Genomic DNA, 113,701 nt, shown 5'->3' on the forward strand with positions numbered 1-113,701 from the left:
GCCCGCCGTGCGGGAGAGCAGGATATTGGCCGGCTTCACATCCCGGTGCAGCACACCCCGGCGGTGCGCGTAGTCCAGCGCGCCCGCCGTCTGGGTGACGATCTGGGCGATGCGGTCGGCCCCGAACTCCGCCGCCGGAACCGCCGCCGCGTCCGTTCCGTCGACGAACTGCATGGCGATCCAGCACCGTTCGTCCTCGACGCCACGGTCGTAGACGGTGATGATGTTCGGGTGATCGAGCTGGGCGATCACATCGGCTTCACGCTCGAACCTGGCCCGGATCTCGGTGTCGGCGAACAACTCCCGGTGCATGAGCTTGAGCGCGGTGAGGCGTGGCAACCTGCGGTCCTTCGCCGCGTACACCGCGCCCATCCCGCCGCGCCCCAGCTCTCGTTCGATGACGAAACCGGCGAAAACCGCCCCGCGCCGCACCATCGCTCACCCCGTTCACCGAATCCGATCGTTGGCAGCCTAATCGGTCGCGTGCTTTCGCCGAGTCGTTGTCACACCGCCGGTGCGTGGGTGTGCGCCCACCGGGTGATGTCGCCGCGGTCGAGCGCGGTGGCGAGCAGGTCGGGGAATTTGTCCGGGGTACAGGCGAAAGCCGGGATGCCGAGCGCCGCCAACGCCGCCGCGTTGTCGTGATCGTAGGCCGGTGCGCCTTCGTCGGAGAGCGCGAGCAGCACCACCACCTGCACGCCCGATTCCTTCATCGCATTGCACCGGCGCAACATCTCCTCGCGCACCCCGCCCTCGTAGAGGTCGGAGATGAGCACGAAGAGGCTGTCGGTGGGCCGGGTGATGAGCGACTGGGAGTAGGCGATGGCGCGATTGATGTCGGTGCCACCGCCGAGCTGGGTGCCGAACAGCACGTCGACCGGGTCGCTGAGCTGTTCGGTGAGATCCACGACCTCGGTGTCGAACACCACCAGTGAGGTCTTCAGCGACCGCATCGAGGCCAGCACCGCACCGAACACCGAGGCGTAGACCACGCTGGCCGCCATCGACCCCGATTGGTCGATCGCGAGCACCACGTCGCGCTGGATCGCCTGCGACTTGCGGCCGTACCCGACGAGTCGCTCGGGCACGATGGTGCGGTGTTCTGGCAGGTAGTTGGCCAGGTTCTTGCGGATGGTCCGGTCGAAGTCGATATCGCGCAGTTTCGGGCGGTGGGTGCGCGCGGCCCGGTTGACCGCGCCCGACACGGCGGCCACCGTCTTGGCCGCGATGCGCCGCTCGATCTCGCGCACGACCTTCTCCACCACCATGCGGGCGGTTGCCTTGGTGGTCTCGGGCATCACCCGGTTGAGACCGAGCAACGTACCGACCAGGTGCACGTCGGGTTCCACCGATTCCAGCAGTTCCGGTTCCAGCAGCAGCTGGGTGAGGTTGAGCCGCTGCACCGCGTCACGTTGCATCACCTCGACCACGGTGGCGGGAAAGTAGGTGCGGATGTCACCGAGCCAGCGCGCCACCCGGGGAGCCGAACCACCCAGTCCGCCGGACCTTTTCGCCGACGTGCCGGCCTCCCCGGTGTTGTACAGGGCGCTCAGTGCCTGATCCATGGCCTGATCCGCCCCCGACCCCAGTCCGCCGAGTTGTTCCTCGGCGGCCGCGCCGAGTACGAGACGCCAACGGCGCGCATGAGTTTCGTCGTTACCGGTCATGGTTGACGCTCCTGATGATCGAGCCGGGTTCGCCGGGCGGGGTGAGGACTCGCGCCCCGAGACGCGATGTCCGCAGATCGTGAAGTGGTGGCCGAGCCGACGTGCGTACCCCGTTCGTCGTACGGGCGGCTGTTGCCGGGAAGGCGAAGACTGCGCTCATCCCGCGGCGCCCAGAATGGTCGCGGCGGCGCGGAGGGCCAGCTGTCCGCGTGCTGGGTCGACAGCCGTGGCGTTCGCGGCGGTGGCCGGTGCGGGGCCGGTGTCGCGCAGAGCTTGGCCGATGGCGCGGCGTTCGCCCGATTCGAAGGAACCGAAAGTGCGGCGCAGCAGAGGCAGAGTGGCGACGAACTGGTCTTCGGGGAGTTCGCGCAGCCAGTCGTCGATGCGGCGCAACAGATCTCGGTCGTGGACGAGTAGGAGACCTCGGCCGCCGAGGAACCCGTCGATCCAAGCGGCCTTGGCCGCGGGTGTGTTGCCCACCGACAACGCCGCCGAGAGCCGGCGCGCCGAATCGGCGTCGTCGATGCGTTCGGCGTCGCACAGCAGTCGTACGGCGCGTCCGCCGATGGCGCCGTGCACGTCGTCGCGGTCGGCGATGCGGTGCAGGGTGGCCAGCCACCCGGTGGTCGAGCGGGTGTCGTCGCGGGTGCTGACGGCGTTGTGGGCGGCGTCGATCTGGCGGCGCAGCGCCTCGGCGGCGTCGGTGTCCAAGCCGGTCACCGCACCGGGGAGACCGGCGCAGATGCGGACGAGCAGGCCGTCGGCCACGTGCTCGAGCGCCTTGGTGTCGGTGCCGCGCACGTCGCCGTAGCGCAGGGTGCGGGTCAGGCCGGGCAGGGCGCCGAGCAGGTGGGTGACGTCGTGGTCGAGGGCGGCAGCCGCCTCCAGGCGGGCGATCAGACCGTCGGTGGCGCCGCCGAGGTCGGCGAGCAACGCCGTCTCGAGCGCGTCGGCGAGTTCGGTGACCGACACACCGTCGCGGCTCGCGGTGTCGAGGATCTTGGCTTCCGCTGCCGTGCGCAGGGTGGTGCCCCACACGGCGGCTTCCACGATGCGCACCTCGAACTCCGGTTCCCAACGCAGCGACCAGGTTTCGCGGAAAGTGCCGGTGCTGCGCACCTCACCGACGGTCGGGGTGCCCCACTCGACGCCGAGCAGTCGCAGCCGGTGCAGCAGGTGCGAGCGTTCGACGTCGCGTTCCTTACGCAGATCGAGGTCGACCGTGCGGATGAGGGCTTCCTGCTTGAGCCGAAGGGTTTTGATGCGCGCCCGCAGATCGGCGGCCAGCGGGACGGTCGGCGTGTTCTCCGGTACCGCACCGAGCGTTTCGCCGACGACGAGTTCGTCGACGACCAGCCGCAGCATGGTCTCGTCCCCGCCGCACATCACCGACCGCACGGCCTCGGTGACCTCCGACAACCCCGCCAGCGGCCTGCCGCGCAGCGCGGCGAGCGTGTCGGCCAGGCGAACCGACTCGATGATGTGCGCGCTCGACACCGGCAGATCGTGTGCGCGCAGCACCCCGGCGACCTTCGTCAACCATCGCGCCACCGGCCGCTGGGTCTCGGTGAACAAGTGGTGATACCAGCCGGGTGAAGTGACTCCCGCGCCGTATCCCGATCCCGACGCCAGCCTGGAATGTGTCCACGGCACCCAGGTCAACGCCGCTTTCGTCTTCGGAAGTCCCTTCAGCAGCCGCATATCCGGCGCGGCCGGACCCAGCGGCCCCACCAGCGCAGGCGCATGCCAGGCCCCGCACACCACGGCCACCCGCCGAGCCCCACCCTTGAGCACCTGCCGCATCGTCTGGCGCATGTACGCCTCGCGCCGCAAGGTGTGCTCGTCGACCACCAGCGGCCCGACCCCCGCCGCTTCGGGCAGCAGATGCTCGAGCCCAGCATCCTCCACCGATTCCCGGTCGGACGAGGTCAGCGGATCGGTCGATGTCACCGGGTCGCCCGCTTCGGTGCGGGTCGCGGGCTCGTCCGAACTGTTCGGAAGTGTGGGTTCGGCTGTGCCTGTCGGCGCATGCGGGTCTGCCGAGCGGGCCGGTGCCGTGGGTGTGGCCGAGTTCGTGCTGGTCGGGGCGTCTTCGCGCAGGGCCGCCATGGCTTCGGTGATGGCGTCGAAAGCAGCGGTGTCGGGGACGGATTCGACGACGGCATCCCACCAGCGTTCGGCGTCGTCGAAGCCCGCGGCCGAGGCCAGGGCGGCCAAAGGGTCGGTGCGGTCGACGCGGGTGTCGTCTTCGATGGCGAGGACATTGGTGGCGGGCAGGTCGCAGAAGCGGACCGGGACACCGTTGTCGACGCCGTAGCGCATGGCCTGCCACTCCGGGGAGAACACCGCGAAGGGCCAGAAGGCGGCGCGGGCCGGGGAATCCGGGACATAGGCCAGCAGGGCGACCGGCGGGCTCATCGTGTCGGCGGCGACGAAACCGACGAGCGGATCGGCATCGGCAGGCCCCTCGATGAGGATCGTGTCCGGCCGGAACTCCTCGAGCGCCTGCGCCAACGACCGTGCCGACCCCGGCCCGTGATGACGGATACCGAACACCCGCGTCACGGGTTCACCGGCCGCCGGCTCGTCCCGCGCCTGATCCAGCCGGGTACCGCCTGTTTGTTCGCTCATCGAAAACCCCATGTGTGCTGTGTGATCCGTCCTCCCCGTCGCGCGGGTCTCAGCCGGCGATGTCGCGGCATGCGCGGTAGAAATCGGCCCAGTCGGGGCGTTCACGGACGACGGCCTCGAGGTATTCGGTCCAGATCACCGCATCGGCGACCGGGTCCTTGATGACCGAACCGAGTACGGCGCCCGCGATGTCGGAGGCGCGAAGCACACCGTCACCGAAGTGGGCCGAGAGGGCGAGACCGTTGGTGATCACCGAGATCGCCTCGGCGGTGGACAGCGTGCCCGACGGCGACTTCAGCTTGGTTCGCCCGTCGGCGGTGATGCCCGATCGCAGCTCACGGAACACCCGGACCACGCGCCGCACCTCCTCGGCGGCGGCCGGGACCGTCGGCAACTCCAATGCGGCACCGAGCTGTTCGACCCGGCGGCTGACGATCGCCACCTCGGAATCCTCGTCGGCGGGCAGCGGAAGCACGACGGTGTTGAAGCGGCGGCGCAGCGCCGAGGACAGATCGTTGACACCGCGGTCGCGGTCGTTGGCGGTGGCGATCACATTGAAACCCTTGGCCGCCTGCACTTCCGCACCGAGCTCGGGGACGGGAAGCGTCTTCTCGGACAGGATGGTGATGAGCGCGTCCTGCACATCCGAGGGGATGCGGGTGAGTTCCTCGATCCGGGCGATCGCACCGGTGCGCATGGCCGTCATCACCGGCGACGCCACCAGCGCCGCATCGCTCGGGCCCTCGGCGAGCAGCCGTGCGTAGTTCCAGCCGTACCGGATGGCTTCCTCCGCCGTCCCCGAGGTGCCCTGCACCAACAGGGTCGACTCACCACTGATGGCCGCCGAAAGATGCTCCGACACCCAGGTTTTCGCGGTGCCGGGCACGCCGAGCAACAGCAGCGCGCGATCGGTGGCCAGCGTCGCCACGGCCACCTCCATCAGCCGGCGGGGGCCGACGTACTTGGGTGTGATGACCGTGCCGTCGGCCAGCGTGCCGCCGAGCACATAGGTGACCACCGCCCACGGCGACAACTTCCACGACGGCGGACGCGGCCGGTCGTCGACGCGCGCCAGCGCGGTGAGCTCGTCGGCGAAGGCCTGCTCGGCGTGCGGGCGCAGCAGGGTGGTTGCGGATTCGGTCGTCGTCATGACAGCTCCTCGAGCATGGTGGCGCGTTCGGTGAGATCGGTGGCGAGGGTGCGGAAGGCCTGATGCCAGGCGGGGTCGTCGGTCGCCTCGGCCAGCGCGGTGACGCGGGCGGCGAGGCCGACGGGTAGGTGGACGCCTGCCGCGGTGAGCAGGGCGCGATCGGTGTAGACACCCGCACCGGAATGTGGGTGACGTGCCGTGGTGCGGGCGCGTTCGCCGAGCAGTCGCAGTACGTGGGTGGCGACCCGGTCCGGCCAGGGGTGGTCGAGTCCGGGCAGGATCGCGTGCAGTTCGGTGAGCTGATGCGCGTCCAGGTCGAGCACGTGCTCGACACGGTCGGCGGGATCGAGCAGCGTGAACAGTTCGCGGCGGCGCAGCACCGCCTGTTCGGTCGGGGTCGCCCGGGCGAAGAGCTCACGTGCCCAGGTGGTGTCGCGGGCGGCGAGGGTGGCGTCGACCCAACCGTCGACGATCGCCTTGGCATAGCGCACAGGCAGTGCGAGTGCGAGTGCGGCCGCGGCAGTGTTCTCGGGGGTGGTGCCCAGAATTCGCGTCCACGCCGAGAGCGGTGCCGCGGCGATCACCTGGTGCAGGGTCTGCACCGATGCGTCGGAGGTCTCCCAGCGCAGCTTCGGCTGTTCGGTGCCGTCGGTGATGCCGTCGCGGCGGGCTTGCGCGCCCGCGTCGGCGGGGACCTCCACCTCGAGCCCGCCGTCGGAGCCGACCCGGACCCACGCCGTGAGCAGGGCGGTCATCCTGGCGCCGTACGCGGAATCGGGGAGCCGGGCGAGCAGACCGGCGGCCGTGCGCCGTACGTCGCCGCGCCGGTCGTCGAGCGCTCGTTCCAGGAGTGCTTCGTCGGCGGCGTTCGCACCGATGCCGAGCAGGCCGAGGAGTTCGGCTTTGATCGACCCCGATTCCTTGGGCCACGCGCTGGTCAGCACCTCGAGGCCGCGCGCCGGGTCGGTCCGGCGCAGGTCGGCGAACCAGTCCTTGCGTTCACCCGGAGTGCCGAACAGCCACACATCGTGCGTGGCATCGACCTCGACGGATTCGCCGTCGACCACCGGCGAATCCGCAGCGGTTGGATCATCGGTCCCGGCCGACGATTCGTGGCGGGACGCAGTGCTCTCCCCGGTTGCGGCCCGGTCGACGGGAAACTCGTCGACCAACTTCGACCAGGCCGGATTACGTGCCGCCAGCCACCGTCCGCGCCGCCCGGCCAACCGCAGCAGCGGGCCACGCAGCGCGGGATCCGAGGCCGCCGACAAGGCCTGCACACACAGCACATCGGGCAAACGGAAGTCGAAGGGTTCGGCGGCAGCGAACCATTCGGGAAGAAACGCCGACTTCTCCCGGAGCAGACGGCCGAGCCGATCGGCCGACCGGCGCGGCAGCAACGGACGTGGATCATCCAGTGCGGGTTCCGGTTTCGGCGCCGTGCCGGGTACACGCCCGCCTCGCAGGTACAGATCCTGCAACGCGGCGGTCTCGAGGAGCTTGGTCGCGGTGTCCCCACCGCGCTGCGGCACCGCGCCCGCGACCGCCGGATCGAGGTGCACACCGTCGAGCCCACGGCGCGCGGTACCGAGCAGGGCGATCGAAACAAGTTCGGCCAGTCCGGGACTCGCGGCCGAACCGGTGGGAAATTCGGTTTCGAGGTCGTGCACCTCACCCGCGCTGAACACCGACACCGGGTCGAAACCCTCGGCCGACCACTGGCCGGCCACCGTCACCGGATGACCACCCGACACCGCGACCAACCGCCACGGCCGGACCCCGGTGGGCAGGGGCAGCGCGGTGCCCTCGGCATCGACCAGATGCCAGCCGTGCTCGTCGATCGCGGGGACCACATCGGTGAGCAGTGCGGGAACGGAACGCACCAGCGGGTCCTCGCTCAGCGCGGTGGCGTAGGCATCGAGCGCATCGCCGATCGTGGTACCGGCGGCCGGGACGGTGGTGAACGGTTCGGGTGCGCTGTGGCGTGCACCCCAGTGCACTCGCAGCGGGACAGGGCCGGGGTAGTAGTGCACTTCCGCGTCGACCTCGTTGCCCGGTGCGGGCACCTCACCGGTGAAATTCGGTATGCCGAAGGAGTGTTCGACCAAAAGCGCCCACCGGCCGCTGCCACGGCCACGCAACCAGGTGCGTCGCGCGTAGAGCCGTTCCTCCTCGCTCACCCGCATGCAGAGCACCTGCCACCGATCGCGCACCGCCGGTTCGGCGAGCACGGTCTCGGCCTGCACCGGGTAGCCGATGTGGGAGCGGATGCCTGCCTGCAACGGTTCCGGCAACGCGTCGAGGGTGCGGTGGGCGAGGACTAGCAGATGCAGCCGGGCGTATTCGCGCAGCAGCAGCTCGGGCCAGTGTTCGGTGGTGGCCACCGCCGTGGGCAGCCTGCGCAGTGCCTCCGCGATCCGGGGTGCCTGGGCATCGACCATGCGCGCCGCCACGGCCTCGTAGGCGGCATAGGAGCGGTCGGTCTGGGCGAGGCCGGTGCGAACCTGGTCGGTGAGCCACACCTGCAGCTCCGCCAGCCCCGCCGACACCCGGCCGCGCCGCTGCTCGACCGCCGCGGCCGACGGCGCCGACTTGGCCTTCGGCGCGGCGGTGGCCTTGGCGGCCCGGCCCGCGAGCCACTCGGCCGCGAAATCGGCGGGAGCGTCCCGCGTCGGCACCGCGCCGCTCGACCATGCCAGCAGCAACGACAGGGCGTGCTTGCAGGGAAACTTCCGGCTCGGGCACGAACACTTGTACGCGGGCCCGGAGAGATCGACGATCGTCTGGTAGGGCTTGGCCCCGCTGCCCTGGCACAGCCCCCACACCGCGTTCCCGTCGGCTCCGGTGTCGCGCCAGCGACTCGCCAGCTTGCGCGCGGCAGCCACCGAGCTCGCGTCGGGTGCGAGCGCACGGACCTGGTCCTCGGTCCACAGCACGGATGTGTCGGTCATCGGTTCCCCCGTTCTCTGTCGCCGAAATATCTACCCGAGCCCACCGACAACTTCGCCCGTTCACGGTGAAGGACCTGGAAAACCCTGGTGCCGTGGAAAATTCGCGCCTCAACTCTTGCTGTGTGGGGCGAACTCTGGCATTCTGACCTGTTCGGCTCGACCGGACCGCCCGGGCCGCTCAACGCAGCGTAGCGCGGGTGAGAGCACCTCATCGAGCTGCCCGCCGGGGTGGGCGAGGGGTGGACATCGAGGGCCGGTCGCGGCGCCACGATGGCCATTCCACTCCCGCGGGCAGATTCGCTGGGGCGCAGCGCATCCCCTGGGCGAACGCCCGGCGATCGGGTAGCGTTTCGGGCACAGTTGCGCTCGGGGCGTGAAGGGGGGTGTCGCCAGTGTGCTCGGACCGCATCACCGAGGTGGTCGCGCGCGAGCTCGCCGCCGACCCGGCTGTGGAGGACCGGGTCGCCGATTGCGTGCTCGCGGCGCTCACCGAGGTCGACGATGCCGCCGACACCGCCGATGCGGGTGACACGGGCGTCTTCCTTCGCGCCGTCACCGTGCACGGCTTCCGCGGGATCGGCCCCACCGTCACCCTCCGGCTGAATCCCGGGCCCGGTCTCACCCTGGTGGTCGGCCGCAACGGCAGCGGGAAATCCAGCTTCGCCGAGGCCGCCGAATTCGCGCTGACCGGCGGCAATCGCCGCTGGGACGGCCGCACCAGCGCCTGGCGCGAAGGTTGGCGCAACCTGCACGAACCCGATCTCGCCCGGATCGAGGTCGAGCTGCTCACCGGTGGCGGTGCGGTCACCGTCGCGACGCACTGGGCGCCCGGCGCCGAGCTACCCGAGGCGCAGTGGACCGAACGGCGCGGTGATTCGCCGCCCGCCCTCGTCGACCCGGCGAGCAGGCGCCAACGCCTCGACCTGTATCGCCCGTTCCTGTCCTACAGCGAGCTCGGCGCCCTCGTCGACGGCAAACCGAGCGACCTGTTCGACGCGCTGCACCGCCTCCTCGGCCTCGACCAGCTCGCCGCGGCGGCCGAGAGCATCCGGCTACGCAAGCTGGAACTCGAACGCGCCGTGAAGAATTCGCGGCAGGCCCGCGCCGACCTGCTCGACGAACTCGCCCAGGTCGCCGACGATCGCGCCGATCGCGTCGCCGACCTGCTCCGCGACCCGGACCCCGACCTCGACGCCATCGCGGCCGAGGTGGCGGGCTCGGTGCGCGGCGCCGAAGGACCCGAGGGCCTGCGCGCCATTCTGCGCCTGTCCCTGCCCGATCCGGTGGAGGTGGCCGCCGTCGCCGACCGGCTCACCCGTGCCGCCGCCGACCTGTCCGACCACGCGACGATCGACGCCGAATCCGACCTCCGCGTCCTCGAACTGCTCACCCGCGCACGCGAACACGCCGTCACCGCAGGCGCCTGCCCGTGCCCGGTCTGCGGCCGCGGCGACCTGGACGACGACTGGCTGTTCGCCGCCGACGCCGAGATAGCCAGGCGTAGCGCCGATCTCGACGCCCTGCGGTCCGCGCGAACGGAATTCGAGTCGGCGCTCGCGGCAGCTCGTGCCCTCCCGACGCCGGTGCCCGAGGAATTCGCTCCGGCGATCCAGCTCACGGACCGGGCCGTGAAACCCGGCACGCCGCTGCCCGAAGCGCCGATCCGATCGGAAGTACTCGGCAAGCGCCGCGACGCGGTCCGGCGATGCTGGGACGAGTGGGCCGCACTCGCGACCGCCGACTACGACGAGCAGTCGGCCGACCGCCTCCGCACGACCTACCAGGACCTCGCCGCCGAACTCGCTGCCCTGCAACGCGATGCCCGCATCGAACTCGAACGTCTGGATGCCGTGTGGTCGCCGCTGGTCCCGCGCATCCTGGCCTGGCTCGAACCGGCCAGGGCCGTCGCGGCCGACGCGGGCGAGTTGCGGATCGTGCGCAAAGCAGCGGACTGGCTCAAGTCGGCGACGACGACCATCCGTGGCGAACGGATGCGGCCGTTGGAGGCGACGGCGCGGTGGGTGTGGAGCACGCTGCGCCAGCAGAGCAATGTGGAGCTCGGGGCGATCCGGTTGCAGGGCAGCGCGGGTACGGCGCGCCGGGTGCTGCTCGATGTCACCGTCGACGAGGTGGACGGCGCCGCGCTCGGCGTGATGAGCCAGGGTGAGCTGCACGCGCTGGGGCTGTCGCTTTTCCTGCCGCGAGCAACGGTGGCGCACAGCCCTTTTCGATTCGTGATGATCGACGACCCGGTGCAGGCGATGGACCCGGCCAAGGTCGACGGACTGGCCCGGGTACTCGCCGAGGTGGCCCTCACCAGACAGGTCGTCGTGTTCACCCACGACGAACGCCTCGCCGAAGCCGTGCGCCGCATGCAGCTCGACGCCACCGTGCTCGAAGTACAGCGCCGCGAACGCTCCGTCGTCGAGGTCCGGGTGACCGGCGACCCGGTGCGCCGCTACCTCGACGACGCCCGATCCCTGCTGCGCACACCGCAACTACCGCCCGCGATCGCCGACGAACTCGTCGCCACCTGCTGCCGCTCGGCCATCGAGGCCGCCGGGCTGGCGAAAGCGCGCCACGAGCTGCTCGCCGCCGGGCTCGCGCACGGCGAAGTCGAACGCCGGGTTCGCAACGCGCACACCACGCGCGCCATGATCACCCTGGCCATCATGGGTCCCCGTGCCCGCGTGGACGACCTGAACAAGCACCTCAGCGCCGTCGGTGGCCGCTGGCTCGTCGGCGTGCTGCGCGACGCCACTGCGGGCGCCCACGTGCCGATCGACCGGCCGATGCGCGAATTGATCAGCGACACCGAACGGTTCATCGCCTGGCTGCGCGCCCACGAACCGGCGATGGTGCGGTCGTGAACGGGCATCCGGCTCGGCCTGGTCACGCATTCGACCACCTCGTCGGTGTAGCGGTGCACCGAAATCGTGCGCGCCGCCGGGCAAGGCCTCGACTCGGGCGCGGCGTCGCCTGTTGGCACCGGGCGGGCCAGGTGGCCGGGAGTCGTTGTGCGGCAAGGCTGGCGGGTCCGTGGTGAACCGTCGTGGCAGGCCGCCGCGGGCGAAGTTCACTCCGCGTCCTTCCGTAGCCGAACGGTTGGAGGCCGCCGACGACCTGCTGAACGGGTCGGTCTCGGATGCCGGGGGAGTGTGGTCGCGGGCCGTCGCCTGGATCCTGCGGTTGGCCTTGGAGCAAGCCGTGGACGAACTGTGGGCCCAGCTCGCGCCGGAACTCATGCGCTGCCCGATGCGCGCCCAGCTACTCGCCCTTCGCGTCTATGCCGGTCCCGAAACCGCAGGTCAGGTGGGCGCACTCTGGGCGGCGCTCTCGCGCGCGGCCCACCACCTCGACTACGAGATGGCGCCAAGCGTCACCGACCTGCGCCGCTGGCGCGACCAGACGACCGAACTGTGGCGGGCCCTGGAACTGGTCCCGTTGACGCACCAGACCTTCGGCTGAGCACGGTCGGCGATCGGCCGCCCGCACGCACCCGGCAGGATGACCCCATGGGTGAAGCGAAACCATGTCCGTGCCGGCGCGGCGAACCGTTCGATGCCTGCTGCGGTCCGATCCTGGCCGGTGCGCGCGCGGCGGCGACCGCCGAAACCCTCATGCGCTCGCGCTACACCGCCTACGTCGTCGGCGACACCGACTACCTGCTGCGTTCCTGGCACCCGAGCACTCGCCCGAAGGACCTCGAGCTCGATCCCGACCAGCGCTGGTTGTTCCTCGAGATCGTGCGTACCGAACGCGGCGGACCGTTCGACGACAACGGCACCGTCGAGTTCATCGCCCACTACCGGCTCGACGGCACGCGCGACAGCATGCACGAGGTGAGCACCTTCGTCCGCGTCGACGGCGCCTGGGTGTACCTCGACGGTGTGTTCGCGGCCTGAACCGGGGATACTGCACCGGTGGCCCGCATCGCGATCGAATACTGCACCCAATGCCGCTGGCTGCTGCGCGCGAGCTGGATGGCACAGGAACTGCTGAGCACCTTCGGTACCGACCTCACCGAGGTGGCGCTCGTGCCGGGGGAGGGCGGCGTCTTCCGGATCACCCTCGACAGCGATCAGCTGTGGGAACGCAAGGCCGACGGCGGCTTTCCCGAGATCGCGGTGCTCAAGCAGCGGGTTCGCGACCGGATCGCGCCCGAGCGCGACCTCGGGCACGTCGACCGGCGCGACTGATCAGCAGCAACCGCCCCCACCACAGCAGCCGCCACCCGCGGGCTGCGTCGCGGGCGTCGGCGCGGCGCCGCGGCCAACGGTGGCGAAGGTGGTCAGCAGTTTGACGGTGTCGTCGTGGCCCGACGGGCAGGACGCCGGATCCGAGGACTGCGCCATCGGCCGGTTCACCTCGAACGTGTCGCCGCAGGAGCGACACCGGAAGCTGTAGTTCGGCATGCGGCAAGTGTAAGTCGCCACGGCCGCACCGACACCTGGCCGACCAGCACACTCGCAGCTATCGGATTCAGGGTGGTGCCGTCAGCCGCGCAGCGCGCTGACGTCGATCGGAAACCCGCCGCCGGAACGCGGCCCCGGCAGCCCGGATGGCCCGGTGGCGGCGTTGCAAGGAGGCCGCAGCCGTACCGCCGAGTAACCGTTACCTGCGGAAATGGTGCGTTGGCGGCGTGCCAGTGGTCTGCCGACGTACTCTCATAAGGAGTCACCAGGTGCTGCGGCCCACGGGAGCAAATGCACAGGCACTCGTGGATCGCGCCGGCTAGGAGGTGTGCGATGAGCATTCAGCCCGATCTCGACCAAGGCACGTGGACCCACGAAGCCGAACCATTGGCGCACACCGAGTACGGCACGGTCAGCGGAATCTGGGAGGGGCCGGTCGCCGTGTGGCGCAGCGTGCCCTACGCGAAGGCACCCGCGGGCCCGGCTCGATTCCGCCTCCCCGAGCCGCCGAAGCCCTGGGAGGGCGTGCGCGACTGCGCGGTCTTCGGTGAGATCGCACCGCAGGCGATGGGCGCGATGGTGCCCGTCGACTCGGATCTGCGGATGGGCGAGGACTGTCTGTGGGTGAACGTGTGGTCGCCCCGGCCTCAGCCCAGCGACGATGAACCGCGCCCCGTGATGGTGTGGCTGCACGGCGGCGCCTACTGCCTCGGCACCGCGGCGCAGACCATCTACAACGGGCGCAAACTCGCCGAAGCGGGCGACGTAGTGGTCGTGACGGTGAACTACCGGCTCGGAGTTCTCGGATTTCTCGACCTGTCGTCCTTCGGCGACCAGTTCACCCCGAACCTCGGCCTGCACGATCAGCTGGCCGCCCTCGCCTGGGTCCGCGACAATATCGCCGCGTTCGGTGGCGACCCCGACAATGTGACGGTCTTCGGCGAATCCTCCGGCGCGGGCTGCGTCACCGCGCTGCTCACCGCACCGGCCGCCGACGGGCTGTTCCACAAGGCCATCGCGCAGAGTCCGCCCGCCACTACGGTTTTCGGGCAGGAACGCGCTGCCGTCGTCGCCCAGCGGTACCTGGAGCTGCTGGAACTCGGTGCGGGCGAAACGGATCGGCTGCTCGAGCTACCGGTCGAGCAGCTCGTAGAGGTGGGTGCGGTACTGCTCGACGAGGTGCCGACCAAGGAGCCGGGCAGGCTGGCTGCGGCGCCCGTTGTGGACGGGAACTTGTTGCCCGCGTACCCGATCGACCGTTTCCAGCAAGGACTTTCCCATCGGGTGCCGTTGCTGATCGGTAGCAACAAGGACGAGGCCTCCCTGTTCCGGGTACTCAAATCCCCGATCATGCCGGTGACGCCCGACGCCGTGAACGCCATGCTGCAGGACGTCGCTGCCTCGCACCCGGAGATGTCGCCGGAACGGATCGCCGAGATCACCTCCGCCTACCCGGATCTCACCAAGATCCGTGGCGCGCTCGCCATGTCGACCGACGCCGCGTTCCGTATGCCTGCCGCGTGGGTCGCCGAAGGGCACGCCCAGCATTCACCGACCTGGAAGTACCGGTTCGACTACGCGACACCGATGTTGAAGGCGGCCCGGGTCGGTGCCGGCCACGCCACCGAATTGCCTTATGTGTTCGGCAATTTCGGCACGCTCAACCACGATCCCACCTTCTGGCTCGGCGGTCGCAAGGTCTCGCTCGCGGTGTCGGGCCGGATGCAGCGCCGCTGGCTGGCGTTCGCCGAACACGGCGTGCCGGCGGCACTGGACGGTTCCAAGCACTGGCCGCGCTATCTGCCCGCCGACCGGACCACTTTGCTCATCGACACCATCGACCGGGTCGTCGACAATCCCGACGCCGAACTGCACACCGCCTGGGGCGACCACGCCGTCGGCTTCAGCTGAGCAGTCCTGTCACACGTCGGTGGAGAAGCGAATGCCGCCGTCGGGGATTTCCACGCCCGGCCACACCCTCGCCCCGCGCAGCAGTTCGCAGCGGGCACCGACCTGGGCGCCGTCACCGATCACACCGTCACGCACCAACGCGCGCGGACCGATCCGGGCGCCGAAGCCGACGATCGACCGTTCCACGGTCGCGCCCGCCTCGACGACCGCGCCGTCGAAGATCACCGCACCGTCGAGTCGCGCACCCGCGCCGATCTCGGCGCCACGCCCGACCACGGTGCCGCCGATGAGCAGCGCGCCCGGCGCCACCCCGGCGCTCGGGTGCACCAGCGACTCACCGCGCTGACCCGGCAGCGCCGGGGAGGGGGCGATGCCGCGGACCAGGTCGGCCGAACCGCGAACGAAGTCCTCCGGGGTGCCCATATCGCGCCAGTAGGAGGCATCGACGTGACCCTGCACGCGGGCACCCTCGGCCAGCAGCGCGGGGAACACCTCGCGCTCCACCGACACCGGGCGACCGGTCGGGATCTTCTCGATGTACTCGCGGCGGAACACGTAGCAACCGGCGTTGATCTGGTCGGTCGGCGGATCCTGGGTCTTCTCGAGGAACGCTGTGACCCGGCCTTCCTCGTCGGTCGGCACACAGCCGAACGCGCGTGGATCGCTCACCCGGACCAGGTGCAGGGTCACATCGGCGTTGGTCGACTCGTGGGTGTCGAGGATCGCGCCGAGGTCGGTGCCGCCGAGCACGTCACCGTTGAAGACCATCACATTGTCGGCGCGCAGCTTGGGCAGCACGTTGCGGATGCCGCCGCCGGTGCCGAGCGGTTCGGTCTCGGTGACGTACTCCAGCTCGAGTCCCAGCTCCGAACCGTCACCGAAGTGCTCCTCGAACACCTCCGCCTTGAAAGAGGTGCCGAGCACGACGTGGGTGATCCCGGCCTCGGCGATGCGGGCCAGCAGGTGGGTCAGGAACGGCAGCCCGGCCGTCGGCAGCATCGGCTTGGGCGCCGAGAGGGTGAGCGGACGCAGCCGCGTGCCCTGTCCGCCGACGAGGATGACCGCGTCGGTGCCTGCATTGCCTGCCATCGAGTTTCCCCTGTTCACAGTGGACCGGCCCCTACTCAGGCGCCGGTTCGCGCTTTCTCACGCAGCGCCGATCGAACCGCAATCCGGGAGCGAACCGCAAGTCCGGCCCGCAACGCGAGCCGCAGCGGCGCCTGCCACCAGTGCGGATGCCGGTCGGCCTGGAAGCGGTAGGCGCTGGCGTGGTGGGCGGGCAGCATCAGTTCCGGGTGCTTGCCCGCGGCGTGGCCCTTGGCGTGGGTCACCTCGGCGTCCGGGACGAACACATTGTGCCAGCCCGCCTTGCCCATGCGGTCGCCGAAGTCCACGTCCTCCATGTACATGAAGTAGCGCGAGTCGAAGCCGTCGATGGTGTCGAACGCGGCGCGACGCACCAGCAGGCACGAGCCCGACAGCCAGCCGACCACCCGCTCCGACAGCTCTTCGTTCTCCTGCCGGTACCGCACCGACCAGGGGTTCTTCGGCCAGATCGCGCCGAGGATCGCGTGCCCCGCACCGTCGGCCAGGCCCGGCACCCGCCGTGCCGAGGGGTAGACGCTGCCGTCGGGTTCGCGGACCATCGGCCCGAAGGCGCCCGCGCGCGGCCAGCGCTGCGCGGCCTCGAGCAGCTTGTCGATGGAGTCGACACCCCAGCGGATGTCCGGGTTGGCCAGGATCACGAATTCGATCGACGGATCGATCTCGGCGACGGCCCGGTTGATGGCGCCGCCGTAGCCGATATTGCCGCCGGTACGCAGCAGCCGCACGTGCGCGTTGGCCTCGGCCACCAGCTCGGGCACGCCGTCGGTCGACCCGTTGTCGGCCAGGATCACCTGCGGCTTCTCGCTGGTCGCGTCGGCGAGGGTGGTGATGAAGTGCTCGAGGTGCTCGCCCGGTGAATAGGTCACCGTGACGACGGCCAGACCGGCGGGGGCGGAGGATTCGGCTGCGTTCACGAGTGCGCAGCCTAGTCGGACAACCGGCGAAGTGTGTCGGTGAGTGCGGAACGCCAGGGCCGCAACGGGGTCAGGCCCGCGTCGTTCCAAACGCGGGGCGAGAGCACCGAATAGGGCGGGCGCGGTGCGGGTCTGGGGAAGGCGCTCGAATCGCACGGCAGCACCCGGGCCGGGTCGGCGCCGAGCTCGGTGAAAACGGCGACGGCCAGGTCGAACCAGGTGGCGGTGCCGGAGTTGGTCGCGTGCAGCACCCGGGGTGCGTCGGGGTGGTCGGCGAGCTCGAGCAGTGCGGCGGCCAGATCGATCGCACTGGTCGGCGAACCGAGCTGGTCGTTCACCACGGTGACGGTGTCGCGTTCGCGCTCGAGCCTGCGCATGGTCGCGACGAAATCCCCCTCGACACCGGCGTACACCCAGGCAGTGCGCACGACCTGCGCGTCGGGGCAGCCGTCGAGCACGGCCCGCTCACCCGCCAGTTTCGACTGCCCGTAGACCGTCGCCGGTCCGGTGGGGTCGTCCGGTTCGTACGGTGTGCTCGCGGTGCCGGGGAACACATAGTCGGTCGACACGTGGACGAGCCGCGCGCCGGTGGCGGTACAGGCGGCGGCGAGCACGGCCGGACCGGTGGCATTGGCGGCGAACGCGGCGTCGCGGTCGGTTTCGGCGGCGTCGACGGCGGTGTAGGCCGCGCAGTTGAGCACCACCGCGCCGGGTGTGAGCATCGCCTCCACCGCCGCACGGTCGGTGATGTCGAGCTGTGCGCGTCCGAGGCCGCGCGCATGCGGGGCCAGCCGCAGGATTTCCCGCCCCAGCAGCCCGCCGGCGCCGGTTACGATCAGGGGAGCTCGAGTGGGGAAATCGGCATTCACGCGGCCAGTCTGGCACGCCGCAACACCTGCGGGTCGGCCCGACTGTGGTAACTGTTGGTTAGCCTGTGTTCACGACAGTGGGGTTTGCGGGGAGGCGTGCATGGCGGGGCGCCGCGAGGTCGAGAGGAAGCACGAGTGCGAGAGTCGACAGGATCACCGTCGGCCACCACGCCTGCGGGACCGGCGAAGGTGATGGTGGCGATCGCGGCGGTCCTGGTGCTCGCGGTCACCGGTTTCGCCTGGCGCAGCGTCGACAACCTGATCGCCAATATCGAACGCATCGGTGGGCTCGGGCTCGGCGGCGGCCGTGACGGCGCCGTCGACATCCTGCTAGTCGGTGTCGACAGCCGCACCGACGCCCACGGCAACCCGCTCACCAGCGCCGAACGCGCCATGCTGCACGCCGGCGACGAAGTGGGCACCAACACCGACACCATCGTCCTGGTCCGCGTCCCCAACGACGGCCGCTCCGCCACCGCCATCTCCATCCCCCGCGACTCCTACGTCGACATTCCCGGTCAGGGCAAGGCCAAGATCAACTCCGCCTACGGCGCGACGAAAGAGACCGAACGCGCCAAGATGCTCGCCGACGGCGACTCCGAGGCCGACGCCGAACGTGACTCGACCAAGGCGGGCAGGCAGGCGCTGATCAAGTCGGTGGCCAATCTCACCGGCGTCACCGTCGACCACTACGCCGAGGTGAGCCTGCTCGGGTTCGTGCTGCTCACCGATGCCGTCGGCGGGGTCGAGGTGTGCCTGAACAATGCTGTCGACGAATACATGTCCGGTGCGCAGTTCCCGGCGGGCAATCAGCGTCTCGACGGTGCGCAGGCGTTGAGTTTCGTGCGGCAGCGCCACGATCTGCCGCGCGGTGACATCGACCGGATCGTGCGCCAGCAGGTATTCATGGCCCAGCTGGTTGGTCAGCTGCTCAATGCCAGGACGCTGGCCGATCCCGGCAAGCTCAGCGAGATCAGCGAAGCCGTCGGGCGCACGGTCGTCCTCGACGACGACTGGGATGTGCTTGCCTTCCTGCAGCAGCTCAAGGACCTCTCCGGTGGCCAGGTCGAGTTCGACACCATTCCCGTCGCCGACCTCAACAGCATGACGGCCGAGGGCGAATCGGTGGTGCGGGTGGAACCGAAGGCCGTGCAGGACTATGTGGGCGCGCTGGTCGGCGAGGAGAAACCGGCCGAGGAGAAGCAGAAGGTCGACCCGTCCACGGTGACGGTGAGCGTGTTCAACGCCGGTGGCGCGACGGGTCTCGCGGCCGAGGTCGCCGCCGCATTGACGAGTAAGGGTTTCCGCGAGGGTCTGGTCGGGAACTATTCCGGGGGGAGTGTGAGCTCGAGCCGGGTGCTCGCCGCCGACAGCGCCGATCCCAAGGCCGTCGCGGTGGCCGAGGAACTCGGCGGCCTGACCGTGGTCGCGGATCCGTCGCTGTCGGCGGATTCGGTGAGCGTGGTGCTGGCGAGCGACTACTCTGGTCCCGGCTCGGCCGCGGCAGGCATGTTCGATTTCGACGGAACATCCTCGGCGACCGCCACGCCAGTACCGCCCGCCCCGCCGATCGACGCAGGCCAGAACGGACCGAAATGCGTGAATTGACCAATGCGTGAGCCCAATTCGACACTGACCGACGCCCTCCTCGACCCGATCCTCGAACGCGATCCCGCCGGACCGCGCGTCACCTGGTACGACGACGCCACCGGCGCCCGCATCGAGCTGTCCGGGCTGACGCTGGCCAACTGGGCGGCCAAGACCGCCAACCTGATCCGCGACGAGTTCGCGCTCACCCCCGGCGCGCGGGTCGCGGTGCTGCTGCCCGCGCACTGGCAGACGGCCGCGGTGCTGCTCGGCTGCTGGTGGGCCGGAACCGAGGTGGTGCTCAGCCCCGATCCGGACGCCGACCTCGCCCTGGTGACGCCCGACCGGCTCGACGACGCCGACGGCGTCGACGAGGTCGCGGTGCTGTCGCTGGACGCCATGGGCACGCCCGTGCGCGACCTGCCGGTCGGTGTCACCGATTTCGCCACCGCGGTGCGCGTGCACGGCGACCAGTTCCTGCCCGGTGGTTTCCGGGCAGCCCTCGACGGTATGTCGGTGGGCGAGGTGCTCGACGCGGCGAAGAAATCGGCGGCGCTGCAGGGCATTTCCGCCGGTGACCGGGTGCTGTCGAGCGCGCCGTGGGATACCGCGGCCGAGCTGATCGACGGGTATCTCGCCGTCCTCGGCGCCGGTGCGTCGCTGGTGCAGGTGGTCAATCCCGACGCGACCGCCACCGAGCACCGCGCCGAGACCGAACGGGTGACCGTGCGGCGCTGAGCCGCTCGTCTCCTACCTGGGTATAGGTCCGCCTCCGCCCGAGGAACGTGGTTTCTGTCACACCCCGTCCGTACTGTGGAAGACATCTTCGGCAGTACGGCGCAAAGGGGTGGCTATGAACGTCGGGTACTGGATCCGCTGGTCGGCACAGCACGGTATTCCCCGTGCCTTCCTGCGCTGGCGTGCGCGACGCGGCGACACCTTCGCCACCCTGCTCGCCGGGGAGCGGGGGCTGCACGATCCCTACCCGCTCATCGAGGAACTGCGCGGCCCCGGTCTGCGACGCACACCGTTGGCGTACGTGTCCTTCGAACACGCGCAGGTGCGAAGCATCCTGCGCGACAACCGCTTCGGTGTGTTCCCCGCGCTGGGCCCCGAGGTGCCGCCGCCGTTGCGCAAGCTGGCCGAACGGGTGGTCCCGCCGCCGAGCCCGGTCGAGCCGCCCTCGATGCTGGTGCTCAATCCGCCCGAACACACCAGGATGCGCAAACCCGTCGCGTCGGCCTTCACCCCGCGCGCCATCGGCAGGCTGCGCGACCGGGTCGAAACCGTCACCACCGAGCTGCTCGACGCGATGCCCGCGCACGGCTCGATCGATCTCGTCACCGATTTCGCGGCCCAGGTGCCGATCGCGATCATCGCCGAGATGCTCGGGTTCCCCGCCGCCGACCGCGAGCTGTTCCTGCGCTGGGGCGACCGCGTCACCCCGCTGCTCGACATCGGTACCTCGTGGCGCTCCTACCGGGAGGCGATGGCCGCCACCGACACCCTGGCCGACTATCTGGCCGAGCACATCGAGAAGCTGCGCGACAACCCCGGCGACGACATCCTGTCCAGTCTGGTCACCTCGGGCGACCTCACGATGCGCGAACTGCAGGCGGGCGCGGGACTGCTGATGGGCGCGGGCTTCGAAACCACGGTCAACCTCATCGGGAACGCGGTGGCCGCACTGTCGGCCAACCCCGACCAGCTCGCCATCGCCCAGAACGACCCTGATCGCTGGCCCGACGTGGTGGAGGAGACGCTGCGGTTCGACCCACCGGTGCAGACCACCGCCCGGGTGGCGCTCGAGGACGTCGAGGTCGACGGGATGACGGTGAAGGCGGGCGCCACCCTCATCCTGTCGCTGGCCGGTGCCAACCGCGACCCCTCGGTCTTCGCCGATCCGGACCGCTTCGACGTCGACCGCCCGAATGCCAAGGAGCACGTGGCCTTCAGCAGCGGCATCCACGCCTGCCTCGGCGCGAGCCTGGCCAGGATGGAAGCGGTGCACGCTCTGCGCGCGCTCTACGCCCGCTACCCGGATCTGCGCTTACGCGGAAAACCGGTGCGCCGCAATCTGTTCACCCTGCACGGGTTCGAGCACATGCCGGTCGACCTCGGTCCGGTGGCGCGCACCGGGGCGCCCGACAATCTGGCGGGCGCCGCCACCCAGGGGTGAGCTAGGTCGAAACCCGCCAGCGGTAGCGGGTTTTCGGGCGCCCGGCCCTGCCGTAGTCGGCCCGGCGTTCCGCGAGGCCGTCGTCGGCGAGCTTCTCGAGATACCGCCACGCGGTGATCCGAGAAACGCCGACGGCCGCGGCGGCATCGGTGGCGGTGATGCCCGCCTCGGCCGCGCGCACCGCCCGTGACACCTCCTCGAGGGTGTGCTGCACAACGCCCTTCGGGGCGCCCGCGCGCTGGTCGGCGGTGCGCAGCGCCCCGAGGGCGCGGTCGATGTCGTACTGCGACAGCGCCGCTTCGCCCGCGGGCAGGGCGGTGTCGAAATCCCGGTAGCGTTCCAGCTTTTCGCGAAAGGCGGCGAAGGTGAACGGCTTGAGCAGATACAGCACCACCCCGTGGGCGACGGCGCTGCGCACCATGGTCAGCTCGCGCGCCGAGGTGATCGCGATGACATCGGGACGCGGGGAGAGTCCGTTGAGCGCGGCGGCCACCTCCAGGCCGTTGATGTCGGGCAGCCCGATATCCATCAGCACCAGGTGGAACGGATTGCCGTCGGCGATCGCCGACGCGGCGAGATTGAGCGCGTCATGACCGGTATGGGCGACGCCGCCGGTGACGAACCCGTCGAGCCGTTCGAGATAGGCCCGGTGTGCCTGGGCGATCAACGGTTCGTCCTCGACGATCAGGACGCGGATCATGGGTTCTCCCTCAACGGAATTCGGACGGTGACCGCGCTGTGTGGTGCGGCCGTTGTGGTGATGGCACCGCCGTGTCGATCGACGAGACGGTGCACGAGTGCCAGACCGAGGCCGGCATGATCGGATTTGGTCGTATAGCCGCGTTCGGCGGCGCGCTCGAACATCTGCGCCGACATGCCGGGGCCGCTGTCGGAGACTCGCACACACAGGTGCCCGTCGCGGTGACTCACCGACACCTCGACCCGCTTGTCGATGGTGCTCGCGGCCGCGTCGATGGCGTTGTCGACCAGGTTGCCGACCAGCGTCACGGTTTCCTGCGCCGAGAGCGGGTCGGTGGAATCGAGCGCGGTGTCCTCGCTGATGGCCAGGCTCACCCCGCGCTCGGCGGCCTGGTCGACCTTGCCGAGCAGCAGCGCCGCCAGGGCTGCGTCACCGACGGCCGCCAGCAACCGGTCGATCAGCACCTGCGACAGCGCCAGTTCGTCGGTCGCGAAGGCCACCGCCTCTTCGGGCCTGCCGAGCTCGACCATGGTGACCACGGTGTGCAGTTTGTTGGCCGCCTCGTGCGCCTGGGCACGCAGCGACTCGGCGAAATTGCGCACCGTGTCGAGCTCGCCGAGCACCGCGCGCAGTTCGGTCTGATCGCGGATGGTGAGCACAGTGCCGATCTGCTCGCCCTCCCAGGTCACCACGTCCTGGTTCACCAGCAGCACGCGGTCGGTGGTCACATGCGTTTCGTCGCGCACCACGCCCGGGCGCTCCTGGCGCAACGAGACGGGCAGGTCGTCGCGATACACCGGGCCCTGCGGCAGGTCGAGCAGCGTGCGCGCCTGATCGTTCACCACCTCCGCGGGCCCCTGGCCGGTGCCGAACACCACAAGACCCTCGTGGACCGAATGCAGCACCGCGTCGTGGTGCTCGTAGAGCGCGCGCAGTTCGTCGGGCGCCAGGCCGTGGGTCTGCCTGCGCAACCGCCTGCTGAGCAGGAACGAGGAGAACGCGGCCAGCGCGAGCCCCGCCGCGCTCACCCCGAGGATCAGCGGCAGCTGCGAGGCCACCTGGGTGCCGATCCTGGCCCTGGTGACACCCGCCGACACCAGCGCGACCACCCGGCCGCGGTCGTAGACCGGCGTCACCGCCCGGATCGACGGGCCGAGCGTGCCGGTGAACGTCTCGGTGAACGTCTGCCCGGCCAGCGCCCGGTCGATACTGCCGGAGAACGGCTTGCCGATCATCTCCGGATTCGTGTGGGTGTAGCGGGTGCGGTCCGGCGCCATCACCACGATGAAGTCCATCCCGGTATCGGCCCTGATCCGCTCGGTGGTCGGCTGCAGCAGCCCGCTCGGATACGGCGAACTCACCGCCGCCAGCGTCGACGGCGCCCTGGCCACCGAGACGGCGACATCCCTGACCTGAAGTTCGGTGGCCACATCGTGGTCGCGTCTGGCGTCGAGCACGGCGAGCACCGTACCCGTGCCGATCATCAGCGCCAGCACCACCAGCTGCCACACGAAGGCCTGTCCGGCAAGCGACAGTCGTCCTCGTCGCATCCTGCCCTCCGACCTCGAACTGAACGTTATGTACCTAAAGCACGTTATGTACCAAACGTGACGGCGATCACACCAGCGGTGCATGCTCGCTGCCATGAGCACAACCAGCGCGCGAAAACGAGACCATACCCACTGGCTGTACATCGCGGTGATTATCGCGGTGCTCGCGGGCATTCTCGTCGGCAGGCTGGCACCGGAGTTCGGTCAGTCGCTGGCGCCGCTGGGCACCCTGTTCGTGAATCTGATCAAGATGATGATCGCGCCGGTCATCTTCTGCACCATCGTGCTCGGCATCGGTTCGGTGCGGGCGGCGGCCACCGTCGGCAAGGTCGGTGGCCTGGCCATCGTCTACTTCCTCGCCATGTCGACGGCCGCGCTCGGTATCGGGCTGGTGGTCGGCAACCTGATCGAACCCGGCTCCGGACTCGGCGAGGCCAAGCCCGGTGCGGGCGCCAAGTACGCCGAGCAGGCCCACGGTGCGGGTGGTACCTGGGACTTCATCCAGAACATCGTGCCGACCACGCTGGTGTCCTCGCTGACGGCGGGCAGCGTGCTGCAGGCGCTGTTCGTCGCACTGCTCGTCGGATTCGCGGTGCAGGCGATGGGAGCGGCGGGCGAGCCGATCCTGCGGGCGGTGTCGCTCGGGCAGCAGCTCGTGTTCCGGATCCTGTCGATGATTCTGTGGCTGGCGCCGATCGGTGCCTTCGGTGCGATCGCCAATGTCGTCGGGCGCACGGGCTGGTCGGCGGTCGTGGAGCTGGCGACGTTGATGATCGCGTTCTACCTGACCTGCCTGGTGTTCGTCTTCGGTGTGCTCGGCGCGGTTCTGCGGATCGTCTCGGGTGTATCGATCCTGAAGCTGTGCCGGTACCTGGCCAGGGAGTACCTGCTGATCGTGGCGACCTCGTCGTCGGAGTCGGCCTTGCCACGGCTGATCGCGAAAATGGAGCACGCCGGTGTGGAGAAGACAACGGTCGGTGTCGTCGTGCCGACCGGATACTCGTTCAACCTCGACGGCACGGCCATCTACCTGACGATGGCCTCGATCTTCATCGCCGACGCCCTCGGTCAGCCGCTGAGTCTCGGCGAGCAGATCGGCCTGCTGCTGTTCATGATCATCGCGTCCAAGGGCGCGGCGGGCGTCACCGGTGCGGGCCTGGCAACACTCGCGGGCGGTCTGCAGAGCCACCGCCCCGAACTCCTCGACGGTGTGGGCCTGATCGTCGGCATCGACCGGTTCATGTCCGAAGCCCGTGCGCTGACCAACTTCTCAGGCAACGCGGTCGCCACCCTCCTCATCGGCACCTGGACCAAAACTGTCGACGCCGACCGCACCCGCCGCGTCCTCGACCGCGAACTCCCCTTCGACGAGGAGACCATGGTCGACGACGATCACGGCGCCCCCGAACCCAAGCTCGAGACCGAGCCCAAGCCCGTGACCGAGCCTGCCACTATCGCTGTGCAGTAGAACAGTGGACCGGCCCCACCTCGCGCGGGGCCGGTCCGTCGTCTCGATGTTCAGGCGCGGGCCCACTTCCCCGGGTTGAGGTGGAACTGCACCAGCGCGGTCGCGTGCCCGTGCCCGAGGCCGTGCTCGGATTTCAGCCAGTCCACCAGCACGCTGTGGGAGCCGTCGGTAGCGGCGAGCATCGTCAGCCATTCGTCCACGGGCCGACCGTATTTGGTCTCGATGGTGGGGAAGTAGGACGCGGGGCCGTGCGGTGCGTTTGCCATGAATCTCTCCTCGTGCTCGTTACCGGTGAAGACGGCGCGCACCTTTCGAATTCATCGCCGTGTGCGCGGCGTCACGTCCGAGGACCGGACACACCGGCGGGCCCCGGGCCGGCCACGGGACGTGACGCGGCACTCGCCCGCCGGCGCGGATTCGCCGCGTAGGTTGGAGAGAAAGTCGGTCGGCGAAGGGACGGCGATGGCCGAAGTCGTAGTGGTCGGGTCGGGGCCGAACGGGCTCGCCGCGGCGGTGATCGCCGCGCGCGCCGGGCTGTCGGTGCGGGTGCTCGAGGCACAGGATCAGCCGGGTGGTGGTTCACGCACCGCCGAGCTGACTCTGCCGGGCTTCCATCACGATGTGTGCGCGGGCGCGCACCCCATGGCCTTGGCGTCACCGTTCTTCCGTGCGTTCGACCTCGCCGCGCACGGTGTGGAACTGCTCGCCCCCACCGTCTCCTACGCGCACCCGCTCGACGGCGGTGTCGCCGGGCTGGCCTGGCGCAATCTCGAATCCACGGTCGCCGATCTCGGACGTGACGGTCCGGCCTGGCGTTCGCTGTTCGCCCCGCTGGTCGAACACTGGCCCGCGGTGGTCGAGCTGGCGATGTCGGACCTGCGGCACCCGCCGCTGAACGTCCCGACGGGTGTGCGATTCGGGCTGCGGGTGCTCGAACAGGCATCACCGCTGTGGAACAACCGTTTTCACGAGGACGCGGCCCCCGCCATGCTCACCGGGGTGGCCACCCACGCCATCACCCAGCCGCGCGCCATTCCCGCCGTCGGCGCCGGTCTGCTGCTCGGCACCCTCGCCCACGCGGGCGGCTGGGTGATCCCGCGCGGCGGCAGCCAGGCCATCCCCGATGCGCTGATCGCCGAACTGGAACGCCTTGGCGGCGAGGTGATCACCGGTCATCGCGTCGACGATTTCGCCGAACTCGCCACCGCCCGCGCCGTCCTGTTCGACACCTCACCCGCCGAACTGCTGCGCATCGCCGGCGACCGCCTGCCCGAGCGCTACCGCAACAGCCTCGGCCGTTTCCGCTACGGCGGGGCGGCGTGCAAGGTCGACTTCGCCCTGTCGGGCCCGGTGCCGTGGACCGCGCCCGGCGCCGACCTGGCAGGCACCCTGCACCTGATCGGTACCCGTGCCGAGGCGATGCATGCCGAAAAGCAGATCGCCGCAGGGCAATTCGCCGACCGCCCGTATGTGCTCGCCATTCAGCCCGGCGTCGTCGACAGCACCCGCGCCCCCGAGGGCAAACACACCTTCTACACCTATGCCCACGTCCCCAACGGATCCGATCGCGATATCAGCGAGGACGTGATCGCCCAGGTGGAACGCTTCGCTCCCGGCTTCCGCGATCTCATCCTCGCCAAGCACGTGCGCCCCGCCGCGTTCATGCCCGCCCACAATGCCAACTACATCGGCGGCGATATCTCCGCGGGCGCGATGACCCTGCGCCAGACCGTGTTCCGGCCCCTGGCCCGCTGGAACCCGTACGCCACCCCGATTCCCGGCACCTACCTGTGTTCGTCGTCGACGTCCCCCGGCCCCGGCGTGCACGGCATGTCCGGACTACACGCGACACACCACATGTTGCGCACCCGGTTCGGCATCGTCACCGATCCACTCGACCTGTTGCGCGGCGAGGAACCTGCCTATCGGTGACTGCCGGTGGCGCCGGCCTTATCGGGCCGGAACACGTCGGGCTCGAGATAGACGGTGCGCACGCTCGGTGCCGCGTCGCGAATGCGGGCGTCGGCGGCGTCGATCGCGGCACCCACCCGGCTGATGTCGAGTTCGGGCTCCATGGCGATCTTGGCGTTCACCAGCAGGTCCTCCGGGCCGAGGTACTGCGTCTGCAGGCGAAGCACCCGCACGATGCGCGGATCCGCGAGCAGCGCGTCGCGGATGGCCCGGTCCTCGGCGGCGGTGGCACCTTCACCGATGATCAGGCTCTTGGTCTCCACGATCAGCACGATGGCGTTGAAGCCGAGCAGCAGGCCGATGAGCAGCGTGCCGATGCCGTCCCACACCCCGTTGCCGGTGAGCACCGTCAGGCCGACACCGGCCAGCGCGAACATCAACCCGACCAGCGCGCCCAAGTCTTCGAGCAGCACCACCGGCAGCTCGGGATTGCGGCTGTTGCGGATGAAATGCCACCAGGAGTGCTTGCCCTTCAACGGCTCCGATTCCCGGCGCGCGGTACGGAAACTGAAGCCCTCGAGCAGCATCGACACCAGCAGAATCCCGATCGCGACCCCGGGCGACTCGAGTTCGTGCGGGAACCGGATCTTGTGCACCGCCTCGTTCAGCGCGAACAGGCAGCCCATCGTGAACAGCACGAGCGCCACGACGAACGAATAGAAGTACCGGTTACGCGTGTAACCGAAGGGGTGCAGCACGTCGGGCGCCTGCTCGGCTCGATTGCGGCCGACGAGCAGCAGCGCTTCGTTGCCGGTGTCGGCGACCGAGTGCACGGCTTCGGCCAGCATGGACGACGAGCCCGTGATGAACGCACCGATGAACTTCGCGACCATGATCCCGGCGTTCGCGCCGAGCGCGGCCAGGATCGCGATCTTGCTGTCTCCACCTTCAGCAGCCATACCGGGGCACGCTACCGTCCTTGCCGACGCATGCACCCCGACCCGGGGGCCGTGTCTACTTCGCCTGTCGGTACAGGTCGGGCTCGAGGTAGATCAGGCGGGCGAACGGGACCGCGGTGCGCACGCGCGTCTCGGCGGCATCGATGGCGTCGGCGACATCGGAGATCCCGAGGCCGGGCGCGATGGCCACCTTCGCGGCGACGAGCATTTCCTCCGGACCGATGTACTCGGACTTGAGGTGGATGACGGAGGTGATCTTCTCGCCGTCGATCAGGTTGTCGCGAATGGCGCGATCCTGTTCGGGGGTGGCGCCCTCGCCGATGAGCAGGCTCTTCATCTCGATGATGAGCACCACCGCGATGATGCCGAGCAGCACGCCGATGCACAGGGTGCCGATGCCGTCGTAGACGGGATCGTCGGTGATCATGGTGAGTCCGACCGCGCCGAAGGCCAGGATCAGGCCGATCAGGGCGCCGGTGTCCTCAAGCAGCACCACGGGCAGCTCCGGGCTGCGGGAGGTGCGGATGAACCGCCACCAGCTGGCGTCACCCTTGAGCGGGCGCGACTCGCGCACCGCGGTGATGAAACTGAACGTCTCGAGGCCGATCGCGATACCGAGGATGACGATCGCGACGATCGGCTGACTCAATTCCTCTGGGTGCTGGATCTTGTGGATGCCCTCGTAGATCGCGTACACCGAGCCGAGGGTGAACAGCACCAGCGCCACGACGAACGAATAGAAGTACCGGTTGCGCCCGTAGCCGAACTGGTGCAGTTCGTCGGCGTCCTTGGCCGCGGCACGCTGACCGAACAGCAGCAGACCCTGATTGGAGGTGTCGGCCACCGAGTGCACCGCCTCGGCCAGCATCGACGCCGATCCGGTGATCGCCGCGCCGATGAACTTGGCCACCGCGATCCCCGCATTGGCCGTCAATGCGGCGATGATCGCCTTCTTGCCGCCACCAGCCGACATCTTGTCCCCGTCCTCCCGCTTCGCCCAACACGCTTTGCTCGCAACAGCCTAAGGGGAGTGGCGCGAAAAGTTCGCCCCGACGCTAGTTCCCGTCGCCCACGCAGGCGCTGAACAGCTGCGCGGCACCGCCGAGCGCACGCGCGCGGATATCGGTGTCGGCCGCCGAGATCCAGGCGGCGCTGCCCGGCGCCAAGGTGAGTTCGCGCCCGTCGTGGCGCAATTCGATCGTTCCGTGAGTGCACAGCACGATGCCGGGTCCGGCGTCGGCGAGGGCGACGGGCTCGGCGTCGGGCGCCAGATCGAACCGGCACAGCGCGAATTCGGGAGCCGGGGTCTGGTAGCGGACGCTGCCGTCGGGACCGGGTTCGGGTTCGATCACCGGCAGGTCGATCGGTTCGAAGTCGAGCACGCGCAGCAACTCCGGCACGTCGACATGCTTGGGGGTGAGCCCGCCGCGCAGCACATTGTCGGAGTTGGCCATGATCTCCACGCCGACGCCGCGCAGGTAGGCGTGCAGATTTCCAGCCGCGAGGAACAGGCCCTGGCCCGGTTCGAGGGTGAGCCGGTTGAGCAGCAGCGCGGCGAGCACCCCCGCGTCACCGGGGTACACCTCGGCCAGTTCCAGCGCGGTGCGAACCTCGGCGGTGAACTCGCGCGGTCCGGCGCCCGACAGGTACCGCACGCAGCCCTCGAGCACCGTGGGCAGCAGGGTGGCAAGGGCGGCGGGCGGCAGGGTGATCCAGGTGGTGAACAGCGTGCGCAGGCCGGCCGAATCGGGTTGGGCGGCAAGCAGTTCGGCGTACACACTGAGGCCGGGCACGTTCAGGGCGCGCAGCAGGTCGACCGTGCGCTGTGGGTTGCGGAAACCGGCCAGCGCCTCGAAACGCTCCAGCGCGACGACCAGTTCGGGTTTGTGGCTGTCGTCGCGGTAGTTGCGCAGCGGCGAGTCGAGCGGCACACCCACCCGGTTCTCCCGCTGGAAACCGGCAAGCGCCTGCGCCGAACTCGGATGCGCCTGCAGCGACAGCGGTTCCTCCGCCGCGAGGATCTTCAACAGGAACGGCAGCCGAGGACCGAAACCCTCGGCCACCGGGCCCAATTCGCGCACCGGATCGGCGGCCAGTACGTCGAGCAGCGAGCGCGAGCTGCCGTTGGACTTCACGTGCGCGGGGTCGGCGGGGTGCGCGCCGAACCACAGTTCGGCCTCCGGATGCGCCGAGGGCACCGGCCTGCCACACAACCGAGCGAGCGCGGTGCGCGATCCCCATGCGTAAGAACGCAGCGCACCAACGAGTTCCTGCACTAGTAGCGTCCCCCGTCGTGATATCGGTCCTGGTCGCTCGCGGCCGCACCGTGCGAGCCGAGGCGAAGGTAGGCCGCGGCCATGTCGAGCCGCAGTGCGAGCACCGCCAGTTGCACGAGCTCACTGCCGTGCCCACCCCCTGCGGCGGACGTGGCGGTCGCACTCTCGGCCGAAGGCTCCGACCCGGGTTCGGCGAGCTGGGACTGGAGTACGTCGACATCGGCGTGCACGAGATCGGCGTCGACGAGCCCACCTCCCGCGCCCTCGAACACGGCAAGCTTGCGGCGCGCGGCCGCCTGATCGGGGTGCACGCTGAGGGCGAGCACACGCACCCGGTCGACCGGTGCCGGACCGTCGAGTTCCTCGTCGTGGAACAGCGGATCGAAACCGGGCGCGGCGCCACCGGCCGCCTGGGCGAGCCTGCCCACGGCGGCGACGGTGTCGGCCAGATCCGCGGCCGAGGCCAGCTTGCCCGCCGACTGCAGTAGCACCTCGGTGCCGTGCCCGGCCAGTTCGACCGCGGCGGGGGAGTCGCCTGCCAGGACGACGCCGACGCCGTGCATGCGGGTCGCGAGGGTTTTGGCCGGGTTGTGGAACACCTCGTTGTGCGGTCCGTCGCGCAGGGCCTCGGCGTCGAGCACGTCGGCGAGCGCGGTCAGCTCGGGGGTGGCGGGGACACTGCGCTGGGCGTCGACACCGCGCAGCACCGCGATACCGACGGCGAGGAAACGCAGCAACCGGTTGTGGTCGAGCACGGGCACGCGGGGTTCGAGGACGATCGCGCGACCGGCGGCGACCGCCCGCAGCGGGCCCTCGTTGGGGGCGGCGATCACGACTTCGGCGCTGCGCCGCACGGCCCGGTCGACGGCGTCGATCAGGCGTGGGTCGCCGGCGTCGTCACCGGCGACGAGCACCACGTCCAGCGGCCCGACCCACGGCGGCAGCGCGGTGACGGGCACGATCGGCAGTCCGGCACGGTCACCGAGGGTGGCGACCAGCAGTCCGGCTGCCCGGGCGGCGCGCCCCGATCCGGTGACGAGCACCAGGCTGCGCGGCCGCAATTGCGACAGACGTTCGATCAGTGAGGTCTCGGCGACCGCGGCGGCGGTGGCCCGCACCTGGGCACCGCCCGAGGCCGCCGATCGTAAGAAGCCGCCCGTGTCGGCCGCCTCGAGCGACGCGGCATCATCGAGGTCGAAAACCGGTGTTCCAGCGATCATCGCCGAGTCCACCTCCCCTCATCGCGCTGTGTGCTCCACGGCCGTCTGGTTTCCATGTTCCCGGTCAGGCGCGGACGATGCTCAGGATCTCGGTATCGAACAGAGCCGTTGTACTCGTTCGGCCGGTCCCCGATCATGTGGTTCCGCATCCTGGTTTCCATGTTCCCAGTCAGGCGCGGACGATGCTCAGGATCTCGGTATCGAACAGAGCCGTTGTACTCGTTCGGCCGGTCCCCGATCATGTGGTTCCGCATCCTGGTTTCCATGTTCCCAGTCAGGCGCGGACGATGCTCAGGATCTCGGTCACGAGTGCGTTTACTTCGGTCTGCGATCCGGCCTCGACGTTGAGTCGGAGCAGGGGTTCGGTGTTGGAGGCGCGCAGGTTGAACCAGGCGTGGTCGCCCAGGTCGACGGTGACGCCGTCGAGGCGGTCCACCGACACGGTGCGGTCGGCGAAGGCCGCGAGCACGGCGGCGGTGCGATCGGCGGCGTCGGCGACGGTCGAGTTGATCTCGCCCGAGGCCGCGTACACGTCGTAGGCGGCCATCAGTTCCGACACCGGCCGGTCGCCCTCACCGAGTGCGGCGAGTACGTGCAGCGCGGCGAGCATGCCCGAGTCGGCACCCCAGAAATCGCGGAAGTAGTAGTGCGCGGAGTGCTCGCCACCGAACACCGCGCCGGTGGCGGCCATCTCCTGCTTGATAAAGGAATGGCCGACCCGGGTGCGCACCGGCTTGCCGCCGAGTTCCTCGACCAGCTCGGGCACCGCACGGGAGGTGATGAGGTTGTGGATGACGGTCGACCCCGGCTCCTTGGCCAGCTCCCGCTGCGCGACCAAAGCCGTGATCGCCGACGGCGACACCGGCTCGCCCCGTTCGTCGACGACGAAGCACCGGTCGGCGTCACCGTCGAAGGCCAGACCGATGTCGGCACCGCTCGAGCGCACCAGCGCCTGCAGGTCGACGAGGTTCTTCGGATCGAGCGGGTTGGCCTCGTGGTTGGGGAAGGAGCCGTCGAGCTCGAAGTACAGCGGCACGATGGTGACGGGCCCGAGCGTTCCGAGCACAGCGGGGACGGTGTGCCCGCCCATGCCGTTGCCCGCGTCGACCGCGATGGTGAGCGGACGGACCTCGTCGAGATCCACGAGCTCGCGCAGGAAGCTCGCGTAGTCGGCGAGCAGATCGACGGTCGAGGCGGAACCGGGCGCACCGTCGTAGGCGGGCACACCCGACACGACTTCGGCCGCGATGGTGGCGAGACCGCTGTCCTGACCGACCGGCAGCGCGTTGGCCCGGCACAGCTTGATGCCGTTGTATTTGGCCGGGTTGTGGCTGGCGGTGAACATGGCGCCCGGACAACCGAGCCTGCCGGAAGCGAAGTACAGCTGATCGGTGGAGGCGAGCCCGATGTGCACCACATCCAGGCCCTGACCCTGCACGCCCTGGGCGAACGCCTCGGCCAGCTCGGGGGAAGACTCACGCATGTCGTGGCCGATGACCACGCGCTCGGCGCCTTCGGCACGCATCAACCGGGCGAACGAGGCACCCACATCGCGCACGAACCCGGCGTCGATCTGCTCGCCCACCACCCCGCGGACGTCATAAGCCTTGATCACGGCGTTCACGAGTTCGCCAGAGCGCGCGAGGGTCGTCATGCCGCAAAGCCTAGCCGATCCGCCTCCCCGGGACTTTTGGCCAGACTCAGGCGCGGGGGAGGTGTCGTTGGCGGCCAGACTTGGGTGGGGTGTCGGGTTTGCCCGTGCCCGGTGAGTTACCCATGTGCTCACCTGCTGCCCGCGGAACTTTTGGTCGGACTCAGGTGTGGGGGAAGGAGGCGTGGGCGGCAAACCGAGCGGCACGTGGCCCGGAGCCGCAACGCCGGATCGCGCAAGCACATGGGTAACTCCCCGGGTACGGGCTCCGGTGACCCGGCACGGGAGTCTGGCCGCCAACGCAGGTCTCTCCGCGCACGAGTCTGGCCAAAAGACCCGGGGAGGCGGGACAGCTATGGGTCGGGGAGGACTCGTAGGTGGCCGCGGCGGCCGGTGCGGGTTTGGCGGGGAGCCGGGGTGGAGGTGTCGCGGTAGCCGGGCTGGTCGGGTTCGGCGGGGCGGCGGCGTAGGCCTGCTTCGCGAACGGCTTCGGCCAGGGCGGTGAGATCGTCGTCGTCGGGGGTGCTGGAGGAGAAGCCGCCTTCGTGGCGCACCAGTTCCCAGCCCTTGGGGGCGGTGATGCGGCAGGCGTGGGTTTCGCACAGATCCCAGGAATGCGGTTCGGCGACGGTGGCCAGGGGTCCGACGACGGCGGTCGAGTCGGAGTACACATACGTCAGCGTCGCTACAGCCGGGTTCTTGCAGCCGGGTCGGCAGCAACGACGCATAGGGATCACGACGTCGAGATTAACCCTCCCGCCCACAAAAGTGGATACGGACACGCGGTGACAAGGGCGTCGTTCTCGCGCGCCGCTACTCCGGTTCGGGGTCGATCAGGTCGGGATCGACACCCAAGTAGGTCGCGATCTGTTGCACGAGAACCTCGCGCAACAGCTCGACGAGATCGTCGGGATCGGCGGCGCGCAGCTCGAGCGGCTTACGGAAGAGCACCACGCGCGCGCGGGTGGCGGCACCGTGACGGTCGACCCCCGCGGGGATGAGCCGCGACAGCGGGACCGGGCCGTCGGCGACGACCTCGTCCGGCCAGGTGACCGAATCAGGATGCAGTGGACGGATTTTCGGCACATCGTCGACGGCGATGTCGAGTTTGGTCAGCCGGTCGTGCCAGCGGGTGTCCAGCGGTGCGAAGGCCTCGAGCACCAGCCGGTCGAATTTCTGGCCGCGCGTGCGCCAGGCGGGCACCGTCGGCGGGAGCATGGGGCCACGGACACCGCGACCGCGGCGGGTCACCGAACGAGCGGTCGGCGCCGGAAGATGTCGCCGGGAACGTGCCATGGGTACTTCGCCTCTCTCGCCTGACCGGTAAACGGGCGTTCGCCCGGAGACACCGACGTACTGCGCCTGCGTGGCTCCGGGCCAGGCCTGGAGAGTCTACTTTCGAACAGTCACTTATCCGATTCCGCGCTTCAGCCTGCGACGCTCTCGTTCCGAGAGACCGCCCCAGATGCCGAAACGTTCGTCATGCGCCAGCGCGTATTCCAGGCACTGGTCACGCACTTCACAGCCCAAGCAGATGCGCTTGGCCTCACGGGTCGAGCCGCCCTTCTCGGGGAAGAACGCCTCGGGGTCGGTCTGAGCGCAGAGGGCACGTTCCTGCCACTGCTCTTCGATCGACTCGAACATTTCGTCGAAGCCCGTGACGACCAGACTCAGCCGGGGGGCCGCGACTTCGCTTGCCGCGTCCGGTTCCGGCCAGCTCGTTTCAGCGCAGACAGCGTTAGCTGCGCCTGCTGTGGAATCGGTCGGCGAGACCAGGTTTTCGGTCATCGTTCCGCCTCCTCACTATGTGTTAGCGCAGAATGATTTCCGTCGGACCAACTAGAACCCCGACGGCCCAACACCGCGACGTAGTCTCGCGGGCTTCCCCGAGCCTGCCTTCCGGCGCGCCGGCACCCTCTCGCAAACGCCCCCGCGCTATGTCTTCTCGCGGTGACCGGAATGACATGTCTGTGATTAGACACGCCGCACTTGCCGGTGGTCAACCCGCCGTCACCCTTCCGTTACACTCCGGACCCGCCTTTCGTGTTGATCTTGTTATGTGCCGTGGCAAATGACCAGCAACTTTGTTCTTCAGCACGGGGAAACAACCCGGCAACCGGCACCACTTAGGCTGTGTCCCTGTGACTGCACAACACGCGGTGCGCGAGCCCAAGATCGCCGTTCTCGTCGGTGGTGTCGGGGGTGCACGGTTCCTCCTTGGTGTCAGGCAACTGCTGCCCGACGCTGATATCTCGGCCATCGTCAACGTCGGTGACGACGTCTGGATGCACGGCCTCCGCATCTGTCCCGACCTCGACACCTGCATGTACACCCTCGGTGGTGGCATCGATCCCGAACGTGGCTGGGGCCACGCGAACGAGACCTGGCACGCCAAGGAGGAACTGGCGAAATACAACGCCAAACCCGATTGGTTCGGGCTCGGCGATCGCGATATCGCCACTCACCTCATTCGCACCGAGATGTTGCGCGCCGGATTTCCGCTGTCCGCGGTCACCGAAGCGCTGTGTAATCGGTGGCAGCCGGGCGTGAAACTCATTCCGGCAACCGACGACCGCTGCGAAACCCACGTGGTGGTCAGCGATCCCGACAATGCTGGCGAACGTCGCGCGATCCACTTCCAGGAATGGTGGGTGCGGTACCGCGCGGCGCTTCCGACACACGGATTTGCCTCCATCGGCGCCGAACAAGCCTCTCCCGCACCAAATGTGACCGATATCATAGCCTCGGCTGACGCCGTGTTGCTCGCCCCCTCGAACCCCGTCGTGAGCATCGGATCGATCCTCGCCGTGCCCGGTATCCGCGGCGCGTTGCGCACCACCGAAGCCAAGGTCGTCGGCCTGTCTCCGGTGATCGACGGAAAGCCGTTGCGCGGCATGGCCGATGAGTGCCTGAAGGTGATCGGGGTGGATTCGACGGCCGAAGGAGTCGGCAGGCATTACGGCGCCCGCTCGGCCACCGGCATCCTCGACGGTTGGCTCGTCCACTCCACCGACACCGCCGAGGTGCCCGGTGTGGAGGTGCGCAGCGTGCCGCTGCTCATGTCCGATCCCGAGGCGACGGCCGAGATGGCCCGCGCCGCACTGGAACTGGCGGGGGTGAAGGCGTGAACTCGCCGACCGACCACGCGGCGGGGGAACTGCGGATCCTGCCGGTCACCGGGCTGCCGGAGTTCCGGCCCGGCGACGACATCGCCGAACACCTTGTGGCACAGGCGCCCTGGCTCGCCGACGGCGACATCCTCGTGGTGACGAGCAAGATCGTGTCCAAGGCCGAGGGCCGCATCGTCGCCGCCCCGACCGACCCCGAGGAACGCGACACCGCCCGCCGCGAGCTGGTCGACGCCGAGGCGGTGCGGGTGCTCGCGCGCAAGGGCCGCACCCTCATCACCGAGAACCGGCTCGGCATCGTGCAGGCCGCCTCCGGTGTCGACGGCTCCAATGTCGCCGAGGGCGAATTGGTGCTGCTCCCGGTGGATCCCGACGCCAGCGCCAAAGCGCTGCGCACGGCCGTCGCCCAGCGGCTCGGCGTCGACGTGGCCGTGGTCGTCACCGACACGATGGGCCGCGCCTGGCGCAACGGCCAGATCGACGCGGCCATCGGCTCGGCCGGCCTGCGCGTGCTGCACGACTACGCGGGTGCGGTCGACGGGCAGGGCAACGAACTGCAGGTCACCCAGGTGGCCGTCGCCGACGAACTGGCCGCCGCCGCCGACCTGGTGAAGGGCAAGCTCGGCGCGGTGCCGATCGCGGTGGTGCGCGGCCTGCCGACCGTCGACGACGGTTCCACCGCGGCGGCGCTGCTGCGTGGCGGGGTGGACGACCTGTTCTGGCTCGGCACCGCCGAGGCGATCGAACTCGGCCGCAAACAGGCTGTGCCGCTTCGTCGTTCGGTGCGCGCGTTCAGCGACGAGCCGGTCGACCCGGAACGGCTCAGGGCCGCGGTCGCCGCCGGTCTCACCGCCCCGGCTCCGCACCACACCCGGCCGGTGCGCTTCGTCTGGTTGCGTGATCGCGAAGTGCGTGCCCGGCTGCTTTCCGCCATGGCCGACAAGTGGCGTGCCGATCTCGCGGCCGACGGGCTCGACCCGGAGCGGATCGAACGTCGCGTCGCGCGCGGGCAGATCCTGGCCGACGCGCCGGAGGTCGTGATCCCGTTCTGCGTGCCCGACGGTGCGCACGACTACCCGGACGCGCGTCGCCAGGCGGCCGAGCAGACGATGTTCACCGTTGCCGTCGGCGCTGCCGTGCAGGGTCTGCTCGTGGCGCTGGCCGCCGACGGTCTCGGCAGCTGCTGGATCGGCTCGACGATCTTCGCACCGGAGGTGACCCGCGAGGTCCTCGGACTCCCCGGAGACTGGAACCCGTTGGGCGCCATTGCGGTCGGCCATCCGCAGGAGACACCCGAGCCCCGGACGGTCGGCGACCCCGGCCCCGGTCTGGTCGAACTGTGAACCGCACAGCGACCGCGTGCGGACACGGTCGGCGACGCCGTCCCGTGTCGGGTCGAACTGTGAGCCGTGTGGGGGCGGCGCGCCGCTCGGTGCATTCAGATGCCGCCGGCTCGATGTGGCGCCGGGCCGGTGCGGAGACGCCGTCATGAGCGCCGAATCCCTGCACGCCTCCGCGACCGACCTCCTCACCTCCTGGAAACCACCGACCGACGCGGATTCCTCACTGCGCGAAGCGATGCTGGCATTTCTCGGGTCCGCGCCGCGCGGCTGTCTGCGTGAACACGCGCCCGGCCACATCACCGCCTCGGCGATCGTGTTGTCGCACGACCGCCGCGAAGTGCTGCTCACCCTGCACCCGCGCGTGGGTCGCTGGATCCAGCTCGGCGGCCACTGCGAGCCCGGTGACGACACCGTCGCCGACGCCGCGCTGCGCGAGGCGGTCGAGGAATCCGGCATCCCCGACCTGTCGCTGATGCCCGGTCTGTACGGCGCGCAGGCGCATCCGATCACCTGTTCGCTCGGTGTGCCGACGCGTCATCTCGACCTGTTGTTCGAGGTCGTCGCCCCGCCCGGGGCGGTACCGGTGCGCAGCTCCGAATCCACCGATCTGCGGTGGTGGCCGGTCGACGGGCTACCACCTGGCGCCGACGTGGCGCTGAAAGGCTGACCCCTCGCTGACCGGCGATCGTGGCGGGGGCCCCCCCGGAGGGGGGGCGGCCGCCATTTCCGTTATCTCCCCGTTATCTGCTTTACAAATTCGCAAATTTGTCTAGACATCGACCGGAGGTGAGGCCTATCGTCTGTGACAGAGAGTTACGCACATCACATGTGTGAGATGTGCCTCAGGATGGAGACAACGATGTCCACCGACGCCAACCCGTCCGAACGGACGGCAGCGCCGCCGCAATGGCGCGATTCCAAGCGATACCTGTGGCTGTGGGGCCTGTTCGCTCCCACCGGACTGTTCACGATCGCGATCCCCATGATCTGGGGCCTCAACCAGCTCGGCTGGCACCGCCTGGCCGAAGTGCCGTTCTGGCTCGGCCCGGTGCTGGTCTACATCGTGATCCCGCTGGCCGACCTGTTCTTCGGCCCGGACGGCGACAACCCGCCCGACGAGGTCATGGAACAGCTGGAGAACGACAAGTACTACCGCTACCTGACCTACCTCTACCTGCCGTTCCAGTACGCCTCGCTGATCTTCGCCTGCTACATCATCACCGCCGACAACCTGCACTGGCTCGGCTTCCCCGGCGGTGCCAATGTGGTCGACAAGATCGGCATCGCGATCAGCGTCGGCATGATCGGCGGCATCGGGATCAACACCGCGCACGAATTGGGCCACAAGAAGGTCGAATTGGAGCGCTGGCTCTCGCGTATCGCGCTGGCCCAATCGTTCTACGGGCACTTCTACATCGAGCACAACCGTGGTCACCACGTGCGGGTCGCCACCCCGGAGGACCCCGCCAGTTCACGTCTCGGCGAGTCCTTCTGGGCTTTCTGGCCGCGCACCGTCTGGGGCAGCCTGCGCTCGGCTTGGCACCTCGAGAAGGAACGGCTCGCCCGCCTGGACAAGGGCCCCTGGACGCTGCGCAACGACGTGCTCAACGCCTGGGCCATGTCGGTGGTGCTGTGGCTCGGGCTGATCCTGGCCTTCGGAATCGAGGTGCTGCCGTACCTGATCCTGCAGGCGGTGATCGGCTTCAGCCTGCTCGAGTCGGTGAACTACCTCGAGCACTACGGCCTGGTCCGGCAGAAGACACCGAGCGGGCGCTACGAGCGGCCCGCTCCCGAGCACAGCTGGAACAGCGACCACCTGGTCACCAACATCTTCCTCTACCACCTGCAGCGCCACAGCGACCATCACGCCTACCCGACCCGTCGCTACCAGACGCTGCGCAGCTGGGACGGCGCACCGAACCTGCCGAGCGGTTACGCCAGCATGATCCTGCTGAGTTACTTCCCGCCGATCTGGCGCAAGGTGATGGACAAGCGACTGCTCGCGCACTACGGCGGCGATGTCACCTTGGCCAATATCGAACCCAAGCGCCGCGAGCAGGTGCTGGCGAAGTACGGAACGGAGGCGCCATGAGTGCGTACAAATGCCCCGTCTGTGATTATGTCTACGACGAAGCCGAAGGCGCTCCCCGCGAGGGTTTTCCGGCAGGCACCTCATGGTCGGCGGTGCCCGACGACTGGTGCTGTCCCGACTGCGGAGTGCGGGAGAAGATCGATTTCGAGGCGGTAGGAGTAGCGCGATGACCGAATACAAGCTCTTCCAGTGCGCCCAGTGCGGATTCGAATACGACGAAGCGCAGGGCTGGCCCGACGACGGCATCGCCCCCGGCACCCGGTGGGACGACATCCCCGACGACTGGACCTGCCCGGACTGCGGCGCCCGCAAATCCGATTTCTTCATGGTCGAGATCGAACGTTCGTGAGCGCGGCGCGCCAGGGTGCGCGCCCGCCGTACCAGGAGGCCGCGCGCGAACTGCTGCGTACCTCGGTCCTGGACTCCATGCGCGAGCTGCTCACCGAACGGGACTGGTCCAAGATCACCCTCGGTGACGTCGCCGCCAGGGCCGGGGTGAGCAGGCAGACGCTCTACAACGAGTTCGGGTCGCGCGCGGGCCTTTCCCAGTCCTACGCGCTGCGCCTGGCCGACTCCCTCGTCGACCAGGTGCGTGACGCGATCCACCGGCACGTCGGCGATGCGCACGAGGCCATCCGCGACGGCATGACCGGCTTCTTCTTCGCCGCTGCGGCCGACCCGCTGGTCCGCTCGCTGCTCGCCGGGGAGATGAAGCCTGATCTGCTGCGGCTCATCACCCTCGACGCGGGCCCCCTGCTCGAACACGCCACGGCACGCCTGGCCGACGTCTTCCAGCACAGCTGGGTGAACGCCACCGAGACCGAGGCCGATATCCTCGCGCACGCGCTGGTGCGCATCGCGCTGAGTTACATCCCCAATCCGCCGGTCCCCGAACGCGACGCACCCGCCGAGATGGCCGCGTTGCTGAGTCCCTATGTGGAGGCGATTGTTCAGGCACGCGGTATCCGCCCCTAGACAGAGTGGGACGGATCACTATAAGGGGTGATCTGCTCTTATTCGCGGTGATGTAACCATCACCACGTTTGAGGAGCGGCCGCTGTGTAACGTGCCCCTGGTCTGTCAGTATTCACATCCGTCGGCAGTTGGTCTTTTTGTAGCGGAGCGGGTGTGCAAACGGTTGGCAAACCGGGGGGTTTTCGTGATCCCAAACGGTATCTCTGGGCTCTCGGGCTGATCGCGCCGGCGTGCGCGCTGCTGCCCTCCCAGCTCGTATACCGCACCGGCGCCGAAGCGTTCTGGTGGATCGGCCCCGTGATCGTGCTGATCGCGATTCCCGTCCTGGACTGGATCGTCGGCGAGGACGGCAACAACCCGCGCGACGAGGATTACGAAGCGCTCTCGCGGGACCGCTACTACCGCTGGTGCACCTATCTGTTCCTGCCCATCCAGCTCATCGGCCTGCTGCTGGCCTGCGCGATGTGGGCGGGCAGCGACCTCGATGTCGTCGACAAGCTCGGTCTGGCCGCCACGGTCGGCTTCGTCAGCGGCATCGGCATCAACGCCGCCCACGAGTTGGGCCACCGGGTGGAGCGTGCTGAAAGATTGCTGTCGAAGATCGCGCTCGCCCAGTCGGGGTACGGCCACTTCTTCGTCGAACACAACCGCGGCCATCACGCGCGGGTCGCGACACCCGAGGATCCGGCGAGTGCCCGCATGGGTGAGTCATTGTGGGATTTCTTGCCGCGCAGCGTGATCGGTGGCTTCCGCTCGGCCGTGCAGCTGGAGCGCGCACGCCTGGCCAGGAAGGGTCTGCGCTGGTGGAACCCCGGCAATCAGATCCTGCAGGCGTGGTCGATGTCGGTGCTGCTGTTCGGTTCGCTGGTGCTGGTCTTCGGGCTCGCGATCGTGCCCTGGCTGGCGCTGCAGGCGGTGATCGGAGTGATGCTGCTCGAGACCGTCAACTACGTCGAGCACTACGGACTGCTGCGCGCGCGCAAGCCCAACGGGCGCTACGAACGCTGCTCCCCGCGCGACAGCTGGAACTCCGATCGCCTGGTCACCAACATCTTCCTGTTCCATCTGCAGCGTCACAGCGACCACCACGCCAACCCCGGCCGCCGCTACCAGACCCTGCGCAGCACCAGTGAGTCACCGCAGCTGCCGGCCGGATACGCGACCATGATCCTGCTGGCGGCCGTCCCACCCCTGTGGCGTGCGGTGATGGACCCGCGGGTGGCCGCCCATTACGGCGGCGATCTCAGCCTGGCGAACGTGGCGCCGGTCAAACAGCGACGGTTGCTGGCCAGATACCGCGCGGCCGCCTGACTCCGACCTGGGCGGAGGCGGGAACAGGGGCGGCCGCAGACGGTAGCCTTGCCTGCGTGACGACCTCAGAACTCTCCCCGCGCACCGAGCTCACCGCTGACGTCCGCAACGGCATCGATTACAAGGTGGCAGATCTGTCGCAGGCCGAATTCGGCCGCAAAGAGATCCGCCTGGCCGAGCACGAGATGCCGGGCCTGATGGCGCTGCGCCGTGAATACCACGACGTGCAGCCGCTGAAGGGCGCCCGTATCTCCGGTTCCCTGCACATGACGGTGCAGACCGCTGTCCTGATCGAAACGCTTGTCGACCTCGGCGCGCAGGTTCGCTGGGCGTCGTGCAACATCTTCTCCACCCAGGACCACGCCGCCGCGGCGGTCGTCGTCGGGCCGCACGGCACCGTCGAGGAGCCCAAGGGCGTGCCGGTCTTCGCGTGGAAGGGCGAGACCCTCGAGGAGTACTGGTGGGCCGCCGAGCAGATGCTCACCTGGCCGGGCGAGCCCGCCAACATGATCCTCGACGACGGTGGTGACGCCACCATGCTCGTGCTGCGCGGCGCGCAGTTCGAGAAGGCCGGGGTCGTCCCGCCCGCCGACGAGGAGCACTCCGCCGAGTACACGGTGTTCCTGAACCTGCTGCGCGAGAGCCTCGAGCGCGACAAGACCAAGTGGAGCGTCATCGCCGACTCGGTCAAGGGCGTCACCGAGGAGACCACCACCGGCGTGCTGCGCCTGTACCAGTTCGCCGCCGCCGGCGAGCTGGTGTTCCCGGCGATCAACGTCAACGACTCGGTCACCAAGTCCAAGTTCGACAACAAGTACGGCACCCGCCACTCGCTCATCGACGGCATCAACCGTGGCACCGATGTGCTCATCGGTGGCAAGAAGGTGCTGATCTGCGGTTACGGCGACGTCGGCAAGGGCTGTGCGGAGTCCCTCGCCGGCCAGGGCGCACGCGTGCAGGTCACCGAGATCGACCCGATCAACGCCCTGCAGGCGCTGATGGACGGCTACGACGTGGTCACCGTGGAGCAGGCGATCGGCGACGCCGACATCGTCATCACCTCCACCGGCAACAAGGACATCATCACCCTCGACCATATGAAGGCGATGAAGGATCACTCGATCCTCGGCAACATCGGCCACTTCGACAACGAGATCGATATGGCCGCGCTGGAGCGTTCGGGCGCCACCCGGATCAACATCAAGCCGCAGGTCGACGAGTGGACCTTCGAGTCGGGCAAGTCGATCATCGTGCTGTCGGAGGGCCGCCTGCTCAACCTGGGCAACGCCACCGGGCACCCGTCGTTCGTGATGAGCAACAGCTTCTCCAACCAGGTCATCGCCCAGATCGAGCTGTGGACCAAGCCGGAGGAATACGACAACGAGGTCTACCGCCTGCCCAAACACCTCGACGAGAAGGTCGCCAAGATCCACGTCGAGGCCCTCGGCGGCACCCTGACCAAGCTCACCAAGGACCAGGCCGAGTACATCGGCGTGGACGTGGAAGGCCCGTACAAGCCCGACCACTACCGCTACTGAGTCGACACCCGGTGGCCCGTCGACCGTTCCGGTCGGCGGGCCACCGTCGGCCCGCGTGAGTTACGGACCGCACCAGAACGGTCAGCTCAGCAGCAAGCAGAGGGGGAGGGGTACGACGACTTCCAGCAGGAGGCAGCCTGCCAGTTCGGCCGAGCCGCGGGCGGCCGAACCCGCGGCGGCGGAGCCCGCGGATGCGGAGCCGGAGAGCAGGCCGGGGTGGTTGTGGTGACCGTGGCGAATCGGGTCGGCGGGGGCGGCCGACGCGGTACCCGCGCCGGCGAGGGCTAGCCCGAGGGCGGTGGCGGCGACAGCGGTGTGCAGGGCGATGCGTGAGCGCATGGTGACTCCTGGGTAGAACAGACTCTGAAATGAAAACACCTCACAATCTCGGAACGGGCCGGAATCGCCGGAGCGGCTCGTGTCGAAGGGCGTGGCGCGCGGCGCGGTAATCTCACGGCATGGGTGTGTTGATCGCGGTGGAAGGGCTCGACGGGGCGGGTAAACGCACGCTCATCGACGGACTCGTCGACGAACTGTCCGCGAAAGGACTTCGCGCGGGCAGACTCGCCTTTCCGCAATACGGCCGATCGATACACGCCGACCTCGCGGCCGAGGCATTGCGCGGGGCGCACGGCGACCTCGCCGGCTCGATCAACGCGATGGCGATCATGTTCGCCCTGGACCGCGCCGAGGCGAGCGCGGAGCTGTCGAACCTGTTGGACGCCAACGACATCGTGATCCTGGATCGCTGGGTCGCCTCCAACGCCGCCTATTCCGCGGCCCGCGCCGTGCAGGACGCCGACGGCGAAATCGTCGCCTGGGTGGGCGATCTGGAGTACGGCAGGCTGGGGCTCCCGGTGCCCGACCTCACCGTCCTCATCGACGTCGGCACCGAGGTGGCCGCCGAACGTGCCCGTCGCCGTGGCGAACTCGACACCGCACGCGCCCTCGACGCCTACGAGAAGGACAGCGGTCTACAGCAGCGCACCGGCGAGGTCTATCGTGAACTGGCCGACCGCGATTGGTTCGGCCGGTGGTGGACATACCGATCCGAACACGACCGGCCTGCCCTCCTCACTGTGTGCACGGAAATTCTTGCCGGATAAGGTTGGATAAGCGACGGGTTCACACCATTAATGGCGTGGCGGCCCGATCCTGGCCTGGAAGATGACAACATAGGATTATGAAGCCCAAGATTCTGGTCGTCGACGACGATATGGCACTCGCTGAGATGCTGACCATCGTCTTGCGCGGGGAAGGGTTCGACCCGCACGTGGTCGGCGACGGCACGCAGGCCCTGTCGGCGGTGCGGGAGATCCGCCCCGACCTGGTTTTGCTGGACCTGATGCTGCCCGGCATGAACGGCATCGACGTATGCCGCGTGCTGCGGGCCGATTCCGGCGTTCCGATCGTGATGCTCACCGCCAAGACCGACACCGTCGATGTGGTCCTCGGCCTCGAGTCCGGTGCCGACGATTACATCGTCAAGCCGTTCAAGCCCAAGGAACTCGTCGCCCGCGTGCGTGCGCGCCTGCGCCGCACCGAGGACGAACCGGCCGAGCTGCTCTCGATCGCCGACATCGTCATCGACGTGCCCGCGCACAAGGTGACCCGCGGTGGCACGCAGATCTCGCTCACCCCACTGGAGTTCGACCTGCTGGTGGCGCTCGCGCGCAAACCGCGTCAGGTGTTCACCCGTGAGGTGCTGCTCGAACAGGTGTGGGGTTACCGGCACGCCGCCGACACCCGCCTGGTGAACGTGCACGTGCAGCGGCTGCGCGCCAAGGTCGAGAAGGATCCGGAGAACCCGGAGATCGTGCTCACCGTGCGTGGCGTCGGATACAAGGCCGGACCGCCGTGATCGGTCGCTGTGAGGCGCCGCGGTGACCGACGGGCTCATCGCGCGGCTGCGGCGGTGGGCGACCCCGGTGCTCGACTGGTTCCAGACCATCGGCACCGCGCTGGGTCACCTGTGGCGTCGCTCGCTGCAATTGCGGGTCATCGTTTCCACGCTGACTCTCTCCCTCATCGTGATCACGATCCTCGGGGTCGTGCTGACCGGTCAGATCACCGACCGGCTCCTCGAAGCCAAGATCAACGCGGCGGTCGAGGAGATGGATCGTGCCCGCAGCACGATCGAGAACGAGCTGAACGGTGTCGAGGGCGCCAACAGCCGCCAGCAGCAACTGGCCGACGCCCGCAGTGCGCTGTCCAGCCGGGGCGGCACGGGACAATCCACGGGCGCTGCCGGTAGTTTCTACTCCGCGCTGGCCATGGTCGGTGGTACCCCGCCGCAGGAGATCACCACCGATCTCATCTCCGAGGTGCCACAGGAACTGCGCCGGTTCGTACAGCGCAGCCAGGTGTCCTACCAGTTCACCACCGTCGCCGACCCGGACGGCTACCGTGGCCGCGCGCTGATCATCGGCAGCCCGAGCGCCGAGATCGCGACTCTCGAGATCTATCTGATCTTCCCGCTGGCCAGCGAGGAGTCGAGCCTGTCGCTCATGCGCGGCACGATGCTCATCGGTGGCGTGGTGCTGCTCGTGTTGCTCGCCGCGATCACCGCGCTGGTCACCCGGCAGGTGGTGCTGCCGATCCGTTCGGCCGCGCGCATCGCCGGTCGCTTCGCCGACGGCAGGCTGAAGGAACGCATGCTGGTGCGCGGCGAGGACGACATGGCGCGGCTGGCGCAGGCGTTCAACGAGATGGCCGAGAGCCTGTCGAACCAGATCACCCAGCTCGAGGAATTCGGCAATCTGCAGCGCCGGTTCACCTCCGATGTCAGCCACGAGTTGCGCACCCCGCTCACCACGGTTCGCATGGCCGCCGACCTCATCCACGGTTCCAGCGACGACCTGGATCCGGCGCTCGCGCGCAGCTCGGAACTGCTCGTCAACGAACTCGACCGGTTCGAAGGCCTGCTCAACGACCTGCTGGAGATCTCGCGGCACGACGCCGGTGTGGCCGAACTGCAGGTGGAGTCCCTCGACGTGCGGATGTGCGCGCGGGCCGCGATCACCACCGTGCGGCACCTGGCCAAGGACGCCGGGGTCGAGCTGGTCGTCGACCTGCCGGAGGAGCCGGTGGTCGCCGAGGTCGATCCGCGCCGCGTGGAGCGGGTGCTGCGCAATCTGCTCGCCAACGCGATCGACCACTCCGAGGGCAAACCGGTTCTGATCCGGATGCGCGGCGACGCCGACTCGAATGCCGTGGCGACGGTCGTGCGCGATCAGGGTGTCGGTCTGCGACCGGGCGAGGAGAAGCTGGTGTTCAATCGGTTCTGGCGCTCGGACCCCTCGCGGGTGCGCCGCTCCGGCGGCACCGGTCTCGGCCTGTCGATCAGTGTCGAGGACGCCAACCTGCACGAGGGCCGACTGGAAGCCTGGGGCGATCCGGGCGTCGGCGCCAGCTTCCGGTTGCTGCTGCCGATGGTGCGCGGCCGCAAACTCGGCCCGAGCCCGCTGGCGCTGGAACCGATGCTGCGCAAGGTGCCCGCGTTACCCGAGGCCGATCCGGAACCCGAGGTACTCGACACCCGCCGCGACGACGCCGCCGACGACAACGAGGAAGCCGCAGCGACCGAGACCGGAGACCGAGAGTCATGAGCAACGCGGGTGGTGTTCGCAAGGGTGTGGGGCTGCTCGCCCTCGTCTGCCTGCTGGTCCTCACCGGGTGCGCGAGCCTGCCCGAATCGTCGGCGCCGCAGGCCCTCGGCACCATCGAGCGCGAGCCCACGTCGGCGGGTCCGCCGCCGCCGGAGCCCGGCCGCGATCCCGACCTGCTCGTCGGCGATTTCCTCGGTGCCAGCGCCGACCCGACCAACCGGCATGCCGCCGCCCGCCAGTACATGCGCGACGACACGGCGGGGGAGTGGAACGACGAGGCGAGCATCACCATCGTCGATCGGCCCGACACGCTGCGTGAATCCCGCACCGGCGACCGGGCGACGTACGTGGTGCGCGCGCGCAAGGTCGGCGAGCTGGGCCGCGACGGCGCCTACCGCGCCACCGACGGCATGCTCGAGAACAAGATCGAGCTGAGCAGGATCGACGGCGAGTGGCGCATCACCGACCTGCCCGACGGGGTCGTGATGGATTCCGCGTCGTTCGCGAGCACCTACCAGCGTTACGTCCTGTACTACTTCGACAGCTCCGCCCAGCTGCTCGTGCCCGACCCGCGCTGGATCTCGGTGCCGCGCGGTCAGCTCACCGAGCGGCTCGTCGGCCTGCTCAGCGGGGGCCCACAGCCCGCCATCGCCGGGGTGGTCCGCAACCTGCTCGCCCCGCCGACCGCGGTGCGCAGCCCGATCATCAAGGCGGAGAACGACCCCGGTGAGGTGGGTGTCGGGATCGGTGGGGTGCGTATCGATTTCGGCGGGATCGGGACGCTCGACCAGCGTGGTCGCGAACTGCTGGCCGCCCAGGTGGTGACGACGCTGTCGCGCGCCGACATCCTCGGCCCGTATGTGTTGCTCGCCGACGGCAAACCGCTCGACGAACGCTTCGCGAGCGGGTGGTCGGTCGCCGATGTCGACCAGTTCAGCGCGGCGGCGCCCGGCGGGAACAAGATCGGGCTGCACGCGCTGCGCAACGGCACCCTCGTCCAGGTGACACCGGACGGGATCGTCGCGCCCAGTGGGGCATTCGGGGAGGCGACGAACCTGCAGTCGGTCGGCATCTCGTCGGACGGCCAGTTCGTCGCCGCCGTGGCCGACACCGGAAGGCCCGCACCGGAACCCGGCCGCACCCTGCTGATCGGCAATTACGGCGCGGGCGCGTTCGGTGTGGTCGAGGCGGCGAGTATCGCCCGGCCGTCCTGGACCATGGACGGTGGCGCCGCGTGGACCGTCCTGGACGAGCAGCGCGTGGTGCGCGCGGTCACCGATCGCGCCACCGGCAATGTGTCGCTGCAGGACGTGGACACTTCCGCGCTGTTCGAGGGCACGGGTGCGCCGCGACTGCCGATCACCGAGGTGGTCGTCTCGCGGACCGGCGTGCGGGCCGCGCTGATCGCCGACGGCAAGGTGTATGTGGCGGTGATCGAACGCAGGCCGGACGGCAAGTACGCGCTCACCTCCCCGCTGCCGGTGGCGATCGGGTTGAGCACGCCCGCGGTGTCGCTGAGCTGGGTCACCGGCGACACCCTCATGGTCGCCCGGGAAGGCAATGTCGACCCGGTGTTCACCGTGTCCATCGACGGTTCCCAGTTCTCGCCGGTGACCTCGCAGAACCTGACTCCGCCGGTCCGGGTGGTCACGGCGACGCAGTCGACCCAGTACGTCGCCGATTCCCGCGCGGTGCTGCAACTGCAGACCGCCGACCCCACCCGAACCGACCGCTTCTGGCGCGAGGTACCCGGGCTCACCGGCGAAGGCGTGGTCCCGGTCCTGCCGACCTGAATCTGTCGGTACCCGCTGTCATGCTCACCGGCTATGAAGGCTCTGCTCGATCTCGTGCTGCCGGTCCGCTGCGGTGGGTGTGCGCTGGCAGGCACGCCCTGGTGTGGTGCGTGCGCGGCCGAGTTGGCGACGGGTCCGGTGCGGGTACGCCCACGAACCGACCCCGGCGTTCCGTGCTGGGCGCTTCGCCCCTATCGCGGTCCGGCCAAGCGCGCCGTGCTGGCGGCCAAGGAGCACGGCCGACGCGACCTGGCCGACCCGCTCGGCGCCGCACTCGCCGCGGCATTGGCACGGTTACGGTCCGCTGATCGCCCGCTGGTGCTGATTCCGGCGCCCACCCGGACGTCGGCAGCCCGCAGCCGCGGCGGCGATCCCGTAGCCCGTTCTGCGGCCTGCGCTGCCGGTTGGCTGATCGATTGCCGGACGGTCGGTCTGCTTCGTCTGCGGCCCGGTGTCCGCGACTCCGTCGGGCTCGGCTCGCGCGAGCGTGCGCACAATCTCGCGCACAAGATCATCGCCGTGACCCCGGCCACCGCGCGGGCGCGAATTCCGGCGAATGCCGAGGTAGTACTGGTCGACGACGTGTTGACCACCGGTACCACCGCCACCGAATCGATACGTGTTCTTAGCCGGATCGGCATACATCCGTGCGCTGTTTTGGTGACCTGTTCGGCTTGACTCAGCGAAATTTGCGTGAACAGTGGCGGACTCGTCCGTGGCGGACTAGCGTCGCGAACACACACCGAACCACAGCTTCTGGGAGGTGGCGCCGCGAACTCTGGTGTCGAGCGATTCCCGATCGGCACAGCTCAATCCCGCCGCACTCGCTCTGGTGTGCGGCCATATCCGGGAGGTACTCGCGTGACGACTTCTGCACGGGCATCAGTGCACGATGCTGACCCTTCGGCACTGGAGGACAGTGCCACCGACTCGACTCGGACGCCCCACTCGGAAGTGGTGGTCTCCGGTCGCAATGTCGAAGTACCCGACCACTATCGAATCTATGTCTCGGAGAAGCTCTCTCGGCTGGAGCGCTTCGATCCGTCGATCTTCCTCTTCGATGTGGAACTGTTCCACGAGCGCAACCGTCGTCAACGCAAGGCCTGCCAGCGCGTCGAGATCACCGCACGCGGGCGTGGCCCGATCGTGCGTGCCGAGGCGTGCGCCGACAGCTTCTACGCCGCGTTCGAGTCGGCTTCACAGAAGATCGAGAGCAGGCTGCGCAGGTCGAAGGACAAGCGCCGCGTGGTCCACTACGGAGACAAGACGCCCGTCTCGGTAGCCCAGGCCACCGCGTCCCTGGTCGACGACTCGCTGTTCGCCCAGGCCAACGGGCACGTAGCGCACGAGCACGACGAGGAGACCCAGGACGAGGGTCCCGGCCACATCGTGCGCACGAAGGACCATCCGGCTACGCCGATGACGGTCGACGACGCCCTGTACCAGATGGAACTGGTCGGGCACGACTTCTTCCTCTTCCACGACAAGGAAACCGACCGGCCGTCGGTGGTCTATCGCAGACACGCCTTCGACTACGGTCTCATCCGGCTGGTCTGACCCTTCCGGAACACCGGGCACCCGCAGGCGCGGGTGCCCGGATCGCGTTCAGCCGCCGAACTTTTCGTAATGCACGGCGTCGGTGAGCGCCCGCCGGGCCCGCCAGCCGAAGCGTTCGAGATCCGGCACTTCCTGGAACTCGTGTACCGGTCCGACGCACAGCCAGGCGATGGGCGTGATGCCCTCGGGCAGGCCGACCAGATCGCGCAGGAACCCGGGTTCGTAGAACGACACCCAGCCCACACCGACCTGTTCGGCGGTCGCCGCCAGCCACAGGTTCTGGATGGCGAGCACGGTCGAATACACACCGGTCTCCGGGACGCTGGCCCGGCCGAGTACCTGAGGTCCGCCGCGCCGGTCGTCGTGGGTGACCACGATCCCGGTGCCGCTCTCGACGATTCCCTCGATCTTGATCGGGTCGAAGGTCGCGGCCCGGTCGGCGGGCAGCGCGTCACGGAACTCGACGCGTTTGTCCGCCACGTGCTCGGCGAAGCGGCGCAAGGTCGCCGCTTCGCGGACCACGACGAAGTCCCAGGGCTGGGAATTGCCGACGCTCGGCGCCCGGTGGGCGGCGGACAGAATCCGCCACAACGTGTCGTCGTCGACGAGTTCGCCGGTGAATTCGGCGCGCACATCGCGACGCAGACGGATCGCGTCGTAGACGCTCAGTTGCTCAGCACACACCGGTGCAGTGTGGCATTGCGAGGTCAGGAAGACCTACGCGCCATCCTTCGTCCGGCGGCCAGCGCGGTGCGCAACCCGCGCCTGCGACCGGTCACCGGGTCGATCGTCGGCACGGCCTTGCCCTCGAACAGGCGCTCGGACTTGGTTTCCGGAGCGTCGTCGGCGGTGTGGCGCAGGTACTTGTTGGGCAGCGAAAGCTTGAGGATCGTGCGCCACGACTTGAAGTACTGCACCGGCAGGGACCCGGTGGTGTAGGGCAGGTCGTACTTGTCGGCCAGCTCGCGCACCCGCACCGCGATGGTGGCGTAGCGGTTGCTCGGCAGGTCGGGGAACAGGTGGTGTTCGATCTGGTGGCTGAGGTTGCCGGTCATGAAGTGCATGACCGGGCCGCCGCTGATGTTGGCGCTGCCGAGCATCTGGCGCAGGTACCACTCGCCCTTGGTCTCGTTCTCGATGTCGGCCTTGGTGAACTTCTCGGCGCCGTCGGGGAAGTGCCCGCAGAAGATCACCGCGTTGGTCCACACATTGCGCACCACATTGGCGGCGAAGTTGGCGGTGAGGGTGGAGAAGAACGACGGCCCGGTGAGCAGCGGGAAGATCACGTAGTCCTTGGCGGCCTGCTTACCGATCTTCTTGAGCACCAGCTTGCGGTCGGCGTCGAACTGCTTCCACTCCGGGGAATCCTTGTCCCACTTCTTCTTCGCCACCTTGCCCAGCTCGAGGTGCTGGATCGCGACGCCGTACTCGAACAGCGCCTGCAGCAGGAAGTTGTAGATCGGGTTACCCAGGTAGAACGGCATCCAGCGCTGGTCGCGGGTGACGCGCAGCAGGCCGTAGCCGATGTCGTCGTCCATGCCGAGGACGTTGGTGTACTTGTGGTGCAGGAAGTTGTGGGTGATCTTCCAGTGCGCCGACGGGCCCGCGTTGTCCCACTCCCAGGACGTGGAGTGGATCTCCGGATCGTTCATCCAGTCCCACTGCCCGTGCATGACGTTGTGCCCGATCTCCATGTTCTCGATGATCTTGGCAGTGCCGAGCAGGGCGACGCCGGCCAGCCAGGCCGGGGGCAGGAAGCTGGCGAACAGGACAGTGCGGCCGCTGATCTCCAGGGCTCGCTGTAACCGGATGACGTTGCGGATATACCGGGCGTCGGCTTCGCCTCGCGAAGATTCGATTTCGCGGCGGATCGCGTCGAACTCCGCACCGAGAGCTTCGACATCCGCGGCGGTGAGGTGCGCGTATTCCTTGACATCCGAGATCGCCATGGCGGTTACAGTACCGTAGGTTACGAGAGCGTAGGTTGGTGATTTCCGCGATGGATTGTGGGATGTGTCCTATTGCGCGATCGAGACACAGATGTTATCTGAGACCGCGCGCCCTCTTCCGGAGGGCAGCCTCTTCCTGCCGCGCCCGCTTCTTCAGCGCCACCTTGGCCTCGCGCAGTACTTCCTTCTCGTGCCGCGCCTTCGCTTCGAGGCTCACCTTCGCGTCGTGCAGCGCCGAACGCAGGCCGAGGCGCTTGCCGGTCTCCGGGTCCACGCGCAGCGCCTCCGGCAACGAGATGCCGTGGAACTTGCGCTCCGAGGACGTCTCGGGCGCGTCGTCGGCGGTGCGCTTGAGGAACCGGTCGGGCAGCGCGAGCTTGTGGATGGTGCGGAAGGCCAGCAGGTACTGCTTGCCGAGCGAACCGGTGGTGTAGGGGAGGTCGTACTTGTCGCAGAGCTGACGCACCTGCGCGGCGACCTCCGGGTACCGGTTGCTCGGCAGGTCGGGGAACAGGTGATGCTCGATCTGGTAGCAGAGGTTGCCGCTCATGAACGCCATGACCGGGCCCGCCTTGAAGTTGGCGCTACCGAGCATCTGACGCAGGTACCACTCGCCCTGGGTTTCCCCGTCGAGCTGTTCGATGGTGAATTTCTCGGCGCCGTCGGGGAAGTGCCCGCAGAAGATCACGGCGTAGGCCCACAGATTGCGCACCAGGTTGGCGGTGGCGTTGGCCTTGAGCGTCGACTTCCAGGCCGGACCGGTGAGCGCCGGGAACAGCACGAAGTCCTTCACCACCTGGCGGCCCGCCTTGCGGGCGAAGTCCTTGTTCGGCTCCGACATCAGCTGCTTGGTCGGTACGCCCGCGAGTTCCTTCTCGATCCCCAGGTCGTGCAGCGCGATGCCCCACTCGAAGGTGGCGGCCAGCAGCAGGTTCGCGGCGGGCTGCACGAGGTGCTTGGGTTCCCACGCCTCGTCACGGGTCATCCGCAGGATGCCGAAACCGAGGTCCTCGTCCTTGCCGAGCACGTTGGTGTAGGTGTGATGGGAGTAGTTGTGCGCGCGCCGCCACTGCGCCGACGGACCCGTCTGGTCCCACTCCCAGGAGGTGGAGTGGATTTCGGGATCGTTCATCCAATCCCACTGCCCGTGGCTGACGTTGTGCCCGAGCTCCATGTTCTCGATGATCTTGGCGACCGAAAGCAACGCGGTGCCACCGAGCCATGCCCAGCGGTTGCGGCTGCCGAACAGCACCGCGCGGCCCGCGACTTCGAGGGCGCGCTGGGCGGCGATGGTGCGGCGGATGTATTTGGCGTCGCGCTCACCGCGCGAGGTCTCGACAGATCGTCGGATCGAGTCGAGTTCTTTGCCCAGGGTCTCGATGTCGGCCGCCGTCAGATGGGCGAAGGCCTGGATATCGGTGATGGCCACCGGGGTCCTCTCTTGTTCGGTTGACGGCCTGCACGCTCGGTCCACACACGAGGGGCCCGGCGGTGACGCTACGGCGTCACTGCCGAGACCAGCCGCTGCCGATCAGTCATATGACCGGCGCATGATTCGAGGATACCCGTAACCGAAGCGTGACGGTGGGATCAGATGTCGAGTGTGCAGTCACCCGCCGCGGCGGAGATACAGGTCTGAACCTTGTCGCCCGGCTGGCGTTCGTCACCGTTGCGCAGATCGCGGGCGTGTCCGGCCGACAGCGTGACCACGCAGGTCTGGCAGATTCCCATCCGGCAGCCGAACGGCAGCTGCACGCCAACCGACTCGCCGGCCTCGAGCAGACTCGTCGCGCCGTCGACGGTCAGGGTGCGTCCGGTGGTGCCGAAGGTCACCGTGCCGCCCTCACCGACCGCGGACCGTTCCACCTCGAAACGCTCGACGTGCAGCTTCTCGGGGATGCCCGCCGCTTTCCAGTGCGCTTCGATGGCGTCGAGCATGGGCGCCGGCCCGCACGCCCACGTCTCGCGCTCGCGCCAGTCGGGGTAGAGCTCGTCGAGGCTCGACAGCGCGAACAGGCCCTGTTCGTCGGTGAGTTGCAGGTGCGAGACGAAGCTCGGGTGCTTGTCGTGCAGGGCGCGCAGTTCGGCGCCGAACATCACGTCGGCGTCGGTCGGCGCCGAGTGCACATGCACCACGTCGTGCACACCGTCGCGACGGTCCATGGTGCGCAGCATCGACATCACCGGGGTGATGCCACTACCCGCGGTGAGGAACAGCACCTTGTCGGGTACCGGCTGGGGCAGCACGAACCCGCCCTGCGGTGCGGCGAGCCGGACGATGGTGCCCGCGGCGACCCCGTTGACGAGGTGGCTGGACAGTTTGCCCTCGGGCATGGCCTTCACGGCGATGGAGATGAGCCGCTTGCCGCCCTCGCCGGTCCAGTCCGGCGGGCAGGTCAGCGAGTAGGAACGCCAGTTCCAGCGGCCGTCGATGAGGATGCCGATGCCGATGTACTGACCCGGCTGATACTTGAAGTCGAAACCCCAGCCCGGCTTGATGACCAGCGTCGCCGAGTCGGCGGTCTCCTTGCGCACGTCGACGATGCGCCCACGCAGTTCCCGCGCCGACCACAGCGGATTGGCCAGGTGCAAGTAGTCGTCGGGCAGCAGGGGTGTGGTCACCCGGGCGACCGCGCCGCGTAGCACGTTCAGCTTGCCGCCGCGATCGGCGACCTGCGCCGCCGGTGCCTCGAGCCATTCCCGGAACTTGTTCAGGACCATTGCTTCGCCGTTACTCCCTGTCGTGCATCCGAGCCACCCGCGGTGGCTCACTCGCAGCAAGGTTACGGCATCGTAGGTTTGGCGCCAGCCGAAGGACTGGGTGTTCTCGGCGCGCCTCCGTCGCTGGACTGACCGGAGGGTGCGACGAAGGAGTGCCCGGAGGGAGGGAAGCGACGGAGTTAAGCGCCGAGAACCGCGGCGCCAGCCGCCGATGTCACAGCAGGTCGAGGAGGAAGGGCAGTTCCTGGGTGGCGTACCAGGCCAGCTGGTGGTCTTCGGCGTCGCCGAGGACGAACTCGGCATCGGGGTCGCCCATGTCGGCGACGTCGATCACGTCGACGGCCTTGGCCACCTGGGGTTCGGCTTCGGCCAGGTCGACATGCACCGAGGCCACCTGGTCGTAGGTGATCGGCCCGGCCAGTTTCACCACCGCGTCGTCGAGGTCGGGGCGCAGTTTCGCCCCGGTGACGTCGGCGGCGATCACGCAGCGCCGGTAGGTCGGGCTGCCCGGGTTGGCGGCCTCGTCCGGCGCGGTGGTGTCGTCTTCGGCGTCGTCGAGTCCCTCGCGTTCGGCGGCGATCAGCCGCAGCGAGGCGCGCGCGGCCTCCGACATCGCCACCTCGGCGAGTTCGTCGTCGTCGCCCGCGGCGTAGGCCTCGCGCAGCGCGGGGGTCACCGCGAACGCGGTCGCGCCGAGCGGGAACAGTTCGCGCTCGTCGACCAGCTGCCGCAGCATCGGGATCGTCGCCGGGATGTAGACGCGCATCTTGGCGTTCTCAGAGACAGGCACCGAGCAACTCCTCCATCGATTCGTGCACCGACGCCGCGAGGACGTCGAGATCGGCCATGGCGTCGCGGTCGGCGTTGAGTCCGTAGAAGACCTGACCGTCGTACGAGGTGAGCCCGAAGCTCAGGGTCTGATTGCGCAGCAGCGGCGACACCGGATACATCTCCAGCATGCGCGCACCGCCGATGTACATCGCGTTCTGGGGCCCCGGCGCGTTGGTGATCACCAGGTTGAAGGTGTTGTCGGCGAAAGTACTGGCCGCGCGCACACTCATCGCGTGCAGGCTGGCCGGTGCGAAACCTGCCAGGTGCACGAGGGTGCGCGCCCGCACCCCTCGGCGCTGCCTGCCTGCGGCCTCGGTGGCGTGCGAGATGTGCGAGAGCCGCATCGTCGGATTGGGTTCGCCCACCGGCAGATCGATGAGGAACGAGGACACCTCGCTGGCCGGTGTCAGCTGGTTGTCGCCGTCGACGTACACCGACATCGGCACCACCGCACGCAGATTCGTCGATTCGACGAGTGCCTCGTTGCGTGAGAGCAGCCAATTGCGCAGGGCGCCGGTGACGACCGCGAGCACGGTGTCGTTGATCGAGCAGTCGAAATGCCTGCGGATCTTGCGGTAGTCCTCGAGGTCTGTGCGCACCACATCGAAGCGGCGGCTGCGCGAGGTGCGGGCGTTGAGCGGGCTGTCGGGTGCGCCCGAGGTCGCCGCGCGGACGGCATTGGCCGCGGCGTGCACCGCCATCCGGGCGCCGCGTACGACGCCGAACGCGTTCGAGCCCGCGTCGCGCACCGCCGAGTAGGCCTCGCGTGGTTGCGCGGCCAGTTGCGACAGCGCGCCGGCGAGCAGTTCCACATCGGTCGGTTCGCGTGGTGCGCGCCAGGCGTCGTCGGCCAGTTCGCGTGGCAGCGGGTTGTTGTCGAGGATCACGTGCCCGATCTCGAGGGCGGTGTCGCCGTCGACGAGCGCCGAATGCGATTTGGTGAACACCGCGCTTCGCCCGTCGGACAGCCCTTCGATCAGGTACATCTCCCACAGCGGTCTGCCCTGGTCCAGCGGCCGGGAGGCGAGCCGGGCGACCAGGTCGTAGAGCTGTTCGTCGGTGCCGGGGGCGGGCAGCGCGGAGCGGCGGATGTGATAGCTGATGTCGAAGCGGCTGTCCTCCACCCACACCGGACGCCCGAGCGCGAGCGGGATCTCGCGGACTTTGCGGCGGTAGCGGGGAACCAGCGGCAGCCGGGATTCGACCAGCTCGATTAGCTGTTCGTAGTCGAGGACCTGGCCGGAGCCGTCGCCGGAGGAGTTCTGGAGGATCGCGAGAGAGCCGATATGAATCGGATTACTGCTCGACTCGAGCCGGTAGAACGCCGCGTCCTGCGGCGTCAATCTCGTGATCACGCGCTCCGATGCTCCTTCCGTTGCACGCTTCGCGCGCCTTCGGAGGCGCAGATCGGGCACCGGCTACATCCTACGGCACAGTAGGTGAATCGTGATGCCGGGCAAGGCGCCTCACCGAATGCCGTGACCTGGGCGGATGTGAGCACCCGGTACACCGGGCACCGGTACGTGCGGCCGGGTACGGTGGTCTGCGGACTACCATTGCCCACAACACTGTGGCTCACTAGCCCGAACCCGACTCCGACCAGAGGACTGACGAGACCCGTGCCTGCGCTGACACTGACGAGGTTGCTACGGATTGGTGAAGGCCGCATGGTCAAGCGGCTGTCGAACCTCGCCGATGAGGTCATCGCGTACGGCGACGAGATCGAGGCGCTGACCGACGAGGAACTGCGCGCCAAGACCGACGAGTTCCGTGAGCGCTACGCCGCGGGCGAAACCCTCGACGACCTGCTGCTCGAAGCGTTCGCGGTGGCCCGCGAGGCCTCGTGGCGCGTGCTGAACCAGAAGCACTACAAGGTGCAGATCATGGGTGGCGCGTCGCTGCACCTGGGCAATATCTCGGAGATGAAGACCGGTGAGGGCAAGACCCTGACCTGTGTGCTGCCCGCCTACCTGAACGCCATCTCCGGCGACGGCGTGCACGTGGTCACGGTCAACGACTACCTCGCCAAGCGCGACGCCGAGTGGATGGGTCGTGTGCACCGCTTCCTCGGCTTCGAGGTCGGCGTGATCCTCGGCGGCATGACCCCGGCCGAGCGTCGCGTGGCCTACGCCGCCGACATCACCTACGGCACGAACAACGAGTTCGGCTTCGACTACCTGCGCGACAACATGACCCACTCGCTGGACGACCTGGTCCAGCGCGGGCACAACTTCGCCGTGGTCGACGAGGTCGACTCCATCCTCATCGATGAGGCCCGTACCCCGCTCATCATCTCGGGCCCGGCCGACGCCTCCTCCAAGTGGTACGCCGAGTTCGCGCGCATCGCGCCGCTGCTGAAGAAGGACGTCCACTACGAGGTGGACATCAAGAAGCGCACCATCGGCGTGCACGAGGCGGGCGTGGAGTTCGTCGAGGACCAGCTCGGTATCGACAACCTCTACGAGGCCGCGAACTCGCCGCTGGTGAGCTACCTGAACAACGCCATCAAGGCCAAGGAGCTCTACCAGCGCGACAAGGACTACATCGTGCGCGACGGTGAGGTCATCATCGTCGACGAGTTCACCGGCCGCATCCTGGTCGGGCGCCGCTACAACGAGGGCATGCACCAGGCGATCGAGGCCAAGGAGAAGGTCGAGATTCAGCCGGAGAACCAGACCCTGGCCACGATCACCCTCCAGAACTACTTCCGCCTCTACAACAAGCTGTCCGGTATGACCGGTACCGCCGAGACCGAGGCCGCCGAGTTGCACTCGATCTACGGCCTCGGTGTGGTGCCCATCCCGACGAACAAGCCGATGGTCCGCAAGGACCAGGCCGACCTGATCTACAAGTCGGAAGAGGCCAAGTTCAACGCCGTCGTCGACGACGTGGTGGAGCGGCACGAGAAGGGCCAGCCGGTCCTGATCGGCACCACCAGCGTGGAGCGCTCGGAGTACCTGTCCAAGCAGTTCACCAAACGCGGTGTGGCACACAGCGTTCTGAACGCGAAGTTCCACGAGCAGGAAGCCCAGATCATCGCCGAGGCCGGTCGACCCGGCGCGGTCACCGTGGCGACCAACATGGCCGGTCGTGGTACCGACATCGTGCTCGGCGGCAACGCCGACATCATCGCCGACATCCTGCTGCGCAAGCAGGGCCTCGACCCGGTCACCACCCCCGAGGAGTACGAGGCCGCCTGGCATTCGGCGCTCGAGCAGGTGAAGAAGCAGACCGAGGAAGACGCCGAGACGGTGCGCGAGGCCGGTGGCCTGTACGTGCTCGGCACCGAGCGGCACGAGTCGCGTCGTATCGACAACCAGTTGCGTGGTCGGTCCGGTCGTCAGGGCGACCCGGGCGAGTCGCGGTTCTACCTGTCGCTGGGTGACGAGCTGATGCGCCGCTTCAACGGCGCCGCGCTCGAGGCGATCATGAACCGCCTGAACCTGCCCGACGACGTGCCGATCGAGGCGAAGATGGTCTCTAAGGCCATCAAGAGCGCCCAGACCCAGGTCGAGCAGCAGAACTTCGAGATCCGCAAGAACGTTCTGAAGTACGACGAGGTGATGAACCAGCAGCGCACCGTCATCTACGGCGAGCGCAACCGGATCCTGCGTGGCGAGGACATGGAGGGTCAGGTCCAGAACATGATCACCGACGTGATCACCGCCTACGTCGACGGCGCGACCGCCGAGGGTTACGTCGAGGACTGGGATCTGGAGAAGCTGTGGACCGCGTTGAAGACGCTGTACCCGGTGAGCCTGGATTACAAGGAGCTGGCGGGCGAGACCGCCGCGGGCGAGGCGGGCGAACTCACCCGCGACGAACTGCGTGAGGCTCTGCTCGAAGACGCGCACAACGCCTACGAGAAGCGCGAACAGGAAATCGACGGCCTCGCGGGCGAGGGCGCCATGCGCAACCTGGAACGCCAGGTCCTGCTCTCGGTCCTGGACCGCAAGTGGCGTGAGCACCTCTACGAGATGGACTACCTCAAGGAGGGCATCGGCCTGCGCGCGATGGCCCAGCGCGACCCGCTGGTCGAGTACCAGCGCGAAGGCTTCGACATGTTCGCGGCCATGCTGGAAGGCTTGAAGGAGGAGTCGGTCGGCTTCCTGTTCAACCTGCAGGTCGAGGTCCAGCAGCCCCAGCCCGAAGGCGTCTCCATCGACAAGGGCCTGCGTTCCCCGGTCGGCGCCCCCCGCCCCCAGGACGCCGCTCCGCAGACCCAGGCCCCGCCTGCCCTGCGCGCCAAGGGAATCGACGAGTCCACCCCGCGCGGCCTGAACTACTCGGGTCCCGCCGAGGACGGCCGCGCCGAATCCCACTCCGACGCCCAGGAATACGGCGGCCGCCCCACCACCGGCACCCGCCGCGAACGCCGCGAGGCCGCCCGCACCGAAACCAAGGGCAAGCGTCGCCGCTGATCGGTTCTCTTGATCAACGAAGGCTCCCACGATCATTCGTGGGAGCCTTCGTTGTATGTGCTCGAACGCATCGGCCCCGAAACCGTTGTTCTCGCTGCGAGGTGAGAAAGGCAGTGCACTCTGTCAGGAGGGTGGGGCGGCGGTTGTCACCGTCGACGTCGTGGTGGTCGGCTTGCGCGTCGTGCTCGTCGGGACCGGTGCGGTTGTCGTGGTGGTCGTCTTCGAGGTGGTGGTCGGCACCGGTCCCACCGTCAGCGACCGGGCGCGGCCCTGCCATTCCTCGGGCAGATTCCCCTTGGTCGACACGGCGATGGTGTAGCTGTCGCCCTCGTGGCCTGCGGTGTCGAACAGGGTGACCGTCTTGCCGGTCCGATTGAACACCGAGACGGCGGCGGCATCGATGTGCTGGCCGCTCAGGTCGGGTGAGCCGATCTTGAACAGCGACATCTTGCCCGCGCCTTCGTGTCCGGTGAACACGCACACATACGAGGTGGGGCAGCGCTCGAAGCCGGTGCAGCCGCCGGTCTTGTTGCACCAGTCCTCGGTGACGCTGGTGAATGTCTTCGCAGTGACTGTCGTTGTCTCGCTGCCGTTTCCGCTTTCGAGCTCAACGGTGTGTTCTTCGTCGGGCGCCGCGCCGAGCCGGTCGATCACATACTCACAGGCCGCGCTCAGCGCGATCCCGGTGGCCGCCGTGACCAGTGCCGCCGTCACCGTCACCCCCGCGCGCAGTTTCAGCGCGATGACCTCGACGACCGGCACCACCATCTCGCACACGACATCCTGTGTCGTCTCGGTCGCCTTCTCGTGGTCACATGCCACCGCACCGAACCCGACAAGCACTGCGAGTATCACCGTGAACACTGTCCGCACGGCGTCAGAATGCAACTGGAAGCTGCTCTCCCGCAGCCGGTTCCGTCCGCAACGAATCCCGCGCTCGGGCGTGGTTTCGATTGCTCAGCACAACGAACTTCTCGGCTATGACGGCGGCGGGCGATGAACGCTCCGAGCGGGACTCGGCGTTGGACGGTCGAGGTTCTGTCCGCCATCGGCCGTTTCGTTCGCGCGGGCACCATCACCCCTGAGCAAGCCGCTCGAGGCCGGCGAACGCGCCGGGCATCATCTACGCGGTGCGTGTGCTGACGGCCGCGAATACTGCGCCGATCTAGTCGGGCGCTCAGCTGGCGCGGTGGATGGGGTGGACTCGGGAGAGGGCGCGTTTGGCTTCGGCCAGGGAGATCATGTGGTCTTCGTCGTCGATTTCGGCGACGGCGGCCTCGGCCCATTCGCGCAGTAGCGTCGATACTCCGACGCGCCGTTCGTCGGCCAGATCCTTGAGCCGGGAATGCAGGCCGAGTGGTAACCGAATCGAGGTGGTCACCATGATGTCCTCGTTGGCCGGCAGTCGGGGCGGCGCGTCGGCAGGCTCGTCGGAGAAACTCAGCCGGTCCATGAAATCGGCGAGTTCCTCTCGGCTGGACGGAAAGTCCTGATCGCTCATGATGGATTCCCACTTTCCCACTGCTCGAATTGCGCCAGCTCCTCGGCACGCATCGTCCGTGCGCCGATGATCACCCACGTCCAGTCGTCGCGCTGACGTGTCACCACGATCAACGGACGCCCGGCCGTGGTGCGCCCCCACACCGTCAAGACGGTCACCTGGCCGTCGAAGGCCGGGCGCGGCCACCGTCGTGACGCTGCGAGGACCTGCCGAACCTCGCTGGGTTCGATGCCGATCAGGTGAGCGATCGCCCAATCAGGCCACTCGAAACCCATAAGTCCATAATACGCACGTAGTAACGGACTGTGAAAGAGCTGTGTATCGAACCGGCCGCGGTTCGCTAGGCTCGCCGTGACCCGATTTCCGACGAAGAGGGAGGCTGCGACGGTGCGCAGGCAAGCGGTGGAGCGACCCTTGTCGGCGTCGGAGCGGTGGTTCTGGCTGGTGGATCAGTTGTCGCCCGCGAATTGTGTGGTGCGGATTCGGGTGCGGGGGCCGATCGGGGCGTATCGGCTGGAATTCGCGGCCGAAGCGCTGGTCGCAGAGTTTCCGTTGTTGCGGTCGGTGGTGGGGGAGGGGCCGTGTTTTGTCGCGTCGGCGGACCCACATCTGCCGGTGTTGCATCGCATCGTCGCCGGTCTCGATGACTGGCGTACCGTGTTCGACACTCAGCTGGCTACGCCGGTCGACTCGGCGACCGCGCCGGGTCGGATCGTCGATCTGGCCTTCCGGCCGGGGACCGACGACGAGCATCACGACCTGATCGTGGTGTTCTCGCATGTCTATCTCGACGGGCGTTCGATGGTCGCGCTCGTCTGGCGACTGCTCGCCTATGCCTTCGGAGCCGAACCCGTGGTCACCGCCCGCCCGGTGATTCCGGCGCCGGATGATCTCATCCCTCCCGCGCAGACCCGAATGTCGCGCTGCCTGTGGACGAATGTGTCCGCCCAGCTCACTGCCTTCGCCCGGCGCGCGGTAAGCCTGCCCGGCTGTCCGCCGCCGCTGCCGATACGCCGCACCCGCACGGTCGTGCGCACGCTCGCAGGGGCGAAGCTCACTGCTCTGCGAGCCCGCTGCCAACGCGAAAGTGTCACTGTCAACGCGCTGTTGGCAGCAGCGTTGGCCGAGGCGATCGGCGGCTATGCCCCGAAAGAAACCGGCACAGTGGGCATCGGCATCCCCGTCGACATCCGCACCCGCCTGAACCCAACTCCCGCCGAAGACGAACCAGGCATGTTCACCGCCGTAGTCCCCACCTTCGTCCCCTTCGGTGCCGATCTGCCCGACGCCGCGCGATCGGCAAAAGCGCAGCTGGACAGGGGAATCGCCCGCCACACCGATCTCCGCTCATTGGCGGCCATCCGCTACGGCTGCCCCCGCACCCTCGAATCCGGCAGGCGCACCATCGAACTCATCGACCGACGCGCCCCCTGGAACGTCACCCTCAGCAACCTCGGCCTGGTAACCGCACCGAAAACCCCTGAGCCCCTGCACATCACCGACGTCACGGTGGCGGGAACCAACTCCTGCGCCAGCGCCCTCACCGTAGGCGTCGCCACCTTCGACAACACCATGTCGATCACCTTCTGCTACGTCGACACCATGCTTCCCCAAACAACCATCGAAACCCTGGCCGACACCATGATCGCCATAGCCGGTTGCTCAGACCGGAATAACGTTGAGCAGAGGACCTAGGCCCTTGAAATCGTCCGGGTTCCGTGTGTATAGCGGCAGTGCATGTTGGACAGCGGTCGCGGCGATCTGCAGGTCTGCGACGCGACTGCGGGGTTTGCGGCCGAGCTGTTCGACCAGTACAGCCAATGATCCGTAAACATGCGCTGTCTCGGCGTCGAATACCAAGGGATCGAATGTTCGTACTACCCAGTGGAACTGGAGTTGTCGCTGTGCTCGATGCACCGGGTCCTTCGCCGCGTGGACTCCGGCCGCGAGTTCGGCGAGACTGACTGCGCTGATCGCGGCTTCGGCCTGACTGGGAAGCTCGGTGTGGATCTCGGCGTAATCGATGAGGACCGAAGTGTCCAGCAGGATATTGAGAGGTTCGGCAGCCTCACTCACGGCCGGGGACTTCCGGATCGATCATCGCATCGAGGTCGGCACGCCACTGTTCGTATCCGACAGCAGGCAAGGTCGCGCTGGTGCGCGCGAGTTCGGACACCGGCACGAATGTCCGGCGAACCAATGGCTCGAGTTTGGCCACCGGATTGCCGTTCCGCGTGATGATGAAGCTTTCTCCGGCTTCGACGGCGGCTAGAACTTTCCCGCTGTCGTTGCGTAGGTCGCGTTGCTGGATCTGCCTCATAAAGCCGAGTGTACTCTGCTGCTACGGCGTGTACAGAATGCTACGGATGCGGTTATGGCAGGAGAGCCCGCACCATTTCGCGCAGCGCGGTCCGATCGGGCTTGCTTGTCCGGCCTGTGACAGGGATGCGGTCGACGACCACGATGTCGTCCGGGAGGGCGGAAGTGTCGATGAGCTGCGGTAGCGCCGTGCGGAGACGGTCGACCACATCGCCCGCGCCGGGCTCGGTGACGATCGCGAGGACGATGCGTTCGTCGCCGATCTCGTCGGGTAGCCCGACCAGCACGGCCTCGCGCACCCCGTCGACGCCGGCGATCGCCGGTTCGTAGAGTCCGGGATAGATGTTGGTCTTGCCCCGGATCATCATGTCCTTCTTGCGTCCGGTGAGGACCAGCCGGGTGCCGTCGAAGCGGGCGAGGTCGCCGGTCGCGATCTCGGTCAGCGGTGGGGAACCGAGGTAGCCGCGGCACAGGTTGGGGCCGCTCAAGACGAGTTCGCCGTCGTCGGCGATGCGTGCCTGGACGCCCCGAACAGGCGTGCCGAGCAGGTCGCCGTCGTGGGCGAGCTTGTCCGCGCCGGTGGCGACAGCCACGGGCAGGATTTCGGTCATGCCGTAGACGGCGAGGAATTCGGTGTCCGGCAGCGACTTCTGTGCGCGCCGCAGCAGGGCCGCCGTCACCGGCGCACCGCCGAGCGCGACCTGACGCAGGTACTGCGGCACGGCGATCCGGCCCGCCTCCAGCGCGTCGAGGGCGACGGCGAGGTCGGCGGGTGTGTAGAAGGCGTGGGTGGCGCTGCGCAGGTTGCGGGTGAACCGCACCGGATCGATGTGGGTGCCGAAGCGGGGATACTTCGGCATGGCCCAGCGCGCACCCGACATCAGCGCGGGCAGGCCCATCATGAGCTGTTCGGTGTGCAGGAACGCACCGGGCGCGAGGCTGGTCTGCCCACCCATCGCTGCCAGCCCTGCGCTGAGCGAAGCACGCGTATGCACAACGGCTTTCGGCTCGTCGGTGGTGCCCGAGGTGAACACGATCAGTGCGTCCGATTCCGGATCACCCTGGGGCAGCGACGAATCCGGCGCATCACCGAAAACGCGGCGCAGCGGAAGAGATCGCATGGGCGTGCCGGGCAACCACACCCCGCTGTGCAGGTGCCGAACCTCGAGCTCGCTGAACCGGGGCAACGTCAGCCCCCGCTTGCGCCCGAATCCGGCCAGCGGCCCACTCACCGCATAGAGCAGCGATTCTGTTGCCGCCCAGCGTGGTTCGACGAGAGCGATGCGCTTGGCGAACAACTCCGGCCCCACGCCGGGATCCACGAACACGATGGTCCCGCCCGCGGCGATGGTGCCGAAGATCAAGCCGACCGAATTCACCGATGGCCGGATCGAGAACAGCATCCGATCACCCGGCCGTAACCCCGCGATCCGCAGATTGTGTGCCACCCGGCCGATCGTGTCGACCAGTTCTCGATAGGTGAGCGCCCGCTTCCCGACGGTTCCGAGCGCGGAGGCGTCCGGAATGCGGGTGGCGTGGGTGGCGAGACGGTCGAGGAAATCGGGAAACAACGAGCTCACCGGATGTCGACCACCTCGGGCCGGTACCGGTGATCGGCGTACCAGGCCAGCGTCTTGCGAATTCCCCACGCGCGCACCCGCCGGTTAGACCCGTATACCCGCACGTCACGGCGCAGCCCGTAATCGGTGGTGATGGTGCGCACCGCGTTCACGAGGGCACGGTCCTCATGCAGGTCCTCGATGGCGGTACGCGGGAATCCGCCTGCGGCCGAATAGAGTTCGGCGGTGATGGCCATATTGCACCCCGGTGTCATCACATACGGCCCGAGATATCTCGGGTCACGATTGCCCGAACGCACCTTTCCGAACAGCGACGCCACCTCGAGCGCGACCCGGATGATCGTGCGGTCCCGCCACGACACCCCCTCGTCGGTCCGGGGTATCAGCTGCCCGCTCACCAGGCGCAGACCGGAGTCGAACCCGGCGCGGATCCGCTGCGTCCAGTCCGGTGCGGGCAGGCAGTCGGCGTCGGTGCGGGCCAGCAGTTCCGCGCCCTGTGCGATGGCGTACCGCATACCGGTGTCGGCCGCCGCGCCGGTGCCCTTCTGCGCCTCGTCGATCACCTCGATCACCGGAACGGGGTTCGCCGCGGCGTATTTACGCACCACCTCGACGGTGCGATCGGTGGAATTGTTGTCGACGACGACCACCGTGAAATCGGTATCGCGTTGGGCGGCAAGAGCTTCCAGCGTCGCCTCGATCCCGCGTTCCTCGTCGAACGCGGGGATCACCACCCACAGCGGCTTTTTCACGGGCGCCGGTTGGTCATGGCTCGCCCAGGGTTTTCCACCAGGTGGCGCCGAGCAGCATCGTCATCAGAGCGGCGCGGCCGGCCGGGATACCGCGTTCGGCGGCCACCCGCCGCGCGGCCGGGATCTGCGCTGCATGCACGCCGACACTGAGCACCACATCGATCCAGAACGCCACCCGCAGCAGCTTGGCGCGGAACGGGCGGACCACACCGAGAATCAGGAACAACCACCCGAAAACCGGGATCGCCCGCAGTGCGAGCACCGCCTCGCGGCTCGGGGCACGCGGGGGTTCGGCCCGGTGACGGCCTGGTTGGGGCACACTCACCTGCCAGAAATCACCCTCCGTAGAGACCGCATGCAACGGACGACTGCTCACCGCACTCCCTGTCCTCGGTAGGTCACCGCCGCCGCCGTCGGCCCGCCGTCGGCGGCGACGAACAGCAGCGCACGATTGTCGTGTCCCGCCGCTCGCGCGGCGACGTAGGCACCGGTGAGGGCGGAGGTATGGGCATCACCGGCGAAGTCGTCGGTCACCACCGCCGCGACGCCCAGTTCGCGCGCCAGTTCGGAGGCGAATTCCGGCGTCGGCTTGCCGCACACCAGTACTGTATCGGCCGCGTCGAGACCGTCGGTGGTCAGTGCGTCGCGTGCGGCGATGACCGCGTGCTCGACGAGTTCGGCTGTGCCGGTGGCGAGTTCGACGGTCAGCGCGGAGCGTCCCTCGGCGCCCATCTCGGCGAGCGCGACATATCCCTGTGCGTCGGGCAGGGTGTCACCGGCGCTCACGTGGACGTCACCGAAACCGGCCACGTCGGCCCGGTTCTCGAGGACGAACGCCGCACCGACGGGCTGGAACGGGAAGTGCGCGTCCGCGCTCATCGACGGATGCGCGTCACCGGAGACGATCACCACGTGCCCGTTGGGCAGGTCGGCCAGCAGCGAGGCGGCCACGCCGATGGCGTTCACCGGCCCGCAGGCGCCGTTCATCAGGTCGAACGACAGGCACGGCACATCGCCGGGCCGGTACTCGAGGCCCACACCGGCGGCCTGCTGGATGAGCGCCGCAACCGCCGGTTCCACCAGGTTGGCGTCGCGGTACACCCCGACATTGATGAGCGCGTCGACCTGCTCGTGCGGACAGCCTGCCGCGTCGAGCGCGGCGCGGGCGGCCTCGGCCGCCTGACCCACCGAGCTGACGCCGCCGGTGCGTGTGATTGCCGCCGAAATGATAATTCCCATACTGTCCTATACCCGAAGATCGCCCAGTGTCACCGACAAAAATCCCGCGACCACCCCGGAGGCGGCGGGCACGAGCAATACTTTCGACCCCGGCGCGATCCGGCCGTCCCGCAGCGCGTCGTGCAGAACGACGAAATGCGAAGTCGAAGCGGTGTTTCCATACTTGTCGAGCACGGCGAGCTTGGGTGGCATCACCGAGTCGAACTCGCGCTCGGCGATCTTGTCGATCAATTCCACTGCCGGGCCGCTGAATTGGTGGTGGATCAGGTAGTCGTAGCCCTCGGCGGCGAAACTCGAGTCGCGCTCGGTGAGGAACCGCTGCTGACGCGAGGTCCACAGCAGGTACCGCGATTCGTTGTGCATCGCCCGGTTGTCGGTGTAGAGCGCAACGCCCGCGCTCCGGTCGCTCGGCATACCGAGACACAACTTGGCGTAGGCCGCGCTGGTATTGAGTTCCACATAGTCCAGGCCGGGCCCGTCGGTGGCCTCGAGCAGCACGGCCGCGCCCGCGTCGCCGACGGTGAGCGAAGCGAACTGCGGGTCGTACTTCTCGGAGATCTCACGGACGGCGGTGTCGGAAATCGGGGTGATGCACTCACCGGAGACCACCAGGCCGCGTTTCACCGCGCCGGAACGAATCATCCGGTCCAGCACCAGAACTCCGGTCAGCATGCCCGCGCAGGCATTGGAGACGTCGAAATGTATCGCGCGGGTGGCGCCGAGGGCGTTGCGCAGCATCAGCGCGAAAGACGGTTCGAGACAGAAGTCGGTGCCACGGGTGCGGGTGATCGAACACGAGATCACCACATCGAGGTCGGCGGCCTCGTAGCGTGAGTTGTCCAGTGCGGTGCGGGCCGCGGCCAGGGCGATGGTGAACGAGTCCTCGTCCTCACCGCGCACCCGGCGGGCCCTGACCCCGCTGACCTTCTCCAGATCCAGCGGCGCCTCGACGGCCAGTCCGCTCATCAGCTCCGTCGTGGTCAGCTCGCGGGACGGCAGGTACGCGCCGATCGCTTCGATTGTCGATCTCACCATGTGTGTCACTTCCAGCTATCGCGCGAAGGCCGGCTCCGCCATCGCGCGTCCCGCCGATCCTAGTCACAGACCTTCACTAATCGGGCCTGGTCAGCTAGATTCTGCCGGGGTGTGGAGTACTGCTCGTCGCCGTGAACTCACCCTACTAGCCGCAGGTCAGCCCTGGTTACCGGGCTTATTGCTGCTGGGACGGGTCGCGCGGCCGGTGCGCAAAGTGCCCGCACTCGGTTGGTTCGTCGCCGATCCCGTGATCGCCCGGCAGATCTACAACGACAGCACGCACTTCAGCATCGTCTCCGAGGGCGCGGCCGGGCACTGGTGGTCGCAGGTGATCGGTGACTGGGTGCAGGACCTGTTCGAAGGCCCTGGGCACACCGAATTGCGTACCAAGGTGCGTGACCTGTTCACCCTCACCCACACCGATGCCCTGGTCCGGCGGGTCATCGGTCCCGATCTGCGCGATCTGCGGGAGCGGCTGGCGGCGGGCGAGACCGTCGACATTGCGGCCCGCGCGCAGATCCTCGTCGGCCGCAGCGTCTCCGATCTGGTCGGCATGCGACCCGAGGACATCGCCGCCGCCATCGGTGGCGATCCCGACGCCGACCAGGACGCGCTGTTCCTTCGCCTGTTCCATCATGTGGAGGAGCTGGTCAACCTGGGTTTCGGCACCATGACCTCCACCACCCTCGACCCGGTCGCGGTGGCGCGGGCCAGGGAACTGGCCACCCGGCTCGCCGTGAATGTTCCCGCCGCCTACGAGCGCGCCGACCCCGACACCACCCTCGGCCGCTGCCGCGAACTCGGTCTCGCCGTCGAACACGCGGCCGGGCTGGCGATCCTCATGGCGGTCGCGGGCACCGACACCCTGGCCAGCGCCATGACCAGAATGGTCGCCATCATGCACGACAGCGACCAGCACCGCGCCCTGCTCGCCGCCCCCCACCGCCTCCCCGACGCGGTCCGCGAAACCCTGCGCGTCACGAGCCCCGCCTACCTCGTCGGCCGCTCCGTCACCGCCGACGTCCGCGTCGCCGATCGCGATCTGAAAGCCGGCGACCACGTCAAGATCCTCACCTGGACCATCAACAACGCCGCGGGCGATTTCGACATCCACCGCGACTACAACCCCGAAACCCGCCAGCTCTGGTTCGGCGGCGGCCGCCACCTCTGCCTCGGCGCCCAGCTGGTCCACTCCGAACTGACCGCCCTCCTCGAATCCCTCACCGCCGCAGGCCGTCCGTGGGAGATCGTGCACCGTCGCTACCGCCGGAAAGTCTTCATCCCCACTTACGAATCCTTGCAGATCCGGCTCACCTGATCTCCGCCGAGAGGAGTGAGTGACTTCACACGGGATGTGTGCGAAAATCGCACCATGCCCGACGAGAGCGTCTGGATCGAAATCGGCGATCGCGTGCGCGAGAGCCGACTTTCGGCCGGCTTGTCCCAAGAGCAGTTGGCGCGCCGAATCTCGTCCGAACGCAGCAAGATCGCGAAGATCGAGTCCGGAACACGGCAGATCAACGCCGTGGAGCTCACCCGGTTGGCCGCCGCGTTGGGAATGCCGATCGGACATTTCTTGTACGCGCGTCCCGAGGTGATCTCACGCAGGACACCGCTGGACGAAGACACCACTTCACCGGCGGCTCGGCAGTCGTACCGAATAGAGGCGGCCCTCACGGCCTGGTTACGCGATGTCCGGGATGTTCGCGAATTGGGGTGCCTGCGATCGCCTGAACCGCTGCGATACCCGAAGAAGGTGAGCGATGCGGCCGATGCGCGGGCCGCTGCGCGCTGGGTGCGTGAGCGACTGAGTCTGGGTACGGAACCGATTTCGACGATGATGTCGGCATGTGAGAAGGCTGGCCAGCTCATCTTGGTGACCGATCTGCCAGGTGACGGCGCGTCGGTCGTCGACGACGAGCTCGCCGTTGCCGTGGTCAGCCGGACGGGGGATCCGGGCAGGCGGCGTGCGACCGCCGCCCACGAACTTGGTCACCTGGTGCTCGGTGACGAATATTCGAGCGACCTCGGGGGAGGCGTCGCAGCCGCGAGGGGGGAACGGGAAGCTGTTGTCGACGCCTTCGCAGCGGAGTTTCTCCTGCCGATCCAGGCTCTGCGCGCGACGGCGCGCTGTGAAGACCTGCGCACCGCGCTCATCGTTAGTGCGGCCGAATATCGGACTTCGTGGACTCTGGCCGTCTGCCAAGCGGGCGTGGCAGGGCTGATAGAGCCAACCGGCCTCAAACGATGGCGCGCCGCACCGAAACCGACACGCGCGGAAATGATGCAGGCCGTTGGTTGGGCACCTCAACCGGACTTCGAAAGGGTTTGTGTTCCACCGAGTTACGCCGACGCGGTCCTGTCCGCATGGCGTGCTCGTCGGCTCACTGCCCGACGTGCGGTGGAACTGATGCACGGCCAGCTCTCGATCGAAGACCTCGGTCCGGTCGACGAGGACGTCACCGAACCATGACATCCGAACTGCGGCTGGTCTTCGACGCGACGTGTCTGAACCATTTCGCGAGGATCGACAGAATAGATGTACTCGGCCATCTTCTCGTCGGTTGTGTCTGCACAACGACGGAATTCGTCCGAGAAGAGCTTCGCAACGGTGTTAACCAGCATGCGTCGATTGCGTCCGCGCTCGAAGCCGACTGGTTGGGAATTGATCAGTTAGATGCCTTCGAAGCGTTGCTGGCCTTCGAACGGTGGACGCGCCGCATCGGCTCCGGAAGTCGCGATGTGGGTGAGGCGAGTGTATTCGCGGTCGCTGAACTGAACGGTGCTATCGCGATCTGTGACGACGCCGCGGCGACAAAGGTGGCCAGGCGATACGACCTCGAGACTCATGGCACCTTGTGGTTGCTCGCATGGTCCTGTCGGTTGGGAAAGTTGGGGATCGGTGAGGGGGCAGCGCTGATCGAGATGCTGGTGGACTCCGGCATGCGATTGCCGTGCAGCGGGTCCGGATTCGCACAGTGGGCGGGGCAACACGGCCTGCTGTGACACCGTCGGCAGTTCGGCATCTCAACCACTACGTCCCACCTCAGGGAGTTGTGGAGAAAGTGTGCCCTTGTGCAGGGTGTGGACGCGGGTGCATGCCACGGCGAGGAGGGCGGGGTCGTGGCTGATGAGGAGGACGCCGAGGGTGGTGGCGTGCTGGATGACCAGGCGGATGACGGCGGCGGTTGTCGCCGCGTCGAGCATGGCGGTCGGTTCGTCGAGGAGTAGGTAGCGCGGGTTCTGGGCGAGGGCGCGGGCCAGGCAGGCGCGTTGGAGCTGGCCTTCGCTGAGGGTGTGTGGGCGGCGGTCGAGGAGGTCGGGGGTGAGGCCGACCGCGGTCGCCAGGGCGGGAATATCGATCGGGCGGTGATGGATTCGGGCGGGCTCGGCGATGATCTGTGCGACGGTGAAGTGGGGGTTGGTCGCGGCGCGGGGGGATTGGAAGACCATGGCTGTGGTGCCGCGTGCGCGTCGGGGTGGTACGCCGTCGACCGTGACCTGCCCCGCGTCGGGCGTGCGAAGTCCCGCCAAGGTGGCGGCGAGAGTTGTTTTGCCCGAACCGGATTCGCCGCCGAGTCCGACGATCTCACCGGGTGAGATCGTCAGCGTCACGTCCTCGAGTACGGGGCTGTCGTAGCCGACAGTGATCGAATCAGCGATGAGCACCGTCGATACCTTTCCGAATCATGCGTTGCCGCAGCGGAACCAGCGCAGTAGGTCCACCCGCGTAGGGACAGATGCCGGACAGATTCGTCAGCTCCCGTGGCGGATGGGGGAGTGGGTGCAGACCATTCTCCGGTAGCGCGGCGAGCAGATCGCGCGTGTAGTCGTGCCACGGATCCGCGAACACCTCGGCCGCGGCCCCCACCTCCATCAGCCGCGAGGCGTACATGATCGCCACCGTGTCGGCGATTCCCGCCCGCAGCAGGTGGCTCAGATCGTGGGTGATGAGCAGGACGGCCGCACCCGCGTCGGCGCACTCACGCAGCAGGGCGCCGATCCGATCGGTGTGGTCGCGGTCCAATCCGGCTGTCGGTTCGTCGGCGACGATCACCGCCGGATCACCGGCCAGCGCCGCCGCGACCGCCGCCCGCTGGGCCATTCCGCCGGACAGCTGGTGTGGATAGAGGTCCAGCGCTGCAGGCTCGAGCCCGGCTCGGCGTAGCAGGTCCGCCGGTATGTGCGAGGTTCCCAGCGTCGCAACAGTTTCCGCGAGTTGGGAGCCGATCGTGCGAACCGGCGTGAAATGTGTACTCGCGGACTGAGGTACCAGCGCGATATGACGACCACGGTACGGTTCGACGTGGCGACGATGACGCACCGACCATCGGGATGCGCTGACCCTGTGTTTATCTGTGTCCGCGATCCCCGGTATCGGTTGCGGGTTGGTGAATTGCGAAGGGCTGGAATCAGTTCCAGCGCTCACCGGCGAGCTCGAGCCGACGCGGTCACCGAGAATATGCACGCTCCGGTCACTCAGATCGAGATGAACAGCCCCACTCACCACCGCCGCCTGCGGCAAGACCCCCATCACCGCACTCGCGACAATCGACTTGCCACAACCGGATTCACCGACCAGCGCCGTGACCGTGCCTGCCGCGACCTCGAGCGACACCTCACTCACCGCATGCACGACGGCGCCACGTCGCACAGGAATCCGCACCGTCAGGCCATCGATCCGCAGCCCCTTCCGAAGGTCCGCCCAGGGACTTGTGGCCGCCCCGTTCATCGCGGAATCCGAGAAGGTTTGGGCGGCATCAGAAGCCCCCGCAGTGACGACCCGGCCACAGCGACCGCAATGGTCGTCACCACCAGGAATCCCGCCGGGAACACCAACGTCCACCACCCGCCGAGCAACAGCGAACTCCGCGCCTCCTCCAATAGTGTGCCGAGACTCGGTTCGTGCGGCGGCAACCCGAACCCGAGGAACGACAGCGTCGATTCATGCCAGATCGCATGCGGCAGAAGCAGAACCACCGCGATCAACGCTTGCGGTGCCACGGCTGGCAACAGGTGCCGGGTGAACAGATGGGTGCGTCCGGCCCCGGCAAGCACTGCGGCCGCCACATAGTCGCGTTCACGCAGGCTCAGACTCTCCGCCCGCACGATCCGCGCCACTTGAACCCAATGCGTGAGCCCGATGGACAACACCACGGCCACGGTATTGCCCCGGAACAGTGCGACGATCACGATGCCGAGCAGCAGATGCGGCAGGGCATTGGCGGTGTCGGCGAACCGCATCATCACCCGGTCGACCCACCCGCCTGCCAGCGCCGATACCGCACCGACCAGCACACCGAGCACCGTAGACACCGCCGCCGCGCACACCGCGACCACCAGCGAGGTGCGCAACGCCGCCGCGATCCGTACGAACAGCGACCGTCCCGCAGCATCGGTACCGAACCACCACTGCGCCGACGGCGCCCGCCGCGCCTCGGCGAAATCGGTGAGCCGGTCGTCGACGCCGCCGAGCCACGGCACGACCAGCGCGTAGATCAGCACGGCGACCAGCACCGCGAACGCGACGACGAGCCGCCGCCGAGCACGCTCACCCATCGGCTCGCACCCGTGGATCGAGCAGGACCACCGCGATGTCGGCGAGCAGCGAGCCGAGCAATACCGCACCCGTCGTGACGACCGTCAGCGTTGCCAGCAACGCCATATCCAGGTCTTTCGCCGATTGCACGAAGGCGCCGGCCACCCCCGGCCAGGAGAAGATCTCCTCCACCAGCACCGCACCGACCACCACTTCGGGTAGCCGCGCACCGAGGATCGTGACGAACGGGGCCAGCGAGGAAGGCAGGATGTGGCGGCGGGTGATGGTCGCGGTGTCGATGCCACGCGTCACCGCGCCCACCACGAAATCCTCCCCGCGATTGGTAGCCACCGTTTCCCGCACGGCGAGCAACAACCATGGCAGCTGTGAGACCGCCAGGGCGGTGGCGGGCAACACCAGGTGCCGCGCCACCTGTCCCGCATCGACCTCGGCGCCCGCATCGGTGAGCCCCGCAGGCGGCAACCAGCCGAGCCCCACCGCGAACACCGCGATCGCGGCCAGCGACACCACGAACGGCGGCAGGCCCTGCAAGGCGACGCAGACGGCACTCACCACCCGGTCGAGCAGGCCCCCGCGCCGCATCCCCGCGACCACCCCGACGGTGAGCGCTACCGCGACTGCCACCGTCATGGCGACGGCCACCAGCAGCATCGTCCACGGAAGGCGTTGGGTGAGAAGATCACCCACCGGCTGGGCGAAGCTGCGCGATACCCCGAGGTCGCCGGTGCACAGGTCGGCGGCCCACTGCGCGTAGAGCCGGTACCAGGGCACGTCGAGCCCCAATTGCCCGGCGAGCACCGCGCGATCGGCGGCGCCGGTGGTTTCGTAGCGGTCGCCGAGGTACCCGACGAGCGGGTCGAACGGTGACACCGCCGCCGCGGCGAACAGCGCCGCCGACACCGCGACCAGCACCGGAATCATCGTCAGCACCCGCCGCCGCGTCATCCGCGCGATGCCACGCCCCCTCACGAGCCGTGCGTCCAGGTCTGCAGCGACCACCACGGCCCCCACGTCACGCCGTGCGCGTGTGGTTCGAGGACCGGTCCCGACATCGTCCAACCCGAATCCTTCACCACATAGGTGTGGTCCAGGTGGACGAGGAAGACGTGGCTCGGGTCCTCGGCGTAGCGGGTCTGCACCGCACGGTAGGCGGCCGCCCGGTCAGCCGGATCGAGGGTGCGCCTGGCCTTTTCGAGCAGGGCATCGATCGCGGGATCGGAGTGGCGGCTCGCATTGTCGTACGGGCTGCCCGCGCCCGGATCGACGGTGTGCAGGGTGTTGTAGGCCTGCGTATCGGGATCGAAGGGCTCGCTGCCACCGCCGAGCAGAATGCCCGCCCGTTCGATCCGGGGTTCGATCCGATCCCACGACAACGCTTCGAGATCCACCTCCACACCGACCCGGCGAGCATCGGAGGCGAAAGCCATGGCGAGGTCACGGCGCAAGGTGTCGGTGGAGTTGTACATCACCGTGAACCGGGCTCGCACACCCTGTTTCGCGCGCACGCCGTCCGCACCGCGCGACCAGCCCGCCGCGTCGAGAATCTGCTCGGCCCGTGCCCGGTCGAACGCGAAAAATGCAGCGGGATTGTGTGATTCGCCGTATACCTCCGGAATCGGGGTGTAAGCGGGGCGGCCGTATCCGCCGAGAATGTTGTCGATCATGGCCTGCCGATCGACGGCGAAATTCAGTGCGAGCCGAACAGCGGGATCGCCGGCCACCGGATCACCGGCAGGCAGGGAGACACCGCGCCAATCGGCAGAGGCGTTGGCGTGCACCGACATCGGCGCGCGATCGGCGAAGGTGGCGGCCAGCAGCGGCGGCAGCGAGGTTCCGTCCAGCTCGCCGCTCGCCATCCGCTGCGCGCGGGTGTTGTCGTCGGGGACGTGGAGCACCGTGAGCCGCTTCACGGCAGGCGCACCGCCCCAATAGTTCTCGTTCGCCGTGAAGACGGCCCGGTTCGGTTCGAGGGTCGTCAGCCGGTAGGGCCCCGTGCCGACCGGCTTCGTATTGAGCGCCGACTCGGTGGCGGCTCCTGGTTCGGCCACCGCCTCCGACGGCACGATCCCGATGAGCAGTTTGGTGGGGAACGCGGCATACGGGTGCCGCAGCGTGAATCGCACGGTGGCGGGATCGACGGCCTCGACCCGCTCGATCATCGAGAACGACGAACGGACCTCCGAAGCCGAGGCCGGGTCGAGGATCGCGCGATAGGTGGCCACCACATCGGCCGCGTCGAACGTGGTTCCGTCGCTGAACCGCACGCCCGTGCGCAGCGGCACCGTCCAGGCGGCAGCGCCAGGTTCGGCGGTCGGCAACTCGGTGGCCAGTGCGGGTGCGAAACCGGGCATCCCGGAACCACCGGTGAGCCGAAGCAGACCGTCGTAGATCTTCGCCTCGCCTGCCGCGCCGTAACCGGCGATCGGGTTGTATCCGCCCAGTTCGGCGGCATCCGCGAGGACCAGCGAATCGGTGGTCGTGGCGGTCGGCGCACCGCAGGCGGTGAGTACCAGCGCGAACGCGGCCCCCGCGACGGTCCGAATTCGCATCATGATGTTCCTAGCTGTTTATCTGAACAGATGGACAGATGATAGTCCGGTGCCGAACACGGCGACTAAGCTGAGGGCGTTATGGGAGAGCCACGCACACTGGACGGGTCGCCGGTCGAGCTCGGCAGGCGCGCGATCGGTGATGTCGAGATCCGCGCCTGGGCGCAGCGATTCGACCTGCTCTCGGACCCCAACCGGCTGGAGATCCTGCTCTGCCTGCACCGCACCCCCGGCATCAGCGTGGGCGAGCTCGCCGCCGCGATCGGGCGCACCGAGAACGCGATCTCCCAGGCGCTACGCGTGTTGCGGCACGAGGGGTGCGTCGTATCGAGCCGGGAGGGCCGGACGGTCACCAACCGGCTCGCCGACCCGATCATCCACGAGATTCTGCACACCATCGGCGCCAAACACACCTGACGTCGATCGGCCCTGTTCGGGAGGCGATGATGGCGAAGATCCTGTTCGTGATGACCGGTGCCGACCGCTGGAGTCTCACCACCGGCGCCAAGCACTACACCGGCTACTGGGCCGCCGAATTCACCATCGCCTACCTGGCCTTCCGCGAGGCGGGACACGAGGTGCTGGTGGCGACGCCCGGCGGGGCGGTGCCACCCGTCGACCTGGGCAGCCTCGCGCCGAATGCCAACGGCGGCAACGACAAAGCGCAGGAAGTAGCCGAAACGATCAAGGGCGCGACGGTTCTCGAAAAGCCCGTCGCACTCGGCGAGATCTCCGCCGCCGACATCGACGCCCTCTACTACCCCGGCGGTTACGGGCCGATGGAAGACCTCGCAGGCAACGCCGATTCCGCCGCGCTGCTCGGCGACGCCCTCCGCGCGGACAAGCCGACGGCGCTGATCAGTCACGGCCCCGCAGCCCTGCTCGCCACCGGCGACGACTTCGCGGGCTACCGCGTGACCGCATTCAGCAATGCCGAGGAAGACCTCAACGGGCTGGCCGATCGGGCGCGTTGGCTCGTGCAGGACCGGCTCACCGAACTCGGTGTCGACTATCGCTGCGCCGAACCCTTCGCGCCACACGTGGAATCGGATCGCTGCCTGCACACCGGCCAGAACCCCGCCTCGACCCCCGACCTCGTCGCCGTCTTCCTCGACGCGCTCAGCCGCCCGGGCGCACGATCATGAGCACGACGACGGCCGTCCACAGCAGGTTGTAGATCCCCGCGAGCATCGACAGCATCCGCAGGCGTTTGCCGTCGTCGGGCTCGTCGAGTGCCTCGCGCTGCATCGGGTGGATCTGCACGGCGAGCAGGCCGCCCGCGATGGCCGTGGTGATCATGGCCGAGGTGATCCAGATTTCGTTCATCCGGCCCTGGATGGTGGCCAGGATGATCCCCACCACCGGCACGATGATCGCCAGTTTCGCGTAGTTGCCGGTGATGCGGTGCATCGCGACAGCCACCGACCGGCTGCGCACCGAATCGGGCTCGGGGGCGGCGATCGGCGCGTAGCGGGGGAAAAGACTGGTGGCGACCGCCGAGCCACCGACGAAAACGATGCCCGCGAGTACATGCACCGACAGCAAGAAATGTTCCACTACCGACCTCCAGCCTTCAACATGCCTGAAGCGTAGCGCAACCTTCATGGTTGTTGAAAGTACTAGGGCGCGGCGCCCGAGAATGCCTCGAGAATCGCCGCGCCCACCTGTCGCTGGATCGGATCCGCCTCGGGACCGAAGAGCTGAATATCGACCTGCGACACCACTTCTCGTGCCGCCGCCAGCAAGCGGACCCCCTCTTCGGTGAGTTCGATCGTGGACGCCGACCCTGCCCGTGCGGTCCGGTCTCGCACCAATCCCGCCGCGACCAGCGCCTTCACCGAGGTGTGCACGCTCTGCACGCTCGTCCCCGACATCCGCGCCAGCTCGCTGAACGAGGCCCCCGGCACGCCGTTGATGTGCCCGAGCAGCCCCAACCGCGCCACCGTCAGATCCAACGGCGCCAACCCCGCTCCCAACGCCGCCTCCACTCGCCGGCACAGCGTGATCACCAGGATGCTCGGGCTCATGGTCGGCGGTCCCGGTCGCCCGTCGTCAGTGGTCATATCCCGCATTTTCCCGTACGCACACGGCTCGGCGCCCGGCGGATACGGCCGGGCGCCGAGTCTCGTGGTCGCTTACTTCAGCGCTACCCGCGCACCGTTGGAAAAGGCCGAGTCGTGGAATTCGACCGCTGCCGGGGCGGTGCCGGTCGGCACGTCGAACACCAGGACCCTCGAGATCTTGTTGCCCGGATTGATCTCGGCGACGAGTTCGTCGTTGACATTGATCTCCGCCGAGGTGTCGTTGGCGAACTCGCGACCCTGATCGTCGATCAGTTTCTGGTTCGCTCCGAAGTACTGCTGGGCGACATCGCCGACATTGGTCACCTCGACGTGCACGAGCACGAATGCGCCCTGGGCGGTCTTCTGCAGGTACGGGTTGTCGCCGACTGTGCGGACCGGCGGGTCGACCTGCGTCACCGTGAACGCGAACTTCCCGTCGCGGACCTCGGTTCCCGCGAGTGCGGCGACCGACCGTGCCTGCTCGCTCTTGGCCACCTCGTTGGCTGCCCCGCCGATGAGCGCCGCGCAGCCGCCGAAGAGGGCGAGAACCGCGAGCAGGAAGCCGCCGAGTACCCACGGCCAGACCTTGCGCTTCTTCGGCGGCTGCGGGTAGTAGGGCTGCTGCGCGGCACCGGGATTGGTGTGCTGGGGGTGGGACATGACTGGCTCCTCGTCTGGAAAAGGTCAGGTGTGATCGCGCCGGGACGGATTGTCCGGCGTCGTGGGGATGGGGTTGCCCGGCTGGATGCCGCAGCGTGAATGTGTTGTCGTGCAATGGATTTGCGCGATAGGAGCGGTTTCTGGCCGGTTGCCGCTCCGTTGACAGGGACGCTACACCGAACATGCGTCATTGGCAACAGAAGAACAATGTTTTCAAGCTTTACGAATCTCAACTGTGTACGACAGAACGGAAAAGTAACCAGTCCATGTAAGGTTTGACCTTGACTACCTGGCCGTAGGGCCGGGGGCTGAGAGGAGACCCATGCCGGACTCGACGCCCACCGTGGCCGCCGCCGAGATCTCGCGGTTGGCAGGCGTCACTCGCGCGACCGTCAGCAATTGGCGGCGCCGCCACGCCGACTTCCCCGCGCCCGTGCCGGGCGGCTCGGAGAAACGGCCGCTGTTCGACCTCGCCGAGGTGCAGCAGTGGCTGCGCGGCCATGGCGTCACCGCCGCCGATTCCCCGGTGCAGCGGCTGCGCACCCTCCTGCGCTCGGAGGTCGCCCCCGACGAGGTCGTCGGGCTCATGGCATTCGTCGCCGACAAGCGTGCGAAAGCCGCCGATCCCGTGCGCAAGGCCATCCGCGAGGCGATCGACGAAGTCGGCGTCACCCAGACGCTCGCGGTGCTGTCCGAACGTGGCCTCGACGGGCCGAGTACCGGCGTCTACCCGACCGACCAGCCCGTGGCGGCACTCATGGCCGACCTGCTCACCGCCGCGTCCTCGCCCACTCCGAGCTCGGTGCTCGATCCCTCCTGCGGTGGCGGCACCCTGCTGCTCGAAGCCGCGCGCATCGGTGCGACCCAGCTGAACGGGCAGGACATCCTCCCGGTGCAAGCCGGCCGCACCGCGGCCGCGCTCGGCATCCTCGTCCCGCGGGCGAAGTCCGACATCCGCGCCGGTGACGCCCTGCTCGCCGACGCCTTCCCCGAGACCGAATTCGATGCGGTCATCTCGAATCCACCCTATTCGCAACGTGATTGGGGTGCCGACGAGCTCGCGCTCGATCCACGCTGGGTGTATTCGGTGCCCCCGCGCGGCGAGTCCGAACTCGCCTGGGCGCAGCACGCCCTCGCCCACCTGCGTCCGGGCGCGACCGCGGTAATTCTCCTGCCGCCCGCCGTCGCGGCACGCTCCTCGGGCCGGCGGATCCGCATGGAACTGTTGCGGGCCGGTGCGCTGCGCGCGGTGATCGCGCTGCCGCCGGGCGCGTCGACGCCGCGTCAGGTCGGGCTGCAACTGTGGGTGCTGCGACGGCCCGGTGTCGGTAGTCCCGGTGACACGTTGCTGTTCGCCGACACCACCCGCCTGCCGAATCGCGGGGACCAGCCGGACTGGCAGCACCTGGCGACCACGGTGCTCGAGTCCTGGCGTGCGTTCGACGCCGGTGACGCGCAGGCCGCGACGGTCCCCGATGTCACCGCCGTGGTTCGAGTGATGGATGTCCTCGACGACGATGTGGATCTGACGCCCGCCCGTCAGGTGCGGGCGGCGGTCGACCCGGGCAACGCCTCGGCCGCCGCGCACACCGCGATCGGTGTGCTCGGTGACCACCTCGGCGAGCTGCGGGCGGTGGCCGAGGCTGTGCGCGAATGGAATTCGGCCCCCGGCACGGACTGGCGTTACGTGGCGGTCGGCAACCTGATCGCCGGTAAGGCGGTGCGGATCGTCACCGCGACCACCGACCCGGCCCCCGCCGACGACGCGCGCCCGGTCCTCACGGGCCACGACCTGCTCGGCAGCCGCAACCCGTCGGGCATCACGACGCCCGGGTCGCCGGCGGGGGAGCCGATCGAAGAAGGCGATGTCCTGGTGTCGCGGCTGCGCGACGACCACGGTGCCGCCCAGGGCGCCCGGGTCGCCGAGGGTGCCGATATCGGTGCGGTTCCCGGGCCGGGCGTGCTCGTCTTCCGCACCGATCCCGCCCGCGTGGATCCCTGGTTCTTCGCGGGCTTCATCGGCAGCCCCGACAACGCGGCCGCCATGTTCGGCACCACCACCATCCGCCTCGATCCCGCGCGCCTGCGCATCCCGCTGCTGCCGATCGCCGAACAGCAACGCTACGGCGCGGCATTCCGCCGGCTGCACCAACTCCGGGTGAGCGCCCGCACCACCGCCGACGCCGCCCGCGCCGCCGCCGACCTCATCGCCACGGGCCTCACCGCGGGCGCACTGGAGCCACCGGCGAAGTAGTCGGGGAGCCGCCGACGACATCGCTGCCAACCCCCGACGGCGTAGTCGAGGCGGTGCCGGTCGGTGCCGGGCAGTATCGTGCTGGCGTCCGGTGCCGGTATCGAGAGGGGGGTAGTGGTGGGCGAGATCGTCGACGGGCGGTACGAGATCACCGGAGTGCTCGGTGCCGGTGGGATGGGGGAGGTGCTGGCCGGCTACGACACGGTGCTCGACCGGCCCGTCGCCGTGAAGCGGATCGCCGTGCGCCAGTTCGCGTCCCGTGCCGACCTGGTCGACGAGTTCGTCGCCCGGTTCCGCCGTGAGGCCAGGGTGACCGCCCGGATCAGGCATCACGGCGTGCCCCAGGTGTTCGACGCCGTGCTCGACGCGCGGGCCGACAGCGTGTACCTGGTGATGGAACACATCGACGGCGTGACGCTGCGGGACTATCTGGCCGAGATCGGTGAGCTGCCGGTCGGCTGGGCCGTCGCGGTCGCCGCGCAGATCGCGACGGTGCTGTCGTATGCCCATGTGCTGCCGGTGGTGCACCGGGACCTGAAACCGGCCAATATCGTTGTCGCACACGACGGCACGGTGAAGGTGATCGACTTCGGGATCGCGGCGCTGCTCGACGGGAGCACGGGCCGGATCACCAGGACCGGATCGGTTCTCGGCACCGCCGCCTACATGCCGCCCGAGCTGGTGAACGGGCAGGAGGCGGGACCACGCGCCGACCTGTACGCGCTGGGCTGCGTGATGCACGAGATGTTCAGCGGACGAAGAGTTTTCGAAGCTCGCTCGGAGTTCGACACCCACAACCGGCATCTGTCCGACCCGCCGACACCGCTGCGCACACTGCGCCGGGACGTCCCCGCCCCGATCGAACAGCTCGTCCTCGAGCTGCTGGCCAAGGATCCGGCGCGCCGGCCGTCGAGCGCGCAACTCGTCTACGAGCGGCTGCTGCCGTTCCTGCCCGCGCCGGGCGCGCCGGAGGACCCTGCCTCGCGGACCCACCCCGACCCGACGCGGCTCTTCCGCCGACCCAATCCGCCCGCCGAAATCGTGGTGGAACCGCTGCCGCCCAAGCCTTCCCATGAGCTGCCCGCCGCCGGGCTTTCCGAGGCCGCCGCGCGGTATCGCGAGCTGTTCGCGCTCGGTCGGGCCGCGCAGGCGGTCGACGTGCTGCTCGGTGTCGTCGACCAGGCCGAACAACGCTTCGGGGCCGACAGCCCGCAGCTGGGTGACCTGCACCGCGATATCGCCACCGCGCTCGAGCACTCCGGTGAACAACGCCGGGCGTTGGTGCAGTGGCAGCGGGTCGAAGCGATCGAGGAGCCCACCGGCACCAGGGGCAGGCGGGCGCGGGTAGCAGCGATCGGTTGCCGCGCCGCGCTCGGCGAGCTCACCGCCGCGGCCGCGGTCGACGAGCTGTACCGGATGCTCGGTGAAATACGTTCGGCAGACAACGAATTCGGTGACGACGCGCTGCTGGTCCGGCTCGCGCTCGCCGAGCACCTGCCCGCTGCGGGCGACCACGCGCGGGCCGCGAGGTTCGTCGCCCGGTTACGCGACGACCTCGCGGTGCTGCGGCCACCCGACGACGCGATGCGCCGCAAGATCGAAGCGCTGGCGGCCGAACTCCGCTGCTGAGGTGCGTCCGGGGCCTTCCCGGCGGAGTAAGCTGCTCGCATCGCTGACAGGGGACGGTGTCGGCCGTCGGAAGTGGAGATCGGGCCGTGCAGTGGGTCGGCAGAATCGGGTGGGTCGTCGGGCTGCTGGCCGGGGCATTCGGGGTGCTGCTCGGCAGCGTCGGGTACTTCACCGGAATCGGCAACGGCAGTCCGTTCGAGATCACCCTGGCCGTGGTGTTCTTCGGTTCGGGGTGCGCGCTCGCGGGAGTGTCGATCTGGCAGCTCGTCATCGGCGACCGTCATAAAAGGCGCGGCTACCCTCGGCAAACCTGGCACACCCCGCCCGCGGGCATCCCGCATGTGGGCGGCTCGGGTTCCTCGCAGGTAGGCCCCGGCCACCCGCACGTCGGCCCGGTCGCCTCGGGCCCAGGCTATTTCGGGTCGGCACCGGCAGGCCACGCACCCGACGGACAGCCACCCGTTGGGCCCGAACTTCCGGTCACGCCGCCCAAACCCCTCCCGTACGCGGCCTACACTCCGCCTTCGGCGCCGATCGCGGCGACCGTCGCCCAGACACCCGAGTGGGTGACGAGCACCCGCAGCATCCACCACTGGCTGCCCACCGGAATTCCCTACGCGAGCGCACCGATCAGCGTGCTCGGTTCGCCTGTCGACCTCGACCGCGACAGCGCCGCGACCATCCCGGTCCGGGTGCGTGACGCGGTCCGCGAGCTCATCGCCATCGAGGGCCCGATCGAACGCGGCCGCCTGGTGACACTGGTCGCCCAACGCTTCGGCGTGCCGAAACCCTCTGAGAAACAACAGATCTGCGTGCTCGGCCAGGTCCCCGAGGAACTGGTGCGCGCGACCCCGCTCGGTGTCTTCGTCTGGCCGTCGAACGTGGACCCCGGCACCTGGCGTGGCTTCCGCTTCACCCCACCCGGCACCACCCGCCCCATCGAGACGATCTGCGGCGAGGAGATCGCGAACGCGATAACCCATGTCGCCCAGCACAACCGCCCCACCTTCGACGACCTGGTCTGGTCCACCCTCACCCAGTTCGCCCACGAACGCACCGGCATCGCAGAAGACCGCATCGAAGCCGCCCTCACCCTCGCGACCCGTCGCGGCAGACTCACCACCGACCCCGACGGCCGCTACCGTCCGCTCATCTGACCCTCGAACGCTCCCAGTCCCGCGTGGCGGGCACGTCGATGTGACGATGCCGGACGGCAGCGCCGATGACGGCTCGTCCCCTAGGCGGGTAAGGCGGGGGCGGTGCGGGTGTGGGTCACCTCGGGGGCGACGGTGACGATGTCGCAGGCGGCGAGGAGGGTGTGGGGGAAGTCGTCACCGAGGTGGGCCAGGCTCGGCATGACGACGGCCGCGGCGGAGGTCGCGGCGACCACGTCGAGCAGGCGGCCGAGCGGATCGGTGGTGCGGTCGCTGAAGGCCACCGTTTTGGTGAAGCGGTAGCCGAGGCGTTCGGCTAGGGATCGGATCTGCGTTTCGTCCCAGGACTGGGCGACACCCGAGATGTCGCGGCGCAGGTATCCGATCGCCGGTGGCTTCATGGGCATGACCGTACCGGCGCGGAGTGTCGCAGTCGTGAACGCGAGCGAACGCGAGTCGAATTCGCAATCCGACCGAGACCCATTCGCGCGCTGATCGAGTGCTACCACGCCTCATTGGAGATCAGCGCGGTGAGCAACTGGCGGATCGCGGCGACCCGTCGCTCGACACCGGGCAGCTGATCGAGGGCGCATTCGGGGTCGGCGGGCGGCCCGAGGTGGGTGCAGCCGCGCGGGCAGTCCTCGATGGCATCGGCGAGATCGGTGAACGAGGCGATCACGTCGTCGGGCGTGATGTGGGCCAGACCGAACGAACGCACGCCCGGTGTGTCGATCACCCAGCCCCCACCGGGCAGCGGCAGCGCCACCGACTGGGTGGAGGTGTGCTTGCCCTTGCCCACGCCGGACACCTCGCCGACCGCCCGATAGGCGTCGGGCACAAGGCGATTCACCATCGTCGACTTGCCGACCCCGGAATGCCCGATGAGGGCGGTGAGCCGGTCGCGCAAGATCTCGACCACCGGTTCGATGGGGTCGTCGATCCCCGCGTACAGGATCTTCAGGTCCAAACCCTCGAAGGCCGAAGCGAATTCGGACTCGGCCACCAGGTCACGCTTGGTGAGCACCAGGATCGGTTCCAGCCCACCGGCATACGCGGCGACCATGGTCCGTTCCACGAATCCCGTGCGCGGCGGCGGATCGGCCAGGGCGACGACGATGAACAACTGCTCGGCATTGGCGACGACGATCCGCTCGAACGGATCGGTGTCGTCGGCGGTGCGCCGCAACACCGTTCGCCGATCGGCGACCCGGACGATCCGGGCAAGACTGTCGGGCTTGCCGGTGAGATCACCGACGACGCCCACCCGGTCGCCGACGACGATCGGGGTGCGGCCGAGCTCACGGGCCCGCATGGCGACGATGCGCCGGTCGGGGTCACCGTCGAGGACACACCCCCACCGGCCCCGGTCGACCGCGACGACCATGGCGTCCTCGGCGTCGTTGTGCTGCGGCCGGGTCTTGGTACGCGGGCGGGAGGAGGCCTTGCCGGGACGAATCCGCACATCGGATTCGTCGTAGCTGGCCGCGGTGCGTCCTCGGCGACTCAGCGCGCCACTCCTTCACCCGATAACGCCGGCGCGAGCATCTGCTCCCACAGCGCGACGAAAGTCGGCAGGGTCTTGGCGGTGGTGCCGATGTCCTCGATCTCGATACCGGGCACCCGCAGGCCGAGAATCGCACCGGCGGTGGCCATCCGGTGATCGGCGTAGGAATGCCACTGCCCGCCGTGCAGCGGGGCGGGCACGATCTCCAGCCCGTCGGCGGTCTCGGTGACATTGCCGCCGAGCCGGTTGATCTCGGCGGAAAGCGCTGCCAGACGGTCGGTTTCGTGCCCGCGCAGGTGGGCGATGCCGCGCAGCACCGACGGCGAGTCGGCCAGCGCGGCGAGCGCGGCGACGGTGGGAGTGAGCTCGCCGACGTCGTGCAGGTCGATATCGATGCCGGCCAACCGCTCCGGCCCGCGCACGGTGAGGATCCCGTCGAAGACGCGAGCCTCGGCGCCCATGCGGACCAGGATCTCGCGGATCACGTCACCGGGCTGGGTGGTGCCGCGCGGCCACATCGGCACGCTCACCTCGCCGCCGGTGACCGCGGCCGCCGCGAGGAACGGCGTCGCGTTGGACAGGTCGGGTTCGATCTCCCAGTCGACGGCGCGGATCGGGCCGGGCGCCACCGTCCAGGTCTGCGCGCCGCGCACGTCGCTCGGGGTGGTGACGGCGACATCGGCGCGGCGCAGCATCTCCACCGTCATCTCGATGTGCGGCATCGACGGCAGCACACCACCGCTGTGGTTGACGGTGATGCCCTGCTCGAAACGGGCGGCCGAGAGCAACAGGCCCGACACGAACTGCGAGGACCCGGAGGCGTCGATGGTGACCTCACCGCCGCGCAGCGTCCCGGTGCCGTGCACCACGAACGGCAGCGCGTCACCCTCGATGTCGAGGCCGAGGCTGCGCAGCGCGTCGAGGATGGTCGACAGCGGCCGGTGCCTGGCCTGCTCGTCGCCGAAGAAGGCGACATCGCCGGTGGCCAGGGCGGCGGCGGGCGGCAGGAACCGCATGATGGTTCCCGCGAGGCCGCAGTCCACGGCGGCACTGTGCAGCGGTGCGGGGGTGACCTCGAGGGTTTCGGCGTCGCCGACGATCTCGGTGCCGAGGGCGCGCAGGGCGGCGATCATCAGGTCGGTGTCGCGGCTGCGCAGGGCACCGGTGAGGGTGGACGGCCCATCGGCCAGTGCGGCGAGGATGAGCGCGCGATTGGTGATGGATTTCGAACCGGGCAGGGTCACGGTCGCGTGGACGGGGACCTCGATGTGGGGCGCTGGCCAGAAACTCACCCGCCCATCCTCTCTCATGTGCGGTCCGGACACACGGGTGGCGTAGGAATTCGCGTCGCCGCGTCGGCCGAATTTGTCGGACTCCGGTGCCACCATGGTTCTCATGTGCGGACGATATGCGACTACGACCAACCCCGGTCGCCTGGCGGCCGAGCTCGACGCGGTCGACGAAACCGATCTCGACAACCCCGACGAGACGGTGAGCTACAACGTGGCGCCCACCAGCCAGGTGCTCACCGTGGTCGAACGCCACGAGCACGACCATCCCGACGACGATCCGCGCCTGCGTATCCGCCGGATGCGCTGGGGGCTGATCCCGCACTGGACCAAGGCGGCCGAGCCGGGTGTTCCGGCCAAGGGCAAACCGCTGTTCAACGCCAGGGCCGACAAGATCGTCACGGCACCGTCGTTCCGTGATTCGGCCAAGTCCAAGCGGTGCCTCGTCCCCATGGACGGCTGGTACGAGTGGCTCGTCGAACCCGCTCCGACCGGCAAGGGCAAGGCGGTCAAGAAGCCGTTCTTCATGTCCCGTGCCGACGGTTCGCAGATCTACATGGCCGGACTGTGGTCGGTGTGGCGCGACCGGAGCAAGCCCGACGCGCAACCGCTGATGTCGTGCACCATCCTCACCACCGACGCCGTGGGCGAGCTGGCCCGCATCCACGACCGCATGCCCTTACCGATGCCGCGTGAGCACTGGGACGCCTGGCTGGACCCGGATCATCCGGCACCCGCCGAGTTGCTCGGCGGGCCTGCCGTGGACGAGGTGGCGAATATCGTCGCGCGACCCGTATCCACCCTGGTGAACAACGTGCGCAACAACGGCCCCGAACTGCTGGTTCCCGACGAAGAGGCCGGGCAGACCACACTGCTGTGATCGTGCCCGGCCGCCAGAAAACTCAGAGTGGGCAGGGCACCGAATCGGTGGCGATGTTCAGACCGCACTTGATGGCGCCGGTGACCAGGTCGATGATCTCGGTGGCAAGTCCGCCGCCGAGGTTCTCGGTCTTCTCGGCCTGCTCGTTGTTCTCGGCTCCCGGCGCGTTCTTCGGGCTGGTGCCCTGGCCGTTGAGCGGGTAGTCGCCGGGTTCGGTCGGTGCGGACGGCGCCACCGGTGGGATCGCCGCGGCGGGAACGGCGGCCTCCGCGGCGCCGAAGCCGAGTATCAGGGCGAGGGACAGGGTGGCGATCGTCGAGCGAGTGGACATTTTTCGCATCACATCCTCGGGTCGAATCGGTCGTACCGGGCGCGGAATGCGTCGGTAGTGGATTCGGAACAGGACTGTGATCGGATTGCTACGCGGTGATCGGAGCCGTCACCGCGCCCGCCGCCCGCACCAGATCGGCGGGCGCGAGCTCGATCTCCAGGCCCCGTTTACCCGCGCTGCACAGCACCCGATCCCACTCCAGCGCCGAGGCGTCGACGACGGTTGCCAGCTTTTTGCGCTGCCCGAGCGGGGAGACCCCGCCGAGCACATATCCGGTGGTTCGTTCGGCCTTGGTCTTGTCGGCCATGCCGGCCTTCGGCGCACCGAGCGCGGCCGCGGCGGCCTTGAGCGACAGCTTGGCGGGTACCGGAAGGACCGCGACGGCAAGCGCGCCGGTGGAGAGCTCGATCACCAAGGTCTTGAACACCTGTGCCGCCACCACACCCAGCGCGTCGCCGAGCGCGTCGACAGCTTCCGCGCCGTAGGAGTCCGCACGCGGGTCGTGGGCGTAGGAGTGGACCTCGTGCGCGATTTTCGCAGCGGTAAGAACCTTGATCGCGGGCGTCGACGCGGCAGCCATGAGCACACCCTAAAACCGGCCGATCGGGAACACAGCCGGGGGAGTGCCTGTTGCACAGCAGTGACACCCCCCGAGACAACGTGAGGAGAGATAGTGACACTGCTGCTCGAGGAGCGTCCCCTCGCGTCGGGGGACGTGCGATTGCCCATCGACACCGTGCTGCCGGTAGATTCGGTGGCTACGGCGATCGAAGGGATTGGTGTGACGAGCGACGATGACGTGGTGCCTACCGAGGCGTCCGGCGCGCAAGTCGACGAAGCCGAGCTGGCGGCCCGGTTCGAGCGCGACGCGCTGCCGATGCTCGACCAGCTCTACGGCGCCGCCCTGCGGATGACCAGGAATCCGGCCGACGCCGAAGACCTGGTGCAGGAGACGTACGTCAAGGCGTTCCAGGGATTCAAGTCCTTCAAGGAGGGCACCAATCTGCGTGCCTGGCTGTACCGGATCCTGACGAACACTTACATCAACTCCTACCGCAAGAAGCAGCGCCAGCCCGCGCAGTACCCGACCGACGAGATCACCGACTGGCAGCTGGCCGCCACCGCCGAGCACAGCTCGACCGGTCTGCGTTCGGCCGAGGTCGAGGCCCTCGACGCCCTGCCCGACGACGAGATCAAGGCCGCGCTGCAGGAGTTGCCGGAGGAGTTCCGGATGGCGGTGTACTACGCCGACGTCGAAGGCTTCCCGTACAAGGAAATCGCCGACATCATGGGCACCCCGATCGGTACCGTGATGTCGCGGCTGCACCGCGGCCGCAAGCAACTCAAAGGTCTGCTCGCCGGGGTGGCGCGCGACCGTGGATTCGACCGTGGGGAACGCCAGGAGGTTTCGAAGTGAGCGACCCCGATATGGAGATGGACTGCACCGCCGTACTCGCGGATGTGTGGCTCATGCTCGACGGTGAATGCGACGAGGCCACCCGCGCGCGGTTGCAGGAACACATGGACCACTGCAGCCCCTGCATCGAGGCCTACGGCATCGAGGAGAAGATCAAGGGTCTGCTCAACCGCAAGTGCGGTGGTGAGCACGCACCCGAGGGTCTGCGTGAACGGCTGAAGGTGGAGATCCACCGCTGCATCACCGTCACCAGGGTCGAGTCGACCGAAGGCTGACGGCAGCAAAAAAGGGGCACCCGACGGGTGCCCCTTTTTCGTGTCCCGAGCCTGGCTCAGGCGTTGGGCCGCTTGCCGTGGTTGGCTGCGTTGCCCTTACGGCTGCGCTTCTTACGTCCGCGCTTACCCATAGGTAGCTCCCTTCTCTGGGTCCTCCCCGCCGCAGCGCGGAGCACAATCTGATCGAGAGCCATTGTTTCACGTGTGGTTGGCTGTAGCTTCGGCGGATACGGCCACGGCCGCGAGCGCGGTGGCCGACACGACTACGAACGGGGTGTCATGGTGGAAGAAGTGCGCGCGGAGATGGTCTCCACCGTGCTCGCTGTCGAGGTGGCGGTGGGTGATCACGTGCACGTCGATCAGACCCTTGTGCTGCTCGAGTCCATGAAGATGGAGATCCCGGTGCTCACCGAGGTGGACGGCGAGGTCACCTCGGTCGACGTCACCCCTGGCCAGGTTCTACAGGCGGGCGACCTGATCGCCACCATCGCGTAAGTCACACGAGAAACGAAGCGGTAGATCCAGCGTGGCAACACTGAGCGAGCTCCTGGCCGAACACACCGACCTTCCCGGCACCGCCGTGGACCATCTGCAACGAGTGGTCGGCGATTGGCAGTTGCTCGCCGATCTGTCGTTCTCGGATCTGCTGCTGTGGGTGGGCGCAGGCCCGGTGGCCGACGGCGCCGACGTGGTGTGCGTGGCCCAGATCCGGCCCACCACTGCGCCGACGGTGCACCTCGACGACAAGGTGGGCACCACCGCGTCGCGGACCGACTTCCCGCAGGTGTTCGACGCGCTGCTCGCCGGGGCCGCCGTGCGCACCGACACCGAGGTGCGGGTGAGCGGCGCCGCGGACGCGAGCCCGGTGCACGCGGTGCGCGAGGCCATTCCGGTGCGCTGCGGGGAGGACGTGATCGCCGTGCTGAGCCGCGACGGCGACCTGCAGCGCTCCCGGGTGCGTTCCACCCTGGAGACGGCCTATGTGTCGGCCGCCGACGACCTGTGCCAGATGATCGCCGACGGCAGCTTCCCCACCCCGGAGGACCGGGCGGCCACCCATTCCAGCCCGCGCGCGGGTGACGGCTTCATCCGGCTCGATACCCAGGGGCAGGTGGTCTACGCCAGCCCGAACGCGCTGTCGGCCTACCACCGGATGGGATTGCAGGCCGACCTGGTCGGCCAGGATCTCGCGGTGACGACCCGCTCACTCATCACCGACCCCTTCGACGCGCAAGAGGTGGTGGCCGATATCCAGGCCGCGCTCGCGGGTCGTACGGGTCGCCGGATGGAGGTGGAGGCACGGGGTGCGACGGTGTTGCTGCGCACCCTGGTGATGCGGCCGGGCGGGCAGCTGGCCGGGCCCGCGGTGCTGGTGCGCGACGTCACCGAGGTGAAGCGCCGCGACCGCGCCCTGCTCAGCAAGGACGCGACCATCCGTGAGATCCACCACCGGGTGAAGAACAATCTGCAGACCGTCGCGGCGCTGCTGCGGCTGCAGGCGCGTCGCACCGAGAATCCGGAAGCCCAAGTGGCACTGACGGAATCGGTGCGCCGGGTCACCTCGATCGCGTCGGTGCACGAGATGCTGTCGATGTCGGTGGACGAGGAAGTCGACCTCGACGAGGTCGTCGACCGGCTGCTGCCGATCATGGCCGACGTGGCCACCGTGCACACCGCGCGCATCAAGGTGCGCCGCGCGGGTTCGCTCGGGGTGTTCTCGGCCGAGCGGGCGACCCCGCTGGTGATGGTGCTGACCGAACTGGTGCAGAACGCCATCGAGCACGCCTTCGACGCGGGGCAGAACGGTACCGTGACGATTCGTTCGGAGCGTTCGGCGCGCTGGCTCGACGTGATCATCAGCGACGACGGTCGTGGCCTGCCCACCGGCTTCAGCCTGGAGAGTTCCGACCGCCTCGGTCTGCAGATCGTGCGGACTCTGGTGACCTCGGAACTGGGCGGTTCGATCGGGTTGCACCCCGGTGCCGATGTCGGTACCGACGCGGTGCTTCGGGTTCCGCTCGGTCGCCGTTCCGCACGATAGAGCTTCGAAAACTGTTGCAGGGCAACAATAAACCCGGCACCCATGGGTGCCGGGTTCTCACATGCGTTACCGGACCGGGGCTGCTGGCCCGGTAACGCCCGTCTTGTCTACCTAGACGGAGGTACGCGTACGGGTGCGCGCGTTGCGCCGCTTGAGCGCGCGACGCTCGTCTTCGCTCATTCCGCCCCACACGCCGGCGTCCTGGCCCGACTTCAGGGCCCACGACAGGCAATCGGCGGTGACGGGGCAGCGGGCGCAGACCAGCTTGGCATCGGCAATCTGCGCGAGCGCAGGACCGCTGTTACCCACCGGGAAGAACAGCTCGGGGTCCTCGTCGCGACAGATGGCCTTGTGGCGCCAGTCCATTCCTCTGCTCCTTTGCGCGGGCGCCACAAAGGGCACCTCTGGTTAGTGGATCGTTCACTTGTGCGACTCGAATGTTTCCGCACGGTTGCTTGTGAATGCTTTCACGATCACCGTAGATGTCAATAGGTCTGCGGCGCACCGTGGGGGAGATCACGCTCTAGGCTGCCCACATGGGGCACCTGCCCGGTCCTTTGTACTCGCGTCTCCGGGTTTTCGCAGCGCAACCCGGAGATTTTTTCGAGAGTTCCTTGCTCAGACCGGCTTCGGAGCCACCACATCGAGCACACTCGGCACCGATGTGAAATGCACCATCTTGCGTTTTCCGATGAAGTCGCCATCGATTTGCAGGCCGATCTCACCGGGCGAATCGATGCGAACCGAATCGACATCGTCGATCCGAAACAGTGCGTCCGCCTTAGGGTTTCCATTCTCGCTCAGCAACTGCCGGGCGAGCAACAGGGTGCGCGTCACACTCATCGTCTCCATCGCGAACACCCCGAGTCCCGTTTCGAAGGTCGTACCGGGATTCGTGCGAACCGGACGATCCTCCAGATAGGTCCACGGGCTCGAATTCGTGACGAAGGCGTAATACACCGACTCCACCGGATCGTGTCCCGGAACGGTAACGGTGACGGTCGGTTCATGCCTGCGCGCGCGGAAGAACTGCCGAACCGTCGTCCGCAGATAGCGCGCCGGAGTGGCCTTGCGACCTTTGGCGCGGGCCGCGTCGATCGCCTCGCACACATCCGCGTCGAGGCCCACTCCGGCGCTGAATGTGAACCACCGGTCATCGGCGAGACCGAGCCCGATCCGGCGGTCCGCGTCGCGGCCGAGCAGATCGATGAGCTGGTTGGTAGCTGTCACCGGATCGGGGGAGATGCCGAGGGCGCGGGCGAACACATTGGCCGAGCCGCCGGGGATCACCCCGAGGCGGGGCCGCCACACCTGATCGTCTTCCACCTGAGGCAGGGGCAGGAAGCCGTTGATGGTCTCGTTGACCGTCCCATCGCCACCGTGCACGACGATCAGGTCCATCTCCTGGGTCGATGCCCACTGCGCCAGTTCGGCCGCGTGACCGCGATGCTGGGTGTGCGCAACGGTCAGCTGCGTCCGGCTCTCCAGGGCATGCGCGAGCAGGTCCCTGGTCGCCGGCGTGGTCGAGGTGGCATTCGGATTAACGATGAGCAGCGTCCGCACTGGGTCGAGGGTAATGCGAGTGCCCGGATGCCGGTTCCCGCCCGGCCGACGGCACCCGACGACGCGTCGTCGTAGGCTTGGCGCCGTGACGGAGCACGACATGACCACAGGCGACCAGCACGACGACGGCGCGCAGGCCGAGAGCGGTATCCCGACGACGGTGCGGGTGGCCGGTGCGATCGTCACCCTCGAGGGGCTGGCCGGTGTCGGCACGGCGGTCGTGCTGATCGTGCGGGCGCTGACCGGCCACGATCAGTCGGTGGCCAGCGGTGTCGGCACGGCCATGTGGTTCATCGCGCTGTTCGGCGGCGTGCTCGCGGCCGGGATCGCGCTGCTGCGCGGCAAGCGCTGGGGCCGGGCCATCGCGGTCATCGCGCAGATCCTGTTGCTGCCGGTCGCCTGGTCGTTGCTGACCGACTCGCATCAGCCGCTGTACGGCACCCTGCTCGCCGTCGTCGCCCTCGGCGGCCTGGCCGCCCTGTTCGCACCCGCGTCGAGCCGGTGGATGGCGCAGGACTACGGCGAGCTGCCCGAAGAGCGTTAGCCGGTCTTCGCGCGCAGCGCCTGGCGGCACAGGTGGTCGGCGGCGCGAGTCGTTTCCGGTTGCCGGTAATTCTTCGTGAGCGCGAGCACTTGAGCGCAGGCGGTGTCGAGGTCGACGAGATGACCCACCGAGACGAACAGTGGTTTCACACCGTCCCTGGTACGCAGTGCGCGGCCGACGATCTCGCCGTCGATCGTCACCGCACTGCTGTCACCGCGTCGCGGCCCGGGTTCGCCGTATTCGCCCCACACCGATTTGGCGACACCGATCGTCGGAATTCCCGTCAGCAATCCGACATGACAGGCGAGGCCGAATCGGCGCGGATGTGCCCGGCCCTGCGCATCACACACGATCAGATCCGGTGTGCGCGTGAGTTTTTCGAGTGCGGCGACGGTGGCGGGAAGTTCCCGGAAAGCGAGCAGGCCCGGCACGTAGGGAAATGTCGAAACACCGTATGCCACCGCCGTTTCCACGGTCTCCAGGGTTTGCGCGTCGAGAATTACCGCCGCAGTGGCAACGGTGCCGTCCTCGGCGTAGGCGGAATCGATTCCGGCCACTGTCGAGAATTGCGGTGGCACAGGGTTTTCGGCGCGAACCAGCGGGCGTAGCCGATCTTGCAGTGCGACGGCGTCCTCGGGTGTGGCAGGCCAATCGTGCGGTAGAGCTATGCGCATCCGATATCACCGCACCGACGCGGCGAGCGCGGACAGTTCCTTTCCCGCGAGCCGATACCCGATCCATTCGTCTTGCGCTGTGGCACCGAGGGATCGGTAGAACTCGATCGACGGCGTGTTCCAGGTGAGCACCGACCACGCCACCCGGCTGTAACCGTGCGTGACCGCCTCGGCGGCCAAAGCCGCGACCAGGGCGCGGCCGAGCCCCGTGCCGCGCGCTTCGGGACGCACGTAGAGGTCCTCGAGGTAGATGCCGTGCACGCCGTCCCAGGTGGAGTAGTTCAGGAACCAGATCGCGCACCCGACCACCTCGCCGTCGTGCTCGGCGACGTGGGCGAACACGGCGGGCGACGGCCCGAACAGGGCCGCGCTCAGCTGCGCTTCGGTGAGTGTGCACGCCTGGGGAGCCTTCTCGTACTCGGCGAGATCGTGCACGAGCCCGACCATCGCGGGCACGTCGGTTGCGGTGGCGCGACGCACGCTCAACGGAGGTCTCCTTCGGTGCGGTGAGTCAGGTTGTGGGCCCAGATCGTATGCGCCCCATGGTCGTAACCGAGAACGCTCACCGCGCCGGTAGACATCGCGAACCGTCGCCCCTCGCGCACCGCGAACTCGCCCCAGCGGGCGATCAGCACGCGGGAGAAGTGTCCGTGCCCCACCAGCACCACATCGCGGTCGGCCAGGACCGGCTCGGCGCGGTCGAGGACGTGGTCGGCGCGGGCGCTCACCTGCTCGGCCGTCTCACCGCCGGGCACCGGGTGGGTCCACACGGTCCAGCCGGGGACGGTTTCGCGGATCTCGGCGGTGGTGATGCCCTCGTAGTCGCCGTAATCCCATTCCACCAGTTCGTCGTCGACGTGGATATCGGCGAGCCCGGCGAGTTCGGCGGTCTGGCGCGCACGCCGGCGCGGGCTGGTGAAGACGAGCGGATCACGCAGGTCGAGGGACTTCACGACCAGCCCGGCCGCGCGGGCCTGCGCCTCGCCGAGTTCGGTCAACGGCAGATCGGTGTGGCTGGTGTGCTTCCGTTGCGCGGACCACGTGGTTTCACCGTGGCGGAGCAGGACCAAACGGGCGTCGGATGCGGACATGGCTCCATCATGACAGCCCGGCGGGCTCAGCCGAGTGCGTAGAGCCTGCCACCGCGTCGTTCGAAGACGGTGTCGCCGAGCACCGCCGTGCTGATCGGGTCGCCGCGGTAATCGCTGCGCTGCACCGCGATCCGGGCAACGGTCGTTCCGGTGGCGAAATCCACCGCGAGCATGCCGTCGGTGACGGGGACCAGCAGTCTGCCCGCCATCGACGCCGGGGTACCGAGCGCGTCGCGCACCGTCCAGGTGGGCTGTAATGTGGCGGCACTCAAGGCGATCAAGGTCTTGCCGGTGAACACGTAGATCGCCGAGCCGAGCCGGGTCACGGTGATGCGGTCGGTCCACGGTTCGGCCAGCGCGGCGGAGGACACCTCGTTGCCGGTGCCGTCGTGCACGGCGATGCGGGCCGGTTGCGCGAGACCTGTCGCGGTGGCCGGAGTCGGCGGATAGTAGACGGCGATCTTGGCATCCGACACCGCGATCACCCGCACCTCGGCGGAGTCGGCACCGGGTGCGGTGAGCAGGCGCGAGCCGTGCTCCTCGGGCGCGGTGGCCTCCTTCGGCGACGGGGCGAGCACCGTCAGCCGGGCGCCCGGATCGTCCGGGCACCGTTCGATCACCGCCAGCCGCGACGAACTCGACGCGGCAGACCGGAGCTCACATCCGTTGCGCGGCTGGGTATTCGGGTTCACGGGCGCGTCCACGTAGCCGTACTCGAGCGTGCGGACCAGATCCGAACGCCACATCTCCAGCCGGTCGGTACCGAGGGCGAGCAGATAGGTGCCGTCGCCGGAAATCCGGATCGCGTCGTCCATGTAGCTGCTGCGAGCGATGCTGCGGGCGCCGGTGTCCGCGTCGAGCATGGTGGTCTGGCTGCAACCACGCTGATCGCGGTAGGTCGCGATCACCGACCCCCACTGCGCCTCCACCCCGCACAGCGGCATGTCCCGCCGGTACCACCACCGCTGCTCACCGGTCACCGGATCGCGACCGCTCACCGTGCCTTCGTCGCCGGTGACAACCACATTCCCGGCGACGAGCGCCCGCGAACTCGCCGAGTCCGCCGCGTGCCACCGTTCGCGCAGCGTGCCCGGCAACTGCGTCGCGGCCACCACGGTCGGTGCGGGGGAGTCTGCGGTGACGGAATCGGTGCCGGTGGCGTCGGCACGCGCCCAGACGATGGCCGCCGCGACCAGGCAGACAACGGCGATCGTTACGGCGGCGATGACATCGGCACGGGTACGCCGCTCCGGAACAACCACGCCAGCGACCCTAGCTCATCCGCCTCCCCGGGGATTTGGGCCAGGCTCAGGTGCGGTGAACTTTGCGTCGGCGGCCAGACGAATTCGGTGTGTCGCGGTAGCCCGTACCCGGTGAGTTACCCATGTGCTGGACTGCTGCTCCGGGGATTTCGGCCAGATTCAGGTGCGGTGAGGGTTGCGTCGGCGGCCAGACGGGGTAGCGGGTCACCCTAGCCCGTCCCCGGTGAGTTACCCATGTGCTTGCCTGCTGAAGGTAGTGGGCACTTATGCCGGGTCAGTACGCGAACGGCCCGCCATCTGGTGATGACGGGCCGTTTCGGGTGGTGCTGGGTGCGGTCAGGCGTCGACGGTTACCTGAGTATCGGCGGTGGTGTCCGCGGGCTTGCGACGGCGGCGGCGGCGAGCGGGCTTGGGCTCGGCGTCGGAATCGGTCGCCTCGGCGGGGGTCGAATCGGCCGCAGCCGACTCGGTGGTGGCCGATTCGGTCGGTGTCGACTCGGTGGGCGCCGAATCAGTGGCCGACTCGGTGGTCGCGTCGGTGCCCTCGGCGGGCTTGCGGCGGCGACGGCGGCGGCGGGCGGGCTTGTCGCCTTCGGCGGTGTCGCCGGCCTCCGACGATTCCTCGGTGCTGGTCTCCGAAGCGGTCGTCTCGGCGGACTCGGCCTTGCCGCCACGGGTGCGGCGACGGCTGCGCGTGGTCTTGGGGCGCTCGGTGCGCTCCACGACGACCGCGTCCTCGTCGCGCTCCGGCTTCGGCTTGCGGACCACACCGGTGATGCCCTCGGGGATGCCGAGGTCGGAATACAGGTGCGGCGAGCGCGAGTACGTCTCGGCGGGGTCGGCCATGTTCAGGCCGAGCGCCTTGTTGATCGACTCCCAGCGGTGCAGCTCGTCCCAGTCGATCAGGGTGATCGCCACGCCGGTGCGACCCGCGCGACCGGTGCGCCCGATGCGGTGGACGTAGGTCTTCTCGTCCTCGGGGCACTGGTAGTTGATGACGTGGGTGACGTCGTCGATGTCGATACCGCGCGCGGCGACATCGGTGGCGACCAGCACATCGATGGTGCCGTTGCGGAACTTGTTGAGCGCCTTCTCCCGGGCCACCTGGTTCAGGTCGCCGTGCACGGCGCCGACAGCGAACCCGCGCTCGGCCAGATCGTCGGCCACCTTCTGCGCGGTGCGCTTGGTGCGGGTGAAGATCATCGTCGCGCCACGGGACTCGGCCTGCAGCACGCGGGCGACCAGTTCGGCCTTGTCCATCGCGTGCGCGCGGTAGACGAACTGCTTGGTGCGGTCGTGCACCGCGGAATCGTTGGCCAGTTCGGCGCGGATGTGCGTCGGCTTGGTCAGGAAGGTGCGGGCGAGAGTGATGATCGGCCCGGGCATGGTCGCCGAGAACAGCATCGTCTGACGCTTGTCGGGCACCATCGTGAGGATGCGCTCGATATCGGGCAGGAAGCCCAGGTCGAGCATCTCGTCGGCCTCGTCGAGGACGAGCACGCCGATCTTGCCGAGGATCAGATGGTTCTGGTTCGCCAGGTCCAGTAGTCGACCGGGGGTGCCGACGACCACGTCGACGCCCTTGTTCAGGTCGGCGATCTGGGAGTCGTAGGGGCGGCCACCGTAGATGGCGGCGACCTTAAGCGGGCCCTGGTGGTTGGTCAGGTACTTGCTCGCGTTCTCCAGGTCCTTGGTCACCTGGATGCACAGTTCGCGCGTGGGCACGATGACCAGCGCGCGCGGCGTGCCGTCCAGCGGGGTGGTCCCGGTGTCGGCGGTCGCGATGCGGTGCAGCAACGGCACACCGAAACCGAAGGTTTTACCCATACCGGTGCGGGCCTGGCCGATGAGATCCTCGCCGGCCAGTGCCAGCGGCAGGGTGAGTTCCTGGATCGCGAAGGTGCGTTCGATACCGATCTCGCCGAGTGCGCGCACAATTTCGGAGCGCACCCCCAATTCGGCGAAACTCGGCGGCGTGTGGGTGTCGTCCAGTTCGGCCGTCAGCAGGGTGTCGGCCACACCGGGTTCCTGTTCGACAGTGATCTTGCTCAGGGTTCGTGCCTTCCTCGTCATTGCATCTCGCACGCACGAGGTGGGGCGGGCCGGTCGGCCCGCGACGACCACATATCCGCCTGTGATACTCGCCGGGCCAGCGCCGATCGCGTCTGCGTCATCGGCGCGGCACATCGGTGATACGGATTCGGTGCGCGCACATTTTCCTGGTCAACGCTGCCGGGTGGCGCTGTGCGCCGTGGTGTGACGCGCCCGCGAAGTGTGCCGGGGCTACGAAACTAGCGTTGTCCACAGTGATTGTAGCGTGATATTCTGCGCAATCCGAATTTCACGCCGTTCGGGTGTCGTACGAAAAACGAAATCGCCGCCGGTCACACCCGCATACACGGTGCGTCGCAGTGCAATTCACCGTTTCCGGTTTTCGCGCGTGTCGCGGATGTAATAGAGGTCACTGTAACCGGCGGTACCGGGATGTGAGAGATTTCTTGTCGTGAGCATCACCGACACCGTCACCACCGCCGCGCGTAACGCCTGGGCGCTGAGCTTCGGCGCGGGCATCGAGGCGCCCGACCCCGCGCCCTCGACCGTGCTCTGGGACGAACCGCACCGCTTGCTGCGTCGCTACGGCACCGAAAGCGACTCCGCCACAACCGATTCCGCGGTGCTGCTGATTCCGCCGCTCGCGGCGCCCGCCACCTGTTACGACCTGCGCCCCGACCAGAGCCTGGTTCGCCACCTGGTGTCCACCGGCCGCCCCACCTACCTCATCGATTACGGCGACATCGGCTTCGCCGATCGCCGGATGGGTTTCGAGGACTGGGTCACCGACATCCTGCCCGAGGCGATCCGCCGGGTCAGCGCCGATCGCGGTGGCGCGCCCGTCGACCTCGTCGGCTGGTCGATCGGCGGCATTTTCGCCCTGCTCACCACCGCCGCCAACGCCGATCTGCCGATCCGTTCGGTCACCGGCGTCGGCCCGCCGCTCGATTACGACAAGATGCTCGGCATGCCGCAGGTGCGCGCGGTCGCCCGGATCACCGGCGGCAAGGCGGTCACCAACGTGGTGCGGGCCGTCGGCGGTATCCCCGCGCCGCTGACGAAATTCGCCTACCGGGTGGCGGCGTTCGACCGCGAACTGGCGCGGCCGATGTTCATCGCGGGCAATATCGCGCGCACCGAGACGCTGGCCAGAATGGAATCCATCGATCGGTTCCAGGCCGCCATGCCCGGCTACCCCGGCCGCTTCTACGGGCAGCTGTGGGGCCGGTTCATCCTGGCCAACGACATCGGCAAGGGCCGGGTGCACCTGCGCGACCTCACCATCGACCTCGCCGAGGTGCGGGTGCCGGTACTGCTGTTCGGCGGCACCGCCGACGTCATCACGCCGAAGGCCGCTGTCGAGGCGGGTTTGCGCACGCTCACCGGGTCGCCCTCGGTGACCTACGAGGTCGTTCCGGGCAGCCACCTCGGCATTCTCACCGGACCACAGGCCCGCGACACCACCTGGACGCATCTGGACAAATTCCTGGCCGATCGCGACTGATCCGCGATCGCGACTACGATTGGTGGTCATGGGAGCCCAGACCTCTGCCGCGCCGGAAGTTTTCTCGACCGCACCGCTGTCCGCCGACCACCCGGGGGTGACCGAGCTGTTCGCGGTCCTCGCCTACGGCGAGCTGTCCGCGTTCTATCGGCTCGCCGAGGAAGCCAAGCTCGCGCCGTCGGTGCGCGGGCGGGTGGCGGTGGCCAAGATGGCGGCCGCGGAGCTGGCGCACTTCGAGGCGCTCGAGGCGGCGCTCGGCGCGCGCGGGGTGGACACCGAGCGGGCGATGGACCAGTACCAGGGCGCGCTGGACTCCTACCACGCCTCCACCGACCCGTCGACGTGGCTCGAGTCGATGGTGAAGTTCTACGTAGGTGACGGCCTGGCCGCCGACTTCTACACCGAGATCGCCGGCGCGCTCCCCGCCGAGGTCGCCGATGTGGTGCGCGACGTGCTCGCCGAGACCGGGCACTCGCAGTTCGTGGTCGAGGAGGTCCGCAACGCGGTCACCGCCAGCCGGTCCGAGCGCGATCGACTCACCCTGTGGGGTCGCAGGCTGCTCGGTGAGGCGATCACCCAGGCGCAGTACGTGATGGCTCAGCGCGACGAACTGGCCGAACTGGTGCTGGCCGCCACGGGCGACCTCAACGGCATCGTCTCCCTGTTCGACCGCATGCAGGAGCGCCACGCCGCCCGCATGGCCCAACTAGGGCTCTGACCGCCTCCCCGCGACTTTTGGCCAGACTCAGGTGCGGGGGGAGTTGTGGAGGCGGCAAGCTTTCCGGACGTGGCTGGGTTAGCCCGTACCCGGTGAGTTACCCATGTGCTCACCTGCCTCTCCGCGACCTTGGCCAGACTCGGGCGCGGGGAGACCTGGGGACGCGGCGAGCTTGTGGGAAGTGGCTGGGTTAGCTCGTGCCCCGGTGAGTTACCCATGTTCTTGCCGGATCTGTCAGCCGTTTGCTGCTTGGGGGTGGATCAGGCGTAGTTCCGGTGCGCGGGCGGCGGTTTCGCGGGGGAGCCAGATGACGATCTGCTGATCGTTCTCGGCGGACAGTGTCTGCACGGTGAAGGTGAGGGTGCCTCGGGTGGGGTGTTCGAGGCCGAGCAGGCTCGGTAGGTTCTCGGCGAGGCGGTGTGGTTGCCAGCGGCGGGCGAATTCCGGTTCGGTGGTGAGGAATTCGATGGTGGAGGCGATGCTCTCGTCTTCGGGGCGGCGCAGTCTCGTGCGGGCCAGCTGATCGGCGAGGAGGTCGGCGTATTGCGGCCAGTCGGTGATGGTGGTGCGCGCCAGTGGATGTCGGAACGCCCAGACGGCCAGGTTCACTTGCTCGGGATCGTCGAGCAGGCCGAGCGGGGCGACGAGGTCCTCCCAGGAGTCGTTCCACGCGAGCACATTCGCGCGCGGGCCCAGGGCGAAGGCGGGGGTGGGGGTGAGGGCGTCGAGCACGGCGGTGAGCGCGGGCGGCACCTGATCGAGCTTCGGGTCGAAAGCCGTACTGGGGCAGCGCGCTTCCTTGCTGGTGGTCAGTGCCAGCCAGCCGAAATGGGCGCGTTCGGTGTCGTTGAAGCGCAAGGCGGTGGCCAGGGCGTCGACCACGGCTGGGGAGGGATTGCTGTCGCGGCCCTGTTCGAGCCGGGCCAGGTAGTCCGCGCTCACGCCTGCCAGCACCGCGACCTCCTCGCGGCGCAGTCCCGGTGTGCGCCGACGACCGCCGCCGGGCAGGCCAACGTCTTCGGGGCGCAGTTCCGCGCGCCGGGCGATGAGCAGTTCGGCGAAGGTCGAGCGGGCTCCAAGCTGGTCGGGCATTGCTCCATCCTCCCTGGTCCTGGCTCCGACAGCCTGGCCCTGACAGGTCCAGGATAACGGCGGTCTGGTTAACGGACCACGGTCCGGTCAGGCTGGACGCATGACTTCTTCGACACAGACACAGCAGCTGAAGGCCGGATCCTGGACGCTGGACCGCAGCCATTCCTCGGTTTCGTTCACCGTTCGCCACCTCGGCATCGCCAAGGTGCGCGGCGGCTTCACCCGGTTCGAGACCGAGTTCGTGGTCGACGAATCCGGTGCCGCCACCATCGGCGCGACCATCGACCTCGACTCCTTCGACACCGGCAACGCCGACCGCGACGCCCATGTGCGCAACGCCGACTTCCTCGATGTCGCCAACCGTCCGACCCTGAGCTTCCGCGCCACCGAACCGGTCCGCATCGCCGAGACCTTCACCGTCACCGGCGAGGCCACCCTCGGCACCGTCACCAAGCCGCTCACCCTCGAGGTGGAGTGGGGCGGCGTCGGCGACTTCCCCGACGGCTCGCGCCATGCCGGCTTCTCCGCGACCGGTGCCATCAAGCGCACCGATTTCGGTGTCGGCGGCCCCATGCCGGGCATGCTGTCGGACACCGTCAAGATCGAACTCGAGATCGAGCTCGTCGAACCCTGATCCCCGCTCGTTCGCTCACAGCGCAGGCGGGTGTGTCACCGGGGTCGGGTGGCTGCATTAGCCTGAAGAGGACAACACAGGACTCTTACGTTCGGAGGTTGGCCGTGGAGGTCAAGATCGGTATTTCGGATAGCCCTCGGGAGCTCGTCATCAACAGCTCGCAGAGCCCTGACGAGATCGAGGCGCTGGTGACCGATGCCCTCAGCGGCTCCGGTGGCGTCGTCAAGCTCACCGACGACAAGAACCGCAAGTTCCTGATCCAGGCCGCGAAGGTCGCCTACGTGGAGATCGGTTCCCCGGCCGTCGGCCGCGTCGGCTTCGCCACCGTGTAAGACGCGAAACACGAATGGGCCCGCCTTCACACCGAAGGCGGGCCCATTCTTGTCACGGACGAGACAACTGATTTCGTCAGTACATGGGTAACTCACCGGGTACGGGCTGACCCACCCACTTCCAGAGGGCTTGCCGCCTTCGGAAATGCCCACGAACCCGAGTCTGGCCTCAAGACCCGGAGAGGCGGAACGGCACGTGCTTCAGGCCGCCCCAGGCCAGGGCCACGGTGGTGTCGACGGCCTCGTCCTTGGGGACCGGGCGGTCGGCCTCGAGCCAGTAGCGCGCCGAGAACTGGCTCGCCCCCACCAGGCCGACGGCCAGGATGCGCGCCCGGTACGGGTCGAGACCGGAGTCGTGGGCGACCAGGTCGAACACCGCGTCGACGCAGGCTTCGGTGGCCTGTTCGACCCGGCGCTGCACCTGCGGTTCGCTGGTGAGGTCGGATTCGAAGACGAGGCGGAAACCCTGCATCTCGTTGTCGACGAAGTCGAAGTAGGCGGCGACGGCGGCGCGCACACGCTGCTTGTTGTCGGTGGTGGAGCGCAGCGCCTGACGCACGCTCGACACCAGGATGTCCACATAATTCTGCAGCACCGCCAGATACAGTTCCAGCTTGCTCGCGAAGTGCTGGTAGAGCACCGGCTTGCTGACACCGGCCACCTGCGAGATCTCGTCCATGCCCGCGGCGTGGTAACCACGCTGGACGAATACCTCGCTCGCCGCGAGCAGCAGTTGCTGACGCCGCTCATCACGAGGCAGGCGGGTGCCGCGCTTTGCCGGGACCGTCTCCGGCACCGATCGGCGCGAGGTCATGCGGTCCACGAGGTCAGTCATCTCGGCTCTCTTTGTCGACTACACCAGGCAGGCGAATGTGCGCCCGATGTCCCACGAACGATACTCGCACAGTGTTCCCCCGGAGTATCGCCTACGGAAATGTAGTACCAGGCGGGAACGTTCGCCGGGCCGTAACCGGCGGATCTTCCCCGGCCACCCGCGTCACCGATTTGGCCACTGTGAGAATCTGGTGTGGTGACCGACCGCCCGGAACGACCATCCGGCGGCGGGCGCGATGTCGCTCGCCCCACGCAAACCACCGAGTCCGGTTCAGTGACTTCGGAGTCAGAAGGGCGGGAACTGCAGGTCTACGACCCCCTCGGGCTGTACCAACCGGCCGACCGATCGCGTCAGCCCCTCCGCGCACGCTGGGATCCCGCCGAAGCCGACACCGGCAGGCCGCGCAGCCCACAGCGCGACGCCAAGAAGCAGAGCGCCCTCGGCCGCTTCGTGTCCACCTACGGGTGGCGGGCCTACGCGCTGCCGGTGTTGCTGGCGGTGACGGCGTTCGTGATCTTCGACGCGCTGCGCGTGGCCAAGCAGCCCGCCCCGGTGGACCCGGGGTTCGGGGCATTGAGCCCGAACGTCGCCCAGTCCGGCATCATCGGCGCACCGCCCGGCGACGGAAAGTTCCCCGCCGATCTGCCGCTCGGCGCGCTCCCCGAGGGCGGCGCGTTCGTCGAGCGCGGCGCGGGCACCTGGCATGTGGTGCCGGGTGCGGGCCCACAGGTCGGGGCGGGCACCGAGCGGGTGTTCCGCTACACCGTCGAGGTGGAAGACGGCATCGACACCTCGGCCTACGGTGGTGACGTGGCCGTGGCCAAGATGGTGGAGACCACCCTGGCCAACCCCAAGAGCTGGACCAAGGACCCCAAGTTCGGGTTCCAGCGCATCGACGTCGGCGAACCCGACTTCCGGCTCTCCCTCACCTCCCGCGAAAGCACCCGCGCCGCTTGTGGATTCGAGATCCCCATCGACTCGTCGTGTTACAACGCGAGCATCGACCGGGTGGTGCTGTCGGAGGCCCGCTGGGTGCGCGGCGCGCTCGCCTTCGACGGCGACATCGGTTCCTACCGGCAATACCTCGTCAACCACGAGGTCGGCCACGCCATCGGCTACCACGGCCACCAGCCGTGCGAGACCGAGGGCGGCCTGGCGCCGATCATGATGCAGCAGACCTTCGGCACCAAGAACAACGACATCGCCCTGCTCGACCCGCACGGTGTGGTCCCGCCCGACGGCAAGACCTGCCGCTTCAATCCCTGGCCGTACCCGCGCGGCTGAGAACTCCGCCGGTGCGAGACCATGGGCGGGAAGAACAGTACGGCGGTCAGTGTTGTAGATACACACGGCCATCGGTTTGCGGCCGCCTTGATCTGGACTGACCAGAGGGTGCGACGAAGGAGTGCCCGACGGGAGGGAAGATCAAGGGAACAGGCCGCAAACCCGCGGCGCCAGCCGCCAAAGAAACGGAGTTCCGAAGGTGTCTTTCAACGGGTCCTTGCCGCCGCTCGTCGAGCCTGCGGCGGAACTGACCAAGGACGAGGTCGCGCGGTACAGCCGCCACCTGATCATCCCCGATCTCGGTGTCGACGGTCAGAAACGGTTGAAGAACGCCAAGGTGCTCGTGATCGGCGCGGGCGGTCTCGGTTCGCCCGCCCTGCTGTATCTGGCGGCCGCGGGCGTCGGCACGCTCGGCATCGTCGAGTTCGACGAGGTCGACATGTCGAACCTGCAGCGTCAGGTCATCCACGGTGAGTCCGATATCGGCCGGTCCAAGGCCGACAGCGCCCGCGATTCGATCCTCGAGATCAACTCGGGAATCGACGTGCGGCTGCACAAGATCCGCCTCGAACCCGACAACGCCGTCGAGCTGTTCCGCGAGTACGACCTGATCGTCGACGGCACCGACAACTTCGCCACCCGCTACCTGGTCAACGACGCCGCCGTCCTCGCGGGCAAGCCCTACGTGTGGGGCTCGATCTACCGCTTCGAGGGCCAGGTGTCGGTGTTCTGGGAGGACGCACCCGACGGGCGTGGCATCAACTACCGCGACCTGTACCCGGAGGCCCCGCCGCCGGGCATGGTCCCGTCCTGCGCCGAAGGCGGCGTGCTCGGCGTGCTGTGCGCGTCGATCGGTTCGGTGATGGTGACCGAGGCGATCAAGCTCATCACCGGTATCGGTGAGACGCTGCTGGGCCGTCTGATGGTCTACGACGCACTGGACATGAACTACCGCACCATCAAGCTGCGCCGCGATCCGGAACGTCAGCCGATCACCGAGCTGATCGACTACGAGGCGTTCTGCGGTGTGGTGTCGGAGGAGGGCCAGGCCGCCGCCGCCGGGTCGACCGTCACCGCCGCCGAGCTGAAGGACCTGCTCGACGCCGACAAGGTCGAACTGATCGACGTGCGCGAGCCGGTGGAGTGGGACATCGTGCACATCGACGGTGCGACGTTGATCCCCAAGGACCGCATCCTGTCCGGTGAGGCGCTCTCGGAGCTGCCGCAGAACAAGCCGATCGTGTTGCACTGCAAGACCGGGATCCGCTCGGCCGAGGCGCTGGCCGCGCTCAAGCGGGCCGGTTTCGCCGACGCCACGCACCTGCAGGGCGGCGTGGTCGCGTGGGCCAAGCAGGTCGATCCGTCGCTGCCCGTGTACTGATCCGTACCGATCCGCCGTTGATTGCGGGGAGGTCGCAATGGGGTCGCGTGCCAGCGTGCCTTCGGGCTGTTGACGTGTCCTCAGGGTTACGGTACGGCCGTGACGTCAGTGACTTCAGTCGAACCACCCGAGCATGTGCGGGCCACATTCGGTCTTCGCGAAGTGACGCCGGTCTCCCTCGGTGACTGGGACGGTGGCTGGCGGCTCGGCGATGTGGTGCTGAGCCCGGTGGCCGATCACGCCCGCGCGGCGTGGTCGGCCAAGGTGCGCGAAACCCTCGCCGTCGACGGTGTGCGCGTCGCGCGGCCGGTGCGTGCCACCGACGGCCGCTACGTGGTGTCGGGCTGGCGCGCCGACACCTTCATCGACGGCGCCCCCGAACCCCGCCACGACGAGGTGGTGTCGGTGTCGCTGCGATTACACAAGGCGACAGCACAGCTGGAACGCCCGCGTTTCCTGGTGCAGCCGCCCGTCGCGCCGTGGGTGGATGTGGATGTGTTCGTCGCCGCCGACCGCGCCGCCTGGGAGTCGGTGCCGTTGCGCACCCTGCGCGCCGGCGGCGTGCCACTCACCGCGACCCCCGACGGTCAGCGCAGCCTCGAATTGATCGGCCAGCTGGCCACTTTGCGCAAACCGGTGCGCAGCCCCGACCAGCTCGTGCACGGCGACCTGTTCGGTACGGTCCTGTTCTCCGGCGCGCACGCACCGGGCCTCACCGACATCACCCCCTACTGGCGCCCCGCCGCCTGGGCGGCCGGCGTGGTCGTCGTCGACGCGCTGGCCTGGGGCGGCGGTGACGACGGCCTCCTGGAACGCTGGTCCAGCCTGCCCGAATGGCCACAGATGCTGTTGCGCGCCTTGATCTTCCGCCTCGCCGTGCACGCCCTGCACCCACGCTCCACCCCGGAAGCCTTTCCCGGCCTTGCCCGCACGGCCGATATGGTCCGCCTGGTGCTGTAGGAGAAATGCCGAAAGCCGCGCCCGGTCGGGGATTCCGGGCGCGGCTTTCGTGGTGTCAGACGTTGGCGTAGGCCAGGGACGGGACCTTGTCGGTGGCGAAGGAGGTGCGCAGGTAGCACCACCAGGTGACGCCCGCCATGACGACGAAGGTGACGGCGTAGGCCCAGAAGGCGGGGGCCATGGAACCGAAGTTGATGTTGGACAAGCGAAGTGCCTGCTGCAGGATGAATCCGCCGAAGGCTCCGACCGCTCCGATCACGCCGATCGCGGCGCCGGCCTGACGACGTGCCGATGCCTGTGCCTCGGTGATCTCCATGCCGTGTTCGGCGGCGTACTTCTTGGCGGTGGCGCCGAAGATCGACGGGATCATCCGGTAGGTCGAGCCGTTGCCGACCCCGGTGAGCACGAACAGCAGCAGGAACGCGGCGAGGTAGAGCGGGAAGCTCTTCATCGACAGCGCGGTCATGATCAACGCGACCGCCACGGCCATTCCGGTGAAGACCATGACCGTGATGCGCGCGCCGCCGACCTTGTCGGAAATCCACCCGCCGACCGGGCGGCTGAACGACCCGACGAGGGCGCCGAGGAAGGCGAGGTTACCGACCGTGCTGATCCAGCCGATCTGCGTCAGGTGCGGGAAGTTGGCCTTGATCAGGGTCGGGAAGGCGAATGAGAAGCCGATGAACGAACCGAAGGTGCCGATGTAGAGGAACGACATGATCCAGGTGTGCGGGTTGGTCAACGCCAGCTTGTAGGACTTGCCGTCGGCCTTGGCCGAGGCGATCGAGTCCATGTACCGCAGGGCGCCGAACGCGGCGACCAGGATGAACGGCACCCAGACCAGGATGGCGAGGGTGAGGCCGAACCGGTAGCCCGCCGCGTCCTTGGCCAGCAGGTGCGTGCCGAGGGTGATCAGCAGCGGCGCGGCCAATTGGGTCTGTGCCACACCGAGATTGCCGCCTGCGGCGTTGATGCCCAGCGCGGCGCCCTTCTTGCCTTCGGGGAAGAAGAACGAGATGTTGGCCATCGAGGACGAGAAGTTGCCGCCGCCCACGCCGGCGAGCGCGGCCAGCAGCAGGAACACCCACATCGGGGTGCCCGGCTGGTTGATGAAGTACGCCAGGCCCAGCGTCGGGAACAGCAGCATGGCGGCGCTGAACGTGGTGAAGGCCCGGCCGCCGAACTTGGGGACGGCGAAGGTGTAGGGGATGCGCAGGGTGGCGCCGACCAGGGTGGGCACCGAGGTCAGCAGCAGGGCGTTGGCGACGGCGGTCGGGTTGCCCTTGCCGAGGCCCTCCAGGAACGTGAAGCCCGCGGCGCCCATGGCGGTGACGATGGAACCGAACAGGACCCAGACGCTGAAGCCTAGGTTCTCGGCGAACACCGAGAACCACAGGTTCTTCTTGGCGGTCTTCTCACCGCCCGATTCCCAGAATTTCGGATTGTCGGGCTCCCACTGGGTGAGCCAGCGGCCCTTCTTCTCATACTCGAACGACGCGGTGTCTGTCGTCTGGCCGGTGGCGGCGATTGCGGTCATCGGCTTCCTCTCGATCGGGCGCGTGATGCGGTGTCGAGAGAAACGGTAGAAGCCGGTTGTTGCGTGACAATGGCCTCAGGTGACATTCGAGCCAACTCGGGCTCACCGAGCGATTCGCGTCGAGGTGACAGCTCGGTTACCGGGCGAAACTCAACGATCCGGGTACTCGGCGATGAGCGAGCCGAGGAAGCAGCGCGCGGCCTGCATCGCGCGCTCGGCGTCGCCGTCGATGACGGCCTGCACCAGTTCGATGTGCTCGCTGTCGTAGGCGTCGTCGGATTTGGCGGTGCGCGCGTGGATCACCTGCTCGATCACCGGCAGCAGCGAGTCGTAGAACTCCAGATACACGGCGTTGTGGCTGGCGACGACGATCGCGCGGTGCAATTCCACATCGGCGGCGATGGCCACCGGGTCGGGTTTGGTCCAGTCGCGGTCGTTGCGTTCGGCGAGCAGGCGGCGCAGGTTGGCGATATCGGTGTCGTCGCGGCGACGCGCGGCCAAGCCCGCGGCGGTGGTGTCGAGCGCCTGGCGCAATTCGAGGATGTCGCGTTCCTCGGCGTCGGCGAAGTACTTGCCGAGCGTGCCGCCCACCTCGGAGGTGGCGATCACATAGGTGCCCGAACCCTGGCGGCGCTCGAGCATGCCCGCGTGGACGAGGGCCTGCACGGCTTCACGCACGGTATTGCGGCCGGTGCCGGTGAGTTCGGTGAGCTCGGGTTCGGTGGGGATACGGCCGCCGACCGGCCAACGGCCCGACCGGATTTCGGCGCGCAGTTGTTCGGTCACCTGGGCGATGAGGCTGGAGCGCCGGACGGGTTGCACGTGAGCCAGCGTAAGGCAAAGGGGCAGGCCGGTACTCGAGCCTGACTTGTCGCTCACACTTGCTGGCGTCGATCATCGGGTCATCCTATGATTTCTCCTGTGACTCCTCCGCCCTCCTCCGAAACCTTGACCCGGCTCACCTCTGTCGATGGGCAGGTCGATGGTCGATGGGATGCGGTCGATGGTGGGAGTGCGCTCCCGAATCCGCCCGCCGAGGTCGATCAGGCGGAGTCCGAGCAGCTCACCCGGCGGTCGTTGATCGAGGGACGGCTGCTGGTTCTCGCGGCCATCATCATGTCGGCGCTCACCCTGCGTGCGGCCGTCACCGCGTTCAGCCCGCTGGCCGAGCAGATCGGTGACGACATCGGGTACGGCACCGCCATCGTCGGCGTGTTCGGCATGCTGCCGACCGCGATGTTCGGTGTCGCCGGGCTGGTCACCCCGTTCGCGGTGCGGCGTTTCGGGCTGGAGCGCACGGTTCTGCTGGCGATGCTGCTGGCCGGATTCGGTTCGCTCGCCCGCGTGTTCTCCTCCGGCACCGGCGAGCTGCTCGCCTTGTCCGGGGTGGCGCTGCTCGGCATGGGTATCGGCAATGTGGTGATTCCGCCGCTGGTCAAGCGGTATTTCGCCGATCGGCTGGCGTCGATCTCCTCGCTCTACATCGTGATGGTGCAGCTGAGCACGGTCATTCCCGCGTTCGTCGCGGTGCCGCTGGCCGAGGCGCACGGGTGGCGCATCTCGATGGGCGTGTGGGCGCTCGTCGGTTTCGCCGCGGCGGTGCCGTGGCTGGTCGTCCTGCGCGACCGCCGTGGCCGCGACAAGGCCGACACCACCGCGCTGCCGTCCGAAACACCGACGGCCACAGGCAAAGTGTGGCGTTCCCCGGTGGCCTGGGGCATGGCGGGCATGTTCGGCATGACCTCGCTCACCACCTACGCCATGTTCACCTGGCTGCCGACCATCCTGGCCGACGCGGGCGCCAGCGCGGCCTTCGGCGGCAACATGGTCGCGCTGTTCGCGCTGATCGGCCTGATCCCCGCGCTCGGTGCGCCGACCGTCGTCTCACGCATGCGCAACCCGTTCCCGGTCGTCGTCGCGTGCATGGTGCTGTTCGTCGTCGCGTTCGCGGGCCTGCTGATCGCGCCGATGGGCGCGCCGCTGCTGTGGGTGGTGCTGCTCGGCCTCGGCCCGAGCACCTTCCCGATGGCGCTCACCCTCATCAACCTGCGTACCCGCACACCGCAGGGCTCGGCGGCGCTGTCCGGATTCACCCAGGGCGTCGGTTACGTCGTCGCCTGTGTCGGTCCGCTGCTGTTCGGCATCCTGCACACCGCCACCGGTGGCTGGCTGGCCCCGTTCGGTCTGCTGCTCGTCGCACTCGGCGTGCTGCTCACCGGCGCCTGGCAGGCCTGCAAACCGCGCATGCTCGAAGACACCTGGAATTGAGCGGAAGAAAACTCACCGTTCGAGTTGCGTAATGGTGCGTTCGGGTCGATGCTACCTAGATCACACCCTCACGGGCGTTTCGAATGATTTCCGGCCGCCTTCTTACGTGCGGAAATCGTTGTGTCACATGCCCGAAACAAAAGGGCTGATCTCACCCCTGTGACCGGGGCGGCGTGAGAAACCGTTGATTCAAGCGCAATTTCCCGCAGCATTTCGGCAATACCCATTTCCTACCGTTGGGCCATCGCACTTTTGGGAGGCCCAACTTGAGCACGCTGAAGCGTAACCACGACATCGAGCACTGGGATGCCGAAGATGTCGCGGCCTGGGAGGCCGGCGGCAAGGACGTTGCCAAGCGCAACCTGATCTGGTCGGTGATCGCCGAGCACATCGGTTTCTCGGTGTGGTCCATCTGGTCGGTGATGGTGCTGTTCATGCCGACCGACAAGTTCGGCATCGATCCGGCGGGCAAGTTCTTCCTCGTCGCCATGCCAACGCTCGTCGGCGCGTTCCTGCGCATTCCCTACACCGTGGCAACGGCCCGCTTCGGTGGTCGCAACTGGACCATCTTCAGCGCGTTCCTGCTGCTCGTCCCGCTGCTGCTGACGCTGTATTTCGTCAACCAGCCGGGCACGTCCTACACCACCTTCCTGATCGTCGCCGCGTTCGCCGGCTTCGGTGGCGGCAACTTCGCCTCCTCGATGACCAACATCAACGCCTTCTACCCGCAGCGGCTCAAGGGCTGGGCGCTCGGCATGAACGCCGGCGGCGGCAATATCGGCGTGCCGGTGATCCAGCTGCTCGGCCTGCTCGTGCTGGTCACCCTCGGTGGCGACTACGCCTACGTGATCTGCGCGGTCTACCTGGTCCTGGTAGGTGTCACCGCGGTCGGTGCCGCGCTGTACATGGACAACCTGACCAACCAGAAGGCCGACATGTCCTACATGCTCAAGGCCCTGCGCGTGCCGCAGTCCTGGGCTATCGCCTTCCTCTACATCGGCACCTTCGGTTCGTTCATCGGCTACAGCTTCGCCTTCGGCCAGATCCTGCAGATCAGTTTCAAGGCCGGTGGTGACACCGCGACCCAGGCCGCCATCCACGCCGCCTCGATCGCGTTCATCGGTCCGCTGCTCGGTTCGCTCGCCCGCCCCTACGGCGGCAAGATGGCCGACCGCATCGGTGGCAGCAAGGTCACCATCGCCACCTTCGGCGCCATGATGGCCGCCGCGCTGGTCGTGATCTTCGCCTCGACGCTGGCCGACCGCAACAACGGCATCGCCACCGGATCGACCATGACGATCCTGGTCGCCGGCTTCATCGCCCTGTTCATCCTGTCGGGTTTCGGCAACGGCGCCGTCACCAAGATCATCCCGTCGGTGTTCGAGGCCAAGTCCAAGAGCCTGCCGCTGCCGCGCGCCGAACAGGCCGCGTGGTCGCAGAACACCTCCGGCGCCCTGATCGGTTTCGTCGGCGCCATCGGTGCCCTCGGCGGCGTCGGCATCAACATGGTGCTGCGCTCCTCCTACGCCAGCACCGCCTCGGCGACCACCGCGTT

Annotated in this window: 112 protein-coding genes (2 of these 112 only partly in view); 50 read left to right on the plus strand and 62 right to left on the minus strand. The window is 68.3% G+C overall.

Annotated elements, in window-relative coordinates:
- From LDL21_RS04140 to LDL21_RS04160, 5 genes are all read right to left on the minus strand, one after another.
- Positions 1-435: the beginning of an ADP-ribosylglycohydrolase family protein gene (locus tag LDL21_RS04140; protein WP_225278854.1), read on the minus strand. It extends 1,845 nt beyond the left edge of the window; 435 of the gene's 2,280 nt are visible here — the first part of the coding sequence; its start codon is at positions 433-435; the stop codon falls past the left edge of the window.
- Between the two features lie 68 nt (positions 436-503).
- Positions 504-1,667 (minus strand): VWA domain-containing protein, encoded by a 1,164-nt coding sequence (locus LDL21_RS04145; protein WP_225278855.1) that lies wholly within the window; start codon positions 1,665-1,667, stop codon positions 504-506.
- 156 nt (positions 1,668-1,823) lie between these two features.
- A complete protein-coding gene (locus LDL21_RS04150) occupies positions 1,824-4,298 on the minus strand; it encodes a DUF5682 family protein (RefSeq protein WP_225278856.1) in 2,475 nt (824 codons plus the stop codon).
- A 49-nt stretch (positions 4,299-4,347) separates the two neighbouring features.
- Positions 4,348-5,448, minus strand: a complete 1,101-nt coding sequence (locus LDL21_RS04155; protein ID WP_067637501.1) for an ATP-binding protein — start codon at positions 5,446-5,448, stop codon at positions 4,348-4,350.
- On the minus strand, positions 5,445-8,399 hold the full coding sequence (locus LDL21_RS04160) for an SWIM zinc finger family protein (protein ID WP_225278857.1): 2,955 nt from the start codon (positions 8,397-8,399) through the stop codon (positions 5,445-5,447). The genes LDL21_RS04155 and LDL21_RS04160 overlap by 4 nt, the downstream gene beginning before the upstream one ends.
- A 392-nt stretch (positions 8,400-8,791) precedes the next feature.
- Between LDL21_RS04160 and LDL21_RS04165 the strand changes: the two genes are divergently transcribed.
- The 4 genes from LDL21_RS04165 (at position 8,792) to LDL21_RS04180 (ending at position 12,598) form a co-directional block, all read left to right on the plus strand.
- Complete coding sequence (locus LDL21_RS04165; protein ID WP_225278858.1) at positions 8,792-11,269, plus strand: AAA family ATPase; 2,478 nt, start codon at positions 8,792-8,794, stop codon at positions 11,267-11,269.
- A gap of 169 nt (positions 11,270-11,438) precedes the next feature.
- Entirely contained in the window at positions 11,439-11,867 is a 429-nt protein-coding gene (locus tag LDL21_RS04170) for a hypothetical protein (RefSeq protein WP_225278859.1), read from the plus strand.
- Positions 11,868-11,914: 47 nt separating this feature from the next.
- Complete coding sequence (locus LDL21_RS04175; protein WP_225278860.1) at positions 11,915-12,304, plus strand: YchJ family protein; 390 nt, start codon at positions 11,915-11,917, stop codon at positions 12,302-12,304.
- Between the two features lie 18 nt (positions 12,305-12,322).
- Entirely contained in the window at positions 12,323-12,598 is a 276-nt protein-coding gene (locus LDL21_RS04180) for an Rdx family protein (protein ID WP_225278861.1), read from the plus strand.
- Here LDL21_RS04180 and LDL21_RS04185 read toward each other — a convergent pair whose 3' ends face one another.
- Entirely contained in the window at positions 12,599-12,814 is a 216-nt protein-coding gene (locus tag LDL21_RS04185) for an FmdB family zinc ribbon protein (RefSeq protein ID WP_225278862.1), read from the minus strand. It lies immediately after the preceding gene.
- A 333-nt stretch (positions 12,815-13,147) separates the two neighbouring features.
- Here LDL21_RS04185 and LDL21_RS04190 point away from each other — a divergent pair, with 333 nt between their 5' ends.
- Positions 13,148-14,725, plus strand: a complete 1,578-nt coding sequence (locus LDL21_RS04190) for a carboxylesterase/lipase family protein (protein WP_225278863.1) — start codon at positions 13,148-13,150, stop codon at positions 14,723-14,725.
- Between the two features lie 9 nt (positions 14,726-14,734).
- On the opposite strand, the gene manB is transcribed toward LDL21_RS04190, so the two are convergent.
- The 3 genes from manB to rfbD are packed head-to-tail and all read right to left on the minus strand — an operon-like array spanning position 14,735 to position 17,615.
- Entirely contained in the window at positions 14,735-15,814 is a 1,080-nt protein-coding gene (manB, locus tag LDL21_RS04195; RefSeq protein ID WP_225278864.1) for a mannose-1-phosphate guanylyltransferase, read from the minus strand.
- 35 nt (positions 15,815-15,849) lie between these two features.
- Positions 15,850-16,746, minus strand: coding sequence for a glycosyltransferase family 2 protein (locus tag LDL21_RS04200; protein ID WP_225278865.1), 897 nt, complete (start codon positions 16,744-16,746; stop codon positions 15,850-15,852).
- Positions 16,747-16,757: 11 nt separating this feature from the next.
- The gene (gene rfbD / locus LDL21_RS04205) at positions 16,758-17,615 is read right to left on the minus strand and encodes a dTDP-4-dehydrorhamnose reductase (protein WP_225278866.1); all 858 of its coding nucleotides are present in this window, start codon (positions 17,613-17,615) and stop codon (positions 16,758-16,760) included.
- A gap of 192 nt (positions 17,616-17,807) precedes the next feature.
- Between rfbD and LDL21_RS04210 the strand changes: the two genes are divergently transcribed.
- The 3 genes from LDL21_RS04210 (at position 17,808) to LDL21_RS04220 (ending at position 21,381) form a co-directional block, all read left to right on the plus strand.
- Positions 17,808-19,223: an LCP family protein gene (locus tag LDL21_RS04210; RefSeq protein WP_225279227.1), complete on the plus strand. Its 1,416-nt coding sequence runs from the start codon at positions 17,808-17,810 to the stop codon at positions 19,221-19,223.
- A gap of 3 nt (positions 19,224-19,226) precedes the next feature.
- A complete protein-coding gene (locus LDL21_RS04215) occupies positions 19,227-19,940 on the plus strand; it encodes a TIGR03089 family protein (protein WP_067637487.1) in 714 nt (237 codons plus the stop codon).
- A 115-nt stretch (positions 19,941-20,055) separates the two neighbouring features.
- Positions 20,056-21,381, plus strand: coding sequence for a cytochrome P450 (locus LDL21_RS04220; protein ID WP_225278867.1), 1,326 nt, complete (start codon positions 20,056-20,058; stop codon positions 21,379-21,381).
- Position 21,382: 1 nt separating this feature from the next.
- Here the strand turns inward: LDL21_RS04220 and LDL21_RS04225 are convergent, their stop codons facing one another.
- Together LDL21_RS04225 and LDL21_RS04230 are read right to left on the minus strand one after the other, a co-directional pair.
- On the minus strand, positions 21,383-22,081 hold the full coding sequence (locus tag LDL21_RS04225) for a response regulator (RefSeq protein ID WP_067491360.1): 699 nt from the start codon (positions 22,079-22,081) through the stop codon (positions 21,383-21,385).
- Complete coding sequence (locus LDL21_RS04230) at positions 22,078-23,631, minus strand: ATP-binding protein (RefSeq protein ID WP_225278868.1); 1,554 nt, start codon at positions 23,629-23,631, stop codon at positions 22,078-22,080. The genes LDL21_RS04225 and LDL21_RS04230 overlap by 4 nt, the downstream gene beginning before the upstream one ends.
- A 94-nt stretch (positions 23,632-23,725) precedes the next feature.
- On the opposite strand from LDL21_RS04230, the gene LDL21_RS04235 reads away from it, so the two are divergent.
- A complete protein-coding gene (locus LDL21_RS04235) occupies positions 23,726-25,099 on the plus strand; it encodes a cation:dicarboxylate symporter family transporter (protein WP_225278869.1) in 1,374 nt (457 codons plus the stop codon).
- Between the two features lie 50 nt (positions 25,100-25,149).
- Here the strand turns inward: LDL21_RS04235 and LDL21_RS04240 are convergent, their stop codons facing one another.
- Positions 25,150-25,365 carry a DUF4287 domain-containing protein gene (locus LDL21_RS04240; RefSeq protein WP_225278870.1) on the minus strand — a complete coding sequence of 72 codons (216 nt, stop codon included), beginning with the start codon at positions 25,363-25,365 and terminating at the stop codon, positions 25,150-25,152.
- 196 nt (positions 25,366-25,561) lie between these two features.
- Between LDL21_RS04240 and LDL21_RS04245 the strand changes: the two genes are divergently transcribed.
- Positions 25,562-27,031: a phytoene desaturase family protein gene (locus LDL21_RS04245; protein ID WP_225278871.1), complete on the plus strand. Its 1,470-nt coding sequence runs from the start codon at positions 25,562-25,564 to the stop codon at positions 27,029-27,031.
- Here the strand turns inward: LDL21_RS04245 and LDL21_RS04250 are convergent.
- The 8 genes from LDL21_RS04250 to LDL21_RS04285 form a co-directional block, all read right to left on the minus strand.
- Positions 27,022-27,969, minus strand: coding sequence for a cation diffusion facilitator family transporter (locus tag LDL21_RS04250; RefSeq protein ID WP_225278872.1), 948 nt, complete (start codon positions 27,967-27,969; stop codon positions 27,022-27,024). The two genes, LDL21_RS04245 and LDL21_RS04250, sit on opposite strands and share 10 nt — an antisense overlap.
- Positions 27,970-28,024: 55 nt before the next feature.
- Complete coding sequence (locus LDL21_RS04255) at positions 28,025-28,942, minus strand: cation diffusion facilitator family transporter (protein WP_225278873.1); 918 nt, start codon at positions 28,940-28,942, stop codon at positions 28,025-28,027.
- An 82-nt stretch (positions 28,943-29,024) separates the two neighbouring features.
- Entirely contained in the window at positions 29,025-30,245 is a 1,221-nt protein-coding gene (manA, locus tag LDL21_RS04260) for a mannose-6-phosphate isomerase, class I (protein WP_225278874.1), read from the minus strand.
- Positions 30,245-31,465, minus strand: coding sequence for an amino acid adenylation domain-containing protein (locus LDL21_RS04265; RefSeq protein WP_225278875.1), 1,221 nt, complete (start codon positions 31,463-31,465; stop codon positions 30,245-30,247). The genes manA and LDL21_RS04265 overlap by 1 nt, the downstream gene beginning before the upstream one ends.
- A 274-nt stretch (positions 31,466-31,739) precedes the next feature.
- Positions 31,740-33,119, minus strand: coding sequence for a phosphomannomutase/phosphoglucomutase (locus LDL21_RS04270; protein ID WP_225278876.1), 1,380 nt, complete (start codon positions 33,117-33,119; stop codon positions 31,740-31,742).
- A 350-nt stretch (positions 33,120-33,469) separates the two neighbouring features.
- Positions 33,470-33,844 carry a DUF3499 domain-containing protein gene (locus LDL21_RS04275; protein ID WP_225279228.1) on the minus strand — a complete coding sequence of 125 codons (375 nt, stop codon included), beginning with the start codon at positions 33,842-33,844 and terminating at the stop codon, positions 33,470-33,472.
- 85 nt (positions 33,845-33,929) lie between these two features.
- Positions 33,930-34,412, minus strand: a complete 483-nt coding sequence (locus tag LDL21_RS04280) for a metallopeptidase family protein (RefSeq protein ID WP_201449895.1) — start codon at positions 34,410-34,412, stop codon at positions 33,930-33,932.
- A 114-nt stretch (positions 34,413-34,526) separates the two neighbouring features.
- Positions 34,527-34,760: a WhiB family transcriptional regulator gene (locus LDL21_RS04285; protein ID WP_133733920.1), complete on the minus strand. Its 234-nt coding sequence runs from the start codon at positions 34,758-34,760 to the stop codon at positions 34,527-34,529.
- A 515-nt stretch (positions 34,761-35,275) separates the two neighbouring features.
- Between LDL21_RS04285 and cofD the strand changes: the two genes are divergently transcribed.
- The 9 genes from cofD to ahcY all read left to right on the plus strand — a co-directional run bounded on the left by cofD (position 35,276) and on the right by ahcY (position 43,503).
- Positions 35,276-36,244 (plus strand): 2-phospho-L-lactate transferase, encoded by a 969-nt coding sequence (cofD, locus tag LDL21_RS04290; protein WP_181700323.1) that lies wholly within the window; start codon positions 35,276-35,278, stop codon positions 36,242-36,244.
- Positions 36,241-37,587 (plus strand): coenzyme F420-0:L-glutamate ligase, encoded by a 1,347-nt coding sequence (locus LDL21_RS04295; RefSeq protein ID WP_225278877.1) that lies wholly within the window; start codon positions 36,241-36,243, stop codon positions 37,585-37,587. The genes cofD and LDL21_RS04295 overlap by 4 nt, the downstream gene beginning before the upstream one ends.
- Before the next feature lie 145 nt (positions 37,588-37,732).
- On the plus strand, positions 37,733-38,254 hold the full coding sequence (locus LDL21_RS04300; protein ID WP_225278878.1) for an NUDIX hydrolase: 522 nt from the start codon (positions 37,733-37,735) through the stop codon (positions 38,252-38,254).
- Positions 38,255-38,446: 192 nt separating this feature from the next.
- On the plus strand, positions 38,447-39,679 hold the full coding sequence (locus LDL21_RS04305; protein ID WP_225278879.1) for an alkane 1-monooxygenase: 1,233 nt from the start codon (positions 38,447-38,449) through the stop codon (positions 39,677-39,679).
- Entirely contained in the window at positions 39,676-39,849 is a 174-nt protein-coding gene (locus LDL21_RS04310; protein ID WP_225278880.1) for a rubredoxin, read from the plus strand. The genes LDL21_RS04305 and LDL21_RS04310 overlap by 4 nt, the downstream gene beginning before the upstream one ends.
- Positions 39,846-40,028 carry a rubredoxin gene (locus tag LDL21_RS04315; RefSeq protein ID WP_181700258.1) on the plus strand — a complete coding sequence of 61 codons (183 nt, stop codon included), beginning with the start codon at positions 39,846-39,848 and terminating at the stop codon, positions 40,026-40,028. The genes LDL21_RS04310 and LDL21_RS04315 overlap by 4 nt, the downstream gene beginning before the upstream one ends.
- Positions 40,029-40,105: 77 nt before the next feature.
- A complete protein-coding gene (locus LDL21_RS04320; protein ID WP_225279229.1) occupies positions 40,106-40,654 on the plus strand; it encodes a TetR/AcrR family transcriptional regulator in 549 nt (182 codons plus the stop codon).
- Positions 40,655-40,807: 153 nt separating this feature from the next.
- Positions 40,808-41,965: an alkane 1-monooxygenase gene (locus LDL21_RS04325; protein ID WP_225278881.1), complete on the plus strand. Its 1,158-nt coding sequence runs from the start codon at positions 40,808-40,810 to the stop codon at positions 41,963-41,965.
- Positions 41,966-42,021: 56 nt separating this feature from the next.
- Entirely contained in the window at positions 42,022-43,503 is a 1,482-nt protein-coding gene (ahcY, locus tag LDL21_RS04330; RefSeq protein WP_067491386.1) for an adenosylhomocysteinase, read from the plus strand.
- Positions 43,504-43,584: 81 nt separating this feature from the next.
- Here the strand turns inward: ahcY and LDL21_RS04335 are convergent, their stop codons facing one another.
- Positions 43,585-43,842 (minus strand): hypothetical protein, encoded by a 258-nt coding sequence (locus LDL21_RS04335; RefSeq protein WP_225278882.1) that lies wholly within the window; start codon positions 43,840-43,842, stop codon positions 43,585-43,587.
- 119 nt (positions 43,843-43,961) lie between these two features.
- Between LDL21_RS04335 and LDL21_RS04340 the strand changes: the two genes are divergently transcribed.
- The 6 genes from LDL21_RS04340 (at position 43,962) to hpf (ending at position 50,461) form a co-directional block, all read left to right on the plus strand.
- Positions 43,962-44,609 (plus strand): dTMP kinase, encoded by a 648-nt coding sequence (locus LDL21_RS04340; protein WP_225278883.1) that lies wholly within the window; start codon positions 43,962-43,964, stop codon positions 44,607-44,609.
- Positions 44,610-44,686: 77 nt separating this feature from the next.
- Positions 44,687-45,364 carry an MtrAB system response regulator MtrA gene (gene mtrA, locus LDL21_RS04345; protein ID WP_067491393.1) on the plus strand — a complete coding sequence of 226 codons (678 nt, stop codon included), beginning with the start codon at positions 44,687-44,689 and terminating at the stop codon, positions 45,362-45,364.
- 22 nt (positions 45,365-45,386) lie between these two features.
- Positions 45,387-47,111: an MtrAB system histidine kinase MtrB gene (mtrB, locus tag LDL21_RS04350; protein ID WP_181700266.1), complete on the plus strand. Its 1,725-nt coding sequence runs from the start codon at positions 45,387-45,389 to the stop codon at positions 47,109-47,111.
- Positions 47,108-48,904 carry an MtrAB system accessory lipoprotein LpqB gene (gene lpqB / locus LDL21_RS04355; RefSeq protein WP_225278884.1) on the plus strand — a complete coding sequence of 599 codons (1,797 nt, stop codon included), beginning with the start codon at positions 47,108-47,110 and terminating at the stop codon, positions 48,902-48,904. The genes mtrB and lpqB overlap by 4 nt, the downstream gene beginning before the upstream one ends.
- Positions 48,905-48,937: 33 nt before the next feature.
- Positions 48,938-49,582, plus strand: a complete 645-nt coding sequence (locus tag LDL21_RS04360) for a ComF family protein (protein WP_181700271.1) — start codon at positions 48,938-48,940, stop codon at positions 49,580-49,582.
- A 183-nt stretch (positions 49,583-49,765) separates the two neighbouring features.
- Entirely contained in the window at positions 49,766-50,461 is a 696-nt protein-coding gene (hpf, locus tag LDL21_RS04365) for a ribosome hibernation-promoting factor, HPF/YfiA family (protein ID WP_181700273.1), read from the plus strand.
- Between the two features lie 48 nt (positions 50,462-50,509).
- Here hpf and bluB read toward each other — a convergent pair whose 3' ends face one another.
- From bluB to LDL21_RS04395, 6 genes are all read right to left on the minus strand, one after another.
- The gene (gene bluB, locus LDL21_RS04370; RefSeq protein WP_181700276.1) at positions 50,510-51,145 is read right to left on the minus strand and encodes a 5,6-dimethylbenzimidazole synthase; all 636 of its coding nucleotides are present in this window, start codon (positions 51,143-51,145) and stop codon (positions 50,510-50,512) included.
- Between the two features lie 23 nt (positions 51,146-51,168).
- Positions 51,169-52,410, minus strand: coding sequence for a fatty acid desaturase family protein (locus LDL21_RS04375; RefSeq protein WP_181700278.1), 1,242 nt, complete (start codon positions 52,408-52,410; stop codon positions 51,169-51,171).
- A gap of 94 nt (positions 52,411-52,504) precedes the next feature.
- Positions 52,505-53,839, minus strand: coding sequence for a fatty acid desaturase family protein (locus LDL21_RS04380; RefSeq protein WP_181700280.1), 1,335 nt, complete (start codon positions 53,837-53,839; stop codon positions 52,505-52,507).
- 161 nt (positions 53,840-54,000) lie between these two features.
- Complete coding sequence (locus LDL21_RS04385) at positions 54,001-55,131, minus strand: ferredoxin reductase (RefSeq protein ID WP_225278885.1); 1,131 nt, start codon at positions 55,129-55,131, stop codon at positions 54,001-54,003.
- A gap of 214 nt (positions 55,132-55,345) precedes the next feature.
- Positions 55,346-55,897, minus strand: coding sequence for a DUF6912 family protein (locus LDL21_RS04390; RefSeq protein WP_225279231.1), 552 nt, complete (start codon positions 55,895-55,897; stop codon positions 55,346-55,348).
- 10 nt (positions 55,898-55,907) lie between these two features.
- Positions 55,908-57,317, minus strand: coding sequence for a WS/DGAT/MGAT family O-acyltransferase (locus tag LDL21_RS04395; protein ID WP_181700283.1), 1,410 nt, complete (start codon positions 57,315-57,317; stop codon positions 55,908-55,910).
- A 264-nt stretch (positions 57,318-57,581) separates the two neighbouring features.
- On the opposite strand from LDL21_RS04395, the gene secA reads away from it, so the two are divergent.
- Positions 57,582-60,383: a preprotein translocase subunit SecA gene (gene secA / locus LDL21_RS04400; protein ID WP_181700285.1), complete on the plus strand. Its 2,802-nt coding sequence runs from the start codon at positions 57,582-57,584 to the stop codon at positions 60,381-60,383.
- Between the two features lie 123 nt (positions 60,384-60,506).
- Here the strand turns inward: secA and LDL21_RS04405 are convergent, their stop codons facing one another.
- From LDL21_RS04405 to LDL21_RS04415, 3 genes are all read right to left on the minus strand, one after another.
- Positions 60,507-61,256 (minus strand): peptidase inhibitor family I36 protein, encoded by a 750-nt coding sequence (locus LDL21_RS04405; RefSeq protein ID WP_225278886.1) that lies wholly within the window; start codon positions 61,254-61,256, stop codon positions 60,507-60,509.
- 304 nt (positions 61,257-61,560) lie between these two features.
- A complete protein-coding gene (locus LDL21_RS04410) occupies positions 61,561-61,884 on the minus strand; it encodes a hypothetical protein (protein WP_067637425.1) in 324 nt (107 codons plus the stop codon).
- On the minus strand, positions 61,881-62,159 hold the full coding sequence (locus tag LDL21_RS04415) for a hypothetical protein (RefSeq protein ID WP_067491422.1): 279 nt from the start codon (positions 62,157-62,159) through the stop codon (positions 61,881-61,883). The genes LDL21_RS04410 and LDL21_RS04415 overlap by 4 nt, the downstream gene beginning before the upstream one ends.
- A gap of 112 nt (positions 62,160-62,271) precedes the next feature.
- Here LDL21_RS04415 and LDL21_RS04420 point away from each other — a divergent pair, with 112 nt between their 5' ends.
- Entirely contained in the window at positions 62,272-63,579 is a 1,308-nt protein-coding gene (locus LDL21_RS04420; RefSeq protein ID WP_225278887.1) for a phthiocerol/phthiodiolone dimycocerosyl transferase family protein, read from the plus strand.
- Here the strand turns inward: LDL21_RS04420 and LDL21_RS04425 are convergent.
- The 7 genes from LDL21_RS04425 to LDL21_RS04455 are packed head-to-tail and all read right to left on the minus strand — an operon-like array spanning position 63,547 to position 68,809.
- On the minus strand, positions 63,547-63,960 hold the full coding sequence (locus LDL21_RS04425; RefSeq protein WP_225278888.1) for a type II toxin-antitoxin system VapC family toxin: 414 nt from the start codon (positions 63,958-63,960) through the stop codon (positions 63,547-63,549). The two genes, LDL21_RS04420 and LDL21_RS04425, sit on opposite strands and share 33 nt — an antisense overlap.
- Positions 63,953-64,204: a type II toxin-antitoxin system Phd/YefM family antitoxin gene (locus LDL21_RS04430; protein ID WP_225278889.1), complete on the minus strand. Its 252-nt coding sequence runs from the start codon at positions 64,202-64,204 to the stop codon at positions 63,953-63,955. The genes LDL21_RS04425 and LDL21_RS04430 overlap by 8 nt, the downstream gene beginning before the upstream one ends.
- A gap of 52 nt (positions 64,205-64,256) precedes the next feature.
- On the minus strand, positions 64,257-65,783 hold the full coding sequence (locus LDL21_RS04435; protein WP_225278890.1) for a class I adenylate-forming enzyme family protein: 1,527 nt from the start codon (positions 65,781-65,783) through the stop codon (positions 64,257-64,259).
- The gene (locus LDL21_RS04440) at positions 65,780-66,535 is read right to left on the minus strand and encodes a glycosyltransferase family 2 protein (RefSeq protein ID WP_225278891.1); all 756 of its coding nucleotides are present in this window, start codon (positions 66,533-66,535) and stop codon (positions 65,780-65,782) included. Before LDL21_RS04440 ends, LDL21_RS04435 begins: the two co-directional genes overlap by 4 nt.
- Before the next feature lie 13 nt (positions 66,536-66,548).
- A complete protein-coding gene (locus LDL21_RS04445; RefSeq protein WP_225278892.1) occupies positions 66,549-66,911 on the minus strand; it encodes a hypothetical protein in 363 nt (120 codons plus the stop codon).
- Positions 66,908-67,774 carry a beta-ketoacyl-[acyl-carrier-protein] synthase family protein gene (locus LDL21_RS04450; RefSeq protein WP_225278893.1) on the minus strand — a complete coding sequence of 289 codons (867 nt, stop codon included), beginning with the start codon at positions 67,772-67,774 and terminating at the stop codon, positions 66,908-66,910. Before LDL21_RS04450 ends, LDL21_RS04445 begins: the two co-directional genes overlap by 4 nt.
- 6 nt (positions 67,775-67,780) lie before the next feature.
- Positions 67,781-68,809, minus strand: a complete 1,029-nt coding sequence (locus LDL21_RS04455; protein WP_225278894.1) for a 3-oxoacyl-ACP synthase III family protein — start codon at positions 68,807-68,809, stop codon at positions 67,781-67,783.
- 214 nt (positions 68,810-69,023) lie between these two features.
- On the opposite strand from LDL21_RS04455, the gene LDL21_RS04460 reads away from it, so the two are divergent.
- Genes LDL21_RS04460 through LDL21_RS04470 form a run of 3 tightly spaced genes read left to right on the plus strand, consistent with a single transcriptional unit; the run spans position 69,024 to position 71,815 of the window.
- Positions 69,024-70,127, plus strand: coding sequence for a cytochrome P450 (locus LDL21_RS04460; RefSeq protein WP_225278895.1), 1,104 nt, complete (start codon positions 69,024-69,026; stop codon positions 70,125-70,127).
- Between the two features lie 54 nt (positions 70,128-70,181).
- Positions 70,182-71,282, plus strand: a complete 1,101-nt coding sequence (locus LDL21_RS04465) for a helix-turn-helix domain-containing protein (RefSeq protein WP_225278896.1) — start codon at positions 70,182-70,184, stop codon at positions 71,280-71,282.
- Positions 71,279-71,815, plus strand: a complete 537-nt coding sequence (locus LDL21_RS04470) for a PIN domain-containing protein (protein WP_225278897.1) — start codon at positions 71,279-71,281, stop codon at positions 71,813-71,815. Before LDL21_RS04465 ends, LDL21_RS04470 begins: the two co-directional genes overlap by 4 nt.
- A 21-nt stretch (positions 71,816-71,836) precedes the next feature.
- On the opposite strand, the gene LDL21_RS04475 is transcribed toward LDL21_RS04470, so the two are convergent.
- Genes LDL21_RS04475 through LDL21_RS04495 form a run of 5 tightly spaced genes read right to left on the minus strand, consistent with a single transcriptional unit; the run spans position 71,837 to position 76,921 of the window.
- Complete coding sequence (locus LDL21_RS04475; RefSeq protein ID WP_225278898.1) at positions 71,837-72,478, minus strand: ABC transporter ATP-binding protein; 642 nt, start codon at positions 72,476-72,478, stop codon at positions 71,837-71,839.
- Positions 72,465-73,541 (minus strand): ATP-binding cassette domain-containing protein, encoded by a 1,077-nt coding sequence (locus tag LDL21_RS04480; RefSeq protein WP_225278899.1) that lies wholly within the window; start codon positions 73,539-73,541, stop codon positions 72,465-72,467. The genes LDL21_RS04475 and LDL21_RS04480 overlap by 14 nt, the downstream gene beginning before the upstream one ends.
- Positions 73,538-74,368 (minus strand): ABC transporter permease, encoded by an 831-nt coding sequence (locus LDL21_RS04485; RefSeq protein WP_225278900.1) that lies wholly within the window; start codon positions 74,366-74,368, stop codon positions 73,538-73,540. Before LDL21_RS04485 ends, LDL21_RS04480 begins: the two co-directional genes overlap by 4 nt.
- A complete protein-coding gene (locus tag LDL21_RS04490) occupies positions 74,361-75,314 on the minus strand; it encodes an ABC transporter permease (protein ID WP_225279232.1) in 954 nt (317 codons plus the stop codon). The genes LDL21_RS04485 and LDL21_RS04490 overlap by 8 nt, the downstream gene beginning before the upstream one ends.
- Positions 75,315-75,334: 20 nt before the next feature.
- Entirely contained in the window at positions 75,335-76,921 is a 1,587-nt protein-coding gene (locus LDL21_RS04495) for an ABC transporter substrate-binding protein (protein ID WP_372462133.1), read from the minus strand.
- Between the two features lie 78 nt (positions 76,922-76,999).
- Here LDL21_RS04495 and LDL21_RS04500 point away from each other — a divergent pair, with 78 nt between their 5' ends.
- Complete coding sequence (locus tag LDL21_RS04500; RefSeq protein WP_181700308.1) at positions 77,000-77,335, plus strand: ArsR/SmtB family transcription factor; 336 nt, start codon at positions 77,000-77,002, stop codon at positions 77,333-77,335.
- 29 nt (positions 77,336-77,364) lie between these two features.
- Positions 77,365-78,063, plus strand: coding sequence for a type 1 glutamine amidotransferase domain-containing protein (locus LDL21_RS04505; protein WP_225278901.1), 699 nt, complete (start codon positions 77,365-77,367; stop codon positions 78,061-78,063).
- On the opposite strand, the gene LDL21_RS04510 is transcribed toward LDL21_RS04505, so the two are convergent.
- The 3 genes from LDL21_RS04510 to LDL21_RS04520 form a co-directional block, all read right to left on the minus strand.
- Positions 78,038-78,475, minus strand: coding sequence for a hypothetical protein (locus LDL21_RS04510; RefSeq protein WP_181700312.1), 438 nt, complete (start codon positions 78,473-78,475; stop codon positions 78,038-78,040). The two genes, LDL21_RS04505 and LDL21_RS04510, sit on opposite strands and share 26 nt — an antisense overlap.
- Positions 78,476-78,537: 62 nt before the next feature.
- Positions 78,538-78,981: a MarR family winged helix-turn-helix transcriptional regulator gene (locus LDL21_RS04515; RefSeq protein ID WP_225278902.1), complete on the minus strand. Its 444-nt coding sequence runs from the start codon at positions 78,979-78,981 to the stop codon at positions 78,538-78,540.
- Positions 78,982-79,053: 72 nt separating this feature from the next.
- Positions 79,054-79,641 (minus strand): DUF4352 domain-containing protein, encoded by a 588-nt coding sequence (locus LDL21_RS04520; protein WP_225278903.1) that lies wholly within the window; start codon positions 79,639-79,641, stop codon positions 79,054-79,056.
- Positions 79,642-79,963: 322 nt separating this feature from the next.
- Here LDL21_RS04520 and LDL21_RS04525 point away from each other — a divergent pair, with 322 nt between their 5' ends.
- From LDL21_RS04525 to LDL21_RS04535, 3 genes are all read left to right on the plus strand, one after another.
- Positions 79,964-81,895, plus strand: coding sequence for an N-6 DNA methylase (locus LDL21_RS04525; RefSeq protein WP_225278904.1), 1,932 nt, complete (start codon positions 79,964-79,966; stop codon positions 81,893-81,895).
- A gap of 117 nt (positions 81,896-82,012) precedes the next feature.
- Positions 82,013-83,524, plus strand: a complete 1,512-nt coding sequence (locus LDL21_RS04530; RefSeq protein WP_225278905.1) for a serine/threonine-protein kinase — start codon at positions 82,013-82,015, stop codon at positions 83,522-83,524.
- An 86-nt stretch (positions 83,525-83,610) separates the two neighbouring features.
- Complete coding sequence (locus LDL21_RS04535) at positions 83,611-84,681, plus strand: hypothetical protein (protein ID WP_225278906.1); 1,071 nt, start codon at positions 83,611-83,613, stop codon at positions 84,679-84,681.
- An 80-nt stretch (positions 84,682-84,761) separates the two neighbouring features.
- On the opposite strand, the gene LDL21_RS04540 is transcribed toward LDL21_RS04535, so the two are convergent.
- The 3 genes from LDL21_RS04540 to aroA all read right to left on the minus strand — a co-directional run bounded on the left by LDL21_RS04540 (position 84,762) and on the right by aroA (position 87,492).
- Entirely contained in the window at positions 84,762-85,079 is a 318-nt protein-coding gene (locus LDL21_RS04540) for a hypothetical protein (RefSeq protein ID WP_225278907.1), read from the minus strand.
- Between the two features lie 101 nt (positions 85,080-85,180).
- Positions 85,181-86,185: a ribosome small subunit-dependent GTPase A gene (gene rsgA, locus LDL21_RS04545; RefSeq protein ID WP_181699614.1), complete on the minus strand. Its 1,005-nt coding sequence runs from the start codon at positions 86,183-86,185 to the stop codon at positions 85,181-85,183.
- Positions 86,182-87,492 (minus strand): 3-phosphoshikimate 1-carboxyvinyltransferase, encoded by a 1,311-nt coding sequence (aroA, locus tag LDL21_RS04550; RefSeq protein WP_181699616.1) that lies wholly within the window; start codon positions 87,490-87,492, stop codon positions 86,182-86,184. Before aroA ends, rsgA begins: the two co-directional genes overlap by 4 nt.
- Before the next feature lie 85 nt (positions 87,493-87,577).
- On the opposite strand from aroA, the gene LDL21_RS04555 reads away from it, so the two are divergent.
- A complete protein-coding gene (locus LDL21_RS04555) occupies positions 87,578-88,351 on the plus strand; it encodes an SOS response-associated peptidase (protein WP_225278908.1) in 774 nt (257 codons plus the stop codon).
- A 22-nt stretch (positions 88,352-88,373) separates the two neighbouring features.
- On the opposite strand, the gene LDL21_RS04560 is transcribed toward LDL21_RS04555, so the two are convergent.
- Positions 88,374-88,682, minus strand: coding sequence for a hypothetical protein (locus tag LDL21_RS04560; protein WP_067491456.1), 309 nt, complete (start codon positions 88,680-88,682; stop codon positions 88,374-88,376).
- Positions 88,683-88,770: 88 nt separating this feature from the next.
- Complete coding sequence (gene ybaK, locus LDL21_RS04565; protein WP_225278909.1) at positions 88,771-89,262, minus strand: Cys-tRNA(Pro) deacylase; 492 nt, start codon at positions 89,260-89,262, stop codon at positions 88,771-88,773.
- 201 nt (positions 89,263-89,463) lie between these two features.
- Between ybaK and LDL21_RS04570 the strand changes: the two genes are divergently transcribed.
- The gene (locus LDL21_RS04570) at positions 89,464-90,099 is read left to right on the plus strand and encodes a sigma-70 family RNA polymerase sigma factor (RefSeq protein WP_067491716.1); all 636 of its coding nucleotides are present in this window, start codon (positions 89,464-89,466) and stop codon (positions 90,097-90,099) included.
- An 11-nt stretch (positions 90,100-90,110) separates the two neighbouring features.
- Positions 90,111-90,374 carry a mycothiol system anti-sigma-R factor gene (rsrA, locus tag LDL21_RS04575; RefSeq protein WP_067637392.1) on the plus strand — a complete coding sequence of 88 codons (264 nt, stop codon included), beginning with the start codon at positions 90,111-90,113 and terminating at the stop codon, positions 90,372-90,374.
- 56 nt (positions 90,375-90,430) lie between these two features.
- Here rsrA and LDL21_RS30130 read toward each other — a convergent pair whose 3' ends face one another.
- Positions 90,431-90,505, minus strand: a complete 75-nt coding sequence (locus LDL21_RS30130) for a 50S ribosomal protein bL37 (RefSeq protein WP_022597109.1) — start codon at positions 90,503-90,505, stop codon at positions 90,431-90,433.
- Between the two features lie 148 nt (positions 90,506-90,653).
- Between LDL21_RS30130 and LDL21_RS04580 the strand changes: the two genes are divergently transcribed.
- Together LDL21_RS04580 and LDL21_RS04585 are read left to right on the plus strand one after the other, a co-directional pair.
- Complete coding sequence (locus LDL21_RS04580) at positions 90,654-90,869, plus strand: biotin/lipoyl-binding carrier protein (RefSeq protein WP_067491718.1); 216 nt, start codon at positions 90,654-90,656, stop codon at positions 90,867-90,869.
- Between the two features lie 31 nt (positions 90,870-90,900).
- Positions 90,901-92,415, plus strand: a complete 1,515-nt coding sequence (locus LDL21_RS04585; protein WP_067491462.1) for a sensor histidine kinase — start codon at positions 90,901-90,903, stop codon at positions 92,413-92,415.
- A 111-nt stretch (positions 92,416-92,526) separates the two neighbouring features.
- On the opposite strand, the gene LDL21_RS04590 is transcribed toward LDL21_RS04585, so the two are convergent.
- Entirely contained in the window at positions 92,527-92,781 is a 255-nt protein-coding gene (locus LDL21_RS04590) for a WhiB family transcriptional regulator (protein WP_022567051.1), read from the minus strand.
- A gap of 252 nt (positions 92,782-93,033) precedes the next feature.
- Positions 93,034-93,978: a diacylglycerol/lipid kinase family protein gene (locus tag LDL21_RS04595; RefSeq protein WP_225278910.1), complete on the minus strand. Its 945-nt coding sequence runs from the start codon at positions 93,976-93,978 to the stop codon at positions 93,034-93,036.
- Between the two features lie 100 nt (positions 93,979-94,078).
- Between LDL21_RS04595 and LDL21_RS04600 the strand changes: the two genes are divergently transcribed.
- Positions 94,079-94,522 (plus strand): hypothetical protein, encoded by a 444-nt coding sequence (locus LDL21_RS04600; protein ID WP_225278911.1) that lies wholly within the window; start codon positions 94,079-94,081, stop codon positions 94,520-94,522.
- Here LDL21_RS04600 and LDL21_RS04605 read toward each other — a convergent pair.
- From LDL21_RS04605 to LDL21_RS04625, 5 genes are all read right to left on the minus strand, one after another.
- Positions 94,519-95,196 carry an endonuclease V gene (locus tag LDL21_RS04605; protein ID WP_225278912.1) on the minus strand — a complete coding sequence of 226 codons (678 nt, stop codon included), beginning with the start codon at positions 95,194-95,196 and terminating at the stop codon, positions 94,519-94,521. The two genes, LDL21_RS04600 and LDL21_RS04605, sit on opposite strands and share 4 nt — an antisense overlap.
- A 6-nt stretch (positions 95,197-95,202) precedes the next feature.
- Positions 95,203-95,643, minus strand: coding sequence for a GNAT family N-acetyltransferase (locus tag LDL21_RS04610; RefSeq protein WP_225279234.1), 441 nt, complete (start codon positions 95,641-95,643; stop codon positions 95,203-95,205).
- Between the two features lie 35 nt (positions 95,644-95,678).
- Positions 95,679-96,287 carry an acid phosphatase gene (locus LDL21_RS04615; RefSeq protein WP_181699535.1) on the minus strand — a complete coding sequence of 203 codons (609 nt, stop codon included), beginning with the start codon at positions 96,285-96,287 and terminating at the stop codon, positions 95,679-95,681.
- Positions 96,288-96,313: 26 nt separating this feature from the next.
- A complete protein-coding gene (locus tag LDL21_RS04620; RefSeq protein WP_225278913.1) occupies positions 96,314-97,549 on the minus strand; it encodes an Rv3212 family protein in 1,236 nt (411 codons plus the stop codon).
- Positions 97,550-97,885: 336 nt separating this feature from the next.
- Positions 97,886-99,622 (minus strand): DEAD/DEAH box helicase, encoded by a 1,737-nt coding sequence (locus tag LDL21_RS04625; protein WP_225278914.1) that lies wholly within the window; start codon positions 99,620-99,622, stop codon positions 97,886-97,888.
- Between the two features lie 430 nt (positions 99,623-100,052).
- Here LDL21_RS04625 and LDL21_RS04630 point away from each other — a divergent pair, with 430 nt between their 5' ends.
- Together LDL21_RS04630 and LDL21_RS04635 are read left to right on the plus strand one after the other, a co-directional pair.
- Positions 100,053-101,105 (plus strand): alpha/beta fold hydrolase, encoded by a 1,053-nt coding sequence (locus tag LDL21_RS04630; RefSeq protein WP_181699539.1) that lies wholly within the window; start codon positions 100,053-100,055, stop codon positions 101,103-101,105.
- 28 nt (positions 101,106-101,133) lie between these two features.
- Positions 101,134-101,823 (plus strand): ferritin-like fold-containing protein, encoded by a 690-nt coding sequence (locus tag LDL21_RS04635; RefSeq protein ID WP_181699541.1) that lies wholly within the window; start codon positions 101,134-101,136, stop codon positions 101,821-101,823.
- Positions 101,824-102,057: 234 nt separating this feature from the next.
- On the opposite strand, the gene LDL21_RS04640 is transcribed toward LDL21_RS04635, so the two are convergent.
- On the minus strand, positions 102,058-102,915 hold the full coding sequence (locus LDL21_RS04640) for a helix-turn-helix transcriptional regulator (protein WP_225278915.1): 858 nt from the start codon (positions 102,913-102,915) through the stop codon (positions 102,058-102,060).
- A gap of 100 nt (positions 102,916-103,015) precedes the next feature.
- On the opposite strand from LDL21_RS04640, the gene LDL21_RS04645 reads away from it, so the two are divergent.
- Positions 103,016-103,549 (plus strand): YceI family protein, encoded by a 534-nt coding sequence (locus tag LDL21_RS04645; protein ID WP_181699545.1) that lies wholly within the window; start codon positions 103,016-103,018, stop codon positions 103,547-103,549.
- A gap of 104 nt (positions 103,550-103,653) precedes the next feature.
- Positions 103,654-103,881 (plus strand): DUF3107 domain-containing protein, encoded by a 228-nt coding sequence (locus tag LDL21_RS04650; protein WP_067491482.1) that lies wholly within the window; start codon positions 103,654-103,656, stop codon positions 103,879-103,881.
- A 169-nt stretch (positions 103,882-104,050) separates the two neighbouring features.
- Here LDL21_RS04650 and fasR read toward each other — a convergent pair whose 3' ends face one another.
- Entirely contained in the window at positions 104,051-104,716 is a 666-nt protein-coding gene (fasR, locus tag LDL21_RS04655) for an HTH-type transcriptional activator FasR (protein WP_067985004.1), read from the minus strand.
- 273 nt (positions 104,717-104,989) lie between these two features.
- Here fasR and LDL21_RS04660 point away from each other — a divergent pair, with 273 nt between their 5' ends.
- From LDL21_RS04660 to LDL21_RS04670, 3 genes are all read left to right on the plus strand, one after another.
- Positions 104,990-106,000 carry a DUF3152 domain-containing protein gene (locus tag LDL21_RS04660; protein ID WP_372462134.1) on the plus strand — a complete coding sequence of 337 codons (1,011 nt, stop codon included), beginning with the start codon at positions 104,990-104,992 and terminating at the stop codon, positions 105,998-106,000.
- A 199-nt stretch (positions 106,001-106,199) separates the two neighbouring features.
- A complete protein-coding gene (gene moeZ / locus LDL21_RS04665; RefSeq protein WP_067637377.1) occupies positions 106,200-107,381 on the plus strand; it encodes an adenylyltransferase/sulfurtransferase MoeZ in 1,182 nt (393 codons plus the stop codon).
- Between the two features lie 108 nt (positions 107,382-107,489).
- Positions 107,490-108,341, plus strand: a complete 852-nt coding sequence (locus LDL21_RS04670; protein ID WP_181699625.1) for a TIGR02569 family protein — start codon at positions 107,490-107,492, stop codon at positions 108,339-108,341.
- Between the two features lie 55 nt (positions 108,342-108,396).
- Here the strand turns inward: LDL21_RS04670 and LDL21_RS04675 are convergent, their stop codons facing one another.
- Together LDL21_RS04675 and LDL21_RS04680 are read right to left on the minus strand one after the other, a co-directional pair.
- A complete protein-coding gene (locus tag LDL21_RS04675) occupies positions 108,397-109,878 on the minus strand; it encodes an MFS transporter (RefSeq protein WP_225278916.1) in 1,482 nt (493 codons plus the stop codon).
- A 150-nt stretch (positions 109,879-110,028) separates the two neighbouring features.
- Positions 110,029-110,700, minus strand: coding sequence for a FadR/GntR family transcriptional regulator (locus tag LDL21_RS04680; protein WP_181699551.1), 672 nt, complete (start codon positions 110,698-110,700; stop codon positions 110,029-110,031).
- 294 nt (positions 110,701-110,994) lie between these two features.
- On the opposite strand from LDL21_RS04680, the gene LDL21_RS04685 reads away from it, so the two are divergent.
- Both LDL21_RS04685 and LDL21_RS04690 read left to right on the plus strand, forming a co-directional pair.
- Positions 110,995-112,146 (plus strand): MFS transporter, encoded by a 1,152-nt coding sequence (locus LDL21_RS04685; RefSeq protein ID WP_225279236.1) that lies wholly within the window; start codon positions 110,995-110,997, stop codon positions 112,144-112,146.
- Between the two features lie 266 nt (positions 112,147-112,412).
- Positions 112,413-113,701 carry the 5' portion of a nitrate/nitrite transporter gene (locus tag LDL21_RS04690; protein ID WP_181699555.1) on the plus strand. The gene runs 151 nt beyond the window's last position, so 1,289 of the gene's 1,440 nt are visible here — the first part of the coding sequence; the start codon lies at positions 112,413-112,415; its stop codon lies beyond the right edge, outside the window.

It is taken from the genome of Nocardia rosealba, from assembly GCF_020216065.1.
Classification (GTDB): Bacteria; Actinomycetota; Actinomycetes; order Mycobacteriales; family Mycobacteriaceae; genus Nocardia; species Nocardia rosealba.

Bases quoted from the DNA above. Each gene is read 5' to 3' on its own strand.
- LDL21_RS04540 (WP_225278907.1), bottom strand. From the start codon at position 85,079: ATGAAGCCACCGGCGATCGGATACCTGCGCCGCGACATCTCGGGTGTC.
- LDL21_RS04600 (WP_225278911.1), top strand. From the start codon at position 94,079: ATGACCACAGGCGACCAGCACGACGACGGCGCGCAGGCCGAGAGCGGT.
- LDL21_RS04485 (WP_225278900.1), bottom strand. From the start codon at position 74,368: ATGGGTGAGCGTGCTCGGCGGCGGCTCGTCGTCGCGTTCGCGGTGCTG.
- LDL21_RS04385 (WP_225278885.1), bottom strand. From the start codon at position 55,131: ATGGTCCTGAACAAGTTCCGGGAATGGCTCGAGGCACCGGCGGCGCAG.
- LDL21_RS04160 (WP_225278857.1), bottom strand. From the start codon at position 8,399: ATGACCGACACATCCGTGCTGTGGACCGAGGACCAGGTCCGTGCGCTC.
- rsrA (WP_067637392.1), top strand. From the start codon at position 90,111: ATGGAGATGGACTGCACCGCCGTACTCGCGGATGTGTGGCTCATGCTC.
- LDL21_RS04360 (WP_181700271.1), top strand. From the start codon at position 48,938: ATGAAGGCTCTGCTCGATCTCGTGCTGCCGGTCCGCTGCGGTGGGTGT.
- LDL21_RS04210 (WP_225279227.1), top strand. From the start codon at position 17,808: ATGGTGGCGATCGCGGCGGTCCTGGTGCTCGCGGTCACCGGTTTCGCC.
- LDL21_RS04555 (WP_225278908.1), top strand. From the start codon at position 87,578: ATGTGCGGACGATATGCGACTACGACCAACCCCGGTCGCCTGGCGGCC.
- LDL21_RS04310 (WP_225278880.1), top strand. From the start codon at position 39,676: ATGAGTGCGTACAAATGCCCCGTCTGTGATTATGTCTACGACGAAGCC.
- LDL21_RS04265 (WP_225278875.1), bottom strand. From the start codon at position 31,465: ATGATCGCTGGAACACCGGTTTTCGACCTCGATGATGCCGCGTCGCTC.
- LDL21_RS04275 (WP_225279228.1), bottom strand. From the start codon at position 33,844: ATGCGTCGTTGCTGCCGACCCGGCTGCAAGAACCCGGCTGTAGCGACG.
- LDL21_RS04220 (WP_225278867.1), top strand. From the start codon at position 20,056: ATGAACGTCGGGTACTGGATCCGCTGGTCGGCACAGCACGGTATTCCC.
- LDL21_RS04175 (WP_225278860.1), top strand. From the start codon at position 11,915: ATGGGTGAAGCGAAACCATGTCCGTGCCGGCGCGGCGAACCGTTCGAT.
- LDL21_RS04580 (WP_067491718.1), top strand. From the start codon at position 90,654: ATGGTGGAAGAAGTGCGCGCGGAGATGGTCTCCACCGTGCTCGCTGTC.
- LDL21_RS04185 (WP_225278862.1), bottom strand. From the start codon at position 12,814: ATGCCGAACTACAGCTTCCGGTGTCGCTCCTGCGGCGACACGTTCGAG.
- LDL21_RS04625 (WP_225278914.1), bottom strand. From the start codon at position 99,622: ATGACGAGGAAGGCACGAACCCTGAGCAAGATCACTGTCGAACAGGAA.
- LDL21_RS04145 (WP_225278855.1), bottom strand. From the start codon at position 1,667: ATGACCGGTAACGACGAAACTCATGCGCGCCGTTGGCGTCTCGTACTC.
- LDL21_RS04410 (WP_067637425.1), bottom strand. From the start codon at position 61,884: ATGAGCGATCAGGACTTTCCGTCCAGCCGAGAGGAACTCGCCGATTTC.
- LDL21_RS04415 (WP_067491422.1), bottom strand. From the start codon at position 62,159: ATGGGTTTCGAGTGGCCTGATTGGGCGATCGCTCACCTGATCGGCATC.
- LDL21_RS04560 (WP_067491456.1), bottom strand. From the start codon at position 88,682: ATGTCCACTCGCTCGACGATCGCCACCCTGTCCCTCGCCCTGATACTC.
- LDL21_RS04455 (WP_225278894.1), bottom strand. From the start codon at position 68,809: ATGGTGAGATCGACAATCGAAGCGATCGGCGCGTACCTGCCGTCCCGC.
- LDL21_RS04520 (WP_225278903.1), bottom strand. From the start codon at position 79,641: ATGTCCCACCCCCAGCACACCAATCCCGGTGCCGCGCAGCAGCCCTAC.
- LDL21_RS04495 (WP_372462133.1), bottom strand. From the start codon at position 76,921: ATGATGCGAATTCGGACCGTCGCGGGGGCCGCGTTCGCGCTGGTACTC.
- LDL21_RS04610 (WP_225279234.1), bottom strand. From the start codon at position 95,643: ATGGTCGGGCTCGTGCACGATCTCGCCGAGTACGAGAAGGCTCCCCAG.
- LDL21_RS04150 (WP_225278856.1), bottom strand. From the start codon at position 4,298: ATGAGCGAACAAACAGGCGGTACCCGGCTGGATCAGGCGCGGGACGAG.
- LDL21_RS04270 (WP_225278876.1), bottom strand. From the start codon at position 33,119: ATGACGACCCTCGCGCGCTCTGGCGAACTCGTGAACGCCGTGATCAAG.
- LDL21_RS04280 (WP_201449895.1), bottom strand. From the start codon at position 34,412: ATGGCACGTTCCCGGCGACATCTTCCGGCGCCGACCGCTCGTTCGGTG.
- LDL21_RS04490 (WP_225279232.1), bottom strand. From the start codon at position 75,314: ATGACGCGGCGGCGGGTGCTGACGATGATTCCGGTGCTGGTCGCGGTG.
- LDL21_RS04450 (WP_225278893.1), bottom strand. From the start codon at position 67,774: ATGGGAATTATCATTTCGGCGGCAATCACACGCACCGGCGGCGTCAGC.
- LDL21_RS04505 (WP_225278901.1), top strand. From the start codon at position 77,365: ATGGCGAAGATCCTGTTCGTGATGACCGGTGCCGACCGCTGGAGTCTC.
- LDL21_RS04215 (WP_067637487.1), top strand. From the start codon at position 19,227: ATGCGTGAGCCCAATTCGACACTGACCGACGCCCTCCTCGACCCGATC.
- LDL21_RS04470 (WP_225278897.1), top strand. From the start codon at position 71,279: ATGACATCCGAACTGCGGCTGGTCTTCGACGCGACGTGTCTGAACCAT.
- LDL21_RS04335 (WP_225278882.1), bottom strand. From the start codon at position 43,842: ATGCGCTCACGCATCGCCCTGCACACCGCTGTCGCCGCCACCGCCCTC.
- LDL21_RS04480 (WP_225278899.1), bottom strand. From the start codon at position 73,541: ATGAACGGGGCGGCCACAAGTCCCTGGGCGGACCTTCGGAAGGGGCTG.
- aroA (WP_181699616.1), bottom strand. From the start codon at position 87,492: ATGAGAGAGGATGGGCGGGTGAGTTTCTGGCCAGCGCCCCACATCGAG.
- LDL21_RS04250 (WP_225278872.1), bottom strand. From the start codon at position 27,969: ATGGCTGCTGAAGGTGGAGACAGCAAGATCGCGATCCTGGCCGCGCTC.
- LDL21_RS04390 (WP_225279231.1), bottom strand. From the start codon at position 55,897: ATGCGCGTCTACATCCCGGCGACGATCCCGATGCTGCGGCAGCTGGTC.
- LDL21_RS04235 (WP_225278869.1), top strand. From the start codon at position 23,726: ATGAGCACAACCAGCGCGCGAAAACGAGACCATACCCACTGGCTGTAC.
- LDL21_RS04320 (WP_225279229.1), top strand. From the start codon at position 40,106: ATGCGCGAGCTGCTCACCGAACGGGACTGGTCCAAGATCACCCTCGGT.
- LDL21_RS04515 (WP_225278902.1), bottom strand. From the start codon at position 78,981: ATGACCACTGACGACGGGCGACCGGGACCGCCGACCATGAGCCCGAGC.
- LDL21_RS04465 (WP_225278896.1), top strand. From the start codon at position 70,182: ATGCCCGACGAGAGCGTCTGGATCGAAATCGGCGATCGCGTGCGCGAG.
- LDL21_RS04240 (WP_225278870.1), bottom strand. From the start codon at position 25,365: ATGGCAAACGCACCGCACGGCCCCGCGTCCTACTTCCCCACCATCGAG.
- LDL21_RS04255 (WP_225278873.1), bottom strand. From the start codon at position 28,942: ATGTCGGCTGGTGGCGGCAAGAAGGCGATCATCGCCGCATTGACGGCC.
- LDL21_RS04590 (WP_022567051.1), bottom strand. From the start codon at position 92,781: ATGGACTGGCGCCACAAGGCCATCTGTCGCGACGAGGACCCCGAGCTG.
- LDL21_RS04190 (WP_225278863.1), top strand. From the start codon at position 13,148: ATGAGCATTCAGCCCGATCTCGACCAAGGCACGTGGACCCACGAAGCC.
- LDL21_RS04285 (WP_133733920.1), bottom strand. From the start codon at position 34,760: ATGTTCGAGTCGATCGAAGAGCAGTGGCAGGAACGTGCCCTCTGCGCT.
- manB (WP_225278864.1), bottom strand. From the start codon at position 15,814: ATGGCAGGCAATGCAGGCACCGACGCGGTCATCCTCGTCGGCGGACAG.
- LDL21_RS04635 (WP_181699541.1), top strand. From the start codon at position 101,134: ATGGGAGCCCAGACCTCTGCCGCGCCGGAAGTTTTCTCGACCGCACCG.
- LDL21_RS04640 (WP_225278915.1), bottom strand. From the start codon at position 102,915: ATGCCCGACCAGCTTGGAGCCCGCTCGACCTTCGCCGAACTGCTCATC.
- LDL21_RS04645 (WP_181699545.1), top strand. From the start codon at position 103,016: ATGACTTCTTCGACACAGACACAGCAGCTGAAGGCCGGATCCTGGACG.
- mtrA (WP_067491393.1), top strand. From the start codon at position 44,687: ATGAAGCCCAAGATTCTGGTCGTCGACGACGATATGGCACTCGCTGAG.
- LDL21_RS04615 (WP_181699535.1), bottom strand. From the start codon at position 96,287: ATGTCCGCATCCGACGCCCGTTTGGTCCTGCTCCGCCACGGTGAAACC.
- LDL21_RS04685 (WP_225279236.1), top strand. From the start codon at position 110,995: ATGTCGGCGCTCACCCTGCGTGCGGCCGTCACCGCGTTCAGCCCGCTG.
- LDL21_RS04500 (WP_181700308.1), top strand. From the start codon at position 77,000: ATGGGAGAGCCACGCACACTGGACGGGTCGCCGGTCGAGCTCGGCAGG.
- LDL21_RS04675 (WP_225278916.1), bottom strand. From the start codon at position 109,878: ATGACCGCAATCGCCGCCACCGGCCAGACGACAGACACCGCGTCGTTC.
- LDL21_RS04430 (WP_225278889.1), bottom strand. From the start codon at position 64,204: ATGAGGCAGATCCAGCAACGCGACCTACGCAACGACAGCGGGAAAGTT.
- LDL21_RS04340 (WP_225278883.1), top strand. From the start codon at position 43,962: ATGGGTGTGTTGATCGCGGTGGAAGGGCTCGACGGGGCGGGTAAACGC.
- lpqB (WP_225278884.1), top strand. From the start codon at position 47,108: ATGAGCAACGCGGGTGGTGTTCGCAAGGGTGTGGGGCTGCTCGCCCTC.
- LDL21_RS04245 (WP_225278871.1), top strand. From the start codon at position 25,562: ATGGCCGAAGTCGTAGTGGTCGGGTCGGGGCCGAACGGGCTCGCCGCG.
- LDL21_RS04525 (WP_225278904.1), top strand. From the start codon at position 79,964: ATGCCGGACTCGACGCCCACCGTGGCCGCCGCCGAGATCTCGCGGTTG.
- LDL21_RS04155 (WP_067637501.1), bottom strand. From the start codon at position 5,448: ATGACGACGACCGAATCCGCAACCACCCTGCTGCGCCCGCACGCCGAG.
- LDL21_RS04230 (WP_225278868.1), bottom strand. From the start codon at position 23,631: ATGCGACGAGGACGACTGTCGCTTGCCGGACAGGCCTTCGTGTGGCAG.
- LDL21_RS04300 (WP_225278878.1), top strand. From the start codon at position 37,733: ATGAGCGCCGAATCCCTGCACGCCTCCGCGACCGACCTCCTCACCTCC.
- ybaK (WP_225278909.1), bottom strand. From the start codon at position 89,262: ATGGCTGCCGCGTCGACGCCCGCGATCAAGGTTCTTACCGCTGCGAAA.
- LDL21_RS04375 (WP_181700278.1), bottom strand. From the start codon at position 52,410: ATGGCGATCTCGGATGTCAAGGAATACGCGCACCTCACCGCCGCGGAT.
- LDL21_RS04315 (WP_181700258.1), top strand. From the start codon at position 39,846: ATGACCGAATACAAGCTCTTCCAGTGCGCCCAGTGCGGATTCGAATAC.
- LDL21_RS04605 (WP_225278912.1), bottom strand. From the start codon at position 95,196: ATGCGCATAGCTCTACCGCACGATTGGCCTGCCACACCCGAGGACGCC.
- LDL21_RS04225 (WP_067491360.1), bottom strand. From the start codon at position 22,081: ATGATCCGCGTCCTGATCGTCGAGGACGAACCGTTGATCGCCCAGGCA.
- fasR (WP_067985004.1), bottom strand. From the start codon at position 104,716: ATGACTGACCTCGTGGACCGCATGACCTCGCGCCGATCGGTGCCGGAG.
- LDL21_RS04305 (WP_225278879.1), top strand. From the start codon at position 38,447: ATGTCCACCGACGCCAACCCGTCCGAACGGACGGCAGCGCCGCCGCAA.